This is a genomic window from Nonomuraea sp. NPDC050153 (assembly GCF_044460125.1).
Taxonomy (GTDB): domain Bacteria; phylum Actinomycetota; class Actinomycetes; order Streptosporangiales; family Streptosporangiaceae; genus Nonomuraea.
On the sequence record NZ_JBITJQ010000009.1, the window covers coordinates 169,845 to 285,187 of the forward strand.

The 115,343-nt window shown below is 70.6% G+C and carries 91 protein-coding genes and 1 pseudogene (2 of these 92 cut by a window edge); 36 read left to right on the plus strand and 56 right to left on the minus strand.

Annotated features, from left to right (window positions below; all coding sequences use genetic code 11):
- Together ACIBQ1_RS23795 and ACIBQ1_RS23800 are read right to left on the minus strand one after the other, a co-directional pair.
- Positions 1-92, minus strand: the 5' portion of a protein-coding gene (locus ACIBQ1_RS23795; RefSeq protein ID WP_397280653.1) for an ABC transporter substrate-binding protein. The gene continues 1,252 nt to the left of window position 1, outside the view; the window shows 92 of its 1,344 coding nt (coding positions 1-92); it begins with the start codon at positions 90-92; its stop codon lies off the left edge, out of view.
- Positions 79-1,368 carry an alpha-L-fucosidase gene (locus tag ACIBQ1_RS23800; RefSeq protein ID WP_397280654.1) on the minus strand — a complete coding sequence of 430 codons (1,290 nt, stop codon included), beginning with the start codon at positions 1,366-1,368 and terminating at the stop codon, positions 79-81. Before ACIBQ1_RS23800 ends, ACIBQ1_RS23795 begins: the two co-directional genes overlap by 14 nt.
- Positions 1,369-1,501: 133 nt before the next feature.
- Between ACIBQ1_RS23800 and ACIBQ1_RS23805 the strand changes: the two genes are divergently transcribed.
- From ACIBQ1_RS23805 to ACIBQ1_RS23815, 3 genes are read left to right on the plus strand one after another with little or no spacing between them, the layout of a single operon-like run.
- Positions 1,502-2,203: a GntR family transcriptional regulator gene (locus ACIBQ1_RS23805; RefSeq protein WP_397280656.1), complete on the plus strand. Its 702-nt coding sequence runs from the start codon at positions 1,502-1,504 to the stop codon at positions 2,201-2,203.
- A gap of 49 nt (positions 2,204-2,252) precedes the next feature.
- Positions 2,253-2,897, plus strand: coding sequence for a CGNR zinc finger domain-containing protein (locus tag ACIBQ1_RS23810; protein ID WP_397280658.1), 645 nt, complete (start codon positions 2,253-2,255; stop codon positions 2,895-2,897).
- A 40-nt stretch (positions 2,898-2,937) separates the two neighbouring features.
- On the plus strand, positions 2,938-4,143 hold the full coding sequence (locus ACIBQ1_RS23815; protein ID WP_397280660.1) for an MFS transporter: 1,206 nt from the start codon (positions 2,938-2,940) through the stop codon (positions 4,141-4,143).
- Between the two features lie 25 nt (positions 4,144-4,168).
- Here ACIBQ1_RS23815 and ACIBQ1_RS23820 read toward each other — a convergent pair whose 3' ends face one another.
- Together ACIBQ1_RS23820 and ACIBQ1_RS23825 are read right to left on the minus strand one after the other, a co-directional pair.
- On the minus strand, positions 4,169-4,960 hold the full coding sequence (locus ACIBQ1_RS23820) for an SDR family NAD(P)-dependent oxidoreductase (RefSeq protein ID WP_397280661.1): 792 nt from the start codon (positions 4,958-4,960) through the stop codon (positions 4,169-4,171).
- Positions 4,957-6,330 carry a flavin-containing monooxygenase gene (locus ACIBQ1_RS23825; protein ID WP_397280664.1) on the minus strand — a complete coding sequence of 458 codons (1,374 nt, stop codon included), beginning with the start codon at positions 6,328-6,330 and terminating at the stop codon, positions 4,957-4,959. Before ACIBQ1_RS23825 ends, ACIBQ1_RS23820 begins: the two co-directional genes overlap by 4 nt.
- Positions 6,331-6,440: 110 nt before the next feature.
- Between ACIBQ1_RS23825 and ACIBQ1_RS23830 the strand changes: the two genes are divergently transcribed.
- Positions 6,441-7,466, plus strand: coding sequence for an AraC family transcriptional regulator (locus ACIBQ1_RS23830; protein ID WP_397280665.1), 1,026 nt, complete (start codon positions 6,441-6,443; stop codon positions 7,464-7,466).
- Between the two features lie 54 nt (positions 7,467-7,520).
- On the opposite strand, the gene ACIBQ1_RS23835 is transcribed toward ACIBQ1_RS23830, so the two are convergent.
- On the minus strand, positions 7,521-10,610 hold the full coding sequence (locus ACIBQ1_RS23835; protein ID WP_397280667.1) for a BTAD domain-containing putative transcriptional regulator: 3,090 nt from the start codon (positions 10,608-10,610) through the stop codon (positions 7,521-7,523).
- Between the two features lie 365 nt (positions 10,611-10,975).
- Here ACIBQ1_RS23835 and ACIBQ1_RS23840 point away from each other — a divergent pair, with 365 nt between their 5' ends.
- Positions 10,976-12,175 carry a cytochrome P450 gene (locus tag ACIBQ1_RS23840; RefSeq protein ID WP_397280668.1) on the plus strand — a complete coding sequence of 400 codons (1,200 nt, stop codon included), beginning with the start codon at positions 10,976-10,978 and terminating at the stop codon, positions 12,173-12,175.
- A 139-nt stretch (positions 12,176-12,314) separates the two neighbouring features.
- A complete protein-coding gene (locus ACIBQ1_RS23845) occupies positions 12,315-13,277 on the plus strand; it encodes an ankyrin repeat domain-containing protein (protein WP_397280670.1) in 963 nt (320 codons plus the stop codon).
- Positions 13,278-13,313: 36 nt separating this feature from the next.
- Here ACIBQ1_RS23845 and ACIBQ1_RS23850 read toward each other — a convergent pair whose 3' ends face one another.
- The 11 genes from ACIBQ1_RS23850 to ACIBQ1_RS23900 all read right to left on the minus strand — a co-directional run bounded on the left by ACIBQ1_RS23850 (position 13,314) and on the right by ACIBQ1_RS23900 (position 28,084).
- Complete coding sequence (locus tag ACIBQ1_RS23850) at positions 13,314-14,015, minus strand: polyprenol monophosphomannose synthase (protein ID WP_397280672.1); 702 nt, start codon at positions 14,013-14,015, stop codon at positions 13,314-13,316.
- 9 nt (positions 14,016-14,024) lie between these two features.
- Entirely contained in the window at positions 14,025-15,503 is a 1,479-nt protein-coding gene (locus tag ACIBQ1_RS23855; protein ID WP_397280674.1) for an ArnT family glycosyltransferase, read from the minus strand.
- Between the two features lie 58 nt (positions 15,504-15,561).
- A complete protein-coding gene (locus tag ACIBQ1_RS23860) occupies positions 15,562-16,239 on the minus strand; it encodes a response regulator (RefSeq protein ID WP_397280675.1) in 678 nt (225 codons plus the stop codon).
- On the minus strand, positions 16,236-17,336 hold the full coding sequence (locus tag ACIBQ1_RS23865) for a sensor histidine kinase (protein WP_397280677.1): 1,101 nt from the start codon (positions 17,334-17,336) through the stop codon (positions 16,236-16,238). The genes ACIBQ1_RS23860 and ACIBQ1_RS23865 overlap by 4 nt, the downstream gene beginning before the upstream one ends.
- A gap of 99 nt (positions 17,337-17,435) precedes the next feature.
- Positions 17,436-18,260 (minus strand): carbohydrate ABC transporter permease, encoded by an 825-nt coding sequence (locus tag ACIBQ1_RS23870; RefSeq protein ID WP_397280679.1) that lies wholly within the window; start codon positions 18,258-18,260, stop codon positions 17,436-17,438.
- A 1-nt stretch (position 18,261) separates the two neighbouring features.
- Positions 18,262-19,218, minus strand: coding sequence for a carbohydrate ABC transporter permease (locus ACIBQ1_RS23875; RefSeq protein WP_397280680.1), 957 nt, complete (start codon positions 19,216-19,218; stop codon positions 18,262-18,264).
- 75 nt (positions 19,219-19,293) lie between these two features.
- Entirely contained in the window at positions 19,294-20,610 is a 1,317-nt protein-coding gene (locus ACIBQ1_RS23880) for an ABC transporter substrate-binding protein (protein ID WP_397280682.1), read from the minus strand.
- 145 nt (positions 20,611-20,755) lie between these two features.
- Complete coding sequence (locus ACIBQ1_RS23885) at positions 20,756-22,450, minus strand: hypothetical protein (RefSeq protein WP_397280684.1); 1,695 nt, start codon at positions 22,448-22,450, stop codon at positions 20,756-20,758.
- Positions 22,451-22,461: 11 nt separating this feature from the next.
- Positions 22,462-23,226, minus strand: coding sequence for a GntR family transcriptional regulator (locus tag ACIBQ1_RS23890; RefSeq protein WP_397280685.1), 765 nt, complete (start codon positions 23,224-23,226; stop codon positions 22,462-22,464).
- A 188-nt stretch (positions 23,227-23,414) separates the two neighbouring features.
- Positions 23,415-27,716 carry an NEW3 domain-containing protein gene (locus ACIBQ1_RS23895; RefSeq protein ID WP_397280687.1) on the minus strand — a complete coding sequence of 1,434 codons (4,302 nt, stop codon included), beginning with the start codon at positions 27,714-27,716 and terminating at the stop codon, positions 23,415-23,417.
- Between the two features lie 146 nt (positions 27,717-27,862).
- Complete coding sequence (locus ACIBQ1_RS23900) at positions 27,863-28,084, minus strand: hypothetical protein (protein ID WP_397280689.1); 222 nt, start codon at positions 28,082-28,084, stop codon at positions 27,863-27,865.
- A gap of 394 nt (positions 28,085-28,478) precedes the next feature.
- On the opposite strand from ACIBQ1_RS23900, the gene ACIBQ1_RS23905 reads away from it, so the two are divergent.
- Together ACIBQ1_RS23905 and ACIBQ1_RS23910 are read left to right on the plus strand one after the other, a co-directional pair.
- Positions 28,479-29,207, plus strand: coding sequence for a response regulator transcription factor (locus ACIBQ1_RS23905; RefSeq protein ID WP_397280691.1), 729 nt, complete (start codon positions 28,479-28,481; stop codon positions 29,205-29,207).
- Between the two features lie 288 nt (positions 29,208-29,495).
- Entirely contained in the window at positions 29,496-30,968 is a 1,473-nt protein-coding gene (locus tag ACIBQ1_RS23910) for a serine/threonine-protein kinase (RefSeq protein ID WP_397280693.1), read from the plus strand.
- A 29-nt stretch (positions 30,969-30,997) separates the two neighbouring features.
- Here the strand turns inward: ACIBQ1_RS23910 and ACIBQ1_RS23915 are convergent, their stop codons facing one another.
- Positions 30,998-31,288: a CHAT domain-containing protein gene (locus tag ACIBQ1_RS23915; RefSeq protein WP_397280695.1), complete on the minus strand. Its 291-nt coding sequence runs from the start codon at positions 31,286-31,288 to the stop codon at positions 30,998-31,000.
- 423 nt (positions 31,289-31,711) lie between these two features.
- Here ACIBQ1_RS23915 and ACIBQ1_RS23920 point away from each other — a divergent pair, with 423 nt between their 5' ends.
- The 8 genes from ACIBQ1_RS23920 (at position 31,712) to ACIBQ1_RS23955 (ending at position 43,122) form a co-directional block, all read left to right on the plus strand.
- Positions 31,712-32,008 (plus strand): hypothetical protein, encoded by a 297-nt coding sequence (locus ACIBQ1_RS23920; RefSeq protein ID WP_397280697.1) that lies wholly within the window; start codon positions 31,712-31,714, stop codon positions 32,006-32,008.
- An 88-nt stretch (positions 32,009-32,096) separates the two neighbouring features.
- Complete coding sequence (locus ACIBQ1_RS23925; protein ID WP_397280698.1) at positions 32,097-33,293, plus strand: hypothetical protein; 1,197 nt, start codon at positions 32,097-32,099, stop codon at positions 33,291-33,293.
- Between the two features lie 70 nt (positions 33,294-33,363).
- On the plus strand, positions 33,364-34,212 hold the full coding sequence (locus ACIBQ1_RS23930) for a hypothetical protein (protein ID WP_397280700.1): 849 nt from the start codon (positions 33,364-33,366) through the stop codon (positions 34,210-34,212).
- Positions 34,213-34,437: 225 nt separating this feature from the next.
- Positions 34,438-35,022, plus strand: coding sequence for an RICIN domain-containing protein (locus ACIBQ1_RS23935; RefSeq protein WP_397280702.1), 585 nt, complete (start codon positions 34,438-34,440; stop codon positions 35,020-35,022).
- A gap of 49 nt (positions 35,023-35,071) precedes the next feature.
- A complete protein-coding gene (locus ACIBQ1_RS23940; protein WP_397280704.1) occupies positions 35,072-35,407 on the plus strand; it encodes a hypothetical protein in 336 nt (111 codons plus the stop codon).
- A gap of 346 nt (positions 35,408-35,753) precedes the next feature.
- Entirely contained in the window at positions 35,754-37,082 is a 1,329-nt protein-coding gene (locus tag ACIBQ1_RS23945) for an SWIM zinc finger family protein (protein ID WP_397280706.1), read from the plus strand.
- Entirely contained in the window at positions 37,079-40,282 is a 3,204-nt protein-coding gene (locus tag ACIBQ1_RS23950) for a hypothetical protein (RefSeq protein WP_397280708.1), read from the plus strand. Before ACIBQ1_RS23945 ends, ACIBQ1_RS23950 begins: the two co-directional genes overlap by 4 nt.
- Positions 40,279-43,122, plus strand: a complete 2,844-nt coding sequence (locus ACIBQ1_RS23955; RefSeq protein ID WP_397280710.1) for a hypothetical protein — start codon at positions 40,279-40,281, stop codon at positions 43,120-43,122. The genes ACIBQ1_RS23950 and ACIBQ1_RS23955 overlap by 4 nt, the downstream gene beginning before the upstream one ends.
- Before the next feature lie 231 nt (positions 43,123-43,353).
- On the opposite strand, the gene ACIBQ1_RS23960 is transcribed toward ACIBQ1_RS23955, so the two are convergent.
- The 3 genes from ACIBQ1_RS23960 to ACIBQ1_RS23970 form a co-directional block, all read right to left on the minus strand.
- Complete coding sequence (locus ACIBQ1_RS23960) at positions 43,354-44,019, minus strand: DUF4097 family beta strand repeat-containing protein (protein WP_397280955.1); 666 nt, start codon at positions 44,017-44,019, stop codon at positions 43,354-43,356.
- 497 nt (positions 44,020-44,516) lie between these two features.
- On the minus strand, positions 44,517-45,287 hold the full coding sequence (locus ACIBQ1_RS23965) for a hypothetical protein (RefSeq protein ID WP_397280712.1): 771 nt from the start codon (positions 45,285-45,287) through the stop codon (positions 44,517-44,519).
- A gap of 550 nt (positions 45,288-45,837) precedes the next feature.
- On the minus strand, positions 45,838-45,960 hold the full coding sequence (locus ACIBQ1_RS23970) for a hypothetical protein (protein ID WP_397280714.1): 123 nt from the start codon (positions 45,958-45,960) through the stop codon (positions 45,838-45,840).
- 61 nt (positions 45,961-46,021) lie between these two features.
- On the opposite strand from ACIBQ1_RS23970, the gene ACIBQ1_RS23975 reads away from it, so the two are divergent.
- Both ACIBQ1_RS23975 and ACIBQ1_RS23980 read left to right on the plus strand, forming a co-directional pair.
- The gene (locus tag ACIBQ1_RS23975) at positions 46,022-46,387 is read left to right on the plus strand and encodes a hypothetical protein (protein WP_397280957.1); all 366 of its coding nucleotides are present in this window, start codon (positions 46,022-46,024) and stop codon (positions 46,385-46,387) included.
- Positions 46,384-47,592, plus strand: coding sequence for a cytochrome P450 (locus ACIBQ1_RS23980; protein WP_397280716.1), 1,209 nt, complete (start codon positions 46,384-46,386; stop codon positions 47,590-47,592). The genes ACIBQ1_RS23975 and ACIBQ1_RS23980 overlap by 4 nt, the downstream gene beginning before the upstream one ends.
- Positions 47,593-47,598: 6 nt before the next feature.
- On the opposite strand, the gene ACIBQ1_RS23985 is transcribed toward ACIBQ1_RS23980, so the two are convergent.
- On the minus strand, positions 47,599-48,603 hold the full coding sequence (locus ACIBQ1_RS23985) for an NAD-dependent epimerase/dehydratase family protein (protein ID WP_397280959.1): 1,005 nt from the start codon (positions 48,601-48,603) through the stop codon (positions 47,599-47,601).
- A gap of 207 nt (positions 48,604-48,810) precedes the next feature.
- The gene (locus ACIBQ1_RS23990) at positions 48,811-51,135 is read right to left on the minus strand and encodes a right-handed parallel beta-helix repeat-containing protein (RefSeq protein ID WP_397280718.1); all 2,325 of its coding nucleotides are present in this window, start codon (positions 51,133-51,135) and stop codon (positions 48,811-48,813) included.
- Positions 51,136-51,364: 229 nt separating this feature from the next.
- Here ACIBQ1_RS23990 and ACIBQ1_RS23995 point away from each other — a divergent pair, with 229 nt between their 5' ends.
- Positions 51,365-52,267: a CAP domain-containing protein gene (locus ACIBQ1_RS23995; RefSeq protein ID WP_397280720.1), complete on the plus strand. Its 903-nt coding sequence runs from the start codon at positions 51,365-51,367 to the stop codon at positions 52,265-52,267.
- Between the two features lie 118 nt (positions 52,268-52,385).
- On the opposite strand, the gene ACIBQ1_RS24000 is transcribed toward ACIBQ1_RS23995, so the two are convergent.
- Positions 52,386-52,658: a hypothetical protein gene (locus tag ACIBQ1_RS24000; protein WP_397280722.1), complete on the minus strand. Its 273-nt coding sequence runs from the start codon at positions 52,656-52,658 to the stop codon at positions 52,386-52,388.
- Between the two features lie 395 nt (positions 52,659-53,053).
- On the opposite strand from ACIBQ1_RS24000, the gene ACIBQ1_RS24005 reads away from it, so the two are divergent.
- From ACIBQ1_RS24005 to ACIBQ1_RS24035, 7 genes are all read left to right on the plus strand, one after another.
- Entirely contained in the window at positions 53,054-54,586 is a 1,533-nt protein-coding gene (locus tag ACIBQ1_RS24005) for a TIGR02677 family protein (protein ID WP_397280724.1), read from the plus strand.
- On the plus strand, positions 54,583-55,734 hold the full coding sequence (locus ACIBQ1_RS24010; RefSeq protein ID WP_397280726.1) for a TIGR02678 family protein: 1,152 nt from the start codon (positions 54,583-54,585) through the stop codon (positions 55,732-55,734). Before ACIBQ1_RS24005 ends, ACIBQ1_RS24010 begins: the two co-directional genes overlap by 4 nt.
- The gene (locus tag ACIBQ1_RS24015) at positions 55,731-59,870 is read left to right on the plus strand and encodes a TIGR02680 family protein (protein WP_397280728.1); all 4,140 of its coding nucleotides are present in this window, start codon (positions 55,731-55,733) and stop codon (positions 59,868-59,870) included. Before ACIBQ1_RS24010 ends, ACIBQ1_RS24015 begins: the two co-directional genes overlap by 4 nt.
- Positions 59,867-61,162 carry a TIGR02679 family protein gene (locus ACIBQ1_RS24020; protein WP_397280730.1) on the plus strand — a complete coding sequence of 432 codons (1,296 nt, stop codon included), beginning with the start codon at positions 59,867-59,869 and terminating at the stop codon, positions 61,160-61,162. Before ACIBQ1_RS24015 ends, ACIBQ1_RS24020 begins: the two co-directional genes overlap by 4 nt.
- A gap of 136 nt (positions 61,163-61,298) precedes the next feature.
- Positions 61,299-62,429, plus strand: a complete 1,131-nt coding sequence (locus tag ACIBQ1_RS24025) for a hypothetical protein (protein ID WP_397280731.1) — start codon at positions 61,299-61,301, stop codon at positions 62,427-62,429.
- Between the two features lie 193 nt (positions 62,430-62,622).
- Entirely contained in the window at positions 62,623-63,036 is a 414-nt protein-coding gene (locus ACIBQ1_RS24030; protein WP_397280732.1) for an RNA-binding S4 domain-containing protein, read from the plus strand.
- 398 nt (positions 63,037-63,434) lie between these two features.
- Complete coding sequence (locus ACIBQ1_RS24035) at positions 63,435-64,187, plus strand: DUF4386 domain-containing protein (protein WP_397280734.1); 753 nt, start codon at positions 63,435-63,437, stop codon at positions 64,185-64,187.
- 93 nt (positions 64,188-64,280) lie between these two features.
- Here ACIBQ1_RS24035 and ACIBQ1_RS24040 read toward each other — a convergent pair whose 3' ends face one another.
- The 3 genes from ACIBQ1_RS24040 to ACIBQ1_RS24050 all read right to left on the minus strand — a co-directional run bounded on the left by ACIBQ1_RS24040 (position 64,281) and on the right by ACIBQ1_RS24050 (position 72,140).
- Positions 64,281-65,282, minus strand: coding sequence for a hypothetical protein (locus ACIBQ1_RS24040; protein WP_397280735.1), 1,002 nt, complete (start codon positions 65,280-65,282; stop codon positions 64,281-64,283).
- 316 nt (positions 65,283-65,598) lie between these two features.
- The gene (locus ACIBQ1_RS24045; RefSeq protein ID WP_397280737.1) at positions 65,599-69,684 is read right to left on the minus strand and encodes a DddA-like double-stranded DNA deaminase toxin; all 4,086 of its coding nucleotides are present in this window, start codon (positions 69,682-69,684) and stop codon (positions 65,599-65,601) included.
- An 89-nt stretch (positions 69,685-69,773) separates the two neighbouring features.
- Positions 69,774-72,140: a S1 family peptidase gene (locus ACIBQ1_RS24050; RefSeq protein WP_397280739.1), complete on the minus strand. Its 2,367-nt coding sequence runs from the start codon at positions 72,138-72,140 to the stop codon at positions 69,774-69,776.
- Between the two features lie 301 nt (positions 72,141-72,441).
- Between ACIBQ1_RS24050 and ACIBQ1_RS24055 the strand changes: the two genes are divergently transcribed.
- On the plus strand, positions 72,442-73,686 hold the full coding sequence (locus ACIBQ1_RS24055) for an FAD-dependent monooxygenase (RefSeq protein ID WP_397280741.1): 1,245 nt from the start codon (positions 72,442-72,444) through the stop codon (positions 73,684-73,686).
- A 139-nt stretch (positions 73,687-73,825) separates the two neighbouring features.
- Here ACIBQ1_RS24055 and ACIBQ1_RS24060 read toward each other — a convergent pair whose 3' ends face one another.
- From ACIBQ1_RS24060 to ACIBQ1_RS24165, 22 genes are all read right to left on the minus strand, one after another.
- Positions 73,826-75,136 carry a cytochrome P450 gene (locus ACIBQ1_RS24060; RefSeq protein WP_397280743.1) on the minus strand — a complete coding sequence of 437 codons (1,311 nt, stop codon included), beginning with the start codon at positions 75,134-75,136 and terminating at the stop codon, positions 73,826-73,828.
- Positions 75,133-75,261: a hypothetical protein gene (locus tag ACIBQ1_RS24065; protein ID WP_397280745.1), complete on the minus strand. Its 129-nt coding sequence runs from the start codon at positions 75,259-75,261 to the stop codon at positions 75,133-75,135. Before ACIBQ1_RS24065 ends, ACIBQ1_RS24060 begins: the two co-directional genes overlap by 4 nt.
- 384 nt (positions 75,262-75,645) lie before the next feature.
- Entirely contained in the window at positions 75,646-76,485 is an 840-nt protein-coding gene (locus ACIBQ1_RS24070; protein ID WP_397280746.1) for a prephenate dehydratase, read from the minus strand.
- A 96-nt stretch (positions 76,486-76,581) separates the two neighbouring features.
- Positions 76,582-80,658 carry a hypothetical protein gene (locus tag ACIBQ1_RS24075; RefSeq protein WP_397280748.1) on the minus strand — a complete coding sequence of 1,359 codons (4,077 nt, stop codon included), beginning with the start codon at positions 80,656-80,658 and terminating at the stop codon, positions 76,582-76,584.
- A 58-nt stretch (positions 80,659-80,716) separates the two neighbouring features.
- Positions 80,717-81,229 carry a hypothetical protein gene (locus tag ACIBQ1_RS24080; protein WP_397280750.1) on the minus strand — a complete coding sequence of 171 codons (513 nt, stop codon included), beginning with the start codon at positions 81,227-81,229 and terminating at the stop codon, positions 80,717-80,719.
- Position 81,230: 1 nt separating this feature from the next.
- Entirely contained in the window at positions 81,231-81,878 is a 648-nt protein-coding gene (locus tag ACIBQ1_RS24085; RefSeq protein ID WP_397280752.1) for a phage baseplate assembly protein V, read from the minus strand.
- 22 nt (positions 81,879-81,900) lie between these two features.
- Positions 81,901-82,608, minus strand: a complete 708-nt coding sequence (locus ACIBQ1_RS24090; RefSeq protein ID WP_397280754.1) for a GPW/gp25 family protein — start codon at positions 82,606-82,608, stop codon at positions 81,901-81,903.
- Positions 82,608-83,051: a hypothetical protein gene (locus ACIBQ1_RS24095; RefSeq protein WP_397280756.1), complete on the minus strand. Its 444-nt coding sequence runs from the start codon at positions 83,049-83,051 to the stop codon at positions 82,608-82,610. The genes ACIBQ1_RS24090 and ACIBQ1_RS24095 overlap by 1 nt, the downstream gene beginning before the upstream one ends.
- Positions 83,041-85,782: a putative Ig domain-containing protein gene (locus tag ACIBQ1_RS24100; RefSeq protein WP_397280758.1), complete on the minus strand. Its 2,742-nt coding sequence runs from the start codon at positions 85,780-85,782 to the stop codon at positions 83,041-83,043. The genes ACIBQ1_RS24095 and ACIBQ1_RS24100 overlap by 11 nt, the downstream gene beginning before the upstream one ends.
- Positions 85,779-87,263, minus strand: a complete 1,485-nt coding sequence (locus tag ACIBQ1_RS24105) for a hypothetical protein (protein ID WP_397280760.1) — start codon at positions 87,261-87,263, stop codon at positions 85,779-85,781. Before ACIBQ1_RS24105 ends, ACIBQ1_RS24100 begins: the two co-directional genes overlap by 4 nt.
- Positions 87,260-89,029: a putative baseplate assembly protein gene (locus ACIBQ1_RS24110; RefSeq protein ID WP_397280762.1), complete on the minus strand. Its 1,770-nt coding sequence runs from the start codon at positions 89,027-89,029 to the stop codon at positions 87,260-87,262. Before ACIBQ1_RS24110 ends, ACIBQ1_RS24105 begins: the two co-directional genes overlap by 4 nt.
- On the minus strand, positions 89,026-90,225 hold the full coding sequence (locus tag ACIBQ1_RS24115) for a phage late control D family protein (RefSeq protein ID WP_397280764.1): 1,200 nt from the start codon (positions 90,223-90,225) through the stop codon (positions 89,026-89,028). The genes ACIBQ1_RS24110 and ACIBQ1_RS24115 overlap by 4 nt, the downstream gene beginning before the upstream one ends.
- The gene (locus tag ACIBQ1_RS24120; protein ID WP_397280766.1) at positions 90,222-90,512 is read right to left on the minus strand and encodes a LysM peptidoglycan-binding domain-containing protein; all 291 of its coding nucleotides are present in this window, start codon (positions 90,510-90,512) and stop codon (positions 90,222-90,224) included. The genes ACIBQ1_RS24115 and ACIBQ1_RS24120 overlap by 4 nt, the downstream gene beginning before the upstream one ends.
- A 9-nt stretch (positions 90,513-90,521) precedes the next feature.
- Positions 90,522-91,187, minus strand: a complete 666-nt coding sequence (locus ACIBQ1_RS24125) for a hypothetical protein (protein ID WP_397280768.1) — start codon at positions 91,185-91,187, stop codon at positions 90,522-90,524.
- Positions 91,184-91,477, minus strand: a complete 294-nt coding sequence (locus tag ACIBQ1_RS24130) for a hypothetical protein (protein ID WP_397280770.1) — start codon at positions 91,475-91,477, stop codon at positions 91,184-91,186. The genes ACIBQ1_RS24125 and ACIBQ1_RS24130 overlap by 4 nt, the downstream gene beginning before the upstream one ends.
- A gap of 11 nt (positions 91,478-91,488) precedes the next feature.
- Positions 91,489-93,660, minus strand: a complete 2,172-nt coding sequence (locus tag ACIBQ1_RS24135; RefSeq protein WP_397280771.1) for an AAA family ATPase — start codon at positions 93,658-93,660, stop codon at positions 91,489-91,491.
- Positions 93,657-94,199: a DUF4255 domain-containing protein gene (locus ACIBQ1_RS24140; protein WP_397280773.1), complete on the minus strand. Its 543-nt coding sequence runs from the start codon at positions 94,197-94,199 to the stop codon at positions 93,657-93,659. Before ACIBQ1_RS24140 ends, ACIBQ1_RS24135 begins: the two co-directional genes overlap by 4 nt.
- 16 nt (positions 94,200-94,215) lie before the next feature.
- On the minus strand, positions 94,216-95,685 hold the full coding sequence (locus ACIBQ1_RS24145) for a hypothetical protein (protein WP_397280775.1): 1,470 nt from the start codon (positions 95,683-95,685) through the stop codon (positions 94,216-94,218).
- A gap of 11 nt (positions 95,686-95,696) precedes the next feature.
- Entirely contained in the window at positions 95,697-96,590 is an 894-nt protein-coding gene (locus ACIBQ1_RS24150) for a hypothetical protein (protein WP_397280777.1), read from the minus strand.
- Positions 96,590-97,090, minus strand: a complete 501-nt coding sequence (locus tag ACIBQ1_RS24155) for a phage tail protein (RefSeq protein ID WP_397280779.1) — start codon at positions 97,088-97,090, stop codon at positions 96,590-96,592. The genes ACIBQ1_RS24150 and ACIBQ1_RS24155 overlap by 1 nt, the downstream gene beginning before the upstream one ends.
- A gap of 11 nt (positions 97,091-97,101) precedes the next feature.
- Positions 97,102-98,973 carry a phage tail sheath family protein gene (locus ACIBQ1_RS24160; RefSeq protein ID WP_397280781.1) on the minus strand — a complete coding sequence of 624 codons (1,872 nt, stop codon included), beginning with the start codon at positions 98,971-98,973 and terminating at the stop codon, positions 97,102-97,104.
- An 18-nt stretch (positions 98,974-98,991) separates the two neighbouring features.
- Entirely contained in the window at positions 98,992-99,252 is a 261-nt protein-coding gene (locus ACIBQ1_RS24165; RefSeq protein ID WP_397280784.1) for a hypothetical protein, read from the minus strand.
- Positions 99,253-99,749: 497 nt separating this feature from the next.
- On the opposite strand from ACIBQ1_RS24165, the gene ACIBQ1_RS24170 reads away from it, so the two are divergent.
- Complete coding sequence (locus ACIBQ1_RS24170; protein ID WP_397280786.1) at positions 99,750-101,384, plus strand: RecQ family ATP-dependent DNA helicase; 1,635 nt, start codon at positions 99,750-99,752, stop codon at positions 101,382-101,384.
- Between the two features lie 96 nt (positions 101,385-101,480).
- Here the strand turns inward: ACIBQ1_RS24170 and ACIBQ1_RS24175 are convergent, their stop codons facing one another.
- On the minus strand, positions 101,481-101,936 hold the full coding sequence (locus ACIBQ1_RS24175; protein WP_397280789.1) for an iron chaperone: 456 nt from the start codon (positions 101,934-101,936) through the stop codon (positions 101,481-101,483).
- A gap of 312 nt (positions 101,937-102,248) precedes the next feature.
- On the opposite strand from ACIBQ1_RS24175, the gene ACIBQ1_RS24180 reads away from it, so the two are divergent.
- The 3 genes from ACIBQ1_RS24180 (at position 102,249) to ACIBQ1_RS24190 (ending at position 103,937) form a co-directional block, all read left to right on the plus strand.
- A complete protein-coding gene (locus ACIBQ1_RS24180; RefSeq protein WP_397280791.1) occupies positions 102,249-103,037 on the plus strand; it encodes a GNAT family N-acetyltransferase in 789 nt (262 codons plus the stop codon).
- A 53-nt stretch (positions 103,038-103,090) separates the two neighbouring features.
- Complete coding sequence (gene infA / locus ACIBQ1_RS24185) at positions 103,091-103,315, plus strand: translation initiation factor IF-1 (protein ID WP_397280794.1); 225 nt, start codon at positions 103,091-103,093, stop codon at positions 103,313-103,315.
- Positions 103,316-103,613: 298 nt separating this feature from the next.
- Entirely contained in the window at positions 103,614-103,937 is a 324-nt protein-coding gene (locus ACIBQ1_RS24190; RefSeq protein ID WP_397280796.1) for a DUF6355 family natural product biosynthesis protein, read from the plus strand.
- A gap of 394 nt (positions 103,938-104,331) precedes the next feature.
- Here the strand turns inward: ACIBQ1_RS24190 and ACIBQ1_RS24195 are convergent, their stop codons facing one another.
- The 5 genes from ACIBQ1_RS24195 to ACIBQ1_RS24215 are packed head-to-tail and all read right to left on the minus strand — an operon-like array spanning position 104,332 to position 109,496.
- Positions 104,332-104,571 (minus strand): hypothetical protein, encoded by a 240-nt coding sequence (locus ACIBQ1_RS24195; RefSeq protein WP_397280798.1) that lies wholly within the window; start codon positions 104,569-104,571, stop codon positions 104,332-104,334.
- Positions 104,568-104,852, minus strand: coding sequence for a YrhB domain-containing protein (locus ACIBQ1_RS24200; protein WP_397280800.1), 285 nt, complete (start codon positions 104,850-104,852; stop codon positions 104,568-104,570). The genes ACIBQ1_RS24195 and ACIBQ1_RS24200 overlap by 4 nt, the downstream gene beginning before the upstream one ends.
- Before the next feature lie 19 nt (positions 104,853-104,871).
- The gene (locus tag ACIBQ1_RS24205; protein WP_397280802.1) at positions 104,872-108,828 is read right to left on the minus strand and encodes a toxin glutamine deamidase domain-containing protein; all 3,957 of its coding nucleotides are present in this window, start codon (positions 108,826-108,828) and stop codon (positions 104,872-104,874) included.
- Positions 108,825-109,124, minus strand: coding sequence for a hypothetical protein (locus ACIBQ1_RS24210; protein WP_397280804.1), 300 nt, complete (start codon positions 109,122-109,124; stop codon positions 108,825-108,827). The genes ACIBQ1_RS24205 and ACIBQ1_RS24210 overlap by 4 nt, the downstream gene beginning before the upstream one ends.
- 21 nt (positions 109,125-109,145) lie before the next feature.
- Positions 109,146-109,496 (minus strand): YbaB/EbfC family nucleoid-associated protein, encoded by a 351-nt coding sequence (locus ACIBQ1_RS24215; protein WP_397280805.1) that lies wholly within the window; start codon positions 109,494-109,496, stop codon positions 109,146-109,148.
- Between the two features lie 729 nt (positions 109,497-110,225).
- Here ACIBQ1_RS24215 and ACIBQ1_RS24220 point away from each other — a divergent pair.
- Positions 110,226-110,657: a hypothetical protein gene (locus tag ACIBQ1_RS24220; protein ID WP_397280807.1), complete on the plus strand. Its 432-nt coding sequence runs from the start codon at positions 110,226-110,228 to the stop codon at positions 110,655-110,657.
- A 67-nt stretch (positions 110,658-110,724) separates the two neighbouring features.
- On the opposite strand, the gene ACIBQ1_RS24225 is transcribed toward ACIBQ1_RS24220, so the two are convergent.
- Positions 110,725-111,318 carry a TetR family transcriptional regulator gene (locus ACIBQ1_RS24225; protein ID WP_397280809.1) on the minus strand — a complete coding sequence of 198 codons (594 nt, stop codon included), beginning with the start codon at positions 111,316-111,318 and terminating at the stop codon, positions 110,725-110,727.
- Positions 111,319-111,405: 87 nt separating this feature from the next.
- On the opposite strand from ACIBQ1_RS24225, the gene ACIBQ1_RS24230 reads away from it, so the two are divergent.
- From ACIBQ1_RS24230 to ACIBQ1_RS24245, 4 genes and pseudogenes are all read left to right on the plus strand, one after another.
- Positions 111,406-112,518 (plus strand): FAD-dependent oxidoreductase, encoded by a 1,113-nt coding sequence (locus ACIBQ1_RS24230; protein WP_397280810.1) that lies wholly within the window; start codon positions 111,406-111,408, stop codon positions 112,516-112,518.
- Positions 112,515-113,171, plus strand: coding sequence for a DUF3159 domain-containing protein (locus ACIBQ1_RS24235; protein ID WP_397280812.1), 657 nt, complete (start codon positions 112,515-112,517; stop codon positions 113,169-113,171). Before ACIBQ1_RS24230 ends, ACIBQ1_RS24235 begins: the two co-directional genes overlap by 4 nt.
- A 380-nt stretch (positions 113,172-113,551) precedes the next feature.
- A pseudogene (locus tag ACIBQ1_RS24240) lies at positions 113,552-114,019 on the plus strand (response regulator transcription factor); the annotation flags it as partial.
- Position 114,020: 1 nt separating this feature from the next.
- Positions 114,021-114,542: a sensor histidine kinase gene (locus tag ACIBQ1_RS24245; RefSeq protein WP_397280813.1), complete on the plus strand. Its 522-nt coding sequence runs from the start codon at positions 114,021-114,023 to the stop codon at positions 114,540-114,542.
- Positions 114,543-114,725: 183 nt separating this feature from the next.
- Here ACIBQ1_RS24245 and ACIBQ1_RS24250 read toward each other — a convergent pair whose 3' ends face one another.
- Positions 114,726-115,343, minus strand: the 3' portion of a protein-coding gene (locus tag ACIBQ1_RS24250; protein WP_397280815.1) for a hypothetical protein. Its footprint extends 66 nt past the window's final position; the window shows 618 of its 684 coding nt (coding positions 67-684); its start codon lies beyond the right edge, outside the window; its stop codon occupies positions 114,726-114,728.

Genomic DNA, 115,343 nt, shown 5'->3' on the forward strand with positions numbered 1-115,343 from the left:
CCGCCCGGTCCGGTGCCGGTTCCGCACGCGATGCCGGCGGCCGCGAGCAGGACGCCTGCGAGGGCTGCCCGGAGAGTTCTAGAGAGTGGCACGGGATTCGTCCTTCCAGGGAGCTGACAGCTCTATGGCGATGACGTCGATGAGCGCGCCGGTCGGTGGCGGCACGGTGATGAACAGTTCGCCGAGCGGCTCGTCGTCCGCGCCGTTCGCCTTGTGCACTTCCTCGTTGACGCTGTACTGCAGCGGTTGCTCGGTGCCGAGCAGGCGGACGCCGACGACCGAGCCGATGGGAACGTTCCTGACGATCAGCACGTCCTGCGGTCGCAGCACCAGGTGGAGGTAGAGGTTGTTGCCGCGCTGCGTGGCCGGGCCGTGGAAGTCCAGGCGTTCCGGCGCGGGCGCGGCCCCGACGATGCTCTCGCCGTGGCCGGCGAGCCAGCCGCCGAGCTGCTTGAGCGTGGCGACCTCGGTCGGCACCAGCGACCCGTCACCCCGCGGCCCGATGTTGAGCAGGAGGTTTCCGCCCCGGGAAACGACCTCGCTCAGGTAGGAGGCGAGCAGCCGCGGGCTCTTGTAGTCGAGGTCGTCGGGCCGGTAGGCCCAGCTCTCGCTCATGGTGAGGCACAGCTCCCACGGCCCGTCCGGCGGCCGGCGCGGCATGCCCTGTTCGGGCGTCGCGTAGTCGCCCTGGCCCGGCAGCCGGTCATTGATGATCACGTCCGGCTGCAGGGACTTGATCAGCTCGCGGAGCTCGGCGGCGTGCCACTCCTCCGCGGTGCGTTCCCACTCCCCGTCGAACCACAGCAGGTCGATCGTCCCGTACTCGGTGAGCAGTTCGGTGAGCTGTCCCTTGACGTAGTCGAGGTATCGCGCCCACCGGTCAGGCGCGGGCCGCCGGTAGCGGTCGTGCGGGTAGGGCCGATCGGCGTCGGTGAACGCCGGGTAGTCGGGGTGGTTCCAGTCGAGCAGCGAGTAGTAGACCCCGACGCGCAGGCCCTCGGCGCGCAACGCTTCGAAGAACTCCCGGGTGATGTCACGTCCGTACGGCGACGCCGCGATGGAGAAGTCCGACTGCCTCGTGTGGTACATCGAGTACCCGGCGTGATGACGGACGGTGAAGACCACGTAGCGGGCGCCCGCGTCGCGGGCGAGCCGCGCCACGCCTCGCGGATCCCAGCGCCGGGGGTCGAACGTGGCCGCGCTCGACTGGTACTGCGTGATCGTCATGTCGGCTTCGGGTTCTGTCCGGCCCGGAAGGATCGAATGGCCGACCAGAGGCCAGCCGATCTCCACGCCTTGCTGACTCGCATGGTCCCAGTGCACGAACAGGCCGAAACCCGCGTCGCCGAACCAGTCGGGAATGGTCACGAGCTCATCCTTCTGAGTCGGGCGGGGTGCCCGGATCGGATACGATACGATTTGCATGAGAATGCAGGGCGTTTCGGGCATGTGTCAACCACGAGTGGCGAAGATTTCCGCGGCGGTCTCAGATGGAGGGGCGATGAGTGACTCGGCGCCGGTGACAGGCGCGTCCGCCGGCTCGGGCTCCGACGAGCCGGCCAAGGTCAGCGTCCGCGAGTCGGTCTTCCAGGCGCTGAAGGCCCGGCTCATGGATCACGACCTGGAGCCCGGGGCGAAGCTGTCGATCGACGGGCTCGCCCGCCGGCTCGACGTGTCGCAGACGCCGGTCCGCGAAGCGCTCGCGCGCTGCGAGTCGGAGGGGCTGGTCGTCCGCCGGCCGAACGCCGGCTACCTGGTGGCTCCCCTGCTCGACCGGGCCGCCCTCGATGACCTGTACGACGTTCGCCTGCTCCTCGAACCGTCCGCCGCCGCGCGGGCCGCCCGGTACGCCACCGCCGGCGAGGTGACGGCCATGCGGGAGTCGCTGGAGCAGATGATGTCACCGCTGGTCGGCGACACCTACGAGGCCTACCGCGGCTTCGCGGAGCTGGACGCCCTGTTCCACAACGCGATCGCCGAGGCCAGTCGCAGCCCGCTCATCGCCGACACGCTGCGCAGGTTCCGCGCGCACACCCATGGCTACCGCCTCTACTTCCGCCACGGGATCGCCAGTTACGCCGCCGACGAGCACCGCGCGGTGTTCGACGCCATCTGCCGCAACGATCCCGAGGCGGCGGCGAGCGCCATGACCGCCCATCTTGAGGCGTCGCGGTCACGCCTGACGAGCGCCTACGAAGGCTAGCCTTTCGCAGATCTACCATCTAAATCCGTTTCAGTAGTAGCATCGCTCTATGGACGTGTCCGAACTGCCACTGGTGGGCGGTCACCCGGCCCTGGATCTGGTCAACACCGTCGAGCGGGGCGTCCCTGCCCCCGGATCGGAGCCGCGCGACCACGTGGCGGAGCCGGCCGCGCTGCTGCTCTGGGCGTCGCGCGCCGGGTTGATCGACGATTCGGACGCCCGGGCGGTCGCCGGGGCATGGGACCGCGACCCCGGCGCGGCGGCCGCCGCGCTGGACGCCGTCAGGGACATCCGGGAGTCGCTGCACACCGCCGTCCTGGCGGCGATCGACGGCGCGGGCTCCGGCGCCGCGCTCGATCGGCTGCACGGCCGGTGGCTCGCCGCGGTGGGCCGGTCCAGGCTGACGCCCGATCCCGGGGGCACGTCCGCGGTCCGGCTGGTCGTCGGGATCGTCCCGGCCTCGCTGGTGCCGGACCGCGCCGCGCACGCCGCGCTCGACCTCCTGCGCACCGCCGACCTCGGCCGCGTACGCCGCTGCCCGACCGAGAGCGGCGGCTGCGGGTGGATCTTCCTCGACCGCAGCCGCAACGGCTCGCGGAGATGGTGCCGGATGGCCGACTGCGGAACGGAGGTCAAGTCGCGCCGCCTCACCGAACGCCGCCGGGCCGCCCGGCGGAGCACCACAGTTCCCTAGCGCATCCGCTACCGGCAAAAGCCGATACAGGAGAAGCAGGATGGACAGACCCAGCACCGCACGGTCGATCGGCGCGCTGGCCGCGCTGTCGGTGTCGACCTTCATCTACGTCACCACGGAAACGCTCCCCATCGGCCTCCTCCCGCTGATCGCGGCCGACCTGTCCACCTCGCCCTCGGCCGTCGGCCTGCTGGTGACCGGCTACGGGCTGATGGTCGTCTTCGCCACCGTTCCGCTGACCCGGTTGACGTACCGGATGCCGCGCCGGCTCCTCCTGACGAGCCTGCTCGTCGTGTTCGTCGCGGCCAACGCGCTCTCGGCCGCCGCCACGACCTACGGCGTCCTCCTCGGCGCCCGGGTGGTCGTCGCGCTCAGCCAGGCCCTGTTCTGGGCCATCGTCGTCTCCACCGCCACCAGCCTGTTCCCGCCACGCGTGCACGGCCGCGTGGTCGCCGTGGTCTTCGCGGGAAACTCGCTCGCCGCCGTGCTGGGCGTGCCCGCCGGGACGTGGCTCGGCCAGCAGGCCGGCTGGCGGGCGTCCTTCCTCGCGCTCAGCGCGGTCGGCCTGCTCACTCTGGTCGCGATCGCGCTGCTGTTACCGGCCGCCCCACCCGGGGCCGACCCCGTCACCAAGGGCACCGCTCCTGACTCCCGGGCGTACTGGAGGCTGATGGCGGTGTCCGCCCTCGCGGTCACCGGAGCGTTCACCGGGTACACCTACGTCACCCCGTTCCTGACCGACGTGAGCGGCTTCCCCGCCACGGCGATCGGGCCGCTCCTCCTGGTACGGGGCATCGCGAGCCTGCTGGGCGTCGCCGTCGGCGGGCATCTGGCCGACCGCGACGCCCGCGCGGCGATGGTCGTCCCCGTGGCGGCGCAGAGCGCGGCGCTGCTCGGGCTGTACTTGTTCGGTGACGTGCCGATCGTGGCGGTCGTGCTGGTCGCGCTGGCCGGGCTGTCGTTCTCCGCCATGTGCACCGCCCTGGCCAGCCGGATCCTGCAGGTCGCCCCGGGCAGCGTGGAGCTCGCCTCGGCGGGCGTGAGCACCGCGTTCAACGTCGGGATCACCGCCGGGGCGTTCGTCGGCAGCGTCCTGCTGCCCGGCTTCGGCGTCCGGAGCACCACGCTGGTGGGCGGGCTGCTGAGCCTGGCCGCGCTCGCCCTGACGATCACGAAGTCCTCCAGCGGGCGCGGTCCGCGGCTGCCCGATCACGGTGCGGCCGGAGAGCGCGATCCGGTGCCATGACCACGGCCGAGCGGCTCCACCGCGCTCATCGGATCCCCTGCTGTCGCCGGTATCTCCGCAGTCCTGGCTGCGCCAGCCGTTCGAGCAGTGGGCGCAGGCGCGGCAGGACGCCGGGTGCCAGGCCGGCCGCTTTGAGCAGCCATCCGTCGTACCGAGGGAGGTTGGTCTCCAGGCGGGGCCGGTCCAGGTTGGCCACGACCGCGCGGGCGACGGTGTCCGGGCGCAGCGGGCGGCTGAGGAAGTTGAGCGCGGAGCCGCCGTCGGCGGCCTCGTGGCGGAGCATGGGGGTGTCCACGGCACCGGGGTTCACCATGCTGACGCGCACGCCGGTCCGGCCTTCGAGCATCGCCAGGGCGAGCATGAAGGCACGCAGCCCGGCTTTGGAGGCGCTGTATCCGGCGCTTTCCGCCAGCGGCATCATCGCGCCCAGCGACACGACGGACACGATCCGGCCGGGGACGCGCCGCAGTGCCGGGTAGAGCGCGCGGCTCAGCTGCATGGGCGCCTGTAGGTTGATCAGCTGCTCGCGGCGGGCCTCTTCGGCGGTCACCTGCTCGAACGGCCGGGTGACGACGATGCCGGCGTTGTTGACGAGCACCTCGCAGCGGCCTCCCAGGGCGTCGACCGCGGCCACGACGCCTTCGTGGAAGCCGGGGTCGGTCAGGTCGAGGCACAGCCGGGTGGCGGGGTCCGGGAGCCGGTCCAGCCCGGCGGCGTCGACGTCGACGGCGACGACGTGGTAGCCGCGGTCGTTCAGGCGTGCGCAGATGTCGGTGCCGATGGCGCCGGCCGCCCCGGTGACGACAGCGATCTTCATGCCGACGCTCCCTGCGTGGTCGCGGCGAGCCGCTGCCGGTCGAACATGCCCGGGGTCAGGTCGCTCCAGCCGATGCGTTTGCGCACCGTGGCCAGGTACCGGCGGTAGGTGCGGGCGTCGACGTAGGAGCGGTGCCGCGCCGAGTCCAGGAAGCGGATGCCCCCGCTGAGCCGAGGGTGGTCGCCGACGATCATGCGGTCGAACCGTGCGGCCCGGGCCGGGGCGTGGTCCTGGTCGTGCAGGTACTGGGCGAGGAGGTTGCTGATGTGGTCGAAGACCGTGTACGCGCTGGAGTTGATCTCGATGTAGCCGAGCCCGAACAGGTTGTGGTGGTCCCGGTTGAACGCCGTCAGGTACAGGTCGGGGCGCCCGTCGCGCCAGTCGAAATACCGCTCGGCGTACGGGATGGCCCAGTCGTAGCCGGTGGCGTACAGGATCAGGTCGATCTCCTCGCTGCCGCCGTCGATGAAGCGGACCCGGGAGCCGTCCAGGCTCGCGACGTCCGGGCGGATCGCGACGTCGCCGTGCTGCAGATGGTGGATGAGCTGGCTGTTGAGCAGCGGGTGCGACTCGAACAGCCGGTGATCCGGCTTGGGCAGCCCGTACCTGGTGAGATCGCCCTGGAGGAGCCGCAGCAGGGCGCCGAACAACGGCCGTTCCAGGCGCAGCGGCAACTGCGGGCCTCGGGCGCCGAACTCGTCGCTGGGGACGCCGAACACGTGCTTGGGGATCAGATGGTAGCCGCGCCGGATGCTCACGAACGCGGCGTCGGCGTTGGCCGCGGCGTCGCAGGCGATGTCGGCGCCGGAGTTGCCCAGGCCCACGATGAGCACGCGCTTGCCGCGGAACTCCAGCGGGCTGCGGTAGCTGGAGGAGTGCCAGATCTGGCCGGCGAAGGCTCCCGGATGTTCGGGGGTACGCGGCGCCCAGGTGACACCGGTGGCGCACACGACCGCCCGATAGTGCTGCCGGGAGCCGTCGCCGAGCGTCACCGCCCACATGTCGCCGGCTCGCTCGACGGCCTCGACCGCGGTGTTGAACCGGATCGCCTCGCGCAGGCCGTAGGCGGCGGTGAAGTCGCGGGTGTACCGCAGGATCTGCCGGTTGCTCGGGTAGTCGGGGAACGTGTCCGGCATCGGGAAGTCGAAGAACCCCGACGTCCTGCGGGAGGAGATGAAGTGCGCGCTCTCGTACATGGGCGTGCCCGGATTGTCGACATCCCAGATGCCGCCGACGTCGGAGTGCCGTTCGTACTGGGCATAGGGGACGCCCAGCCGCTTGAACGCGCGCGCCGCCGACAACCCGGCCGGCCCGGCGCCGACGATGCACACCCGCTCTTGCGGCGACGTTCGGGATCTCTTGCTGGCCATGGACACTCCTGCGGTCTTCTCGGGTCCAACCGATTCAAACGAGCCTGACCAGGGCGGGAGGAGGGTGGCTCCGGCTAGCATGGGGGGCAGACCGGACAGGATGGTGCGGTGTGGCCGAGCATGACGATCCGCGGCTGAACCAGGCGGTCATCCCGCCGTCCGTGCTGGCCGGCATCGTCGAGATCGGACAGCGCGAAGGGCTGCCGATCGTCTCCTGGTTCTCCGGCACCGGGCTGGATCCGGCCCAGATCGTCACCTCCGGCACCGTCAGGGTGTCGTTCCGCCAGGCCGCCGCGGTCCTGCGGCGCGCCGTGCGCGCGATGCCCGGCCGGCCGCTCGGCATGCAGGTCGGCGGCCGGGACCTGCTGATCTCGTTCGGCATGCTCGGCGTCGCGATGCGCTCGTGCGCCACCGCGGGCGACGCCCTCGCGCTCGCCCTCGAACTGCACCAGGCCTCCGGCACCCTGCTGGACGTGGAGGCCGAGACCTTCGGCCAGGAGGTAGCGCTGCGGCTGCACGAGCGCGGGCCCGACCCGGAGCTGGTGGCCTTCCTCTGCGAGGAGGCGCTCTGCAGCACGCTGGTCTTCATCCGCTCCATGTTCGGCGCGGACTGGGCACCCACCTGCGTGGAGCTGACCTACCCGGCGCCGCCGTACGCCGAGAGATACCGGCGCTTCTTCCGCTGCCCCGTGCGGTTCGGCGCCGACGCCAACCGCGTCGTCTTCGCCGCCGCCCTGCTGCGGCAGACCTTCCCCACCCACTACGAGCCCACCCGCGCCGTCGCCGTCGACGCCTGCCGCCGCCTGCTCGATCTCGACGACGCGCGCCCCGACATCACCGTCGCCGTCGAGGCCCTGCTGAACCGCAACCTCCGCCATCCGCTCACGATGACCGAGGCCGCGCACCACCTGCACGTCACCGAACGCACCCTGCGCCGGCAACTCACCGCCGCCGGCGAACGCTACAGCGCCATTCGCGACCGAGTCCGCGAGCGGCGCGCCACCTTCCTGCTCCGCGAGTCGGCGCTCTCGATCGACGCCATCGCCCACGAGATCGGCTTCAGCGACGCCCGCGAGTTCCGCCGGGCCTACATACGGTGGACCGGGCACCCGCCCAGCGCCACGCGGAAGGCGTGATCGCCTGGTGCGCGGGGCTCACGTCGGTCGGCTGTCTGTGGGCGCGCGCGTCGTTCACGAAGCGAGTGTGATCTCGGCCAGCTCATGCCAGTCCTGCTGTCGCCCCGCACGGGTCGCCTCGGCGAACGCGGCTTCGCCGAGGCGATTGCGCGTGTCCTCGGCGATCCTGGAGACGTCCGGCTGCGAACGATCCGGTGTACCGCGCACGGCGTCGCTCGCCGCGAGCAAGCACACGGCCTGCTCGTGCTGTCCCTGGCGCAGCGCGAGGTCCGCGATCCCGACCAGCGTCTCGGCGATCAGCGGCGGATACATCTGCTCCACAGCCGCACGGAGCGCCTCAGTCCGGTGCGCGCGGGCCTGTTCGAGATCCTCGGTGAGGTAGCCGTACAGATTCATGACCTTGGCGTGGACCATGCCGCTCTGTTCGGCGTCGGTCAGCATCGTCCGCACCGTGGCCAGCTGCTGGTGTGCCTCGTCCGGCTCGCCTCGCAAGCGCGCCAGCTCCGCCTTCGCGATCGCCAGCCCGGCAAGCGTGTACGGCCAGGCGATCCCGTCCGCGCACCGCTGCGCTTCGGCCATGGCGTACGCGCTGGATCGCTCATCGCCGAGCAGCCAGTACAGCAGAGCCTGCCGCGTCCGCAGCTCGATCGCGTCCTCGGTCGCGCCTACCTCGGACAGCGCCACAGCCGCCTCTTCGCAGTATTCGCACGCGCGTGCGAGCTCACCGCGCATGGCGAGCCGATCGGCGAGGAAGGTCAGCGCCCACGAGATCCCCCACCGGTCGCCCAGCGTGCGGAACTCGGCGAGCGCGGTTTCGGCGTCGATGTCCACGTCGGTCGCGTCGCCGCCGAGCGTGAGCCGCAGCCGGCCACGGGTGAGCCGGGCCTGCGCGCCCACCCACGGATCGTCACCGGCGATGAGCGGCTCGAACGCGGGCAGGAAATCCGTCGGCTCCCGCAACATCCGCTCCAGCGGCGCGATGAACCCGACCAGCGGGTTGCGATATCCGCTGCGCTGGATGAACCGGTACGCCTCCTGGATCCACTCTTGCGCCTGATACTGGTCGCGGCCGGGCCCGGAGGTCACGAATATCGTCACGATGGTGTACGCCAGCGCCCGCACCTCATCGGGCACCTCACCGTCCAGCGAGGCCGCCGCGACGCTCAACTCGATGCCCTCGGTCCGGTGCCCGCTGAGGTAGTAGTACCAGCCCGCGGCCCCGGCCAGCCGCATCGCCTCCTGGGCCCAGCCCTCGGAGATCGCCCCGCGCAGGGCCGTACTGAGGTTGTCGTGCTCGGTCTCGAGCGTGGTCAGCCATTCCAACTGCTCGGCCCGGCGCAGGTACGGATCGGCCGTCTCGGCCAGCTCGGTGAAGTAGGCGAGGTGCGCCCGAACCGCCGACTCGGTCTCCCCGGCTTCGGCGAGCCGGTGCGCCGCGTATTCCCTGATGGTGCTGAGCATCCGGTAGCGGGGTGCGTCCTCGCCGTCGGCGAGCAGCAGCGACTTCTCGATCAACGCGGTCAGCACGTCGAGCACCGGCTCCCCCGCGAACGTCTCGCCCCCGCACACCCGTTCGGCCGCTTCCAGGCTCACCCCGCCGGAGAACACCGAGAGCCGCCGCAGCACGCCCCGCTCGGCCTCGGTCAGCAGATCCCAGCTCCAGTCCACGACCGCGCGCAGCGTCTTGTGCCGGGGAAGCGCCGTACGGCTGCCGCTGGTCAACAGCCGGAACCGGTCGTCGAGCCGACGTGCCAGCTGATCGACGGACATGGTGCGCAGCCGCGCCGCGGCCAGCTCGATCGCCAGCGGCATCCCGTCGAGCGCCCGGCAGATCCGCGCCATGGTCGCCACGGTGTGCGCGTCGGAGCCGATGTCCTTGCGCACCAGATCCGCGCGGTCCCGCAGCAGCCGCACCGCGGGCGAGGCCCCGACCTCGGCGGGGTCCGCCCCCTTCGCGGGCAGCGCGAGTGGCTCGACCTGCCACAGCACCTCCCCGGTGATGCCGAGCGGCTCCCTGCTCGTGGCCACGATCCGCAGCCTGCGGCACTCCCCCAGAAGCCGATCCGCGAAAGCCGCGGCCGCCTCGATCATGTGCTCGCAGTTGTCCAGGATCAGCAGGATCGCGCGCTCCCGGACCGCGGCGATGAGCCGATCCATCGGTTCCCCGCCCCGCGCGTCGCCGAGCAGTGCCTGGTCACGCAGGCCGATCGCGGCAAGGGCGGCCTGCGCCAGCTCGCCGCCCGCCCGCACCGAGGCCAGTTCGACCAGCCATGCCCCGTCCGGCACCTCGGTGAGCATCGTCCGCGCGGTCTCCGTGGCCAGCCTTGTCTTGCCGGCGCCACCCGCCCCCGTCAAGGTGACCAGCCGGTGCCCGATGGACAGCACGGCGATCGCCGAGATGTCGTTGTCCTTGCCGACGAAACTCGTCAGCTCGGCGCGCAGGTTGGTCCTGCGGTGCTCCGACCGCTCACCCAGCTCGCCACGGAGCAACGCGGTGTGCATCGCGGAGAGCTCGGCCGACGGGTCGGCGCCCAGCTCCTCGGCGAGCAGCTCGCGCGTCCGCTGGTAGACGGTCAGCGCCTCGTTCCCACGCCCCGCCTCGGCGAGCGCTCGCATCAGCGCCGCCACGAACCCCTCCCGCAGCGGATACGTGGCGACCAGCTCGGTCAGCTCGGAGACCAGCTCCGAGCCACGGCCGAGGCGAACATCCGCATCCACCCGGTCCCCCAGCGCGGCGACGTGGAGCTCCTCCAGCCGCGCGACCGCGGTGTCGAACGCCTCGCTGCCCTGCAGCGCGATGTCCGCCATGGGCGTGCCGCGCCACAATGCCAGGGCCGAGCGCAGCAGATCCGCCCGCGCCGCGGGCTCGGCGGCCCGCGCCTGACCGATCAGGTTCTCGAACCGGCTCACGTCCACGGCATCAGGAGCCACGGCCAGCCGGTATCCGCCGGAATCCGCCTCGATCACACCGTCCGGCAGCACCCTGCGCAGCCTGGACACCAGCGCCTGCAGGGCATTCACTTCGTCCGCGGGCGGCTGCTCCGCCCAGATCCAGTCCACCAGCCTCGCACGCGAGACGATCCGGCCGGGTTCGAGGGCGAGCGCGGCCAGCAGCGCGCGCAGCCGGACCCCCGGAACCTCCACCACAGCCCCATCAGGGTTTCGGACCTCGAACGGTCCGAGCAATCCGACTCGCACATCACCAATTGTGCCGAACGCGGCGACCGACGCCGCCACTGTACGCGTACCGCGAACGCCGAAGACCTTCATCATCGCAGGTCAGGCGGACGTAGAGGACTTTTCTGCGGATACTGAGGCGGCCCCGCGGCGGAGGCTCCGGCGGTGATCAGGTCTGACGCGGTGTCGTGTCAGCGGCCGTGTCAGCACGGCGACGGCCCGGTATCAGGACGGTCGGCGATGGTGGCTGTCATGAACGGTTCCGGGCAACGCAGCCGCCCGCTGCGCTCGCACCGTCACTGCGACGCCCCAGGCCGATGAGAGGAATGACCATGGAACACACCCTCACCACCATGCCGACGGCGCGTCAGGCCGGCTGTCCCTTCGACCCGCCCAAGGAGCTGATCGAGGCCCGCGAGCACAGCCCGATCAGCCACTTCCCCTTCCCCGACGGGCACCAGGGCTGGCTGGTCACCGGATACGACCTGGTCAGGTCGGTCCTGGCCGACCCGCGGTTCAGCTCGCGCAAGGAGCTCATGCGCCATCACCCGCTGGTCGACTATGGCGACTTCGAGGTGCCTCCGGCGCCGCCCGGCGAGTTCCTGCTCATGGACGATCCGCAGCACAGCCGCTATCGGAAGCCGCTGGTGGGCAAGTTCACCGTCCGGCGGATGCGGCTGCTCACCGAGCGGGTCGAGCAGGTCACCGCCGAGTACCTGGACGCGATGGAGCAGGCCGGACCGCAGGTGGACCTGGTGACCGCGTTCGCCAAGCCCATCCCCGCCGTCATCATCTGCGAGCTGCTGGGCGTGCCGTACGAGGACCGGGGCTCCTTCCAGGAGAACATCGACAAGTTCCTCGGCGGGGAGGTCGGCGACGAGGAGCTGATCGCGGCCTACACCGCGACCCAGCAGTACCTCGCGGAGCTGGTGGCCGCCAAGCGCGCCGACCCCACCGACGACGTGCTCAGCGACCTGATCGACAGCGACCTGACCGACGAGGAGCTGCGGGGGATGGCGCTGATCCTGCTGTCGGCCGGGTTCGACACCACCGCGAACATGCTGGCGCTGGGCACCTTCGCGCTGCTGCAGAACCCGGAGCAGCTGGCGGCGCTGCGCGCCGAGCCCGCGCTCGCCGAGGGGGCCGTGGAGGAGCTGCTGCGGTATCTGACCGTCGCCAAGCAGTTCCAGAGGGTGGCTCTGGAGGACGTCGAGCTGGGCGGCCGGACCATCAAGGCCGGCTCGACGGTCATCCTGTCGTACGCCACCGCCAACCGCGACCCCGAGCGCTTCACCGACCCCCACGCGCTCGACCTGCGCAGGCAGGAGGGCGGGCACCTGGCCTTCAGCCACGGCATCCACCAGTGCCTGGGCCAGCAGCTGGCCCGCGTCGAGCTGCGCGTCGCGCTCCCCGCGCTGCTCAACCGCTTCCCCACGCTGCGCCTGGCCGTACCGGCCGGCGAGGTCGCCCTGCGCCCGGAGACCGCGGACATCTACGGGGTCAAGAGCCTCCCGGTCACCTGGGACGCCTGACCACGGATCCAATCGGGCTCCGCCACCAGGCGACGTGCTGCGGCCCTTCCAGGCCCGATGTCCGGCACCCCGAAATTGTCCTTGCCCTCCGCCATGATGGCCCCTGCTCGTGTCCACGCGCGATCCCCAAGGAGCCGTCATGCCCGACAAAGAAACCGCCGGATGGTCCGACTTCGGGTGGCAGTCCTGGAAGGACCTCGCCCTCGTCCGCGCCAGGCTCGACGCGGGCGCCGACCCGAACAACGGGGTGTACTCCTTCGAGCCGCCGCTGCACGCCGCGGCGGACCGCGGCTCGCCGGAGGTGGTCGCCGAGCTGGCCGGCCGGGTCGATGACGTCGACGCGGAGTGCGAGGGCCGCACCGCGCTCTGGGAGGCGGTCTTCAACGACCGGCCCGAGAACGCCCGCGCCCTGGTGGCCGCCGGAGCGGACCCGTGGCGGCCGATGATGGGTGGCTGGTCGCCTGGTCGGCTGAGCCTGGCGGGCCCCACGCCTGGCCTGTTCTTCCCGTTCCCGCCGGGTCATGCCGGTCTGACCGAGGCGGAGACCACCGCCGTGGCGGAGGCCGAACGCCTGGCCGGCGCCCTGGGAGGCATCGGGTACGACGGCTACAGCCTGGCATGCGTACGCGGCATCAGCGCCGCCGAGGCGGTGCGGCGCCTGGCCGCCGAAGCCGTCGACGAGGAAGAGCTCGAAGAGATCATGGAAGACCCCTCCGACGACGAGGCCCTGCGGATCATCGGCTTCACCGACGTGCCCGGTGGCTGCGTCGTCAGCCAGGAGTGGGGATACATGTCCTCCGCTCCCGGCGTCATGAAGGCGCTGTCGGCGGGCACGATCGCCTACGGCATGTACGCCAACCCCAAGAGCGGCAACCAGGGTTACGTCTACCGCGATGGAGAGGTCCTGGCCGGGGACACGCACCCGGGCGGCGGCGATGCGTCCTCCGCTGACTCCGCCGAGGAGATCCTGCTCAAATACCTGTACGTCGGCGACGCGGAGGCCTACTGCTTCGCCGGCGCGGGTCTACGCCCGGCCGACGCTCGCGCGATCACCGATCCGGACGCGCACCTGCGGCTGCCGGAACGGGACTACTGGAGCTGACCGGGCCGCCCTGCGGAGAGCTCGCCACGCCGGGCGTCAAGGTGACAGTGCCCACACGGTCACCCGCCAGAGCGCCTCGAAGAGGACGCCGACGCTCATCTTGCTCGCCCCGCTCGTACGGTCGACGAATGTGATCGGCACCTCCGTCACCGCGCATCCGTGACGCACGGCCCGCAGCGTGAGATCCACCTGGAAGCAGTACCCCCGCGACTCCACACCTCCGAGGAGGATCTTCTGGAGCGCGGCGGCCCGGTAGACGCGGAACCCGCCGGTGGCGTCGGCGACGGGAAGCCGGAGCGCCACCCGTACGTAACGGTTCGCGAGTCGGGAGAGCAGCTCCCGCTTCCGCGGCCAGTTCGCCACGCGGCCGCCAGGCGCCCAGCGTGAGCCGATGACGAGGTCGGCCCGCTCCGCCGCGTTCAGCAGCGCCGGGAGCCGCTCAGGAGGGTGCGAGCCGTCGGCGTCGATCTCCACCAGCAGGTCGTACCCCCGGGCGAGTCCCCAGCGAAAGCCCGCCAGGTACGCGGCGCCCAGCCCTTCCTTGCGCTCCCGATGCAGGACGTGCACGCCGTCGGGTTCGGACGCGAGCCTGTCGGCGATCAGGCCCGTCCCGTCCGGGCTGTTGTCGTCGACGACGAGGATGTGGGCGGCGGGTACGGCCGCGCGGATCCTGCCGACGACGCCCGGGAAGGTCTCTCGTTCGTTGTAGGTCGGCGTGATGACCAGGGCGGTGCTCATGATCGCTCCTCAGCTCGCGTGCTTGAAGTCGGGCCAAGCGGTCGTCCACGAAGCCCGCGGTCCTGAGCAGACCGTGATGGGCAGGCCCTGCTCCTCGTTCGCGACTCCGGTGCCGTGATCGATGACCCCGGCGGATTCGCAGCCGGCGAAGCGCAGCCGCAGACGCTGCGGCGACAGCCCCACGGCGACCACCGTCTGCGCCGTTTCCGGGGGCGGCCCCTGGTACCACAGCTCGTTGTGGCCGCTGTAGACGGGAATGGCCGGCACGAACCGGTCCAGTGCGCCGGCCTCGCCGTAGTTCGCGGTGAGCACGATCGTCCCCGACGGGAGCGTCCGGTACACCCCGGCCACCTGGGCGACGAAGCGCGGCCAGCCCACCGATTCCCTGGACACCTCGTTGGGCGAGGAACCGAGCGCCGACAGCGGGAGCAGCGGCAGCGCCACGACGATCCCGATGACCGAGGTGCCGAGCATTCCCCACCACACCGCTCGACGCCGGGCGACCCGGCTCTCCATCCACGCGGCGGCAGGCACGCAGCCGGCCGCGAAGGCGAAGATCAGGCTCCCGGCGACATAGTCCGCCCGCCCTCCTGACGCCCAGCCGAGCAGGATCGTCACCAAGGTCGCGACAGCCAGTGGCCGGGTCTCCGGCCGCCCGCGCAGCCAGAGCCACCCGGCGACGGCGATCGCGAAGGCTCCCATGCTGAGCAGCACCACCAGCATGGGCACGAACATGATCCGATTCACGGGTTCGCTGAGCGTGGCGGCCATGGTGAGCTGAGGCCAGCCGTTGGCGGCCTGGTAGAGAAGGTTCGGAGCCGCGATGACAGCCGCCAGGAACGCCCCGGACCAGAACCACCGGTCACCGAAGACGGCACGCGGCCCCTTCACCGCCATGCCGACGGTGATGAGCAGGCCGGTGGCCAGCCCTGTGATCAGCAGGACGATGAGGTGTTTGTTGAACGTGGCGGCCCCCGCGATGGCACCGGCCGCCAGCCACCATCGCCCGTCGCCGCGCAGCAGGGCACGCAGCACGAACAGGATGCAGGCCGTCCAGAACACGAGGTCGGCCGACTGGGTCAGCAGGGTGTGCCCGGCGAGCAGGGGCAACATCCCGGTGCCGAGGCCGGCGGCGGCGAGCGTCTGCGCGTTCGCGCGACCGCCGAGCTCCCGCGTGATCGCGGTGCCGATGAGGATCAGCAGTCCTGCGCACAGCGCGGGGACGGCCCGGAGCCCGACGATGGTGTCCCCGAACAGCTCCGTGGACAGCCGCGCCAGGAGCGGGGTCAGCGGAGGCTGGTCGAAGTATCCCCAGGCGGGAGACTTGCCGAGCATGCGGAAGTAGAGCTCGTCGCGGTGGTAGCCGTACCACGGGCTCAGCGTCAGCAGGGTGACCACGACGACGCCCGCTATGGGACCGGTGGTCCGCCAGGCGAGCGCCGGGAGCGAGGGAGCGGTGATCCGAGGACGGGGGGCTTGAAGAAGCATGCCTCCACGGTTTCCGATGGACCGCTGCCTGTCGTCCGGCCTGGAACAGAACGTGGAGTCAGACCCCAGGCATAGGCGGCGGCTCCCCAGGGCGGACCACGCCGTGGTCGAACGCGAAGACGACCGCCGCGGCCCGGTCGCGCACCGCCAGCTTCGTGAAGATCCGGCCGATGTGGGTTTTGATCGTGCCCTCGCCGATCACGAGATGGCCGGCGATCTCGGCGTTGGTGAGCCCTCGGCCGATGAGCCTGAGCACGTCGAGCTCGCGAGAGGTGAGGTCGCCGAGCCGCCGCACCGCGTCGGGGTCGGTCACCGGATCCGCGCGATAACGCCGCAGGACCCGCCCGCAGACAGCGGGGTCCAGCCAGCCGTCGCCTGCCGCCACCGCCCGGACGGCACGCTGGATGTCCTCGGCCGGGGCGTCCTTGAGGCAGAATCCCGACGCGCCGGCCCGCAACGCCGCCGCGAGAACGTTGTCCTCGCCGAACGTGGTCAGCACCAGGATGCGGGACGCCGGATCCGCGGCCAGTAGAGCGCGAGTGGCCTCGACCCCGTCCATCCGCGGCATGCGAATATCCATGACCACGGCATCGGGCCGCACGCGCGCGACCTCCGCCAGCGCGGCCCGGCCGTCGGCCGCCTCGCCGACCACGTCGAACCCGTACGGCTGGCGCAGGATCGTGCGCAGTCCTGCCCTGGCGAGTTCCTGGTCGTCGACGAGCACCACCGAGATCATGCCGGCAGCTCCGTCCGCACGACCCATCGGTCGCCCTCGACGCCGGCGGTGACGTGTCCGCCGACCATGCGCACCCTGTCGGCCATCGCGCGTAGTCCCATGCCGCCATTGTGCCGAGGTGGGCTGTCAGGCAATGAATTGGTGACCGTGCCCCATACAGCGCCTTCCTCCGATACGCGCAGCCGTACCTCGACCGAACTCCGCGGAGCGTGCCGGCTCGCGTTGGCCAGTGCCTCTTGCACCAGCCGGTAGAGCACCATCCCGGTCGTCGGGCTCACCGCCGTCAGCTCACCGTCGACGCTCGACTCGAGTTCCAGGCCCGCCGTCCGGTATTCCTCGAAGAGCTCGGGCAGCCGGGGCGCGGTGGGCTGGGGGGCGACGACGGCGGGGTCGGCGCCTTCCTCCGCAAGGACGCGGACCACCTTCCGCAGCTCCGCCATGCTCTGCCGGGCAAGGCGCTCGGCCTCGGCGATCCCCGCGGCCGCGTCCCTGGGATCGTGCTCCAGCGCCAGCCGCGCGCCCCCCAGGTGCAGCACCGTCACGGCGAGCGTGTGCGCGACGATGTCGTGCAGGTCGGCGGCGAGCCGCTGCCGCTCGGCCAGAGCGGCGGCAGCGGCGGCGGTGCTCTCCGCGCGGTGCAACCGCTCGCCCACCTCGATGCGGTAACGCGCGGCCCAGCCGCTCCAGAAGACCAGCGTCACGGCGGCCAGCCAGTTGGGCCATCCGGGGTCCGGCGTGGTGAACGCCGCCGCGACCACCGTGGAAAGCGCGGCGAGCCACATGACGACGCCCGGCCAGAGCCGCTGGGTCAGCGCGACGAACCCGCTGTAGAGCACCAGAACGAACCAGCCGACGCTGTTGACCGCGAGCCCCGTGAGCGCCGCCATGGCCGCGGGAGCCAGGAGACCGGCTACCTCGGCGAGACGGCCCGGCGCCGTACGCACGATCACGAGACAGAGAACGACGAGGGCGCCCCCTCCGGCGAACGGCCACACGCAGCCGCGGCCACGCGCGATCGTCTGCGCCCACGACAGCCCGACCAGCAGGATCAGCAGCCCGAAGCCGGCCGGGATCAGCCGGCGGGGAGTCACCACCACCCGCCCATCGTAGGAACAGCCAGTCCCCCACACATCCACCCGGAGTGGTACCCGCCATCTGCCCACGGACAGAGAGGCGATCTACCCGCGGCGCACCGGCTAGTCCTTCAGGCCCGCGCTGAGGTCGGCGTTCATCACGTACTTCTGGAAGATCAGGTAGATCACGACGAGGGGGATCATGGACAGGACCGACGCCCCGAGCAGGACCGACCAGTTGACGTTCTCCGCGCCCACGATGCTCGCGACGCCGATCTGCAGGGTGAACTCCTTCGGGTCGTTGAGGACCACGAGGGGCCAGATGTAGTCGTTCCACCGCCACTGGAACGACATGATGGCGAGGGTCATGATGATCGGCCGGGAGAGCGGGAGCATGATCCGGACGAAGGTCGACAGTTCCCCGCTGCCGTCGATGCGGGCCGCGTCCAGCAGGTCGCGCGGCACGCCCAGGAAGAACTGGCGGAACATGAAGGTGCCCGTCGCCGTGATCACCGAGGGGGCCACGACGCCGCCGAGACTGTTGTACAGGCCCAGGTCACGGACGATGAGGAACAGCGGGGAGAGGATGACCTCGCCCGGCAGCATCGTGGTGGCCAGGATGCAGATGGTGAACGCCCGCAGCCACCAGTTGGTGTACTTCGCCAGGGCGTACCCGCAGGTCGCGCTCGTCACGATGGTGATGAGGGTCGCGGAGACGGCCACGATGAGGGTGTTGCCGAAGTAGCGGCTGAAGTCGAAGCTCGTCCAGGCCTCGGTGAAGCCGGAGATGGTCGGCTGCTTCGGGAAGACGGTCAGCGGATAGGAGAACAGCTCCCCCGCCGGTTTGAAGGAGCTGAGCAGGAACCACAGGACGGGAACGCCGTACAGGGCGACCATGAACCACAGGGCCGCCGTCGCCCAGACCTTCTTCGGCAGCAGGTTGTCCATCTCAGGACTCCTTCCGGCGGTTGATGACCAGCTGCGCGATGGCGATGACCATCAGGAGCAGCATGAGCACGAAGGACGCCGCGCTCGCGTAACCGATCTGGGCGCGGCGGAAGCCGGTCGTGAAGATGTACTGGATGAGCAGGTTGTTCTCGGTGCCCGGGCCTCCGGCGTTGACCGACTGGATGAGCGCGTACTCCTTCATCGAGTGCAGGGTGCTGAGCAGGATCACGATGAAGGACGTGGGCGCGATCGAGGGCAGCGTGATGTGGCGGAACTTGGCCCACGAGCCCGCGCCGTCCAGGGAGGCGGCTTCGTAGTACGCGGGCGGCACGTTCTTGATGGCCGGGACGAACATCAGCATGTTGATCGCGGTGTTACCCCAGGCCGAGGCGATGATCACGATGACCAGGGACAGGTTCGCGTTGGACTGCCACGGCACCGCCTCGCCGCCGAGCGCGATGATGACGTAGTTGACCAGCCCGAAGTTCTCACCGAAGATCCAGCGCCAGATGACACCGGCGATGATCGGGGAGATGAGCCAGGGCACGAAGAAGATCACCCGCGCGACCGGCTTGCCACGACTGTACGGGCTGACGATCAGCACGGCCGCGCTCAGCGCGGCGACGAACGTCAGCGGAACGACGGCCGCCGTGAAGATCAGGGTACGGATCAGCGCCGCGTAGAACGCGTCGTCGTTCAGCAGCCGCTGGTAGTTGTCCAGGCCCACGAACGGCGCCGAACCGACGCCCGTATAGCTGGTGAAGGAGTATCCGATGCCGATGACGGCCGGCCAGACGAAGAAGAGCAGGAACAGGGCGAGGTTGGACGAGATGAGCAGCAGGGGCGCCAGGGTGTAGCGGTCATGTCGCCGGGTCCGCCGGCGCGACCACTGCCGCCACGCGGGCCGGGCCGGCGTCTCGTTGGCGCGCCCCGCCGACTGTGGCACACTCTCCGCCATTGCGCTCTCCTCTTCCTTCCGCGTTCTTCAGCGCTCGGCCCGCCGGCGCAGGGAGGGCGCCGGCGGGCCGTACGATCAGCCGATCTGCTGGTTGAGTCCCGACACGATGTTGTCGACGGTCTTCTTGACGTCCTGCTGACCGTTGATCAGCTTGGCCATCTCGACCTTGGTCGGGTCGTCCTGGATGGACTTGCCGGCGAGCAGGAGCTTCGTCCCGTTCTGGAATCCCGAGGAGGAGATCGGGTCCGCCAGCTCGATCTCCTTGAGGTAGAGCTGGAACGCGTCGAGGGCGGCCTGGTTCTTGAACGGGTAGTTCAGCGTGAGACCGGACTCCACCGGCAGGTAGCCGTTGACCTGCGCGAGCTTCGTGTAGTTCGCGGGCTGGAAGAGGTAGTCCACCCACTTCTTGGCGGGGTCGGCCTTGTCACCGTTGTTGAAGGCGACCACCTTGCCGCCGAGGTTGATGTCGGTGGCGTGGACGGGTCCCGGCGTCGGGGCGCTGGCCCAGTCGAAGCTCGTGATGCTCTCCGCGAAGTCGGCCACCTGCCAGACGCCGGAGAAGTACGCGACGACCTGGCCGCTCTTGAACAGGGCGTTCGGGTCGGCGCCCGAGGTCCAGACCGACTTCGGCATGACCTTGTCGTCGTTCAGCGAGGCGAACTTCGACAGCGCCTGCACGGTGACGTCGTCGGGGGTGGCGTACTTGTTGTCCGGGCCGAGCTGGAAGCCCTTGCCGCCGTGGCCGTAGATGAAGGGCCTGATGCGCGCGGGGGACTGGTCGTAGACCAGGTCGTACTTGGCGCCCGTGGCGGCGCGGACCTTCTTGGTGGCGGCGAGGAACTCGTCCCAGGTCCAGGTCTGGTTCGGGTCGGCGGGAATCTTGACCTTGGCCTTCTCGAACAGGGACTTGTTGACGAACAGCCCGGCGGCCGTCAGGTCGGAGGGGATGCAGAGGACCTTGCCGTCCTGGACGGTGAGCAGGTCTTTGTTGATCTTGTTGGCCGGGGCGTTCGCCGTCGCGGCGAGGTCCTGGAGCTGGTTGATCCAGATGGTGTCGAGCGAGGGCACGCTGGCCGAGTCGGGCAGGGAGTTGGCCTGCGCGGCCTGGCGCAGCTTGTCCTGGTAGCCGTCGTAGGGGACGTTGACGATCTCGACCGTGACGCCCTCCTTGGCCTGGAACTCCTTGGCCAGGTCGTGGTAGCCCTGCGCCTGGGCCGTGCTCGCCGAGAGCCAGAAGGTGATGCTCTTGGCGCCGGAGTCCCCGCTGGAGTTCCCGCCGGAGTTCCCGTCGGAGCTCGAACCGCATGCGGTGAGGGCGATCGCCGCGGCGACGGTCACTGGCAGCCAGCGCCAGCGGGTGAGTCGTCTCCGGTATGTCGCAGAAGTCGTCATGGCGTCTCCTCGAACGTCGTCTGCCTGTGGCGTGGGACGGTAACGGGAAAGCGTTTGCCGGGTCAATAGTCAGGACAAAAGCTCTTAAGATCTCCTGACATATGCACAACAGGATAAAGTGCCAAAAAGGCTGTGAGCTGCGGTTTTATCCAGAGCGATGGGTGACTGCGAGACGCAAACGCAACCTTCCCGGAACCCTTCCGGCGACGTACAGCCGCTCCCCCGACACCGCGTCGGTGCCCCCGAGGAACCGGTACTCCTCGCCGGGCTCGTAGCCGGGAACCGCATGGGAGGCGGCCGTCGACCTGGCGGGCACCGTGACCGTGATCGCGTCGTCGCCGACGCGGTAGACCGCGGGCTCGCCCGGGTCGAGCTGCCAGGCGTGCTCGTCCAGGGCCAGGGCGCCCGTCATCCGCCCGCCGGGCCGGAAGGCCAGCTCCAGCGCCCAGTCCACGGCCGGGCCCGCCAGGTCGACGGTCAGCTCCGCCCCGGCGTCCGTGATGGCCACGTGGACGGCGGTGGTCAGCGTGACCTCGTCCCGCGCGCGCAGGCCGAAGTCCATCGCCGCGCTGAACCGGCCGTCGTCCACCAGCCCGTAGTGGCCGTGCGCGTCGCGGTTGTGATCCGTCATCGGCTGGTAGTAGGAGGCCGACACGGATTCGGCGAGCGTCGCGGTCGTGCTCCCCTGATCGCGCTCGACCAGCAATCGATCGGCGCGGAACGGTCCAAGGCCGAAGAAGACCCGCGAGAGCCGCACGTCCCCCAGGACGGCCGCCCCGGCGAACAGGCGCAGGAACGTCGGGGAGTTCGCCAGCCCGGAGCGGACGCGTCTGTGGCGCGGATAGTCGGAACCGCCGAAGACCACGGTCGTCGTCGCGGGCCGATGGTCGACGAGCAGTCCCGCGGCGCCGAAGACGCGTTGCCGCGGTCTTCGGGGCGGGACGGGTTCCGGCAGCTCCCGCCCGATGCCGGGGTCGAGGATCAGCTCCGTGGCCGCGCGCGCCGGTGAGACGATCCCTTGGGACAGCGCGAGCCCGGCCGCCCAGGCGAGGTCGCCCCGGGCGCGCAGCAGCGCGATCCGGCGTAGCGGGAGCAGGTAGGGCGCCAGGGGCAGCGGCCGCCGCTGGTCCTGGCGGCGCGACAGCACCGTCTCGACCGACCCGTCCGGCAGCAGCAGATCGAGCGTGGCGTCCAGGTTCCGTTCGACGGCGTCGACCAGGTCGGGGCGGTCGAACACGTCGGCGATGGCGAGCAGTGACGGGTTCGACACGAACGCGGCGTAGTTGGCGCTGCGTTCGGAGTAGAGCCCGTCATCGTCGATGTCGACTCCCTCGGCCAGCCACTGGCCGACCCGTTCCGCCAGCGCCCGGTCGGGCGCGAGCCGGTGCAGCCTGGCCAGGGCGGCCGAGATCTCCCAGCGGTGGTTGGGGGTGTGCACTCCGCCCCGCGCCAGGGCCGGGGCGACCGCCGCCAGCAGGTCGTCGAGCAGGTCCGCCAGCCCGTGCCCGGCCGCGCCGGGAGGGTCGCGCCGCAGCAGCCACAGGGCGTCGGCGAGATCGTTGACGCTGAAGGCGGAGTCCGGCGGGGAGTCGACGTTGTCGCCGCCGGTGAACAACCCGCCGGGGCCCTGTAGCTCGCGCAGCCGGGCGGCGAGCCGGGCCGCGTGATCGAGCAGCAGGCCGTCCCGCCCGTACGCGACGAGAGCCAGGATCCGCTCGGCCAGTTGGCGATGTTGCAGGTGAGCCCCGGCATCGCCCTCGTTGAGCATCGCTTTGACCTGCCCGGTGAGGGCGGTCCGGACCGCCGCGGTGAACGCGGCGTCAATATGTTCGTCGTTCATCTCTTCATCGATCAGCCCATGAGCAGGTTCATCTGGAAGCTGTAGCGGGCCGCGGCGTAGATGTGCGTGCCGTACTCCACGGGCGTGCCGCTGTCGTCGTAGGCGACGCGCTCCATGGTCAGGACGGCGGCGCCCCGGCTCTCCCCGAGCAGCCGCGCCTCCGCCGCCGTGGCATTGCGGGCGCCGACCGTCTGGGTCGCCGCGTGCAGCCGGATGCCGGCCGCCCGGATCAGCTCGTAGAGCCCTTGTCTCTCCAGTACGTCGGTCTTGAGTTCGAGCAGTAAGGCGGGCAGGTAGTTGCGCATCTTGGCGAGCGGCTGGTCGCGGACCGTCCGGAGCCGCGCCAGCGCGATCACCGGAGTCCCCTCGGCCAGCCTGAGGGCTTCCGCGACGGCCGCGGAGGCCGGCTCGACGGTGTTGGACAGCACCGTCGTGGCCGGCTCCTGACCGCTGCTCTTGAGGTCGTCGTACAGGCTGCTCAGCTCCAGCGGCCGCCGGACCTGGGACTGGACGACCCGGGTGCCGATCCCCCGTCGCCGCACGATCAGGCCCTTGTCGACGAGGAACTCCATCGCCTTGCGCATGGTGGGGCGCGACACCGCGAGCTGGTCGGCCAGCTCGATCTCGCTGTCGAGCTGGGTGCCCGGTGGCAGGATTCCGCCCGCGATGGCCGCCTCCAACTGCTGCGCCACCTGGAAGTAGAGCGGGACGGCGCTGCTCCTGTCGAGGTTGACGAGGGCGGCGAGCGACTCCAGCGGGGGGACATGGGAGGGCATGATTGTCATTATGACAGGACTAGCTTACAAATAGGCTCATTATTATGCCTCTCTCCGTCGTACGTGACGCCGGCCACCTTGAGCAGGGCGTCCGGGTAGGTGTGGTCAAGACGTCCTCCCTGCGGTGGTCAGCGGCACCCATCCAAACGCTCCGGAGAGACCTGCGTCAATATGTTGTCCTGACTTTCTCACATATATTGTCCTGACAAAGCTCGCACCTCGACGGGGAGCGTCCGGGTGTAGTGGACCCGGCCGAAGGCGCTGACCTTCACCCCCGCCCACCAGTGCGCCCCCGGCCGGGCGTCGCCCGGTGCCCGTACGGTGAAGTGCAGCGGGGCGCGGCCTCCGGCGGGAACGGCGAAGCCCTGCGTCCACGGGCCGGACAGCACCTCCCCGGCCCCGGCGCCCCACGTGCCGAACGGGCTGAGCAGTTGCGCCTCTCCGCGTACCTCGGTGCGCGCGTCGTTGACCAGCTCGACGGTGAGCGTCGCCCGCCCGCCCGGCACGACCTCCAGCCCGGCCGGACTCAACGTCACGGTGAGCGGCTCGCGGGGCTCCGGATCGCCGACGGTCACGGTGACCACGTCCTCCAGGGTCTGGCCCAGTTCGTCGCGGATGCGGGCGGCGACGAAGTAGGTCCCGGCCCCGGCGTCGGCGGGTGGCCGCAGAACAGTCTCGAACTCGGCGTGCTCCCCCGACGCCAGGTCGTACTTCAGGGCGCCGGGAGGAGTCACCGCCCAGCCGTCCGGCACCTCCAGCTCCACCAGGCCGACGGCGGACCGGGCCGAGCAGGCGACGGTGACCCGCACGGTCTCCTCGTCGCCCGGCCCCACCCGCAGCGCCACCGGATGCGCGTGGACCGCGACCGGCAGGTACCCGGCCGGGGCCGGGCCCTTGTTGTGCAGCCAGTACCGGGTGAAGACCGGCTGGGCGGGCTCGACGTGGGCGGCCGCGTGACCCGGCTCCAGGGCCGCCCGCGCGCCCAGCGTGACGATCTCGGCGGGCCGCAGCGGGATCACCGCGTCGCCGAGCCGCTCCCCCGCCCTCACCCCCGCCTCCGTCCCCGCAAACGTCGCCCCCTCAAACGTCGCCCCCTCAAGCACCGTGGCGACCTCGACGTCGGTCAGGCCGCCATGCAGGCGTACGCGCGCCACCGCCGGTGACCCGGCCGACTCGTAGAGCCGCACGGTGACACCGGCGGCAAGGTCGAGGTCGCCGGACAGCCCCGACGCCATCGGGTTTCCGCGCGGCTTCAACGCGGTCAGCACGACGCTGGACGGCTCGACCCCGCCCAGGCTCGTCCGCGCGGCCAGCGGACCCGGCGACGCGGCCACCTGACGCGCGAGCACCCAGTGGTTGACCTCCTGCCCGGCCTGTACGAATCCGGCGGCGCGCCAGTCACCGGCCCCGGCCACCAGGCTGTACTCGAAGGTGTGCGTCCAGTGCTGGAGGGAGAAGCCACTGCCGTCGGGGACCGTCCTGGCCGGGCCGTCGATCCAGACGCCGCTCGGCCATGCCCCGCAGGAGCGCATCAGCGAGACGTAACAGGTGCCGTCGGACTCGGCCACGAAACCGGGCGTGCCACGGTTGACCACGGCGACCGAGTAGTCGTCGACCGGCTCCGCGGTGCCGGGCAGTCCGGCGGGGACCGGCACGTCGATCACCGAGTCGGCGAGGTCGTCGATGACACCGTCGATGGCGTCGTCGATGGCGGGCCCGGCCACGATGAGCACGGGCAGATCCCGTACGCCGCGCAGGTCGGCGCCCGGCACCCAGGTCTCGCGCCGGGTGCGGCCGGCGGGCACGAACACGCGCCCGTGCCGTGCCAGTGCCTCCCGGCAGCCCTCCGGCGCGGTGCCGAGGACCTGCTCGGCGAAGGCGTTCACGGTCCCGTCGCCGAGCACGATCCGTACGTCGGGCAGGTTCGAGTCGCCGTCGAGCGCGCCGTAGCGCGGGCCGTCCGGCCGGGTGAGCGTGGCGGTGACGCCGCAGGCGACCAGCCGGTCGAGCAGGCCGCGTACGCGGTCCCCGTCCTCATCCCCGTCTCCGGGCGCCACCACCTCGGCGACCCCGATCGCGTGGTTCTCGCGGCGGCCGTCCGCGAGCGACAGGGCGATCCGCGCCGTGGCCGACAGGCCCGCCCAGGTGTGCGCGGGGTTGTCCAGCGTGTACAGGTGCTCTCCCGCGTCGGAGTTCGGGAAGCCGAACGACCGGCCGATCGCGGCGAAGCCGACCTCGCTGACCGGCAGCGCGCCGGGCAGGTCGAGGTCGAACCGCGCCCTCAACAGGTGGTCGCGGCCGATCGAGCCGTCCACGTGGGTGCGGAAGTCGATCCGGCCGATCCCGTCCCACAGGGTCGTCTCCTGGGTGACCCGCAGGTCGGCGAGGCGGGTGACGGCCACGATCCGGCGACCGACCGGAGACCTCCGCACATGCACGGTCGTAGCCTGTTCCCGGGTGCCGACGCCGGGCCCCTTCGGCAGCAGGTGCCACGGGCCCTCGTGCCAGACCGGATGCTCCGCGTACTCGTCCTGCAGGTAGAGCTCGCCGCCGAGGCCGCCGGGCCGCAGCAGTTCCCGGCCGGTGCGCCGGTCGAGGACGCGGCTGAGCGCGCCGCCCCGGGCGGCGTCGGCCTCGATCAGGAACGTCTCGTTCTCGATCGCGGCGCGTCCGGGCTCCTCGGCCCACCCGGCGGGCAGATCGGACGCGGGGGCCAGGTGGTAGACGCGGAAGCCCAGCGACGGCACGTCACGGGCGACGAACGTCAGGCTCAGCTCCGCCACGGTGCCGTCCGGGTGGCGCAGCACCCCTTCGGCCACCGCGGGGACGGGCTCGCCCCGGTCGTCGCGCAGCTCCGCGCCGGTCGTTCCCGGTTCGGGGAAGGCGACCCGCACGGTCGTGACGCCGTCGCGGTTCCAGGACAGCGTGTTGACGGCGAGGATCGCCCGGCCCGCGCCCCCAGTGGCGGCATCGGTGGCGGCATCGGTGGTGGCATGGGCGGCGAGGCCCGCGATGGCGCCGTCCCGGGCCGCCGCGCCCAGTTCGTACGCCTCCCGCCAGCCCGCGAGCAGGTCCAGGTACACCTGGTCGGACTCGGTGCCGGTGATCGCGTCGTGGTGGGCGCCGTACGCCAGCAGCCGCCACGCCTTGTCCAGCGCCTCGCTGGGGTAGCGCTCGCCCAGCAGCGCGGCGAGGGTGGCGAGCCGCTCGGCGTCGAGCACGGCGATCTCGGCGGCCCGCTGCGCCTGCTTGGTGTCGATGTACGAGACGTCTTTGCCGGTGTAGACCGGGTTCATGTCCCGGGTCTGCGGGGTGATCCCGCGCCGCGGGGCGGCGGCGCGTACCGCGGCGAAGAACTCGCGGGGCAGGCCGACCCTGAACCGGGGCCAGACGTAGCGGGCGGCCCACTCGCGGTGCACCTCGGTGCACCATCGCGACGGCAGGTTGTGGTCGTGCCCGACGGGCAGCAGGACATTGGGGGTGGCCGCGACCTTCTTCAGCTCGCTGAACTGCCGGTACGCCTCAGCCATCGCCTCTTCGAGGGTCGCCTTGCGCTCCACGTCCCAGCCGGCGACGTAGTGGTTGGACATGTAGCTGGTGAGCAGCCCGCGCCCGGACGGCGAGACCCACTCGAACTCGCTGGGGAACTGCATGCGGGTGATGTCGCCGGTGTGCCGCTTGGCGCCGACCATGTGGAACGGCCCGCGCGCCCACGAGGCGGAGTCCAGCCCCGCGTCGGCCATCAGCCCGGGGAAGGCCGGGTCGTGGCCGAAGACGTCGAGCATCCAGGCGGTACGCGGGTCGCCGCCGAGCACGTCCCGCTGATAGCCGATGCCGTAGACCGCGTTGCGGATGGTCGACTCGGGGTGCGTCAGGTTGGTGTTGGGCTCGTTGTAAGTTCCGCCGACGAGCTCGACCCGCCCCTCGGCCAGGAAGCGCCGCAGTTGCTCCCGCTCCCCCGGAAAGACGTCCCAGAACGGTTTGAGGTAGTCGATCTCGGCCAGGACGAACTTGTAGTCGTCGTCGTGCCGGGCCGCGTCGATGTGCGCGCGTACGAGGTCGAAGGCGGTACGGACGAACGGCGGCCGCAGCTTGCCGACCCACGGCAGGTCGGGCAGCTGGTGCCACACCTCGGTGAACCCGGCCTGGGTGTTCCACCAGACCGGGTCGTAGTGGAAGTGCGAGACCATCCACATCGTCCAGCCGGTGGCCGCCGCCTCGACGCTCCCGTCGAGAGTGCGGCGTTCGCCCGCGCCTTCCGCGACGGCGGTGACCCGGTGGACGGAGCCCTCCGGCCCGGTGATGAGCACCCCCACCTCGGCCTCCCCGTCAACGGTGACCGTCACGGGCTCGGGCGTGGTGACGGCAGGACCCTCCACCCACACCCGTACCGGCCCCGGCACCTCGGTCAGGGTCACCCTGACGACCTGGCGTGGCGCGGACTCCGAGCCTATGAACAGATCAGTGCCCTGCAACGACGCGATTCGCATCTTCACTCCAGATCTCTGACCCGGGGTGGCGTCATCCGGCCTGTCGTGGATCCCGGGCACGGGAAAGCGCTTTCGGCGGATCATATAGAGCCCTGGTTCGACCCTGCTACCCGGTATGCCCAGATTCGTCCGGTGAGCCGCTCTCCTCACGCGGACACACCCGGGCATTCACCGAACGCGATGGGCGCCACCGGTCGGCCGGCAGGCTGCGATCCGCCGCCGCCGTGGCCGAAGTCGGGGCCGCCGCCCTGCGTGCCCATGAACGGGTTGACGTACGAGGCCGGGTCGGGCGGCGGGGCGGCGTGGGCGGGGGTGCTGGGCAGCAAGACGGCGACGGCGAAGGCCGCCACCCATGCTGAACGGGACAAGGCTCCTCCAGGAGGGGCCCGCCTTGCCGCGGTGTGCCCCGCGCCGGATGGCATCCAGGTCTCGACATTTACCACCAGAGCCATCTGAATAACGCCATCCACAGCCGAGCGTGGACCTTGCGCTGCGGAAGTACTTTTCCGGTCAGGTATCGGCTCGAAGTCACTCAAAGCGCTCGGCCCTGGTCAGCGGGGCGGCGGCCGCCGATTGAGGCATTTGCCGGATCTGCCACCATCCGCGACCGGCGGTGTCGTGGGACATGGGCCTTTGAAACGGATTCCTTGGCCAAGTAATGGATGAACGGCCGCCTATTACGGAATCCTTGAGCAGGCGAGAACACCGCAGCCCGCCATACCGGCTGCCCCCGAAGCGACCAACGAGTGCGATGGCGGATCCGTGGAACAGCTGGAATACCGAAGGCTCATCAAAGTGCTGGAGCAAGTGGCCGGGGCTCGGGAGGGGGAGCTCTATCCGGTGCTGGCTGAGGCTGTGGCCGTCCATCTCGGGTGGGTCGACGCGTTCGTGGCCGAGAACCCCGCGTACCTGGCGCTGGAAAGCGATGGCGAGGAGCAGTACCTCACCATGTTCCGGCCGGACTTCGTGGAGGAATACGTCGAGCGCTGGCGCTGGAACAATCCGTTCGCCTCGCGCGACGGCATCACCTGCCTGAGCCGCCGCGGTGTGGCGACCCTCGGACAGCTCCGCCTGCGGGCGACCGAGACGGAGCGGGACTTCGCCGACACATTCCTGCGCCGCAACGGCATCGACGACATGCTGAAGATCGTCGTCAGGTCCCCGGCCACGGGCGCGGTCAGCACGCTGGGGGTGCCGTTCGACGGTGATCGGCGCGCCATCGAGCCGAGCGACCTGCTGATGGCGGCCACGCTGGGCCCGTTGCTGAGCCCGTACTTCGACGCGAACCTCCTACCGGCCTCCGTGCTCACCTCAGGTGAGCGCGACGTGGCCGAACTCGTGGTGCTCGGGCTGGGCCACCAGCACATCGCGCGGCGGCTGAACGTCAGCGAGAGCACGGTCGAGAAACACCTCACCCGCATCCTCGAGAAGACGGGATGTGGCAGCCTCACCGAGCTGACCGCCCAGTGGGAACGCCGTCCGATGAGCTGACGTCCCCACCATGCCCGCGATCGGCCGGCAGGGTGTCACAGTGATCGTCCTGAGCCGCCTGCCCGACGTCACGCATGCTACGGTGTGCCCTTCCCACCACGGGCTTCGCCGCATGCCGAGCGGCATCCGCAGGCCCGGCTCCGGGCACGGCCGTCGGCTCGTACGGTCGGCCCGTGCGACACCCTCATCCCTGGAGGAACAGCCAGTGGCGAAACTCGCGCCCGCCGGGTCCAGACCGCGGACGGCCCGCTTATGCGGCGATGACGCGTCCTGCCGCATGGAGATGGCATGACGATGAGGCTGGCAGGCCGCTATTCGCTGATGTCGCAGCTCGGCCAGGGCGGCATGGGCACCGTGTGGCTGGCCGTCGACGAACTGCTGCGTCAGCAGGTCGCCGTCAAGGAGGTGCGGCTGCCCGCCGATCTGGACGAGGCGTCCAGGGCCGAGCTGACCGAGCGGACCCTGCGTGAGGCCCGGGCCGCGGCGCGGCTGCGTTCGCATCCGTCGATCGTCACGGTGCACGACGTCGTCATGGACGGCGGCCGGCCGTGGATCGTGATGGAGCTGGTCCACGGCCGTTCCCTCGACCGGATCGTACGCGAGGACGGGCCGCTGCCGCCCGCGCGAACCGCCTGGATCGGGCGGCACATGCTCGACGCGCTGGCCGCCGCGCACGCGATGGGGGTCCTGCACCGCGACGTCAAGCCGGGCAATGTCCTGCTCACCCAGGACGGGCGGGTGCTGCTGACCGACTTCGGCATCGCCACCGTGGCGGGGGACCCCGCGCTGACCCAGGCCGGCCTGCTGAACGGCTCGCCCGGCTACATCGCGCCGGAGCGGTTGCGCGGCGAGGCCGACGGCCCGGAGGCCGACCTGTGGTCGCTGGGAGCCACCCTGTACCTGGCGGTGGAGGGCAGAACCGCCTACGCCGGTCCCAACGCGGCGGCCGTGATGGCGGCCGTGCTGCTGCGCGAGCCCGCGCCCCCGCAGCGGTCCGGCCCGCTCACGCCCGTCCTGGCCGCGCTGCTGGAGAAGGACCCCCAGCGGCGCTGCGCCCCCGCGCAGGCGGCGGCGTGGTTGCAGGCGGTGGCCCAGGGCAACGTTCCCGAGGCCACCCGCCCCACGGCTCGGCGGCCCGCACCCGCGTGGCGCCGGTTGGCCGTCGTGGGCGGCGCGCTGGTTCTCGCACTCTCCCTGACGGCGGGCGCGGTGATCTGGGGGCTGACCCGTCCCGGAGGGAGGGCGAGCGCCGAGCCGACCCGCGGCACCACCTCGCCGGCCAAGCCCGTGTCGCCCTCACCTGCGGGGAAATCGCTCTTCGGGCTGACCAGCCTGCACTCCTGCCGGGTGCTGACCCCCGCTCAGGTCCGCACGCTGCTCGGCAGCACGCTCCAGAGCGACCATCTCGACCGGAAGATCTGCCAGTACTTCGGCGCCAACCGCTCCTACGCGACCGTCTCGCTCTACCGGCTCCTCACCATCAAGGACGCCAAGGCCAACTACGTCGGCATGAAGCAGACCTTCCAGGATCTGCGGGACGAGCATCCGGACATCACGTTCACCCGGACTCCGGTGGTCGGGGAGGAGTCGTTCGCGTCCGTCCACCGGGCGAACGGCATGTACACCGCCAACATGGTGTTCCGCATGTCCAACGTCACCGCCACGCTCAGCTACAGCGGCCCGCGATCCGGGACCAAGGCCATCGTGCGTGCGGCCACGTCCGTCGCCGCGGCGATGGAGGCGGCCCGCCCGGCAGGCTGACCCGGCGGCCGGAAAGCTCTCACGGTTGGCTACGCTCCCGCGCGCAGGTAGGACGCCCAGAGGGAGGGCAGGCGCGGGCGCTTGTCGCGCAGTGCCCGCACGGCGTCGTGCAGAGCACGCGCCGGACTCCCGGCGTCGCCGCGCAACCCGGCGTAGAAGTCGTCCGCGAGTCGCCCGGCCGCCACGTCGTCGATTTCCCAAAGGGTGCTCACGACGTGCCGGAACCCGGCGAGCGGGAAGGCCGCGGAGAGATGGATGGCCTCGTCGACCAGATCGGCGTTCTGGTTGACGGCGGACACGGCGGCGGCGAGGCCGGGCAACTCAGCACCCCGGACACCACCCGCACCGAGATCATCACCGCCCGCCTCCAGTCAGCCGATCTCGCGCACCGCCTCGGCCTCGAACACACCGGCCCCATCACCCGCGAGACCGGCACCGCCCTGACCGACCTGATGCGAACCCGCCCACCACACTTTGACCGACCTGTACAGACCGTCCCGTAACACCCGGCCTGCGGCTTCCTGATGCCTCTACTACAGAACAATCCCGTCCAAGGGTCGCGTGTCAGGGCGTGACGAGTTGCTGCCGGCCCGCAGCTTCGCGGCGATCACGGCCGGGGCCTGGCCGCGGTTCAAATAGCACGCGACATTGTTCTGACAAGCAACCGACCACCTCACCCTCGACAATCCCCCTTCTGAAATTTTCATCGGACACGACCCGCGCGAGCGGGCGATCCTGCGGCCTTGACCATCGTCACTTACTCCGCCGCGCAAGCGAACCATGCCGGTACGGGAACCGCGTTCGACCACGGCAATGCGTTGAACTCAGATGAAATCCCACTGCACCACCCCCTCGATGAGGCCATGCCCGGCAAGAAGACCTTCGCGATCGGCGGGGACCGGAGAGCTGACACCGGAATTGACAAGCCTCGGCGGCGTCATATTTGCTCTGTGGCGTCACCGCTATCCCTCAATGGCGCCCACGAAGGGATGACTCCGTTGAATGTTAGCGATAACAATCTCGGCCGGCATCTCAAGTGATACGGAACCGCCGAAAGGGGCGGGAGCGACCGCACGGCGCCGATTACCGGCATCGCCGTCACCAACTGGGCGCCCCAAGGAGAATTACATGACAGCAGCCACCACCCCGGCGCCACGCCGACCCGAGGGACGACGCCGCCGGCCCATCCGAATCGTCGCTGCGCTCGCCGTCCTGATGGCCGGTGCCGGGGTGGGTGTCGTGCTCGGCCCGCCCCGGGCGTCCGCCGCCGTTTGCGGAGAAGGCGCCTTCCAGTCCCAGGTGACGGTCAGCGGTAGCACCTGGACCGCCCGCAACAGCGCCGGCAGCAGCGTCTACACCGGCACCGACTTCCGGGCGGCGGTCCAGGCCGGCATCGGCAGTCTCACGGCCGGGCGCACCTCGATCCAGCGGGTCGTCGTGCGCGGCAACGGGACGATGAGCGCCGGCAGCCGGATCTCGCTGCCGAGCTACACCTCCCTGTCGGTCTGCGGCACGATCAACGTGACGGGCTCCGGCACCGGCGACTACGCGCCGATCTATTCCCGCGGCACCACGAACATCGAGGTCCCGTACCTCAACGTCACCGGCACCCCGGTCTACGGCATCTTCCTGCGCAACGTCACGAACGTCTGGCTCGGCCAGATCGACATGCGGCTCGGCTCGGGCCTCGGCGTGCGCATCGACAACCGCGGCGACACCAGTCAGTGGACCCGCAACGTACGGGTCGACAATGTGTACGTACAAGGAGCCAGCTCTCACGCGATGGAGACCTACGGCGTCGACGGTCTCACCGTCGGCACTGTGACAGCACGCAACGTCGGCGAGTCCGGCCTGCTGCTCAACCAGACCGTCAACGCGACGGTCGGCACCGTCGACGCCGACAACGCCGGCGCCGGCACCGGGTACGCGGCCTTCCGCATGGCCAACCGCAACGGCCGGGTCGGCAGCGCCTACCCGAACAACATCCGGGTAGGCACCGTCAAGGCACGCGGCGGCGGCCGAGGCGTGTTCTGCGTCTCGGAGAGCGGCGGCGCCACCATCGACCGGGTCGACATCGCCAATACCGGCAACAACTCGGTCCTGGTGGAGAACTGCTACAACGTCGTCATCGCCGGAGTGTCGGGCACGATCAGCGGCGGCGGCGAGGTCCGGATCGCGGCCCGTACGGAGTTCGCTCCGTCGTCGGGCATCAGATTCCAGAACCTGACGGTCACCAACACCACCATCAGGTGGAGCCCCTGCACCGGCAGCAACAACACGATCAGCAACGTGACCCGCGTCAACTCGACGCTGTCCTGGTGCTGACGCGGCCGCGCCCGCAGTCTGCTGCGGCTGCCGGCGCGGTCCTTTCGCCATCGAGGTGACGGGAGAAACCATGCGTAAGGTCCTCTTATCGATCGTCTCTGCCCTGGTGGCATCCCTGTCGCTGGTCGTCCCGAGCCCCGCCTCGGCCACGGCGATCGGCGCAACCGGGTGCGACGCCCGGGTTGCCGACGCGGCCGCAACCGCCGCCATGGCAACGACCACCGTCTGGATGGCCGGCGACTCGACCATGGCCAACCCCAGTGCCACCTGCCCCGTGGGCTGGGCCACCGAATTCGACTCGCTGTTCCACAGCAACATCGTGGTCAACAACCTCGCCGTCGCCGGGCGCAGCATCCAGACCTGGCTCTACGAGGGGAACGTGACCTCCACGATCGGCTCGAACGGCGAGTGCGTCCTCAGCTCCACCACCTACTCGTCCCGATGGCAGCAGGTGCTCACCAATATGAAGGCCGGTGACTACCTGTTCATCCAGTTCGGCATCAACGACGGCTCGACGACCTGCCCGCGCCACGTCGGCACCGCCCGCTACCAGGCGCTGATGACGATGATGGCGCAGGCGGCGCTGGCCCGCGGCGCCCACCCGATCCTGCTCACCGCCGTCGCCGCCATCACCTGCTCGGGCAGCACCGCGGTCAAGAACCGCGGCTTCGTCTCCCAGACCACCGCCGCCGGCGCCGCCACCGGCTCACCGGTCATCGACCTGCAGACCCTCAGCGTCGACTACTACAACTCCCTGGGCCTGTGCCCCAACAACGGCGATTACACCTCCGGGCCGGTCGGACAGTTCTTCTGCAACGACCACACCCACTTCGAGGCGTACGGCGCCCGGCGGATCGCCCGGCTGGTCACCGGCGCCCTGCGGACGCAGAACATCCCGCTCGCCGGATCCCTGCTGTAACACCTGCCGACACCCTGCCGCGCCGGCTACGGCTCCTCGTCCGCCCGGACACCGTCCAAGCGCCGGCCTGCCCTTGGCGCCGTAATACTGGAACGGAGGGCGCAGGGCAGTCATGAGCGGCTCCTCTTCGATGCGTATTTCTGCCTACACCTGGACTCGGCATCCAGATTTACTCTTCCGGTACTTGGGGGCCCGATCATTCTCTGAAACAAGGATTCATTCACAATGAACAACACTTCTCGCAGGAAGCGCATCTTCATGGCCGGACGCGCTCGTACCGGCGCGACTCTGACGGCTACAGCCCTCCTATTGGCCGGTACGGCCGCCTTCGCGGCGGCCCCTGCTCACGCCGCCGCCCCTCCCGTCTGCGCGGGGATTCTGCCCGTCCAGGCGCAGAACAGGGACATGGCCCGCGGGGCCGAGCCCGACGTGGTCACCCGGGACTCATCCGGTCTCAGCGCGGCCGAGAGGTGGCGCTTCTTCCCGATCAAGCCGGGCGTCTACGCGCTCATCAGCAATCTTCTGAATCCCTCCGGCTTCGCCGTGGTCGCGCGGGTGACCGACAGCAACCAGGGAACCAAGATCACGACGACGCCCATCACCAACATGCAGAATCCTCGAGAGCATTGGAAGCGAGAGGAGTTTCCCGGCCAGGGCGTCACCTACACCAATCTGTTCAGCGGAAAGCGGTTGACCTACCGCGCGCTCGGCGGATTGGATTTCGAGCAATGGTCCATCGGCACGTTCAACTCCGGCCAGTTCTTCAAGGAAGTGTCCGCGACCTGCCTGGACAATACGCCGGAGGGATAACACCCGGGCGGTTACTCGTCGGGACCCGTCCAATACCCACCGGCACTCCATGATCTCGACGATCGAGATCGCATGGCAGCGGCCGGCACAACGCCCGTCGTCCGTGTCGAGAATTGTCACGACGCCTGAAGCGGGGGATCCGGCCGCCGCGGGGATCACGGACGGGCGACGTCCCCGCCGGCAACTCACCGGCCGGTTCCGCCGGCCGGCGGCGGTCTCCGGACCGCCACCGATTCGGCTGCATGACCTGCGGCACAGCGCCACCACGCCGGCGCCGGCCGCGCACACGGACCTGAAGATGATGCAGGCGATGCTGCGGCACACCGGCATCGCCTGCCCGTGGTGGCTCACGAAGCCGCCCAGGAGACGGCAAGGCTGGCGCTGAGGGCCGCATCCACGCTCGGGCAGGAGCTCAGCACGTGACTCAGCCTTGCCTCACGCCGCCGCGGTAGGTGGATACGGCTGGAGTTTCCGCAGATGGAGAAGCCCGCTCTACAGAATTCGGACCTGCGACGGTCGAATTGAAAGTATCTTCAGGCGGCCCACCGCGAAGCGTTACGCGGAATCACGTTCGGCGTCGGAAACGCGGATGTGCTTCACATCGTCCTCCTCCCCTCGCACACGACAAATCGCCCAGTCCGTCCGGCGAGGACGTAGATGTTCACAGGCTCTTTCATCTCCTCGACATCTGCCGCGCCGGTTTGTCGGTGGGGCGATCTATTGTCCCGGCCATGACTTCAGCGACGCAGGCGTACACGTACGCCGCGCCCTCCTCCCTGGTCGACGGTCGTCTCGGATTGGCGACCTCCGGCGGCCGGGCCCTGTCCGGCCCGGCCGTGGCCCCCCGATTCTTCAGCGGCGTGGTGACCCAGGCTGCCACCGCCGCGGCGGGCCTGCTCGGCGTCGCCGATGTGGCGCTGGCCCGCTACCACCAGCCGCAGGCGCGGCCCGGCTGGGTGCGGGACCCGGTGGTGACGTGCAACGGGGACCGATTGCGGTTCGAGTCGTTCTCGGCCTGTGGCGGCGTGTATGCCCGGCTTGATCTGCTGAACGGCGCGCTCGACGGCGAGGTGTTCGACCGGGGCACCACCAACGTCGACGTGAACGCGCCGCTCCGGGAGGCGCTGGCGCGGATCGGCGCGCGTGACCCGCTGCACTTGGGGGTGGGCCTCGACGAGCTGGTCGTGACCACGATGGACGGCGCGGTGGTGGAGAAGAAGGTGCCGCTGCCCGAGCGCTGGCTACGCGGATTCGCCGAGGTGCAGGTCATCGCCTCGGGCATGGACCAGCGCGGTGAGCTGACCGGCATGGCGGCGGTGCGGTTCCTGCGCGGGCTGCCCAAGAAGGGCACCGTGTGGGTGGCGCAGGCGGGGCGTGACCTGAAGGTCTCCGACCGCCAGGTTCCGGGCTCGGTCCAGCTCGCCGGCCCCAACCGGCTCGGCACCCTCCTGCCGCTGCTTCGCTTCGCGAAGTCCCTCCGGGTGTACGGCCCGGCCGACGCCGCCTCCAGCGCCTGGGAGCTGGAGCTTCCGGGCATGCGCTACACGCTCACCCTCTCGCCCGAGCGCTGGCGTGGCTTCTCCGGCGAGGGCGCGGTGCTCGACGACCTGGCCACCGACGAGGCCGAGAACGACGCCGACGTCGTGGGCATGCTGCTCAACTTCGAGCCCGAGGTCGAGATCGGCCTGCTGGGCGACCGAGCGGGCATCCCAGCCGACCGGGTGCGGGCCGCGCTGACGCAGCTCGGCGTCGCCGGCCGGGTCGGCTACGACCTGTCGGAGGCCGCCTACTTCCACCGTGAGCTGCCCTATGACAAGGACAACGTGATCCTGCTCAACCCGCGGCTGGCCAAGGCGCGCAAGCTCGTCGACGCGGGCGCCGTGCGCCTCGAAGGCGAGTTGGCCACCGTCCACACCTCGGGCGGCGCGCGCCGGGTCTCGCTGGCCGACGGCTCCTGCACCTGCGAGTGGTGGTGGGACCATCGCGGCTCCCGTGGGCCGTGCAAACACGTGCTGGCCGCCCGGATCGTCGCCCGTGCCACCCTGGAGGTCTCCCGATGACCCTCTGGACGGAGATCTGCGATCTGGTCACTCGCAACCAGGTCACCCACCTGGCCGAACGGCTGGTCACGCTCACCGAGGAGGAGCGCGTCGAGCTGGGCGGGCGGTTGCCCGGCCTCGTCAAGGAGCTGCGCCGCGCCCGCACCGAGCAGGTGCGCGCCCAGTATCCCGACGACTTCGAGGAGATGGCCTCCTGGGAGGTCGGCGACCTGCTCGACGAACTGGCCGGCGCGCTGCTGCTGACCGGTGTCGGCGTCATCACCGGCCCGGCGGCCGCCGTGACGTGGATGACCAGCCGCGACGTCAACCGCCGCTGGGCCGAGGACGCCGATGTCGCCCAGGTGTGCCGGGTGGCGGCCACCCGCCCCTTGGAGTGGCGTCGTGATGTCGCGGTCCGGCTGGCCCAGCGGGTACGCCGTCCCGCCGACCGCATCGCGCCGCTGGCCGTGGCGCTGCTGCGTGAGTCCGGCGCCACGCCGCCCGACCACGACCCGCTGGTGGCCGCCTGGCTGGCCGCGCCGAGCGTGGCCGGTGACCCGCTGACCCCCGTGCTGCTGCCTCGTGTCTTCGCCGCCGACGGCGCGGGCCGCGCCCTCCGTGACGAGCGACTGGAGCCCCGGCCGACCCGCTGGCTGGCCGCCGCCGCCCGCGAGCTGCCCAGGGAGCAGGTGCTCGACGGTTGCGTGAGCCGTTTCCTGCGCGGTGGCGAGGCGCAGGACCTGCGCTTCTTCGTCCGGCTGCACACGCTCCTCGACCCCACGCCCGCGGAGTCCGCTCCCCGCCTGCGTGACTACCTGCGGTTGTTGCCGTCGGCTCCGGGCACGGTCGCCGAGTTGGCCGCGGGGCAGGTGCGCGGGGCGATGCCGCTCGACCACGCCGACCTGATCGAAGCGGTCGACGCGCTCACCTTCCGGGACGAGGCCAAGCTCGCGGCCACGGGCCTGCGCTGGCTCGACCAGGCGATCCGGGCCACGCCCGAAGCGGCCGCCGACTTCGTGACCGCGCTGACCACGGCGTACGCGCACAAGTCCTTCGACGTGCGCAACCGCGCGGCCGAGCTGACCCGGAAATACGCCGACCTGTTCGCCGATCACGCCGAGGCGATCCTCGACGGCGTCCGCCATCTCCCCGCCGACCTGGGCGCGCAGCTGGCCGAGCGGTTCGGCGGGGAGATCCCGGTCGACGAACTGCCGGGGCACAAGGAGTTCCCGCCGCTGCCCGAGCTGCCGGAGGCGCGGCGGTTCCCCGAGCCGTCGATCTCCCCTGACCACCACGAACGCTGGATCGCCCAGGAGCGCTGGCTGGCGGCCTTCGTCACCGGGATCGCCGACGACCGGGCGAAACTGCGCCGCGAGCTCAAGCCCCACGTCGAACAGGACCACGGCTACTGGCGGTCCAGGGACGTGCGTCTCGACCTCGACGACTGGCAGTCGGCGCTGGCCGCCGAGCTCGTCACCCCCGGCAGCGTGCCGGAGCTACCGCCGATCGGACCGGAGAAGTTCTGGGACGGCGCGAACCACTCTGTGCGAGTACGCGCCCTCACGCGTGGCGAGGAGCCCGACACGGAGCCGTCGCCCCGGCGGATCACGATAGGCGGCGCCTACCGGCCTGGCCGCTATCTCGACGACGACACCCCGTTGCGTGCCTTCTTCATCACCTGGACCAGCGACGACGGCCCGAACGCAGCCGTGGCACACGAAGGCGACCGGCAGATCCCCTTCGCCAGGGGCCGGATCCACCTGAACGGCTCCCCCACCGACGTCGAGCACCCGTGGCATGACGGCGCCGAGGAGGAGGAGATCGGCGACGACAGACTGCCGGATCACCTCCATCCGGTGCGGACGAGGCCCGGCGTCTTGTACGACGACTCCGTGGAGGCCATGCCGTACTTCATCCTCGACCGCGCCTACGAGAAGATGGCCGAGATCGGCGTGGACCCCGCCCGGATCGCGGCGATGCGAGCGGGGCACCAGGTCCCCCCGCCGAACCCGGGCGAGCCGCTCGTGCAGGTGACCGTCGTCTTCGTCCCGCCCCGGCTGCGTTCCTTCATGCCCAAGGAGCTGCCCGAGCACGACGAGTGGCGGCGGCGCAACCATCTGCCCCACCCCAATCGTGTCTCTCCGCCCCACGACTTCCTGCTCCACCGCTACGCGGAACTCGCCGAGGCCCTCCGCAACGGCACCCTGCCGCCGGTGCTGCTGGCCACGCCGACCTGGATGAGCGGCCACCTCGACCCCGACGTGCTGATCGACCGACTGGAGACCTGCGCCACCGCCGGCGTGGAGCCACCTCCTGCCGACCTGGCGCAGGCGCTGCTGCGGTTGCCCCGGGGCTGCCACCGGGCCGCGGCCGACCGGGCCGCCAAGGTCGACTCGGAGGCGGCGCGCTCGGCCGCCCGCTGGCTCGCCGGTGACGGCATGGCCGACCCCGAGTGCGGCCACGTGTGGCGCCACATGGTCGACGCGTCCATGGTCGAGTTCGGCGACGGCGAACCCGAACACTTCACCGAGGTCAGGCTGCAGCCCGTGCTGCGCGTGACGACCCCGACCGGGCATCGGCTGATCGACGAGGTGCTGCTGCGCCAGCCGTTCGACTCGATGGTCGACGAGTTCGGCGGCGCGCTCAGGGCGTGGCCCGCCATGCTGCCCTCGCACCGCGAGGTCGTGGCCGTCAACTTCCTGCCCTTCCTGCTGCGCGGCCACTGGGGCGCGGGGCTGGTTCCGGCAGACATCACCGGCCTGGAGATCGCCCATGGCCCGATGGGCGAGTCCACGGCGGTGATCCTCGCCGTCCTCCTGGCCGACATCGTGCCCAGCATGATCCCGCTGGTCCTCAGCATGGCCGCCAGGGGCGAGCTGCCCGCCGAGGCGATCGGCCGCCAGCTCCCGCTGGTGCTGCGCCGCACCTGGCTGGAGACCCGCCCCGTCATCTCGGTCCTGACCGAGCTGGCCGAGGCCGGCGGCCACCACGAGGTGTGGCGCATCCTGCGCGCCCTGCTGCCCGGAATGTTGCCGGGCGAGGGGCAGCGCATCACCGTGACCCACGCCGAACTCGTCGCCTTCGCCGCCGACGTAGCACGCTGGACCGGCGCCCGCGGGGAGATCCCGGTCATCGGCGAGTTCGCGCAGAGCCGCCGGACGATCCGCTTCGTCCACGAATGCAAGCGCCTCCACGCCCAGCTCACCGGAGCCACGCCATGACCTCTGACGACATCCGTAACGAGATCAGGAATCTCGTGCTCAACCACGACGCCGAGGGTCTGGCGTTGCGGTTGCCGAAGCTCACCGACGCCGAGCGGGCCACCGTCGCCGCCGACTTGCCGGGCCTGCTCGCCGAGCTCCGCGCGAGCCCGCCGCCGGCCGCCACCGTCGGCTGGGACGCCTTCGACTGGACTGCCAACGACCAGGTCACCGGCGCGTCCGAGGTGCTGATGATGGTGGGCGCGGCGACCATTCCCGGCCCGGCCGGGGTGGCCACCTGGCTGATGAAGCGCGACCTCAATCCCCGCTGGTCCGGCGCGCCAAGCCCGCACCGGCTGGTGAAGGCGGTCTCCGGTCGCCCGGTGGCCTGGCGTGCCGACCTGGCGGTACGGCTCGCGCGCCGCATCCGCCGTCCCGACGACCGGATCGTACCGCTGGCCCTGGAACTGCTGCGCGACGGCGAGGCCACCCCACCCGACCACGAGCCGCTGGTGGCGGCCTGGTTGTCGGCGGTGGGCGTGGTCAAGGACCCGCTGACGCCCCACCTGCTTCCGAAGATCTTCGAGGCGGCCGGCGCGGGCCGGGCACTGGTCAACGAGACGCTCACCCCGAAGCCGTCCCGCTGGCTGGCCCTGGCCGCCCGCACGCTGCCGCGCGAGCAGATCATCACCGGCTGCGTGAGCCGTTTCCTGCTCGGCGGCGACGCGCAGGACCTGCGTTTCTTCGTCCGGCTGCACACGCTCGTGGCACCCACGCCAGAGGAGTCGGCCGGGCGGCTGCGCGACTACCTGCGTCTGCTGCCCGCCGCGCCGGGCCCGGTAGCCGAGCTGGCCTGGCAGCAGGTGCGCCAGGCGCGGCTCGACCCGGCGGACGTCGCCGAGGCCATCGAGGCGATGACCTTCCGCCAAGAGGCCAAGCTCGCCGTGAAGGGCCTGACCTGGCTCGACCGCGAGCTCGGTCACCACCCGGAACGGATGGCCGACCACGTCACCGCGCTGACCAACGCCTACGCGCACGCCTCTCACGAGGTGCGCGACCGCGCGGTCACCCTCACGCTCAAGCACGCCGACCACCTCGCCGACCCCGCCCCGATCCTGGAGGCGGCCGAACTGCTGCCCCCGGCCTCAGCCCGGCAGCTCTTCGAGCGCTTCGTCGAAGGCTGGGCCGGCGACTTCACCCCCGGCCGCCTGCCCGAGGCCACCGTCCCCGGCCCGTTCCCCACCTCCGGCCTGGAGAGCGGCCCGCCGGAGGAGATCGGCTGGATCGACGTCGAGGCGTGGCTGGCGGCGGTCACGCGGGAAGCACATACGGACCCGGATTCCCTGAAGGAAACGCTGGCCCGGCGGTTCGGCGAACACCTGCGGCCGGTGCTCTACGACGCGCCGACGTGGCAGTCCCCGCGTGACTGGTGCACCGCGCTGGCCAGGGAACTCGTCAACCCCGGCGAAGATCCGGGGCCGCCCACGTCCCGTCCGCCGAGGCAGCACCCGTCGTACCGGAAGACGATCTCCGAGGAACAGCGGGCCGACGCGGAGCAGGCCTTCCCCGGCCTGTCCGGCGATCTCGGGCAGGCCCTGTACGACGGCATGGTGAACATCGCGGCCACGGCCTTCCAGCTGTTCCCCGGCCTCCGCACGATCGTCCCGCTCCACGAGATGCCCGACTACGTACAGGAGGGGATCCTGCAAACGATCGACGACCAGACCGACCTCTACGACCCGAAGGCGCGAACGGCGCCCGCCCCCTGGAACCGCCTCCCCCACCTGCGGGAGTGCGCCCGCCCCCATGCCTTCCTCCTGTCCCGCCTCGACGAACTCCTGCGCGCGGCGAAGACCGGAGCCCTGCCCCCGGTCCTGCTGGCCACCCCCACCCGCGCCGACGGCCACCTCGACCCCGAGACCCTGCTCAACCGCCTGGCCGTGTGCGCGGACTCCGAACGCGAACCGCTCCCGCTGGACGTGGCACAGGCCCTGTTGCGCCTCCCGCCCGATCCCGCCCCCGACCTGGCCGAACGCGCGAAGAGCATCGGCTCGGCGGCCGCTGCGGCGGTGGCCCGCTGGTTCGAACGCGGCGCGCCCCCACCCCCGGAGGTGGAGCTGACCTGGACCCTCGACCTCGACTCCCGCGTCGTCCCCTACGACGACCATGTCCTCGACCAGCGCGGCATCGCCAACGTGAGCTGGCAACCCGTGAAGCCCACCGGTCTCGCCCACCTCGACGCCCTGCTGACCGTGCCCGAGATGCGCCCGTTCCGGCGCGGGTCACGTCACTTCTGGCCCGGCATGACGCCTCACCACCGGGAGCTCGCGGCGGCTCATCTGGCGATCGGCCTGATCGACCGTTTCGACCCACCCGACATCGCGATCGACGACCTGCGCAACCTGACCCTGGCCGAAGGCGCGTCCGGCCCGGCGACGGCCCTGGTCCTGGCCTACTTCCTCACCGTGGAGGGCGACGACGCGGTGCCCCCACTGCTTCAGCTGGCGGCCAAGGGCGCGCTCCCCGCCGCCGAGACGGGCCGCCTGCTGGGCCTGCTCGGCCGCCGCACCCGCTACGGGGCCGACCACGCATTGCCCTCACTGGAGCTGGCCGCCAAACAGGGCGCGCACGCCGAGGTATGGACGATCTCGCGCCACTTCCTGGCCGTCTTCCTCCCGAGGGAGGGCGAGCGGGCCCAGCGTCTGCACACAGACGCCGTCGTATTGGCCACCGACATCGCCACGTGGGCCGACGCGCGGGGCGAGATCCCCGAGGTGGCCGCCCACGCGAAGAAGCGCGGTTCGACCTCGCTGACCCGGGCCTGCCGGAGCCTCCACCAGTTCCTGACCCGGGAGGCCTGATCGACGCAACGGCGTACGAACGCCTTTGCAGCGCTGCGGGCGCGCTTCCTGATCCGAGACCGGGACGGGGAGTTCCCGGCATCCGAACCGTGCTCACCGGTATCCGGATGAACGCGGTCATGGAGCGGACGAACTCGAATGGAAGGCCCGGAACCGCCCCGGTCCACGTAGATGGACCAGGGCCGTTCGTCGTCACCGGGCTTGGTCTGCCTCTCCTTTGGAGGCTGCGGGTCACAGGCTGCGGGCGGTGATGTCGCCGTTGGCGGTGGTGGCGTGGATGTCGAGTTCGGCGGTGCCGTCGTTCTTGAGGGCGTTGGTGATGCGGCCATAGCTTGTGCCGGCGTCCAGGGCGGCCGAGACTCCGACGGCGGCGGCGATCGAGATGTCGCCGGACTGGGTGCGGAGCACGACCGTGCCGCCGGTGGCCTCGGCGATCCGGATGTCGCCCCGTGAGGTGCTGATCTCCGCAGGGCCGCCCAGGCGGCCGACCTCGACGTCGCCGTCGGTCGCGGTGAGGCGGACGCTCGCGGCCTCGTCGATCTTGATCTGGCCGTACGCGCCGTCGAAGGCGACCTCACCGAGGCGGCCGACGGTCCGGAGTTCGGCGCTGGCCGCCTTGGCCTGGACGCGGGAGCCGGCGGGCAGCTTGACCGTCACCTCGATGGATCCGGTGGGGCCGAAGTACTGGTTCTTCGCCGCGGCGGTCTCGATCCGCAGGACGCCGTCGGCGTATTCGACCGTGGTCTGCTCGGCCGCCTTCACGTCGCGGCTCTTTGCGGCGCTCGCGGGCCGGACCTCGACCGCGGTGTCGGCCCGGTCGGCGGCGATGAACTGGACGCGGCCCGCGGGGATGTCCAGGATGGCGGAGATCGGGGCGGGGGTGTCGAACTTCTGCATCATGTGCTCCTTAAGTGCTGCGTTCTTTCGATGTCCCCACCATCGCCAACCGCTCTGATACCGGGCTGCCGCCGTCCTGACACCGCCGCTGACATACGGCGGGGAGCAGCCGGCCGGGCCTCTCGCGTTTAACTACGGGCAGCACGACGCCGCTGACCCCGTCGCCGAGATCGCCGGCCAGGTCCGTCCGCGTCGGCAGGGCCAGGCCGGTGGTGACCTGCGCGGCGACCAGTCGGGGGCGCGTCTGCCGCAGGGCTGCGGCACTTCTGTGGCTGAGGGCTTTGGGAGGGGCGCAGACTGCGGTACCTCTGTGGCTGAGGGCCTTGGGGGTAGACGCCCTTCGGGCAGAGGGGGGCGGATCGGGCGGAAGGCGGGTCAGGCGGGAGGCGGCAGATCGGCGTCGTCTTCCTCCCGTGCCGCCGTCGACGGCAGGTGGCCTCGCGCCGCCTGCCGTCCGGCCCCGACGGGTCTGCCGCTCCCAGCCCGCCATGTGTTCATCAGGACGGGCGCGGCCCTGCCAGGAGCTCGCCGACCCGGACGACCGCGAACTCGACCTGGCCCTGCCCCTCCTCCCAGTTGGCGACCAGCGTGCAGCCCTCGTCGGCGAGCAGGTCGCCGCCCGACCGCTCGGTTCCCAAGTACATCAGCCCCTCCTCGCCTCCGGTGCAGAAGAAGCTCAGGTGGGCGAACAGCTCGGGCGGCGTGAGGCCGGCCAGCGCCTCCTGCCACTCCTCGGCCGCCTCCACCTCAAAGGGAAGGAGGCTTTCGGGGCCCGTGCCGAGCGCGATGGCAACCCGAACCGCGTCGAAGAGCGTGCCGTCCGAGACCAGCCGCGGGTGGCAGACGGTCCACGTGTCGCGCAGATCGGGCGCGGCGAGGTCGTACCGCGCCAGCAGGGGAGCCAGGTCGCCGCCCAGGACCAGCCGGCCCGCGAAGCACGCCGCCGCGAGCTCCGCCTCGAACTCCGGCGGCAGCCCCGCCTTGTCGAACTCGAAGACCGACCGGCTCGCGTCGAACTCCAGCAGCGGCTCCTCCAGGTCGAAGATCGGGCAGTCCCAGACGACCGGCTCGGCGCCGCGGAGGGCGGCCGGGTTCACCCAGGCGGTGTCCTGCGCGAAGCCGAGCTCGTTGATGAGGTTGCCGCCGAAGAACGTCGCGTAGACGGCGTCGGCGTCGAAACTCGCCAGCGGACGGCCGAGCAGGATCTCAAAGGCGCCGGTCAGCTGTTCTCGCCACGGGCCCGAAATGTTCGCAGATGCGGAGTTCATTCCGGGACCATATAGGCCAGGACCGTCATTCCAGACCGGTTGGTCGGAAGCGGGCCAGCGCGTCGGCCACTGAGATGGAGGCTACGCCGCCGGTCCGGCGATTCCGGGGAGCTTCAAGGGAGCTCGCCCAGCACACCAAGCGTGACGTGCAGGTCCGGCCGGACGCGGCCCGTTTACGCCGCATTCCGTAGCACCCCTTCGAGCGCGGTCGCCGCGGCGTGCGTCGGCAGCCCGTTATCCGATGGGCCTCCGGCGGGTGGGCGCGCGAGGACGCTGCGGACCGTCTGCACGCCCAGCAGCTCGCAGATCACGAGCGCCGGAACCGGCATGGCGAACGAGGGTCAGCGGGCGGCTCCGCGGGGATCGGCCGCTCGATCGCGGCGACCGGCTGATGCAGCAGCTCGCGCCGGGCGCCGAACCGCGGATGCGCCAGGATGGCTCGGGTGACGGGGTATCCGGTGGCCACCCAGCCGAGGCGCCCGCCGGGGTAGGCCAGCCTGCCGAGTCTGGCCGTCGCTCACGGGGAGACCTCCCACCGGCGCGCCGGTGATCACCATAAAAGAGGATTATGCATGACAAATCCGGAAAATGCCATCACTAGCAATTTTTGAACCGCCCGATTTAGCATCGGCACTACCTGAACAGACATCTGCGATTCCTTCAGCAGGCTCACGCCCTCAGCAAAGGTATGTATGGCACAGGTCGCGGTAGTTCGTGGTGGACCGGTTGGGCTCATGCTCGCGTGCGAGGTGGCGCCGCACGATGTACCGGTGGGGGTGCTTGAGCGATTGCCCGAAATCAAGACACACCCAAAGGTCGAGGGCATAACCGGCCGGGCCATTGACATCTTGGATCGTCGCGGTCTCATGAACGGAATCGACGGGGCCCACGTCCACATGCCCGGTTCGGTGCCGAAACGAGCACCCAGCGGGTTCCTCGGTGGGCACCGGTACGGAGATCAGATGGGCGATGGTCCCGCCGTAGCCGAAGGCGGAGGCCGCGGCACGGCGCGGGTGCACGGAGTCGGGCCAGGATGTCGGCTCGTCGTTTCCGATCACATCGCCGGGGTGGCGTCCGACTCAGACGGGGAAGCGCAATGAGTACATCCGAGCAGGACATCACCGCGACGCCGGCCTTCCCCATGGAGCGGACCTGCCCGTTCGCACCGCCGGACGAATATCAGCGGATGCGTGCCACCGCGCCGGTCGTCCGGGCCGTCCTGCCCAACGGCGCACCGGTCTGGGCGGTCACCCGCTACGCCGAGGCGCGGCAGATCCTCAGTGACCCGAGGATCAGCTCGAACACCGGACGCCCTGAACGGCCTCGCGGACCCGACGACGATCGCCCCGACGACGGCTTCTTCGTCGACATGGATCCACCGGAACACAGCCGGTTCCGGCGGTTGCTGATCTCAGAGCTCGGTGCCCGTCCGATGGACGCCATGCGGCCGGCCCTCCAGCGAATCGCCGATACAGCGATCGACGAGTTACTGGAGGCCGGGGCGCCCGCCGACCTCGTCGGTTCGTACGCGCGCCGGGTTCCGTCGCGAGTCCTCTGCGAGTTGTTCGGCATCCCGGCCGGCGACCACGAGTTCTTCGAGTCGCGGCTGCGGATGCTGTCAGTAACGAGTATGGATCCGAGTGTGGCGGCCCAGGCGTCCAGGGACGTTCGCGACTATTTGCGCGAACTAATCCGCAGCGCAGAGCGTGAACCGCACAAGGGAATGATCCGGCGGCTGGCCGCCAGACACCTGCCCACCGGCGAGCTGACCACGGACGAGCTGATCAACATCGGCTTTCTCCTGCTGCTCGCGGGTTACGACTCGCCTGCGAATACGATCTCCCTAGGCGTACTCACGCTGCTGCGGCACCCAGCGCAGCTTGCCGCGTTGCGCGCCGACCCGAGCCTGCTGCCGGGCGCGATCGAGGAGCTGCTGCGCTTCCACTCGGTGCAGGACTGGGTCAGCTTCGACCGGATCGCGACCGACGACATGGATATCGGCTCTGCGCGGATCCGCGCCGGTGATCGTCTGACGGTGCTGGCCGCATCCGCCAATCGTGATGTACGGGCGTTCGAGAACCCCGATAAGTTCGACATCCGCCGGTCCGCCCACCACCACGTTGCCTTCGGCCACGGGGTACACCAGTGCATCGGCCGCAACCTCGCCCGCGCCGAGCTGCAGATCGCCTACGGCACGCTGCTGACCCGGATACCGACGCTGCACCTGGCGATCGGGTTCGAGGAGTTGTCCTTCGCCGACGACGCCCCGTTCTTCGGGCTGCACGCGATGCCTGTCGCCTGGTAGTGCCGCCTACGCGCCGGCGACATAGGCGTCCTCGGCCGCATAGGGGAACCAGAGGTCGGGGCCGTGGCGAACGACGAGATCAGGGAAGACATCCTGCCAGCCTCCGCCGCCCGCCTCGGCCTCGGATACGGCGAGGGCGGCCCATTCGATGTCCTGGCGCAGCGCGTCGTCGTAGGAGACGGCAGGGCGGTATCCGAGCTCGGCACGGGCTCTGTCCAGACTGAACACGATCGGCTCCGGCACATTCCACGGATTGAAACCCAGGCCGTCCGGACGCGACGGACCCGCGAAGGTGACGATCTCTGCCTCGTGGCCCATGACGGCGAAGATCCTGGCGCCGATCTCGGCGACGGTCAGCGGGTCGTCGGCGATGTTGAGGACCCGGGCCGCCGGGTGCTGCGCGCACAGATATACCAGCTCGGCGACGTTCGCGACCGCCGTGGTGGGGAACCGGCTCCGCCCGTCCTGGGCGAGTACGACGTGCGGCCGCTTGTCCAGCGCCCGCTTGATGAACGACCAGTGATCCAGCGATTTGCCGTACGGGCCGTGCAGCACGCCCGTCCGCAGAATGCTGACCGGCAGGCCGGGCGTCGCCAGCAGGCAGCGCTCCAGCGCCGCCTTCCCCGCCGGATAGTCGTGGGTGTCGCGCTCGACCGTCGGCCACGTCTCCGGGATCGGCACCGGCAGGCCGGGAGCCTTGTAGACCGCTCCCGTCGAGATGACCACCAGCGAGCCGACGCGGCCGGCCAACTGGGCGAGCTGCGCACCGTGGTATGGGGTGAATGCGACCGTGTCCAGGACCAGATCGTGGCCGTCGAGGGCATCGAGCAGCGCCTTGGTGTCGGCCCGGTCGACCTGGACCGACACCACCCCGTCCAGCTCCACGGCGTCCGGACGGGGTCGGCGCTGCCCAAGGGTCACCGCATACCCGGCCGCGGCGAGCCGGGCGGCTGTGGCCCGCCCGATCTGCCCCGTGCCTCCGATGACAAAGGCGCTTCGATCATGGACCATCACCAGCCGATATTAACCCGCCGCAGTCGAACGCCCAGGTTCGTCACGACAAGCGAGCCAACGCGGCCGAGAATCACGATCACCATGGTCGCAGGACCTGCGGCACGGTGCCGCCACCCTGGCTCCAGCCCGAAGCCGAGGATCCTCGGCTTGCCACGACCGCTGCCGCGCACGACCCTGCGGGCCGGGACGTCAACGTCGAGGCGGTTACTGCTGGTCGGCCACCACGACGTCGTCGAGGTGGAGTGAGTTGCCGACGCTGCCGCCGGCGCTCCTCACCTCCAGCGTGACGGTGGCGGTCGCCGGGGGCGCGGTGAGCTGCGCGGTGAACTCCTGCCAGTTCGTGCTCAGGCCACCGAGCGGAACTTGGTCGGTCTGCAGAAGCTGCTGGTCGGCGTCGAGCCACAGCACGCTGAGGGTCGCGGCGGAAATCCCGGGAGTGCCCTGCCTGGCCCACACGCTGACCCGCTTGGCGCCTGGGGTGGCCGTGAATCCGGGCCAATTGCCGAGCTGCACACCCCATCCTCCGCCCTGGGTGACATCGATCTGCAACCCGTAGGCTCCCGCATGGGCCGCGTTGGCGGCTCTTTGCACAGAGCTGCTGTACCAGGCGCTCCATTGGCCGACTGAGCCTTCGAGCGTCGCGGTGTCGACGTCGAGGGCATTGGGCACGGGAGGCGGTTCCGTCACGCCGTTGAGGGTGCTGCCCGCATCCTGGTTGTAGGGGGCGGAGCGCCAGGCGTTCCATGAGATCGTCTCGCCCCACCCCTTGGCGAACTTCCAATCGCCGACGTAGGTGTTGTCGTGGAAGCTGTTTCCGCCGGTGAGCATGACATTTTGCTGGATCTCCGCGACCGTGTAGGGCATCCACGGCAGGTTGTTCTCGCCCTGGGCGTACAGGGCCTGCGCACCGCAGTAGGTTCCGGCACAGGGCACGGTCGACTTGTCGAACCGGAACTCGTTGCCGAACACCTTGACGTTGCGCGAGTGCCAGCGGCAGTCGCTGCGGTAAGGCTCGTTCGCGATGGATGTGTAGCAGGGGTGGGTGGCGTTGGTGGGGTCGAGATAGTCGTAGTCGTAAGGCGGCGGAATCACCGTGGGAGCGACGAACGGCGTGCAGTAGGTCTTGCTGGTGTTCCCATTGGAGTTGCAGAAGCGATTGGTGTTCTCGAAGATCGAGATGCCGGAGAAGTTGTCCTCGAAGTAGTTGTCGTTGATGTTGAGATCCGGGCTGCCGCTTGTGTCGCTCGCGAGCCGGGCGTCACCGCCTGATTCCGAGATGTAGATCGCCGGCGCCGGTGAGCCCAGGTTCTCGTTGCCGCTGACCCAGGCGTTTCGCTTGAAGACGTTGCGGGTGATGGTGGCGTTGTAGCTGATCTCGTACCAGAGGCCGATGCTCTCGTTGTGCTCGATCCAGTTGCGGTCGAAGAGGAAGTCGATGTTGTTGGTGTCGGCCCAGAGGCCGACGCTCAGGTTGTCGTGTACGTAGTTCTCCGTGACGGTGGCTCCTTCGACATCCCAGAACTTCACGCCGCCGGTGCAGCCGCACCCTTCGATCTCGGCCTCCCAGTCGTCCTGGTTGTTGCCGACGATCTCGTTGTTGTGCACGACGATGTCCTTGATCGCCGAGTCGCCCTCGACCTGCGGCTTGTACATGCTGATGCCGTACTGGCCGTTGTCCTTCAGGCAGCTGTGGCGGATCGTGTTGGCGTCTCCGAGGAACACCGCCGCGCCATCGTTGTGGTGCGCGTAGAGGTACTCCATCACCCAGCCGCTACTCGCGTCGTGGTTGATGACGCCTTCGTTGTTGTTGTCCTTGCCGCGGCCGAAGTTGCGGACCTCGAGGTAGGCGATGCGCACATTGGAGGCGGCGCCGGAGAAGGCGTAAAGATTGGTGTTCATGCCGTCCAGGACGGCGCCTGGAGCTCCTATGTAGACGCTGTTGCTACCAGGGATGATCTGGCTGAATTCTCCATCGCCCAGAGTATGCGTGCCCGGGGCGAACCAGTAGGTCTTGCCGACCTGGTCGAAGTCGAAGCCCTTGTTGTCGCCCGCCGGGACCACTATGGCGCCTGCCGGCGCGCTGGACGGTCCGCCTTCCCACGGGGCGCTGTCGCAGACTTGTAAGGCGGCCGGTAATTCGGTGTACCAGCCGCCAGATGCGAGCTCTGCCGGGGCGGCGGCGCTGGCGGCCTGCCCGACCAAGAGATTGGCGATGGCGACCACGGCGAGTAACGCGCCCACGACAACCGAACGTCGCATGGATTCTCCCGTCCTACCGGTAACGTTGTTGCCAGCGAAGAGTAGCGTCGAAGATCGCCCGTAGGTAGGCGATCGACGTCCAGGCTCCCGGTCGATGGCGGCGATGGCCGCCTTGACCTTGGGATCCACCTTGGCCGTGACCAGGAAGTGCACGCCCTGGCCGCGGCAGGCGCCCACGGCGTGACCGACCTCAACGACCAGCGGACCGTCCGCCGAAAACCCGTCGTCGCCGGCAGGCTCAGCGAATACCACCACGTCGCTCAACCGCATCGTCCGATGCATAGCCGCGCGTCCGTCTCGTCAGACTTGGCGCAGAGGACCGGCACAGGACCATCGTCTTGCGCCACCCCATACACAGGACGCCGAGGTGCCGTGGAGCCCTCTTGGGCGATCGGTTGAGATTACTCACAGGGCGAAATGTCCGTATTGTCATGACAAGTCGGTAATGGGTCGGGCAGAATGCGGGACCACCAGCGTCTCCCTCCACGGAGGAAACCTCATGCGTCGACCCCTTGGAGTGCTCGCCGTCGTCGCCGGCCTCACCTCCTGCGCCCCGTCCACCGGTGGGGCGGCCGGAGCGGCACCCGAGGTGACCGCACCGGCGGACGGCGCGGCGCCGGCCTCGACACCGACGCAGACCAAGGAGGAGGCTCCCGAGCCGACCTCCGAATCGGACGAGTGCCGCGTGAGCGTGGCCAGCCCCGGCATCTCCACGCTCATGATCCAGACCTCGGCCGTCCGCCGCGGCTGTGTGCGCCCGGCGCTGCTGCGCATCCGAGTCAAGCGCGCCGTCCCCGGCGACGATCCGGTCGTCAAAAGCGGCGCCACCAGGAAGGGCCGCATCACCCTGAAGATGCCCTGCAAGCCGGGCACGTACTACGCGGTCGCCACCGACTACCGGGGCGGCACCGCCAAGTCCAAGGCCGTACGGCTGACCTGTGTCACCCCCACCCCCACGACGCGGCAGACGGGGGCGCCGCCGGTTTCCGAGGGAAAGGAGGCCCTCACCTCCGTCGGTACCGCGTTGGAGAACGAGGTCGTCCGGCTGACCAACGCCGAGCGGGCCAAGGGCGGCTGCGACCCGCTCAAGCACGACGCGCGGCTGCGCAGGGCGGCGTTCGGGCACTCGGCCGACATGGCGAAGAACGACTATTTCGACCACGACTCCCAGGACGGCCGCGACATGGTCGACCGCATTCGTGCGACCGGCTTCACCGGCTCGACCTTGGCCGAGAACATCGCCATGGGGCAGCGGTCGGCGGCCGAGGTCGTCAAGGGCTGGATGAACAGCGATGGCCACCGGCAGAACATCATGAACTGCTCGTACACCCTCATCGGGGTGGGCGCGGCCAAGGACGCGCAGGGGCAGATCTACTGGACGCAGGACTTCGCCGCCGGCTGATTCCCAGCCTGCTTGTTCGTGTCGCACGACCTGGGCATCGGGGTTCGAACTGCGCCTCTCCCGATACCGGAAGCCGGTGTGCTGACCGGCTCCGAGCTCGCGGGCCACGGATACGCGGTCACGAGGGATCTCTGTCCTCGTCGACGCCGTGCAGGTGGTCCTCGAAGGTGGGGTGCCGATCTGCCATACGCGACCACACGATCAAGGTAGCCAGTCGGAAGGGAGCCAGTACGAGCCTGAGCACTCGACGCCCCAGCCGACGGATCAGTCTGAAGAGTTCCCTGAGCGCCTCCCGGGGGCGTCCCAAGGCCGCAACGGCCAGGATGAAGGCCATGCCGCCGAAACTGATCCCTCCGAAGTCGTCGGGGTCGTCTCGCTCCTTCTTGCTCACGGCGCGGAACTGACGGCCGGGGACACGAACGTGCTGCCGCGCGTCACGGATCCTCCCAAGCCAGTCCGGTGAACGAAGATCGGGCCCGCCATAACGCCAAGCCTACGTCGGCAAAGAGGCGCAGCAGGCCGCGGCCGTCAAGGCCACCGACCCGGTGGGAGTGTGCGGCGAGCGCCGGCGCTTCTGGATCGGGGCCTTCACCGGTAACTGAGTACGAGCACGCACCGAGCACGTTACTGTCCAGTGGGTCGCCCTACGTTCTGTCCGAAAGGCGGCCCAGACCGCACGCGGCTGCCATCGGGTGACGTGGTGGCGGGGAAAGATATTCCTCACCTCCCCCGGGTCTGTCGTCGACATGGGACACGACCTCCCCTTTGGGAAGGGAAACTGTCGGTATGGCATTTCCGTCTCAGGAGCATCAGCCCTTCGCTCACCTGAGCGTGCCCAACGCGACCTTCTACCGGGAGATCCTGCGTTCCTTCGCGCGCGCGAAGGAACGTTTCATCGTGCATCTGCGGCCCGAGGACGTGGCGGCGGAGCTGCGGCGGGACAACGACGACGCGCTCGCGCAGGCGCTGGACAAACTCCGGGAATGGGGCAACCTGCGGGCCGACGCCGACACCGGCAGGGTCACGAGCGTGGAGGACTTCCACCGCAAGCGGTATCTGTTCCAGCTCACGCATGCGGGGCAGGCTGCCGAGCAGGCGATCGCGTTCTACGAGGATGCCATCGGGAAGCGCGGGGCGCTGCAGTCGGTGGCGCTGGGAGACATCGCCGAGCAGTTGCAGTCGCTGGCCGCCCTGGCTCGTGATCCGGATCCCGACCCGGCGCGCGTACACCTCCTGCTGCTGTCCCTGTCCGATCGGTTCTCGTCCCTGGCGGACAACGCGCAGGCGTTCATGGCCTCGTTACGGCGCGCGATCGACTTCTCCGACGGTGACGTGGCGGCGTTCATCGCCTACAAGGAGCGGCTGATCGACTACATCAACCGTTTCATCGCCGACCTCGCCAACTCCGGCGCGCGGATCGCCACGCTCCTGGGCGAACTGGAGAAAGGCGACCATGATCGGCTGCTGCGGCTGGCCGCGCGGCGAGAGGCCGCCGACGCGGTGCCCGACGAGGAGGACGCGGCGGAGGCGTACATCAGAGCCGAGGAAGCGGCGTTCGCCTCCTGGTCGAATCGCTGGCGCGGGCTCCAGGACTGGTTCGTCTCCACGGGCGCCGGCCGGCCGTCGCAGGCGCGGCTGCTGCGCCAGGCGGCGATCACGGCGATCAAGCAGCTCATCGATGCGGTCGGGCTGCTGAACGAGCGGCGATCCGGGCGCTCCGATCGGTCCGCGGACTTCCGGGCGCTGGCGCGCTGGTTCGCCGAGGCGCCTGACGAGGAGGCGGCGCATCGGTTGTGGCGGGCGGCGTTCGGGTTGACCCCGGCCCGGCATCTGACGGTGACAGCCGCGACCCTGGACGAATGGCGCGAGGTCAAGTCCGGAGTTCCCTGGCCGGAGGCGCCGCCGATCAGGATCTCGCCGCAGCTTCGCCGTACCGGCTCCTATGAGCGGCGCGGCAGGCCGAACAAGGTGGCCGACCGCTCCCAGGCACGTAGGCTGCTGCTGGAGCAGGCCGAGCGGGAGGCGAGCGAGACGGCCGCCGCCCGGGCGGCCCTGCGGACCGGTGGCCCGGTCCTGCTGTCGGAGCTGGACGTGCTCGATCCGCGAGCGTTCCGGCTGTTCCTGGGGCTGCTCGGCGACGCGCTCGCCGCTCGCCGCCCCGGGGAGACGGAGGTGAAGACGGTGAGCGCCGACGGCTCGATGGAGGTGCGCCTGACGCTCGTCCCCGACGGGGGCCAGGTGGAGATCCGTACGGAGGACGGCGTGCTCACCGGACCCGAGCACGTGATAGAGATCACCGACCTGATGGCGGCGCGATGATCTCCGACGAGGAGCAGGCCCAGCGGCGGGCCGCGCTGCGTGCGCTGCTGACCAGGCCGCTGCTGACCGCCGAACGCGACCCCGAGGCGCTGGTGCTGGTCCGGCGGCATGTGACCGAGCTGCGCGACTGGCTCTCACGCGAGACCGGCTGGCGGCTGACGGTGGACTCGGGTGCGGCGCGGCTGTTCAAGACCGCCTCTGACACGCGGGACGCGACCCACCCGGCGCGGGGCAAGGCGGGAGAGCCATACGGCCGGCGCCGTTATGTGCTGATCTGCCTGGCTCTGGCGACGCTCGAACGGGCGGACGCGCAGACCACGCTCGGCCGGCTGGCCGAGGAGGTGCTGTCGTCCGCGGCCGAACCCGAGCTGGACTTCGACTTCACCCTCGACAACCGCGCCGAGCGGACCGACCTGGTGGCCGTGGTGCGCACCCTGCTGGATTGGGGGGTGCTGCGCAGGGTCGCGGGCGACGAGGACGCCTACCTGTCCGCGACCGGCGACGTGTTGTACGACGTGCGCAGGCCGGTGCTGGCCGCGCTGCTCACCGGCGCGCGGGGGCCGTCCACGATCACCGCGCTCTCGTTCGAGGACCGGCTCGCCGAGCTGACGGCCGAGCCGGTCGCCGACACTGACGACCTGCGCAACCAGGCTCTGCGTCGCAGGCTGACCCGCAAGCTGCTGGAGGACCCGGTGATCTATTTCGCCGACCTCGACGAGGCCGAGCGCGCCTACCTGGTCTCCCAGCGGCATGCCATCGTCCGCCGGCTGGAGGAGGCGACCGGGTTGGTGGCCGAGGTGCGCGCGGAGGGCATCGCGATGGTCGATCCCGACGATGAGCTGACCGACGTCCGCATGCCGGAGCAGCGCACCGACGGTCACGTGACGCTGCTGGTCGCCGAGCAACTGGCCACCCACGGCGAGCTGACGATGGAGGAGCTGAAGTCCTTCGTCCGGCGGGCGGCCCGTGAGCACGCCTCCTTCTGGCGCAAGGGCGTGACGGAGCCGGGAGCCGAGGATGGACTGCTGTCAGGGGCGCTGGCCAAGCTCACGGCGCTGCGGCTGGTCCGCGTCACCGAGGACGCGGCCATAGGACTGCCCGCCATCGCTCGATACGCCCTGGACGAACCCGTTATCAAAGGACAATGATGCCGCCTTCCCCGACCTCCGAACGCTGGAAGCCGCTGCGCGCCGGGCTCGTCGACCTGTTCTACTACGACGTGGAGGAGTTCCACTTCCACGACGGTCGCCTGCTGCTGCGCGGCAACAACGGTACCGGCAAGTCCAAGGTGCTGGCCCTGACGCTGCCGTTCCTGCTCGACGGGGAGCTGGCCCCGCATCGGGTCGAACCGGACGGCGACCGGCAGAAGCGCATGGAGTGGAACCTGCTGCTGGGCGGCAAGCACCCGCATCCCGAGCGGCTGGGCTACGCGTGGATGGAGTTCGGCCGCCGGGCGGCGGACGGTTCCGAGGAGTTCCGTACGATCGGGTGCGGGCTGAAGGCGGTCAAGGACCGCGGCATCGTCCGGCATTGGTTCTTCCTCACCCCGCAACGCGTCGGCGCGGAGCTCCATCTGCTCTCTTCCACCGGGGTGGTGCTCACCCGGGAGAAGCTGCGTGACGCCGTCGAAGGCCGGGGCATGGTGTACGACCGGGCCGCCGACTATCGCAGGGCCGTGGACGAGGCTCTGTTCGGACTCGGCGAGCACCGTTACGAGGCTCTGGTGAACCTCCTCATCCAGCTACGCCAGCCGCAGCTGTCCAAGAAGCCGGATGAGAAGCTGCTGTCCCGCGCCCTCACCGAGGCGCTGCCGCCGCTCAGTCCCGCCCTGATCGCCACGGTCGCCGAGGCGTTTCGCGGCCTGGACGAGGAGCGGGACGCCCTGCGCGGGCTGGCGGAGGCGCGCGAGGCGGCGGCGGGCTTCCTGGTCCATTACCGCCGGTACGCCGCCATCGCGGCCAAGCGCAAGGCCGCTGTACCGCGACTGGCGCACAGCCGCTACGAGCATCTGGGCCGCGACCTCGGCGAGGCCGAGGGTCGCCACGCCGCGGCGGAGGCAGAGCTGGCGGCGGCCCAGCAGGTGCTGGAAGAGCTGGAGGCACAGCGGACCCTGCTGGAGGCGCGCCGCGACGCCCTCCGGCAGAGCCCGGAGATGCGTGACGCGGAACGGCTCAAGCGGACCGGTCAGGAGGCCGAGCGGCTGGCCGACCACGCCCGCCGCTGCGCGCGGGAACGGGACCGCCTCACAGTCGAGGCACAGCGCCGCGAGCAGCGCGCCCGCACGGCCCGGGACAAGGCCGACGCGGCAGGCCACGGCCTTGGCCAGGCGAGGGACCTGACCATGTCGGCCGCCAGTGCGGCGCGATGCGAGCCCGAGACCGCCCGCCTCGCACCGTCCGAGCCCGATCACCTCATCACCGCCGACCAGCAGGAGCTGGCGCGGATCAGGCGAGCGGCGGAGGAGCTGGCGGACCGCCAGGAACAGGCGATCGTCGAGCTGGAGCGGCTCATCGACGGCGTCCGGCAGGCTCAGGAGCGTATGAGGTCCGCGCGCACCGAGGTGGACCGGCTGACCGCGGAGACGCAGGCCGTCGCCCAGCGCGTCGCCGACGCCGAGGAGGCGGTGAGCGGAGCGGTCACCGGGCTCGTCCAGGAATACACCCTCTACCTGGCCGGTCTTGTCGAGCTGCAGTTGGACGACCCCGACGAGGTGATCGCGGCGCTGGAGTCCTGGGCCGCCTCCACTGACGGCCCCAACCCGGCCGCGAGCGCCGTGGGCGACGCGGCCAGAGCGGCCACCGACGCGCTCGGCCGGTTGGGCGCGGAACTGGACTCCGGGTTGGTGGAGGCGACGGGGGCCGCCGCGGACCTGTCGGAGGAGATCTCGCGGCTGGAGGCAGGCAGCCACGAGGCGCCGCCTCCCCCTCACACGCGCGACCCCGCCACCCGCCTCGGCCGTCCCGGCGCGCCCCTGTGGAAGGTGGTGGACTTCGCCGGTGCCCTGCCTGCCGACCACCGGGCCGGGCTGGAGGCGGCGCTGGAGGCCGCCGGGATCCTGGATGCCTGGGTGACGCCGGACGGGACGTTGCTGGCCGAGGACGACACCGTCGTCGTGGCCGGCGAGCCGCTGACCGGCCCGTCCTGCGTCGCCGTCCTGCGGCCGGCCGTGGACCGGGCCGATCCTCAGGCCGCGGCGCTGGCCGACGGCGCCGTGGAGGCCGTGCTGTCGGGCATCGGGCTCGGATCCGGCCACGCTCGCCGGACATGGGTGGCGGTGGACGGCCGATGGGCGAACGGCGTGCTCACCGGATCGTGGCACAAAGGTGAGGCCCGCTACATCGGCGAGGGCGCGAGAGAGGAGGCGCGGCGGACCCGGCTGGCGACGCTCCGCAGGGAGCTGGACCAGGTGAATCGGCGGATCGACGACCTGCGCGGCCGGCTTGAGTCGCTCGCCACGCGCAGGGACAGGCTCGCCGCGGAACACCGCGGCCTGCCGCTGGACGCCGACCTGCGGGAGGCGCACGTCAAGCGCGCCACCGCGTACGAACGGCGGGACGAGATCGACGCCGCGCATGCCGCGGCGGCCCAGCTGCTCCGCGACCGGCAGGACGAGCTCCGGGACGCGGGCATCCGGGCCGAGGAGTTCGCCGCGGACGTCGGCCTGCCCGCCGAGCTCGGCCCGCTCGGCGAGGTCAAGGCCGCGCTCACCCGCTACCGGCTGGCCCTGGCCCAGCTGTGGCCCGCCGTACATGCCTGGCGCGACGCGTACGAGAGCGCCGCGGACGCCGAAGAGGAGCTCGGCCGGACGAAAGAGCAGCTCGACGATGCCGCCGAACTGGCCGCGAAGGCAGGCGAGGAGGCAGACGTCGCGGCCGAGGCGTACCGCACCCTGGCCGCGACCGCCGGCGCCGCGGTCGAGGAGCTGTTCAGCCGGCTCGACCAGGTGGAGCGCGAGCTGAGCGAGCGTGCCATCGCCGAGCGCGCCACCCGCCTGCGCGAGCAGAATGCCCTGCAAGAGCGCGGCAAGGCCGAGGGCGAGCGCGACAACCTGCGTAAACAGATCGAGGAGGCGGCCACGGCACGCGACGCCGCCGTGCGCGGGTTCCAGTCGTTCGCCGCCACCGGCCTGCTGAATGTCGCGCTCGCCGACCTGGACGTGCCTGACACGGGCGGCGAATGGGCGGCGACGCCCGCCGTGCTCCTGGCCAGGACGGTCAACGCCGAGCTCGACTCCGTGGACGACGGCGACGGCCCTTGGGATCGGGTGCAGAAGAAGGTCGCCGAGGAGCACAAGTTGCTGTCGGACGCCATGGCGAGGCACGGGCACTCCGTCGGACTGACTCTGCGCGACGGGGTCATGATCGTGGACGTGGTCTTCCAGGGCCGTACCAGGGACATGCCCGAGCTGGCCGGGGCGCTGGCCGAGGAGACCGAGCAGCGCGCTCAGCTCCTGTCGGCCAAGGAACGCGAGATTCTGGAGAACCACCTGCTCAACGAGGTCGCCGGCACGCTGCATGAGCTGATCGCCGCGGCCGAATCCGAGGTCCAGGAGATGAACGCCGAGCTGGAGTCCCGCCCCACCTCCACCGGCATGCGGCTGCGCCTGATCTGGAAGACGGCCAGGAACGCCCCCGACGGGCTCGACCGGGTCAGGGGCAAGCTCCGCCAGACCGTGGACGCCTGGTCCACCGCCGATCGGTCCGCCGTCGGCGCGTTCCTGCAGGAGCGGATCGCCCGCGAACACGCCGACAACCCAGCCGCGGGCTGGACCGAGGCATTGACCAAGGCGCTGGACTATCGCACCTGGCACGAGTTCGCGATCCAGCGGCTCCAGGACGGGCAGTGGCGAGCCGCGACCGGTCCCGCCTCCGGCGGCGAGCGGGTGCTGGCGGCGTCGATGCCGCTGTTCGCCGCCGCCTCGGCCCACTACAAGTCCGCGGGCAACCCGCACGCGCCGCGCCTGGTCGCGCTGGACGAGGCGTTCGCCGGGGTCGACGACGACTCCCGGGCCAAGTGTCTCGGCCTGCTGGCCACGTTCGACATGGACGTGGTGATGACCAGCGAGCGCGAGTGGGGCTGCTACCCGCAGGTCCCCGGCCTGGCGATCTGCCAGCTGTCGCGCCGTGACGGCATCGACGCCGTGCTGGTGACGCCCTGGCGGTGGGACGGGCGCGAACGGCGGCGGGTGGAACGCCCTGCCATCACGGTGCCCGCGCTGTCCACCGCACCCCCCGTGCGGCAGGACGGCTTGTTCGGCATGGATGAGGACGGTGTGCCCGGTTGAGCGACGGCGACACGGACGGCTCCGTGACAGGCGACGGGGCGAGCGAGAGGCTGGTGCGGCTGCTGGGCGGCGATGAGATCGCCTGGCTGGTCGACCGGACCCGCCACCGTCTGGAGCAGGGCAAGCCACTGACCGGGACGGTGACGCTCACGGCCGCGACCCCGGCCCAGCGCCGGGCGGCCGAGGTACTGCTCGGCCGGCGCGCGGGAGCCGGCCTCTCGCTGTCGGTCTCCTTGGACGAGGTGGACCGCGTCTTGCGAGCCAGTGGTGTCACCGCGGACGGGCTGCGCGAAGCCGTCGTCCGGCTGCGCGGCCCGATCCGGGATCTGCCCGGCGAGCAGGCTGCGCGGACGGCGGCCTGGGAACGGGCTTTCGCCAGGCTCGACGCGCTCGTCGCCGACCGGCCCGAGCTGTCGAGGTGGCGATCGTGGCTGGAGTCCACCGGCTTGGTCAGAAGGCTCGCCGCCACGGCCGGAGAGGCACGTACCCTGCTCGACCGGCTGAGTGCCGTGCTGGAGCGGCTGCCGTCGCCGGGCACGCCCCTCGGCAGGTTGGCGGCCGAGACCTGCGGCGACGCACACGGTCTGGACGAAGGACGCCCGCTGGCGACCCTCGCCCTGTCCGCGGCACGCGCCCTGTCCGGCCTGCCGTACGCGGGCGAGGGCGGCGCGGACGCCCGCCGCTCAGCCTGGGCCGCGGTCGGCGTGCACCTCGACGACCTGTCCTCTCTCGTGCTCTGCCTGGGGCTGCCAGGTGACGACCGCTCCCCCACCGGACGTATGCTCAGCGCCGCCAGAGCGGCGGGCGAGCCGTGCGTGCTGACCCTGCGCCAGCTGCGCCGGCACGAGTCCCCCTTTTCCGCGGGCCTGGTCAGGATCTGTGAGAACCCGGTGGTGGTGGCCGCGGCAGCCGACGAGCTCGGAGCCTCCTGCCCGCCCCTGGTATGCGGGGGCGGGCGGCCGTCGACGGCTGTCTGGCGGCTGCTGGACCTCCTCTCGGCCGGGGGCGCGACGTTCGCCTACCACGGCGACTTCGACTGGGGCGGGATCGCCATCGCCGCCTCGGTCCACGAACGGCTCGGGTTCCTGCCGTGGCGCTTCGACGCCGCCTCCTACCAAGCCGTGCCCTCGTCGGCGCCGCTGTCCGGTCAGGCCCGCCCGACCCCCTGGGATCCCGGGCTCACCGTGGCGATGGAGCAACGCGGCGTACGGGTCGAGGAAGAGCTCGTGCTCGCCGAGTTGATCGCCGACCTGGTCCCGAAGGAGCGTGGCGGGCATCGGAGGCCCAGATGACACCTCTCTCGTATTCAGGTGATCCCGACGCCCTGCGCGTGCTCCCCCGATCCGCCCGCGGGTACCCGTGAACGCAGGTCTACGAAACCAGATAAGCCCGGCAAAAGCACGGGTTCGAAGGAGAAACGGCGCCGTTATGGATGTCATGAAGCAGGCCGGGGCTCTCAAGGAGCGGCTGGTCGCTTTCGCCCTGTCGCCCCGGTTCGCCCGCGAGCTCGACGAAGCCTTCGAACAAAGCCACCCCGGCGGCCTCGGCGAGAACGAGGTGACCGCCAGCATGATCGTCGACCACTTCGCCCTGCAGCACCGGCTGGCCTCCGGAGACACGGTGATCGACCGCTTCCTGCGAGCCCACCCGGACCTGAGCCCGCAGGAACGGTCGATGCTCCTCGGCTGGAGGGACGTGGTCGAAGGCATCTTCGAGGTCCAGGGCAAGGACCGGGACGCCGTGATCCTGGTCAACCTGGTGGACGAGCTGACCTATCGCGCCCGGTCCAATATGGGCAAGTCCGCGTTCCGTCCGGTCAAGAAGGGCATGTTCCTCATCTGCCGCCTGGTGCCGCTCGGCGAGGACTGGCTGGTCAGCGCCAACATCAGCCTCTTCCCCGCCAAGGCCCGCGCCGAGCTCCGCACCCAGGCCGCGGAAGTCGCCCTGCGCAATCCCAAGCTGGTCTTCCGCAATCCGGAAAAGCTCGCCACCGCCCGCCAGCTGCTCGCCGAGCAGCGAGAAGTCTTCATCGAGCTGTACGGCGCCGAATACATCGTGGTCCCGGGAGATCAGGTGATCCCGCGATTCGACGCCTTCATGCGGGCCCTCATGGATGGGGCACAGCCCGGTGGCACCACCCCTCCGCCCAGCCCCAGCTATCCCGACGAGGTGCTGGACGCCGAAACGGTGGCGATCCACTTCGACCCGGAAACAGGCATCAGCCTCTACCTCGACTTCGGACTCCTCCAGGAGCTCTTCGCCAACCCGAGCCTGATCAACCGGCGCCGCTACCGCGAAACCCTGACCTCCTACCTGCGCGGCGACGACATCTCCCCCGCCGCCATCAGGCTCCTGGCCGAACCCGACCCGGACAACGCCGGCGTGGTCTTCCAGAAGCTCCTCAAGAAGAAGGGCTTCTCCTGGCCCGAGCACGGGGAAGCACTGCTGCGCCGGCACAAGACCCGCTACTTCGAGACCCCCCAGCTGCCCACCACCGTTCCGGTCAGCGCCGCTATGACGGAACACCTGCGGACTCTCGATCACCAGACGCCGATCTGATCGATCATGCGGGTTCCCGTGCCGGGTGCGAGAAGTTCCCGTGCGCGGCGGGCACCGAGAGGCGGATCCGGCCCTCCACGGCCGGAGCCTGCCCTCGTTGCCGCTCGGAACGAAAAAGGCAAGTACCTCGTTTCCCAGGTCAGCACCCGCCTCTCGAAAACCTTCGCCCTGGCGCTCTCGGTACAGTGACGGGGTGACAGGCGAGCAGCTGAGTGCGCGGGTGGACAGCTGGATCTGGTCGGTGCGGCTCACCAGGACCCGTTCGATCGCGTCCGACGCCTGCCGGGGCGGTCACGTCCGGGTCAACGGGGTGCGGGTCAAGCCCGCGCACGTCGTCCGGGTCGGCGACGAGGTTCGACTGCGGCACGAGGGGCGCGAACGCATCGTGGTCGTCTCCCGCGTCATCACCAAGCGCGTCGGCGCCGCCGTGGCCGCCGAGTGCTACGTCGACAAGAGCCCTCCTCCCCCTCCGCGCGAGGAGGCCGTGACAGTGGCCGTTCGGGCTCGTGGCGCGGGTCGCCCCACCAAACGCGAACGCCGCGACCTCGACAAGCTGCTCGCACGCCCGGTGATGGAGGAGCGGCGCCGCCAGGCCCGCCCAGAGTGAACGAGCATGCCCGCATCCCACCGGATGCGCGGTTCTCCCGCTCCCACCTCGCCGGCGCTCTTCTCCACCCGCCTTCCGGCCGTCAGGAACACCGCCGCCGAACTGATGCCGCCTTATTGGAGCGTTCGAGGCCCGGGTAGGCCAGGTTTCAACGCCGGAGAAGTACTGAGCCCAGCCTCGTCACGCCCGCCACGCAAAAGGCGACTGCAGGCGACGGCGTAGCCCAGCCGGTCGCCTTGCTCGCAATACTTCGGGGCTCTCGCCCTCGCACCCGTTTCAACCTGGGCATCTTCCACGCTCATGTGCTCCGCCCCACCTGACACAGCACCTGCCCACCTTGCGACCTTACGCATGTAAGGGGTAGTGTCGGCGCATCAGCCTTACGGGTGTAAGAGGACGTGTGGCCAGCCCTCGCCGACATATACGGGAGAAGTGTTATCAATACAAACAGGCGCGCAACCACATTCGCGGGCGCACTGATCATCGTGGGCATGATCGCCGGCGTGCTGAGCGTTGTTCCCGCTGTCGAGGAGCCGAGCCATCTCGCTGTCATTTCTGCACATGAGGGCCAGGTCTCGGTCGGCGCATTTTCTCAGTTCATCATGATCCCCGCCTACGTCGGGTTCGCACTGTACCTGTATCCAACATTGAGGATGGAGAATGAAGCGCTGAGCCTGGGTTTCCTCGGATTCAGGCTGATCGCAGCGACGTTCCACTTCATAGGCGTGATTCTCTTGCCGTTGTTTCTGGTGCTGGGTCAGGAATTTGCCCAGGCCGGCGCCTCAGACGCATCCCACCTGGAGGCCGTGGGCGAGTTGCTGCGGACGGCGCGCGACCTGGTCAACCATGTCGCATTAATCATCTCGCTGAGCCTCGGAGATCTCCTGTTCTTCTATATTCTGTATCGGTCGAGATTAGTCCCTCGCTGGTTGTCCGCGTGGGGGCTTATCGGAGCCGGGTTGGCCATGTCGGCGAGTTTCTCGGTGCTGTTTCGCCTGACCGATGTCGTCGCGCTGCCCTACCTGGCCATAAATGCACCGCTCGCCCTGCAGAGCTTGGTCCTGGCCATCTGGCTGATCACAAAGGGCTTCGATACGAAGACATCGGCTACGGGCCACCGGCACGAAGGTCCGCCCGCCACTTCGGCCTGACCGACCGCGGCCGATCGCGGCTGCGCGGCGACGCGACGTACGCCAGGCCGGCTGGTCACGTGGCGGCCAGGACCGGAGCGTACGTCGGATCGGTTAGTCACGTGCCGCTGCCAGGTCTCTGTCAGGGCGTACGCCGGGCTGGTCGGTCCCGTGCCGGCGCCGGGCGGCCGCCAGGACCGCGGTGGCGGACAGGATGGTGAGGGCTGCCAGGAGGGCGGCGGCGGTCAGGGTCTGGGCGTCGGGGTGGATCAAGGGTTGGCCGCGTAGCGCCTGCCAGGTGACGAGGGCAACCAGGCCGGTGTAGCCCGCGGCGGCCACGCCGATCAGGCGGGCGCGGGTGCGGTCGTCGCGCAGCACCGGGTGGCGGGCCGCCAGCGCGGCCAGCAGCAGGGCGGCCAGCAACATGGCCTGCAGGCCGTGCAGGCCGACGAAATGGGGGATGCGCAGGTCGCCGCCCGTTGTGCTCCATTGGGTGATCGGCAGGCCCGGGCCGCCGTCGGGGACGCCCACGCTGTGGCCGCTCTGCAGCGACACCGTCTCGCCGCTCGTGGTCAGCGCGGTCTGCGCCTTGGCCTGGAAGGGGATGAGGAAGCCGAGGAACATGCCGAGGACGGCCAGGGCCAGGCCGGTGTGCATGGCCCGGTTCATCGCCCGGTCACCGCCCACCCGCTGGCAGGTCAGGACGATCGCGATGGCGAGGTTGGCCAGCAGGATGCCCATCACGCCGTTGCCGAAGATGACCTGGATGGTCTCCTCGATCGGCGCGGTGGACTCGTTGAAGTGGCTGAAGGTGCCGCGGGCGGCCTGGATCGCGACGATGCCGACGTCAACGAACAGGGCGACGGCGAAGACGGCGGCCAGGGCGGAGGTCCACTTCCTGCCCCGGTGCGGCAGGGACAACATCCAGGCCAGCGTGGAAGCGTAGATCGCGACCGACACCGCGAACTTGAACGGCTTGAGCCAGACGGGAGCGCCGAGCAGCACCCGGTCGTCGAACACGAGCCCGGCCGCCGAGACGACCACCAGCACCAACATCGAGGCGACCAGCAGCATCAGCGGGCGATGCCACCGCAGCACACCTGAGACAGCGGACACGGGGACCTCCTGGAGGGGGCGACTGGATCTCCGTCCAGGCTCCCCGCCGGCCGCCGCAGCCACATTGCCGCGCACACCCCAGTCGGGGGGAGGGCCAGCCCTACCGTCATCCGCCGGTGGTTCGAGGCCCTACAAGGGACGCCCCCGCTGTACCACGAGTCCGGGCGGCCGAATCAGGCGCTCGACAGCCACCGCGGGGCCCTCGCGCCGGCCTCGGCCGGCGCGAGGGCCCCGCGGAGAACACTGGCCGACGAGGACGGCGTAGATCCCAGGTCGGCCAGTTCGTCACGGAACCATCCGTATGCGCCCGGCGGGCTCAGTCCAGCCAGCGGCCGACGCCACGCACGGTGACTTCCAACAGTTCCGCCGGATTGTCCGGGTCGGGGTAGTAGATGATCATGGTCGTGCCGGCCGGGAGCAGCAGTTTGATGGCCTGGACGCATCCTGCCACGGCCTGTCGCTGCTGATCAGGTCCGGTGCCGGCGATCGGCACCGCGTCGCAGACGCCGCCGCGGTTGTTCATGACGAGCCGTAGCGTGTTGTCGCGTAGCGCCACTTCCCGCGTGGCGACGCGGTAGGCGAGCTGCGTCTCGAGGTGCCAGGCCGGGGGCGCCATGGGCAGGCCGAACTGCTGCGTGTACAGCAGGCTGAGACGTTGTTCGAGGGCCGCGAGGTCGTCGTGCAGACCGCTCTCGACGGTGTAGTTCGCCCACTTCTCCAGATCGGTGACCGGTGGCAGAGTCGCGATCGGCAGGCCGTTCGCATCGAGCACCCGTCCGGACGCGTCCACGATGTAGCCCTGGTTGTTGAGCCGTTTGATGGTCTCGCTCACGTCCTTGAGCTGCTGCGCCGCGTCCTCGAACGGGCAGCTCCCGCCTTCCTGGATGCATCCGATCGGAACGGTGCGCAGGATCGACGTTGCCAGCTCGGTCTCGCGGGTCGCCCAGAGGATGGATAGATCAGATTGGCGCTCGAGCAGGTACATCGTTCCCCAGATCGAGTTGTACTCGCCGAATCGAAGTTCCTCCGGGACGTGCGACGCCACGAAGGTCCCCCTCCACTGGGACGCGTACTCGTCCCAGTCGGGATCTTCGGACAGTTCCAGGGCTCCAGTGATGCAGTCCGTGAACGACTGCGCCGCATCCGCGACACCGCCCTTGAGGGCGTTCTTGCAATCGCCGACCAAGCCGTACTGGGAGGCGGCGTTGATCAGGTCCATGCCGGTCAGGGCTATGTACTCTTCGGCGAGGCGTTGAGCGTCGGTCTCCCGGTTACCGATTTCCCTTGCCGCGAAGGAGAATATCGGGCTCAGGACGATGGACATACAGGCGTCCCGGGCTTTGCCGACGAACTGCCTCTTGCAGTGCTCGACGTTGTCCTTGGCGAAGCCGTCCGGATCGTGGAGCGGCCCCTTGGGGTCGTTCAGGATCTCTTCAGCGCGTGCGTCGCAGTCGTGGTATCCAGGATTGCCGAGTTCGGGTGCATTCTCGCAGTGCTCTTTCAATTCCCGCTTGAGCTCGCGCAAATTTCCCTCGGCCTCCAGCCGATAGGTCTCGAACACTTCCGCGGCGATGCGAGCCGCCTCGGACGCGCTCTCGCCGGCCTCGATTTGCGCGGCGTACGCGGTGTCATAGGCGGCGTAGGCGCCGGCCGCGTCCTTTGCCGCCGAGACGGCCGAGGCGCGGGCCCAGCGGGCCGAGAGGGACGCCGACCTGGCCGACTGCTGGGCCTGCTTGGTCGCTGCGGCGGCGGTGCGGACGGCCGCTGCTGCCCGTTCCGCGGACGCGGCGGCGTCGCGGGCGTGGGCGACGGCATCGGTCGCGAACTTCTTGGCCTCCTCGGCCGCCTTGCCGGCGTCGTTCGCGTAACCGATGGCCTCCTCCGCCGCACCGCGGGCCTCCGCCGCCGCAGCCTGCGCGGTGCGCGCGAAGTCGACGGCCTGCTGCGCGATCTGCGAGGTCTCGATCATCAGGGAACTGGCGATGTAGTTGTGCGTCGCGGTCGCGTAGTCGCGCTGGGCCGCACGGTGCCGCTCCACCTCCAGGAATTCGACCTGCATCGCCGTCGTGCCGGCCAGCGCGATCTGGGCGCCGTTGCGCACCTCGGTCCCGTGGGAGTCGTCCCCGGCGATCGCGCCGACCTTCGCCCGGACGTCGATCGCGTAAGCGGTGTTGTGCTCCTTGTCGAGGAACTTCTTGAGGGCGTCCGGGTCGTCCGAACGCAGGGCGACGTTCGCCGCCTCCTCGGTGTGGGTGTGGCCGGTGCTGCGGGCGTCAGAAAGGATGCCGTTGACCTCCTCCCGGTCCTCGGCGGCTCGCTCGGCGTAGTCCGGGTCCTTGAGGAACTCGATGACGTCGGACCATCCGCTGTCGAGAGCGTCCTGAGCGGCCGCTCTCATGGCCGCGCTGCCGGTGATCATGAGGCCGGTCAGCGTCGTGCGGTCGTCCTGCTCTTCGGCGGTCGCGAGTCCGCTCTTGACGAACCCGATGACAAGGAGGTCATCGTCCTCGCCGAGAGCCTGCATGGCCGCCGAACTGGTCCACGTGCCGGGCACGGTCGCGAAGTAGCGGGCCACCTCCCGCGCCTTGAGGGCCGCCGATGCGGCCTCGGTCTCCGGCGCGTTGGCGACCTCGGCGATCAGCGCGTCGATCTGCGGGGTGTGGTACTGGCCCATTGGCACATCGAAGCCGCGAGCCTCCCCCAATCGGGCCTCGGCGGCTTTCTGGCTGATGTACCGGGCGAAGGACAGCTCAAGTTCCAGCTCCTTCTGGAGTCGTTCGGCGTCCGCCTTACGCGCCGCTGTGTAAACGATCTGGGCCGTCTCAGCCGCCTGCAACGCGTCCTCCGCCGCGCGGTAGGCGTTGTTCGCGTGCTGCGTCGCCAGCTCGGCCGCGTTGACGGCGCTGCCCGCATGCTGGGCCGCGCTCGCCGCGGCGCTCGCCGACTGCTCCGCGTAGGTCACGGCGCGCGTCGCCGCGTCGCGCGCCTTTCCGGCCGCGTCCTTGGCGATGTCGGCCTGACGTACCGTCTCCTCGGTGGCGCGCCTCGCCTGGTCCGCGCTCGCTTTCGCCCGCGCGGCCGCTGCGAACGCGTTTCGGGCCTCGGCGCTGGCCTGCCCCGCATAACGCCCGGCGGCCTCGGCCGCGCGTCCGGCGGCCTCGGTGTTCGCCCTGGCCGAATCGGCGGCGGCGACAGCGGCGCGCGCCTGCTCGGTCACGATGATGATCTGATTGATGGGCGAGATCAACGCGGTGATCTCCGGACCGATCCGCTGCATGTCCCGGTTGTACTTCTCCGCTCTGGCAGCGGCTGCCGCGTCCAGCTCTGCCGCCGTCGCGGCCGCCCACGCCTCGTCCGACTTCGTGTGCGCCCGCGCCGCCGCGGTCGCCGCGCGTGCGGCGGCCCCTGAGGCTGCGCGCGCGGCCGTCGCCGCTGTCCGCGCGGCCTGTACGGCGACCCGGGACGCGGCCGCGGCGCGGTCGGCGGCCTCAGCAGCGCGTTGGGCCTGACGCTTGGCCTCCGCCGACTCCTGCCCGGCCAGCGAGGCGAGGCGTTGCGCCTCTTCCGCGTCGCTCTTGGCCGCCGCGGCCTCGGCTTTCGCACGGTCGGCCTGCGCGACCGCGGAGATCGTCTCGAACGCCGCGCGGCGGGTCGCCTCGGTGGCGCTCGCCCGAAGATCGTTCAAGGTCTGGTTCTCGTTGTCCCGGGCCTGGGCCACACCCCAGTCGATCTGGGCGAAACGCTCCAGCATCTCCTGGCTGCCGTCCTGGAGTGCCCGGTTCGCCGCGGCCTGCACCTGCGGGCCCCCTTCGGACATCGCCCGGTTGACGACCGCGCGCAGGTCGATCCGGTACGGCACCCGCCAGCCAGAGTCGATGAACTGCCCCAAGGCTTCGCGCGACCCGTTGCGCAGCACCGCGTTCGCGGCAGCCTTGACCTCCGGTCCGCCGGCCGCCCTCATCTTGTTCACGCTGGCGCGCAGGTCGATCTCCCGGGCGGTCTCCCAGCCACCGTCGAGAAACCTCGCCACGGCGCCGGGGTCGTCCGAGAGCAGGGCGGTATTGGCAGCGGCGGCCACCTCAGGCTCGCCCTGGGACTTGATGCGGCCGACCTGCTCACGATCGTCCTGCGCCACGAGCCGGGGAAGCTCGGCGAGCAGGGCACAGACCGCCGCTCTGTCCCCGAGCAGAGCCCTCTCGGCGGCCGGACGGACGTTCACGCCGCCCGTCACCCAGGCTTCCAGAGCCACCTGACGTTCGCATACCGGCGCCTGAGGTGGATCCGCCCCCGCCGCCCGTGCTTCACCGATGGGGCTGCCCACAAGAAGCAACGAGAGCACGACGCCGATAACACCTGCCGCCTGCCACAGAGCCCTGTCGCGTAACGCGCGAATCGCATTCATCGCAGTCACTCCACCATTTCGGTCGATACTTCCCATGGAATGGGCGGAACGGCCGGCCAGATGTCATCTGCCGGCCGGCCGTCCCGTCCTCAGTTGACGACCCGCAGTTCCAGGAGGGTCTCTCTGCAGTTGTCGGGATAATCCGGGTGACTCTCGTCACATGTGGTATCTGTACGTCCGAACTGCTCGCTCTCGTCCCGCTCGACGCGCTTGGTCCGCTCCGCGCCGGACGTCACGTTCACAACTGTCGCGTCCACGTCGTGGCCGGCCCCCGGTGAACGGCTGTCTCCCTGGACCTCGTAGACGTTCGGGATGCGAAGCTTCACGTATCCCGTGGGTCCGAGGACCTTGAAGCACACCGCTGTCACACCGAGGTGCGGCTCGCCGACCTCGGTTTGGCCGTTCAGCAGGCCCGGGAACACTTTGATCACGCCGACCCCGTTCTCCGGGGACGCGGTGCACGAGACCCAGATGATCCCGCCGTTCCCGGAGAGCAGCTCGAAGTTCTTCTCCTCGGCCTTTTCCGTGCCCCAGTCAGTCTGACCGGAGGTGCCCGCGAACTCGTGCCGGAAGTGCGCGGGGTAGACGAATCTCTCCACAATGGAGTCCGGGCCGATGACGGGCGACACGGTGACCGGAACCACTCGTACAGGCGGGAACGCTCGTCCCACGAAATAGGTGATCTGGTCGCCTGGCCGGTAGAGGAACAGTTGGCTCTGCCCGCCTGTACTCCTGTAGTCGAAGGCGATGATGCGGTCCTTCGCCAACGCCAGGTCATAACCACCGATACCGGTCGAACTGTGGAACACCGCCGTGAACGAATTGCCCGCGCCGTGTTGCAGAATCCAGGCCGTCTTTCCGCCCGGACGGTAAAGCAGCAGATGATCCAGCTTCCCCGAATGCTCGTAGTCGAAGGCGATGATCTGATCCGCCGTGCTCTTGAGGTCATAACCGCCGATGCCGGCCGCGCTGTTGAAGACGGCACTGAACGTGTTGCCCGCGCCATGCTCGAGAACCCAGGCCGTCTGCCCGCCCGGACGGTAGAGCACCAGATGATCCGGCTTACCCGAACTCGCGTAATCGAAGGCGATGATGCGGTCCCCGGCGTCTTTCAGGTTGTAGCCACCGATCCCACCATCGGCCGTGGCGAAGACCGGCGTGAACGTGGCACCACCGTTGTGCCGGAGAATGTGGGCCATCCCGGTCCCCGGCCGGTAGAGGAGCAGATGATCCAGTTTCCCCGAGTGCTCGTAGTCGAAGGCGATGATCTGGTCATCGGCGCTGGTCAGGTCATAACCGCCGATGCCGGCCGAGCTGTGGAACACGGCACTGAACGTGTTGCCCGCGCCATGCTGGAGAACCCAGGCCGTCTGCCCGCCCGGACGGTAGAGCAGTAGATGATCCCGCTTACCCGAACCCGTGTAATCGAAGGCGATGATGCGGTCCCGGTTGTCTTTCAGGTCATAGCCACCGATGCCAGAGGTGGAGGAATAGACCGGAGCGTAGGTGCCGTCCGCGTTCCGCTTGACGATGAAGATGATCTGCGAGCCCGGACGGTAGAGCACCAGATGATCCATCTTGCCCGAATGCTCGTAGTCGAACGCCACGACCTGATCACGGTCGTCCTTCAGGTCATAACCACCGATCCCGCTCAGACTGGATCCGTACTGGGTGAAGGACGTGGTGGGCTCGATCGCGACCGTACGGACCCAGTTCGCCAGGTCGTCCACCCGCACCGCGTCGCCGCCGCGCGCCCCGTCCTCGGCCGCACCGAGGCAGCCCCCCTGGCCCGCGCCGGAGCTGAGCCCGACGAGCTCCGCGCGGCCCCCGCTCGTACGCAGCACCGGCGCGCCCGCGTCCCCCTGACAGGCGCTCACGTCACTGCCGTTCGCTCCGGTCCAGCCGAACGAGCCGGCGGCCACGGCCCCCGCCACGACCGGCGCGGCATGCACCCGGTTGGGCGCCCACTGCTCAGCCGTTCGTCCATAGCCCACGACCTGCAGCGCGTCCCCTGCGGCAGGAACGGCGGAGCCGACCACGGCAGGCGTGATGCCGACTGCCCGCAGCGCCAGCTTGACCAGCACGACGTCCCGGTCGCGGTGCGGGTGGATCCATTCCACGGGCAGCACCCGCCCGCTCGTACCGGACAGATCCGTCCTGCCGACCGTCACCGTCGTCGCCGTCGTCGGCGCTCCGCTCGTGACGGACTGCCCTTGGGAGGCGAAGCAACTGGTGGCGGTGATCACCCATTGCGGGCTGACCAAGGCTCCAGTGCATCCGTGCGTCTCACCGACGCTCACCTTCGCCACGAACCCCCATGTGCCGTCGGCGACCGGACTCCCGCCCCTCACCGCATGGGCCGGCGTCGCCCCTGCCCAGAGCACGACCGAGGAGACAGCCATCGATAACGAGAGGGCTGTGATGTGTAAAAACCGGATCATTCGCTGGAGGTTCACGGCACGATTGTGAGTGTCGGGCCTTGGACGAACCAGGGCATCTACCGGACATAAGACGGCCATTTGCTCAGCAGAGCTCCGAGCGATCACAGCCCCAACGGCCTCGGGCCTGTCTCTCGACGCGGCCACCGACGCACCGACAGGCCGCGACCGACAGAGGCGCGGGCCGTGCGGACGGTCGCCTTCGGACGAGCCTCCCCGCATACCCTGGCCGCCTGCGAGAAGACCAGGCTCCATTGCCCCTTACCGACTGTCCGTTATAACCCAATGTGGTCGACTGGTTCGGTATGGTGATCGCATCATGATCAGGAGGGGAGTCATCATGAAGGACCCCGCCGCGTGTGGCCGCGCGCTGGTAGTCGGGCTCGGGATCGCGGGCATCGCCACCGCGGTGCGGTTACGGCAGGTGGGCTGGGAGCCGGTGCTGGTTGAGCGGGCGGCCGCGCGCCGCTCAAGCGGATACTTCATTGTGCTGTTCGGCACCGGCATCGCCTCCGCGCGGCGACTGGGCGTGCTGGAGGCGATCGGCGACCGCACCCATCCGCAGCTCGCCGTCTACGAGGTGAACCGGGCTGGGCGCCGCGCTCCCGGCATGGCTCCTGGCGATCTCCCCAACCTGGTCACCAAACCCCGGCAGTTGCTGCGTGGCGACATAGAACAGGGACTGTTCTCCGCCTTACCGGCCGACGTGGAGATCCGCTACTCCACCGTGCCCACCCGCATCACCCAGGACGACTCCGCGGCAGAGGTCACCCTGCACGACCTCGCCTCAGGGGCCACCGTCACCGAGCGCTTCGACTTGGTAGTAGGCGCCGACGGGATGCGCTCAACCGTGCGCAAGCTGGCCTTCGGCAGCGAGGACTACCTGCATGCGTTGAACTACATGATCGGCGTCACCGCGCTGGATGCGCCGATCGAGGGCTTCGGCCTGCATGAGGGCCTGGCCCTCGCCGAGCCTGGACGCTCAGCATGGACCTTCCCTTTCCACCGCCACGCCCCGAGCCTGCTGTTCTCCTATCGCACCGACGACGTCAACGCCGAGTTCTCGCGTCCGGCGATCGAGTCCATCCGCGCCGCCTTCGGCCCGCAGCCCGCCGGCCCTCTGCTGGAGAACTTGTTCACCCGGTTCGAGCAGGCCCCCCAGTACCTGTTCGACTCTGTGCACCAGGTCAAGATGCCGCGCTGGCAGCATGGCCGGGTCGTCCTTGTCGGCGATGCCGCCTGGTGCGTGACCTTGTACGCGGGCATGGGAGCCTCCAATGCCATCGCCGGAGGCGAACTGCTGGGCACCATGCTGCTGCGCCACCCCGGAGACCTTTCCGGCGCGCTGCGGGAGTGGGAGGCCCGGATGCGGCCGTTCATCCACGCGGAGCAGAACAACGCACTGGTCATGCGTACGCTCTTCACCCCGCACGACCGCAAGGAGCAGATCATGCGCACCGTGATGCTCCGCCTCATGCAGGCGCCGGTGATCGGGTCGGCCATGGGCCGGATCATGCCCGGCCCAGACATGAAGAACAAAGAGCTCGACGTCGCCGCCGTGTGACCGTCCCGAGCACGAATGTGCATCACCGCCGGCCCCGCCACCCAGCCCCGCTGCTGATCCGCGCGGGGCTGAAGCTCCCGCTGATGCACCGCCGCCCCCATGTGCGGCCGACCCTGGGCCGGCACGCCTCCCACGAGCTCTATGAAGACCAGGGGCCCGAGGTCGCGTAGCCGGCCGGCCCCGCCGGGGAGGTCGGCGCCGACGGGGAGTGCGCCGCCCAAGGCGAATCTCCTGGCTGATCCGGGCGGATGGGGGTGAAGCGCACCGGCAGCCGCTCCAGCGATCGGTGGAACGGGCCGGGCCGCCAGGGCAGTTCCTCCCGCGGCACGGTGAGTTCGAGGTCACACAGGTGAGAGGTCAGGCGCTCGATCGCCGTCATGGCGATGAGCACGGCCGGGTCACTGGCCGGGCAGCGGTGCGGCCCGGCACCGAAGCCGAGATACGCGCCGCCGTCGGAGCGCATCTCCTCCGGTATGCCGGTGGGCTCGGTGTTGGCCGCGGCGTAGGAGACGAGGACCAGCTCGGCCGGCTGGATCCAGGTGCCGTGGAAGTGCACGGGCTGGCGTACGAAGTACGGGCCGAAGTTGGCTATGGCGGGTTCGGCGCGCAGGGCTTCCATCAGGGCGTCGTACGTGCTGAGCGCGCCGTTGGTGAGGGAGCTGTAGTAGCGGTCGTCGCTGACCATCCGGGAGATCGTGTTGGAGATCAGGTTGGCCATGGGGTCGAAGCTGGCGGCCACCACGAGCACGATCGCCTGCGTCAGCTCTTCGTTCTGCAGACCGGCCGGATGGTCGATGATCCAGGACGTGAGGTCGTCGCCCCGCTGGGCGTACTTGGCCTGGACCAGCTCATTCATGTAGCGGCTGAACGCGTCGCTGCCCCGCGCGCCCGCCTCGCCGGTCGCCTCCATCATGGCCGACAGAGCCTCGCTCAATTCGACGCTGTCGGAGTCCGGCCGCCCGAAGAGCAGGTTGAAGACGCGCACCGGGATGGGCCGGGCGAAATCGGTGGCCAGGTCGGCCTCGCCCTTCGCGGCGAACCGGGCGATGAGAGAGTCGGAAACCTCGGTCACCATCCGGCGCAGCTTGTGCGGCTGGACCAGCTGGAAGCAGTCGGAGATCACCTTCCGGTAGCGGGCGTGCTCGGCCCCGTCGGTGAACAGCGCGGTGGGCCGGTAACCAAGCATGGCGAGCGCGCCCGCGACCTCCGGGGTGTCAGGGAGCCGCGCCTGCCAGGCGCTGGGGTTCTTGCTCCACAGGCCGCCGACGTTGGTGAGCACCTCCAGAGCGGCCCCGTATCCGATCACCAGGTGGGCGTTGATGCCGGGGGCGATCTCCACGGGCGCGACAGCGCCGTGCCGCCGGCGTAGGTCCGCATAGACGGCCTGCGGGTCCCTGGCATACTGCGATCCGTACAGGCGGCCGGCGTCGGGCATGTAGCGCATGGTCATGACAGCACCAGCTCTCGGATGTGCTCCACCAGCGCGATCAGCGAGGCGCGGGCGGAGGCGGGGTCGCCGGCACGGCTGCGAACCTGGTGCGGAACTGCCTGAGGCATCGCGGGGCCAAGCGACATGGGCATCCTTGGTTCGGTGGAACGATGGCCAATTCGGACAACCAGTATTCCCGTTAAGTCACCATAGTCAACTGTGAGTAAGAGCGCCTCCGTGTTCGGATATGCATCGATGGATTTGCGATGATCGTGCAAATATGACCATTGTCAGGGATCTGCGCCTGCCGATGATTACATCCGGCCAGGTCATGGCCATATGAGGGCTTCGCGCGGCGTGCGCGAGCCCCGCGCCGCCAGGAGCGGTTGACCCGGTGCAGCTGTGGGCGCGGCCGGCTGGATCGCCTCGCGAGCCCCATGATGAGGCGGCCTTCGGGTGGGCGGCGGACCCCGCGACGAAGGGATGTGTCGCCCGCCCTCGATGAGCCGCGTGCCTCGGCCGCTCGAGGCTCAGTCGGCGCGGAACGGATCGGCCGGGTAAACCCCGAGGATCTTCACGTCCGTGGTGAAGAACGCCAACTCCTCCAGCGCGTTCTTCAAGCCGGGATCCTCGGGGTGCCCGTCGACTTCGGCGAGGAACTGAGTGGCCGCGAAATGGCCGCCGACCATGTAGCTCTCCAGCTTGGTCATGTTGATGCCGTTGGTCGCGAACCCGCCGAGCGCTTTGTAGAGCGCGGCCGGCAGGTTGCGGACGTTGAAGACGAACGAGGTGACCACCGGGCCCTCCCCGCGCGGTGCCTGCAGGAAGTCCGGGCTGAGTACCACGAAGCGGGTGGTGTTGTGCTCCTCGTCCTCGACGTCGCGGGCGAGGATGTGCAGGCCGTAGATCTCCGCCGCGAGCGGCGGCGCAATCGCCGCCTGGGTCAGGTCGTCCGCCTCGGCCACCTCACGCGCGGCGCCGGCGGTGTCACCGGCGATCACCGGCACCAGGTCGTGCTCGCGGATGATCCGGCGGCACTGGCCGAGGGCGTGCACGTGGCTGTGCACGGTCTTGATCGTGTCCAGGGTCGCGCCCGGCGGCGCCATCAGGTTGAACTGGATGCGCAGGAAGTGCTCGCCGATGATGTACAGGTCCGAGGTCGGCAGGAAGTGGTGGATGTCGGCGACCCGGCCGGCGATCGAGTTGTCGATCGGGATCATCGCCAGCTCGGCCTCGCCGTTCTCCACCACCGCGAACACGTCCTCGAAAGACGCGCACGGCACCGTATGCCAGTCGGGGTAGTGGTGTTTGCACACCATGTGGGAGTTGGAGCCGGGCTCGCCCTGGTAGGCGATACGTCGTGCGGTCACCCCAGCAGTTTCCCACGCAGCCGGGCGCGGCTGCCCGGAGGCGTCCGCCAGGTTGCCTCCGCAACCCAGCCAAGATCGGCATCCTCAGGCGAGCACTCAGGGTGCGACGGGCGGCTTCTGGGCGGGAGGCTCCGGGAGGGTGGCCGGCGCGACGGTCAGCTCTATGTCGAAACTGCGGCGGACGGGCAGATCCGGGGCCGGCATGTCGTGCAGGAAATCCGGGTGCTCGCTGACCCTCCTGATGTCTTCCGGCTTGGCGAACTTCCCCCAGGTCGTCTCCACACCCTCAGAGGAGAGCCTGAACGATTCGATCCGCCCACCGCTCTGAACGATCGCGGTCTCGGCGAACTGGTACATCTTGGTCCCCGGCAGCGCGACCTCCGGAGCTGTCTTGCGCGCCGCGGCCCGGGCCAGCTGCGCGACGGTGACCGCCTCTTCGACTTTGTAGATGAGCACGGTGTGGGGCATGGCGAAGTCGGCGCCCGCTTTCGCCTTCAGCCAGTTCCTGGCCCACAGCTGGAGATACGTCGACAGCGGCACGCCTTTGCCCCGTATGAGCTGCGGGTTGTTCCCTATCCAGGTAGGAGTGTCCTCCAGCCGCACGTTCTCGATGACCAGAGTCTTGCTGTCCCGGCTCCAGGTGACGTCCAGCCTTCCGGTCGTCCTGGGCAGCTCCCCCCTCCGGCGCGGGACGGCTCGGACAATGGCTGGGACGTTCTCGGCGTCGCCGTATTCCTCCCTCCAGGTCGGCCCCTCGATGGTGACGTCGCGCCTTCTCTGCTCCCAGGTCTTGCTCTCGGTGGTGCGGTTCCGGGGAACGGCGCTCTCCTGGAGGCCTTCGACCTTGCCGGTGGCCTTGCCCGCACCGCCCCCGCCTCCGGCCCCGGTCACGCCGCCGCCCCCGGTTCCGCCGCCGCTCGTCGGCGCCACCGGCGCGGCGCCGCCGGACGGGGCCTTCGGGACCGCGGGCTCGACGGTCAGCACGACGTCGTAGTTGCGCGTCACCGGGGTGTTCAGTGGCAGCTCCAGGTCGAAGTCCCTGAGCAGAGCCGCGCGTTCGGCCTCACCCGCGACGTGTTTCCAGGGCATCGTCAAGCCGTTGTCGATGAGCTGCACTCCGGTGATCCGGCCGCCGGACTGCACGATCGAGTTCTCGGCGTTCTGGACGGTCTTGGTCAGCCGCAGCGCCCGCTCCACCGGGATCCCGTACATCTTGGCCCGCGCGAGCTGGGCGATCGAGGGCAGGTTGGAGACGCCCTCGATGACCACCACCCGCTCCCCCGCGATGGCGAGGCCCTGCTTCTTGAACCAGTTCATCAACCCCAGCGTCAGGTACGTCTCCAGCGGCGTCCCCCGGCCCGGCACGAGCGGCGGATCGGTGTCGACCCAGCGCGGGAGGTCGGGGTCGAACCTGGCGTGGGCGTGGCTCCAGGTGCCGGTCTTCGGGTTCCAGGAGCGTTCGACGATTCCCGAGGTTCCGTTCGGCCCCTTGACCTTCACCTCCCGCAGGATCGGCAGGCCGCTCGCCTTCTCCGCTGCCGTCAGTCCGGCGGGCGCGTCGATCGTGAACGTCCCGGCCGGTGCCGCGGAGGCGGCCCCCGCGCCTTGGGGCGGCTTGATCTTCGCCGGTCTGGCCAGGTCGGCGGCCCGCTCAAGGCCGGGGACGAACTCGACGCGACGTGCCACGGCCGGGTCCAGGCCCGCCCACATCTCCGGCACCGTGATCTTGCCGGACGGGTCCACGCGCACTTTCTCGGCCGTCAGCACCTTCCGCATCTCCGGTGTCAGCTCGTCCCACGAGGCGACCCTGCCGCGGTAGACGCCGCCCACGACCTGCCCGCCCTGGACCCGCTGGCCGACGCGGGTCAGCACGACCAGCTCCTGGTGCTCCACATCGACGCCGATGCGCTCGACCGGGGCCGACGGGTCCGGATTGCCGGACTGGACCGGGAAGGAGTCGTCGAGCGCGCGCTGGCCGTTCACGGGTCTGCGGGCGCCCGCCGGTCCCTTCGGGACCCCCGGCGTGCTGATCGTGTCGTTGTAGATCCGGTTCCCCATGAACGACTCGTCGTGCACGCTGGCCGCCCCCATGCTGCCCGTCGATCCGGCGGGCCGACCGGCTGGTGCGGCGGGCCCGGCAGGGCGCGTGGGCGTCGCCTCGGCAAGCGGGGCCGTGGGCGGCGTCTCCGCGGGCGGGATCGTGGGCGGCGCCTCGGCCGGCGCGGTCACGGGTGGTGTCTCCGTGGCAGGGCCGGGATGCGCCGGCTCAGCGTGAGGTCCGGTCCGGGCGGGGACGGCAGGCTCCGGCGTGTGCGTCCGCGGTGCCCGGATCTCCGGTGCCTGGGCCTCCGGCGCCCTGATCCCCGGTGCCGGGAGGTCCGGCGTATGGACCTTGGGCAGCTGGAACACGCCGAGAATGCCGGTGGCGATGCCGAGCGGCTCCAGGAAGCTGCCGATCGCCTCCATGACGCCGTGGATGCGCGGCTCGGACGCGAGCTGCTCTCCGGCGTGAGCGACCGACCTGACCAGGTCTTTCTGACCTTCCTTCTCATGCGCCTCGTACACCGCGATGCCGAGCGCGGCCAGGTTCGCCGCGTACGCGACCCAGCCGAGCGGCCCGGCCGCGAAGCAGAGCACCATCAGGATCGGCTTGAGGACGTCCAGGATCGAGGGCTTGTCCGCGCCGCGCCGGGCGCGGATGAGCTGCGCCTGCACCGAGTCCGGCGGCAGCCCCATCCCTTCCAGCGTCTCACCGATCACGATGTCGAAGTTGAAGACGACCTTGGGGTCCTTGTGCAGCGCCTCCCGGCCCTTCGCGACGTTACGGAACTGCGCCTCGATGTTCTGCAACAGCATCTCTTCGAGGTTCTCCGGATACTTCGACGCCTTCGCCCCCTTGTACACAACCGTGTTGCGCAGGATCGGGTACTCCGTGCGGACCTTGATGGCGTCGGCCGTGTCGGGATCCTCGGTCAGGTTCAGCATCGCCCCGGCGAGCCTGTTGACCTCGTTGCGGTTCCGGTAGCGCTGCAGCTCGGTCCGGAGGACCCGCTCGCCCTCCTTCAGGCTGAGCAGGGCGCGCAGGACGGCCTGGCGCTGCACCATCGTGCGCAGCTCGAGCGCCGCGGCGTCGAACTCGGCGATGGTGCGGAAGCGGGCGGCGTCCAGCTGCTCGTACAACGTCTGGATGACCTCCGCCTCGCGCCACGCGGGAGAGTTGTCGCTGGTGGTGAACTCGTAGTCGACGATCGCGTCGTACAGCTTCCCGGTGCCCTTGAGCCTGTCTATGGCGGCGGCCTGCTTGTTCAGGTCGATCGCGGCGCGCGCCGCCAGGATCCGGTCCTCGCGTTCGTCCTCGGCCTTGAGGATGCGCTCGCGCTCGGGGCTCTCCATGTACCGCTCAAGCTGTTGCTGCGCGTCGACCCATGTTCCCACCGGGCCGGTCGCGGGGCCCTCGCGGGCGAACGCCGCCCAGTCGGTCTCGGTGAGCCGCGAGAGCTGGTCGCGGAACCGGCTCATGGCGGCGACCTGCTCGGGCGGCAGCTCGTCCGGCTGCCCGCGGGTCGGCAGCCGTCCGGCCCGGCTGCCGCGCAGGGCGAGGTAGCGGCGGATCTCCGCGGTGTTGAACAGCGCGGCCGCATCGGGTTCCCAGGCGCCCTGCGGAAGGGCGCGCCTGCCGATCACCGCGAAGTCGAACGTGCCCACTCCTTCGAACGTGCCGGGATTGCTCGCGTGGTCGGCCCGGTTGAGCAGGACGGCATAGTTACGGCCCGTCTCGTCCACATACGCCTTGAGGTGCGGGGGGTACGCCCAGCGAAGGGCGCTGCCGTGGAGCGGGCGCGCGATGTAGACGCCCGGCGGGAAGTCGGCGTAGGAGATCACGGCCACCTTGTGCGTGCTGCCGTCGCCCAGCCGGTATTCGAGGACCATCTCGGCCTTCCTCAGCACGATCGCCCGCACCTGCCGGTCGGCCAGGGGCTTCGCCGGGGCCGTGACCCGCTGGGCCGGCGCGGGCGCCGCATCCTGCTGGAGCGCCGCGGCGACGGCGCGGTTGCCGTCGGTGCCCTGCGCCTCCGCGACCGGATGCGCCGGCTCGGACACCTTGGAGGGCGCCGCGGAGTCGGTCTTCGGCGGCTCGGCCACGGTTGTCGCGGCTCTCTGCTTCCCGGGCATCCGGCTCGCTCCTCGGTTTCGCTCGTCTTGGTCGTGTGTCGCTCGTCTTGGTCGTCGGTCAGGTCAAGGGGACCGGTGAAGGGGGGACCGGCGGGGTGATGGTGACGATGACGGTTCGGGTCCAGGTGTCGATCGCGGCGGCCACCGCCTTGGCCTGGTCCGCCGCCGAGCTCCCCGCCGCGGCCCCGGCGGTGAACACCGTGGCGAGCGCGGGACCGAGCACGCCGGGCGGCGCCGCCGTGACGGCCCCTGTGACGGGCGGCGCGGCGAACTGGACCGGCGGGGTGAACCAGAACGCGACGAACGCCGCGTCCAGGTCGGTCGCGAACGTCTTCGCCGCGCCGCCGCGCGCCGCCGTGAAGATCGGGTCGAGGGCTTTCGCGAGGTTCGTCTCCGCCGTGTCCAGCCCGGTGGCGAGCGGAGCCGCCGTACCGGCGCGACCGTTCGCCGCGTAGTCCCGGTAGATCTTCGCCCAGGCCTTCGCGGCGTCGGCCGTCGATTCCGGAAACCCTTTCCGTCCCTCGAAGAGCGCGGTGAGGTCGTCGCCCAGGGCCTTGGCGTCGAGAGGCATGTCACTCCGCCTTGAGGACGGTGGTCAGGGACTCGGGGGTGGAGGTCGGGGTCGGGGTCGATGAGGGGCCGACGCCGGTGGCGTGCTGGTGGAGGTCGAAGACGTCCTTCACGAACGACTTGGTGGCCAGCTCCTCGACCTCGCCGCCCGCGCCACGCACGACGACCTCGCCTGCCTTGACGGTGATCCGGTCGGCGGCCGGGTCGAGGACCACCTGGGCTCCGTTGGAGGCCCGTACGGTGATCAGTTCGCGGCCCTTGGCGTCCGACAGCACGATCGCGTGGCCGGACGCGGTCCTGAGCACGACCGCGTCCGGGTACCCGTCCAGGGCCTCCTGCGGCAGCTCGCCGCGCCCGCCCGGCTTGGCCCACGCGCAGCCCGACCACAGCGGCTCGGACAGGTCCCCCGCCACGAACTCGACCCACACGATGTCGTCCTTCTTGGGCAGCGCGAACAGCCCGACGCCGGCCCCGCCGTACGGGGTCACCGGCCACGCCCACCCGGTCACCGCGTCGCCCAGCAGGTCGGGCACGCGGACCCTGAGCCTGCCGAGCTTCTCCGGGTCGTTCCGGTCCTCCACGAAGCCGCGGTACTTCCCCCAGTACCTGCGCCCGCTGTCCTCCATGTGGCGGGCCATCCGGTCGTCCATCCTCACCTCACCTCGAAAATCGTCATCTGGGTATCGGGACGCCCACCCGGAGCCGCTCGGTGTTCAGGTCCGAGGTGCGCAGGTAGACGATGTCGACGGTCAGCTCGGCCCCACCGGCCGTGACCTGGACGCTCTGGACCTCCATCTGGTCGCCGAGGAAGCGGCGCAGCGCCCGTGCCACGGAGAACTCGGTGGTCGCGGCGAGGATCTCGTTGTTCGGGTCGAACACCAGGTCCCGCAGGCCGGTGCCGTACTCGGGCAGGTTGACCCGCTCCCCCGGCGCGGTGAACAGCAGTTGCAGGACCTTGCCGTGCAGCAGCCGGTCGCCCTGCTGCGCCGAGACGGCCCCGCTCGCGGTGATCCCGAACGGGAAGCCGAGCCCGGCCGGCCGTCCTGTCGGCTCGGCCCGGACCAGCGTCACCGCCGCGGTCACCGGCCGGACGGCCAGCCGCAGCATCCGGGACGGCAGCGCGGTCGCGTCGCCGTGCCGGGCGACGACCGTGAAGAAGAAGTCGCCTCCCCGGTCGAAGCCGCCGAGCGTCGCCGTCGTCCCGCCGAGTCCGGCGAGACTGCGGGCGCGGAACGGGTCGAGCGGGTCGGTGCCCGAGTAGACGTCGAACACGATCCCCTGGACGGCGGGATCGCCGGGGAAGGTCCAGCTCAGCCGTACCCGCCCGTCGCCCAGGTCGGATCCGGACAGGTCGGCCGCGGACGGCGGTGCGGCGGCCACTACGCGCCCCCGCCCCGGTCGATCAGCTCGGCCACCGCCCACCGCCGGAACAGCCGCATCCACTCGGCGTCCGGGGTCGCCTCATCCCGCAGGACGGCGAGCAGTTCGTTCCCGGACGGCTGCGCGGCGGCGGACGGCGGGCTCAGCGCGAGCAGCCGCTCCGGGTCGCCGAGCAGCCCGCGCAGCCGCTCCCGCTCCGCCTCCGGCGGGCGCTCCCGGTGCGTCACGGTCACCTCACCGCCGCTGACCGCCAGTCCGGTCACCGTCGGGGAGACCTCCTGCGCGGCGGCCAGGATCGCTTCCAGCGGGACGCCCCCGGGCTCGCCCCGCCCGCGTACCGGCACGGGCAGCGGCAGCCGCTCGACGTGCCGCCCATTCTCGCCTGACCGGGCCGGCCGCGCGAGCAGCCGGGCGACCCGGCCGCGGTCGGTCTCAGAGATCATTGATCAGCTCCGTGCTCTTCTTGAGTTCCATGACGGTGATGTTCATCGCGCTGATGTCGATCGACGTGTTCGTCGTCACAGTGGCGATGATCTGCGCGGACGTGGGGGTGAACTGGCTGGCCAGAGATTGGAAGACGGTTTCGACACCGGCGAACACGAACGTGAACGGCGTCGCCACCCCGGTTTGGCGGTCCGACAGGGTGATGGACCGGGTGTCCTCGAAGACGAGACCGGTCTCCGGGTCGGCGATCGGGTCGGTCATGAAGTCGTTGTAGTAGGCGACCTTGATGCGGAGAGAGCCGATGACCGACGCGTGGAAGAAGACGTCGCCCGACCAGAACACCATCAGCTTGCTGCCGGGGGACACGGAGGGCAGGCGCGTGGACGCGAGCAGGGCGTCGGCCGAACCGGTCACGGTGACGTCCGACGGCCGCAGGTTCACGGCGTGCGTGTTGCCGGCCCGGGGGCGCAGGTCCGCGATCATCGTGATCAGGTCCGGCTCGGGGTCGGCGGGGTCGCGGGTGAGCGTCGCCAGCGGGACGTAGTGGTGCACGGTGCCGCGCGGCCGCTGGAAGGCGAGCTGCTCGATCCGGGTGAGGGGGTCGAGGCCGGACGCGTCGTCGCCGGCCAGGAACCGGGTACGGAAGTTCCAGTAGTCGCCCGGCCGCATGCCGTGCCCGCCGAAGCGGGCCACGACGCCGTCGTTGAGGGGCACGGCCGCCGACAGTGCCGGATCGGCCGCGTCGGCGGGGATCGGCACCCGGAACGCGTTCCAGCGCTGCACTGTCGGGCGGTCGGCGAGGGCGAACGTGGTGAATCCGGCGACCCGCCCGGCGGCCGGGAGGGCGCCGAGCTGGCTGCCGGTGGCCTGAGCGAGCCCGATCACGTTGCCCACGACCGACGCGACCTGGTGCTCCTCCGCGCCGAACTCCTTGCGGATCAGGATCCGGTCGCCCTTCTGGAACGCGGTCGCGTCCTCCACCACGACCTGCGTGGACCCGGGCGGCACGGGCTGGATCACCCGCTGGATCGTCGACGCGTTGTCCTGCGACCAGCGGAACGTCGCCGCGCCGATGTCGCCGCCGCCGTCGATCTCCACCAGGTACAGCCGGTTGGCCTGGGCGGTGTAGCTGCCCTCCGTGGCCAGCGTGCCGCCCCCGCGCCCGTCGCCGGACGGCATGCTCCCGCCCTGCGCGACCCGGACCCGCTGCCGGATCCGGGAGCGGGTCGTCGTGTCGGGACCGCCGAGGGCGACCTCCCGGATGTCCGGGTCGTCGACGTACGTCACCGGCTCGGTCCACACGTCGAGGTAGACGGTGTCCTTGCGGGCCTGGGCGCCCGGCCCGCCCGCCGGCGGGGTGAGCGGCGGGTCGTTCGGGTCCGCCTGCCGGGAGTACAGCGTGTCGGCGATCTGGAGGGGCGTGAGACCGGACACGTGCATCCGCGCGGCGCTCACCGGGTCAGGGACGGACTGGTCGATGCCGGCCAGCAGCTCGATCAGGGACTGGAGGAAAGGGACGGTGGTGGGATCGGCGACGCCGAATGACTGCGCGAACTTGGTGTACAGCCCCACGTCTGCCGGGATCATGGACAGCTCCGAGCCCCGGATGACGAAGTTGTTGGCGGCCTGCGCGCGCTGCCTGGCCGTGCCGCCCAACCGCAGGTCGTCGAAGTCCCAGATCAGCGGTGTCCCCGATTCCTGGGGGACCTCGAACCCGTAGGCGCGCACGCGAGCGGGGTTCGCCGGTGTGCCGGTGGGCGTCTCGAAAGGGGAGAGACTCTGCAGCTGGCCCTCCGACGGCGTCGTCCGCCCGCGCTCCGGCCCCTGCGCCTGCACCACGAGGGTGAGTTGCCTGGTCGCCGTCCGGTTGGCGGAGTCCGTGGCCTTGACGGTGAACGTGAACGTCCCGGCCTGACTCGGGGTGCCCTGAAAGTCGATCTGCCTGTCGGTCTGTGGGGTGGACCCGACATGCGTGCCGGGTGGCAGCGTCCCCGTGGTCGTCCAGGTGAAGGGGGGTGTTCCGCCGGCGACGTACAGGGACTCGAAGGAGAATTCGTTCACCACGGCGTTGCGCAGGGTCTGGTTCAGGATGTGGAATCGGAGGTCCAGCGGGGAGACCAGGCCGCCCGCCCACGTGTCCGCCGGGAGCGTGGAGGGGGTCGAGATCGGCCACACGGTCTTGCCGTTCGCGTCGTCCTCGATGAAGAACTTGAGCACGCTCGCCGTCTTGCGGTTGCGCCGGTACCAGAAGGTGGCGACGTCCGACGCGGACAGGTCGACGGTCCCCGACAGGGTCTTGCGGATGGTGACGGTCCCGGGGTGGCCGGACAGACGAAGGAACCCCTGTCCCCGGAACGGGCGGTCGTGGGCGATCCGCAGCGTGCCCTGCGGCGACGACAGCGTGAAGCCGGCGGCCTGCTCGAAGTCGTCCAGGAGGTCGCCGGGGAAGTTGAAGGAGAAGCGCCACGAGCCCAGGAAGGAATCCAGGATCGTGCTCAGGCTGACCTCGGTAAGCTGGTCGAGGTCCGGCATGATGACGGGCACGATCGAGTAGCCGGTGTCCGGGCTGCCGTCGCCGTGCGTGTCGCGGCCGAGACGGCGGGCGGCCGCGACGGCGATGTCCTGGTTCTCGTTCCAGTCGGCGTCCAGCACGGGGCGGCCCTGCTGGAGGTAGACGCCCAGATAGTTCTTGAGCTCGTCGAAGCTCTCCCGGGATATGGCGCGGGTCATGGGGTGCCTTTCAGGTCGGCTCTGGCGTGGCGGGTGTCGATCACGACCGGCGTCACGCCGGCGGGGACGATCTTGGGCAGGCGCTGGGCGAGGCTGTCGAACAGGCGGGCCTGCGCCGCCCGGCCGGGGTGGGAGAAGACGGCGGTCACCGTGTCGGCGGCGGTGACGAAGCCCTGCGGGAAGGCCAGCAGGCCGCGGACGGGGTCGATGGCCAGGTTGCCGGGGGCGACGGCCAGGTCGAGCCGGTCGAGGTCGGCCAGAAGCGGGGTGAGCTGGGCCGTCACGTCGGCGCCGTTGCGGGCGATCCGCCAGCCGCGGTCGGTGCCGTGGAAGGCGGCGAGCGGCACGCCGAGGCGGAGCGCCGCCCGCACGGGCGTGCCGTCGAGCGCGTCGACCAGCTCCGCGGGGAAGCCGTCCACCGTGAGACTGCGCACGGCGGGCGTGTCGGCGCGCGCCGGTCCGGCCGTGACGCCGGCCGCCCGGACGGCGGGCGCGGTCAGATGGTCGACCCGAACGGCCTGCGCCGAGACGCCCAGAGCGGCCGGGTCGAGCAGGATCCGGCCGAGCTGCGGGTCCACCGCGATGTCGGTCGGGGCAGGCGTCAGCGGGCCGCCGCCAGGGCGGCGCGGGGCGGCGAAGTCGGTCAGGTCGGCCGCGAGGACCCGTACGGCGGGGCGGAACGCCGGGTCGGTGACGTCCACGCCGCCGATCCGGATCGCGAACCCGCGCGGCGTGCCCGCGAACCGCGGCACCGCGCCGTCCAGCTTGGACCTCGTGAGCGGCGTGCCGTCGATCCCGTCCAGGAGCTGCAGCCGCACGCCCTGGGTGTCCCCAGGGGCGACCGGACGGTCGTCGAAGGTGAGCCGGCCGTCCCCGCCCCCGAGCTCGGCGGGGCGGCGGTCGGCGGCGACCCGGGCGGGGGTCGCGAACAGCCCCAGGTTGTCGAAATGGGCGCGGCCGGCCGCATCGGTGACGGCGAGCGGCGCGCGCACATCGAGGACGGTGGGCACCACGTCGTCGGCGCGGCCGAGCCCGGCCAGCGCGGCCGGGTCCGCCACCGGCGCGGTGACGATCCCGGCCGTACCGGGGCGCAGCGAGGCCACGTCCGGGACCGCGGCGACGCGGGCGGAGAAGTCGACGAGCCGCACCCGCCAGCCGGTGAGCGACTCGGCGGTCCGCTGGACCAGGTCGAAGGTGCCCTTGCGCCGGTAGCCGCTGAGCGCGTCGAGCACCTCGTCGCGCTGCGCCCGCTCGGGCAGGGTGGTGTCCACCTCGGTGCCGACCAGCGCGCCGATGAGCGGGATGAACGGCGCGCGGCAGGCCACCACGGTCTGGTCGTCGCGGAGCTGGGTGATCGAGGCGTGCAGCTCGCCGAGCGGCCCGGCCAGGATCGTGAGGAACCGCAGCAGGTCGCCGGAGGCGTCCTTGTCCCGGTAGAGGCCGGGAAGGTTGGCCATCAGCAGGTCGGCGTCGATCGTCATCGGACGCCTCCGAACGGCACGACGAGGATCGAGCCCGCGAACGCGAGCTCGCCCTCCCCGATCGGGATGTCGGCCAGCGCGCCGACGCCGCCGGCGGACGGCCGGTCGCGGCGCTCGAACCGGGGCAGCTGCACGAACCGCACGCCGGGGACCGGGAACAGCGCCGAGAAGACGTCGCCCGCGCGCACCGGCTGCCCGAAGTCCTGAGCCGGGAACGCCAGCAGCCCGGCGACCAGCGCCCGCACCTGGTCGATCACCTGGGTCTGGCTCGCGTCGGCGGTCAGGTGCACCTCGACCGTGATGTCGACGGGCACGTACGACGGGTCGAGCACCTCGACCCCGGCCATCCGGTTCACCGGCATGCGGGATTCGAGGTGCCGCGCGACCGTCTCCCGCAGGTCGTCCGCGGGCGGCGGCGGTGGCACCGTCTGCGGGTTCTCCGGCGCGACGACGACCTGGACGACCTTGTAGCCGCCGCGCAGCCCGACCCGGGCCTTCGCCTTGCCGACGCCCGCCACGCCCTCCGCGAGCAGTTCGTAGTCCTCCAGCGTGACCGCGCGCTCCTGCGCGATCACCGATCCAGGGCCCGCGATCTTCGCCTCGTCGGCCGACTCGCGGTCCGCGCCGCCCTCGGCCGGGAACGGGTTGGTCACCGCCGCGGCCGCCGCCAGCGCGGTGGGGACGGTCAGCACGTCCGGGCCGACGTTGCCGGCCACGCCGAGGCCGACCCGGTACTTGGCCCGCACCTCGGCCCCGGCGGACGGCACGCTGCCCCGCGCGCCGGTGCCGAACACCACGGTCATCACGTCGTTCTCGTCGATCTCGGTGGTGTAGTGCAGGTCCGCCGGGCCGCTGGCGAACAGGCTCTCGACCTGCTGCCACGGCGCGCCGTCCACGCGCACCTCCAGCTCGGGCTGGGACCTGCGGCGGCGGGTCTCCTCGGTGCGCAGCAGGTGGGTCACCGGGGTGCGGGCCAGCGCGAACCGCTGCCCCGGCGTGCCGTCCGCGATGTACACCGGCTGGCCGGCGGCCTCGCCGTCGACCGTCACGCCGTGCGTCGCGGTCACGTTGTTGCCGCGCAGCCTGGTCGCGGCCGGGTCGAACGAGGTCGGCAGCGGCGGCAGCCAGGCCACCTCGTCGTTCCCGTCCGCCTGCCGCCCCACGCCGGTCACGGTGAGCGGCGGCGACCGGCGCGGCCGCACGGCACCGTCCGGCTGCGCGGTCCGCTCCTCCAGGTAGACGACGTCCCCCGCGGCGAGCCGGTGCCCGCCCGCGGGGACCTCGGCAGTCGTCGCGCCGACCGGCAGCGACGCGCCGCCCGCGAGCGCGATCTGGTTGTTCGCCGTCCGCAGCGAGAACGGGCGGGTCACCTCGAAGGTGACGTCCGCCTCGCCGGGCCGCCCCGCCGTCCTGATCTGGAACGGCAGCTGCTCGGGCGCGACGTCGACGTCTGCCGAGGCGTCCACGTGGATGACGGCCGAGGCGGCGAGGCCCGGGTCGAGCTGGTACCCGATCAGCCGCAGCAGCTCGGTGACCGACCGCCGCTGGGTGGCGGTGGCCAGGAAGCCCTCGTTCGCGACCCGGTCCTGGTAGTAGGCGAGGATGTCGGCAACGTAGGCGACCAGCTCGACGAGCACGACGCCGAAGTCGGCCTCGCCGCGGTCGGTCCAGTCGGGCAGCAGCAGCGGGATCTGGTTGAGCATCCCCTGCTTGAAGCCCTCGTAGTCCTTGGTGACGTAGTCGATGCGGGGCCGGCGGCCGGTCATCGCCGTCCTCCCGGCAGCAGGGTGTCCACCTGGCGGGCGGGCAGCACGCGGTTCCCGTCGGGACGGATGCCTCCGGCGTCCCCGCCGGGCGGGATCGGTTCGGGCGCCGCGGGCGGGGCGAAGTCCTCCGCGCCGGTCACGCCGAGGGCGTTCCGGTACGCCTCGAACACCTGCGTGTAGCCGTCGACGGTGAACGTGTGCCCCACCCGGGAGACGTAGTACAGCCCGCTGTGCCGCTCGCCGGCCGCCTTGATCGCGACCGGGCGGCCGGGCCGCAGCATGGCCCGGTACGCCCGGGAGTCGATCTCCCCGTGCGCGGTGGCGAACCGCCCGGCGGGCCGGTGCGCGGCGCGCAGCCACGCCTCCATCTCGGCCGGGGAGGCGGGGGCCCGCCGGGTCATCAGGAAGTCGCCGCCCGGCAGGCCGGCCCGCAGGTCGCGGAGGGCGTCCTTGCCGAGGCGGCGCTCGGGCAGGTCGCGCAGCGCCTTGGTGTCCTCCCGCTTGCTGAAGGGGTCGATCCGGCGCATCTGCGGCTCGAAGCCCGGTGTGCCGTCCACCCGGATCGTGAGCGAGGCGAGGTTCGCCTCCGGGCCGTAGCCCATCGCGAGCAGCTTCTGCGGCGGGCCGCCGAGGTTGGGGCCGCGGAACAGGCCGACGCCGCCGCGCACCCGGCACTCGAAGCCGTTGCGGTGTGCCAGCCGCCGCAGGAACTGGATGTCGCTCTCGTTCTGCATCGTGACGGCGTTCGTCTCGGTCTGCTGCACGAGGGTGTCCTCCACCTCGGTGCTCAGGCCGTACGAGCCGAACACGATCCGGGCGATCTCGTGGTCGGTCTTGTTCGGCCAGGGGCGCCGCCGTTCGCCCAGGTTCATCAGCGCGGTCGCGTCCATGCCGGACACCTCCAGGTAGGGGTCCTCCTCAAGGAGGAAATTCACCGCGGTGTGCGTGAGGTAGCCGTCGAACAGGACCTCGGCGGCGGGCGCGTACCCGGCCTCGACGGTCAGCCGCCGCCACAGGGCGAAGCGTGGGTCGTCGAGATAGGTCCAGGTGCCGTCCAGCTTCCGGGTGACGGCGAGCCGGAGCCTGATCACGTCGGCCTCGTCGACCGACTCGTTCACGCCGATCTCCACGATGTCGGGCACCAGGTCGTCCTGGGGCTTCCCGTCGATGCGCACCCGCGCGATCTCGGTGATCATCTCGGCCCTGTCCGGTCGCGCGGGATCTGGATCCGGCGCCCGGGGCGCAGCAGTTCCAGCGGGTCGAGTTCCTCGGGGTTGGCGTCGAGGATCAGCCAGTACTTGCGCGGGTCGCCGTAGAAGCGGGCGGCCAGGGTGTCCAGCCGCTCGCCGTCCAGCACCACGTACTCCAGCACGCCGGGCGTACGCGGGATGCGCCGCCCGGCCAGCGACCGGCGGCGCACGCCGTCCGGTACGGTCAGCTCGACCACCTCTGTGGCCGCGTATCGGGATCCTGGAAAGATCATGTCGCGTCCCTAGCCCTGAACGTCGCGGGGGACGTCGGGGATGATCGATGTCGCGTCGGGGGTGCCGCGCGCGTTCAGCGCCGCCATCTGGGTCCGCTGGGCGAGGGTGTGCCGCTGGAACTGGTTGCCGCCGCCGAGCACCCGGAGGGTGACACCGACGATCGCGCGCGAGGGGCTGAGGTTCGCGTTGTACTCGACCTCTTCGATGTTCATCTGGGTGAGCCGCACGGGGATCAACCGCTGGCGCCCCCAGACGAAGATCATTACTGGGGTGACCAGCCGCTGGCCGAACCCGAAGTCGGTGGAGAAGCCGCCGAGCGGCGTCTCCGGCCGGGGCGTGATCATCAGTTCGAGCGCCGACAGCGCGGGCAGGACCCCGAACTCGGCCGCCACCGGGTCGCCCTGCTCCAGCGCGTCCGTGGCATCCAGCCGGATGTCCATCGAGATGGTCTCCGGCTCGGTCACCGTGATCTGCACCTCAAGGCTCTGGTCCTCGGGCGTGCTCTCCTCCCGCCCCCGTCTGGACGGCGGAGCCGGGATCCGCAGGCTCTTCCTGCGGGTGAGCGTCACGGGGTTGAACTGGAACGACACGGTCAGCTGCGGATCCGCGGCCGGATCCGCGTCCACGAGCGCGCCCTTCAGCAGCTGCGGCTGATTGGAGAGTCCGCCGGTCACCTCGTCACCCCCGGGTCCCGGTGGGAGGCGGGCCGCTGAAAGGCGGGCTGTTGAAAGGCGGCGCGGTCGGCGACGGCGGCGCGGATCGCGCGGCCGATCCGGGTGGCGAGTCCGCTGTCGCCGGCGCCGGCGGCATCCACGCGCACCCTTATGCGGGCGATCCGGCCCGCCTCCGGCACCCGCATCTCGGCTGCGGCCCGCGCCAGGGCCTCGCGGACCAGGGCGACGGCCCGCTCCGGGGGCATCCCGGCACCACCCGCGCTCTCGGGCGTCTCCACTCGGACCACCATTCTGCGCACCCTCATCGAACGGCCTCCGCCGCGAGGAACGGCTTGCCCATGCGTTCGTACTCCCGTCTCGTTGCCAGCAGCAGATGCTCGTTCCCGACCCGGCCGCCGTCGTCGGCGGCCAGGAACGCCGCGTTCCAGACGATCTTGCGGATGACGCCGCCGGACACCTTGAAGCGCCGGGCCATCCCGGGCAGGTCCAGGTCGGCGGCGACCGGAAGCTCCTCCGGGAGGTGGCGGCGCCAGATCGCCAGCCGGGCCGCCTCGTCGGGGAAGGGGAAGGCGACCGACACCCTGATGCGGCGCTGGAACGCCTCGTCGATGTTCTGGGCGAAGTTCGTCGCCAGGACCACCACGCCCGCGTACTCCTCGACCCGCTGGAGCAGGTAGGAGACCTCGATGTTGGCGTACCGGTCGTGCGCGTCGCCGACCTCGGACCGCTTGCCGAACAGGGCGTCCGCCTCGTCGAAGAAGAGGATCGACCCCGACCGCTCCGCGCCGTCGAAGAGCCGCCCCAGGTGCTTCTCCGTCTCCCCGATGTACTTGCTCACCACAGTCGACAGGTCCACCTTCATCAGGTCCATGCCGACGGCCCCCGCCACCACCTCGGCGGCCAGCGTCTTCCCCGTGCCGCTCGGCCCGAGGAACAGCGCCTGCACCCCGCGTCCCAGCGAGGCCCGCCGTCCGAGCGCCCACTCGTCCAGCACCCGCCCGCGGTGCCGCACCTGTGCGCACAGCTCCCGGAGCTGCGCCAGGAGGTCCGGCGGCAGCACCAGGTCGTCCCAGCCGGCGCAGGGCGTGACGGGGCGCGCGAGCCCGTCGAGCGCGGCCCGCCGCGACGCCGAACAAGCCCAGACCAGATCCTCGTACCGGGGCCCGCCCTTCCCGGCCCCCGGCTCGGGCTCGCCGTCCGCCTCCGCCCTGCCCCGGGCGAGCCGGAGTGTGTCGTCGATCTCGGCCGGCGTCGACGGGAAGCGGGCCGCCAGCAGGCCGATCTGGTCGGGCGCAAGGCCCGGGAGGGCGCGCTCCCAGGCGGCACGGCGGAGCCGGTGGTCGAGGCGCGGAGGATCGAAGGGGAGGAAGGTGACGTGGGCAGGGAACGACGGGCCGGGAAGCCACAGGCGTTCGCCCTCGGTGCAGGTGAACCAGGACGCGTCGGCCAGGAGCCGCTCCAGGGTGCGCAGGTGCGCGTCCGCTCTCGGATCGTCGAGCAGGGCGTCGATCCCGGACAGGTATACCCCGGCCGAAGCCAGCGCCGCCTGCCGGTACACCAGCCGCAGCCCCTCGGCCAGCGGCAGCGCGCCGGACTGCGACAGCGACAGCAGCTCGCCCGCGTCGGCGTGCAGCATCCGCGTGCCGAGGCGGCGGCACGCGGCCGCCGCGATCCGCCGGCCCTCGGCGGCCCGCGAGCCGTGGAAGTGCGCGGCGAGGTGCCTGCGGCCGCCGCCGAGGAGTGTCGTGAGGCGGTCGGCCATGTCGTCGTACGGCCAGGCTTCTGCTTCGGCTTCGGGGGCGGGTTCGGGGAGGGGACGGAGCGCGCATTCGATTCGTCTGTCGGCCGCGCGCGATCCGGTGATCAGGGCGAGGACGGCGGGATCGAGCGAGAGGCCCCGGATGGGATGGTGGGCGGCAGTGCCGGCCTCGTCGACCATGCGCCACCGGAACACCGCCGCACTCGGGTCGAGCAGCGCGCCGCCGTCCGCCGGGCACCGCGGGTCGAGCGCGGCGAGGGCCGTCACGAGCCGCAGGCTGGGCCGGCGCTTCGTCGTGTCGTCGTGCAGATATCCGTACACCTTGCCGTAGCGGGCGTCGAGCTCGGCGGCCGCGCACGCGACCAGCAGCAGCTCCTCTTCGGGGGTGAGCTCGAAAAGGTCGCGAAGCGCCGGCAGCACCAGCGATCGGCCCAGGTGCCGGGTGGCCGCGACCCGGGCGGAGATCTCCGTCCTGGCCTGTTTCAGCGCGGGCGGCGGCTCGACCGGTCCCGGGTCGGCGCCACCGCTGAGCAGCCACTCGGCCTCCGGCGCGGTGACGAACCAGCCGTGGCCGCCCTCCGCGCCGCCCTCCGCGCCGTCGGGCATGACGGCGGGCCTGGTAGCGGCCACCAGCACGAGCAGCGCCTGATCGAGCCAGGCCAGCTCGGCGGCGAGATGCTCCCGCCCGCCCGCGAACGGTTCTGCGTCGCTCACTTGATCACCTTGAGGTCCAGGTCGGTGGAGGCGACCGGCTTGGCCACCGGTCCGCGGCCGCGCGCCGGGATCGGCGCGTAAGAGACCTCGTAGACCGCGGACAGCCGGAAGTCCTTGGTCAGGGCGGTCCAGACCTTGCTCAGCTCTTCGACGTCGGCGCTGTGCAGGGTGACCTTCACCTCGCCCTGCCGCAGTCCGGGCTCCAGGCGTTCCTGCGGGACGATCGGATGCTCGTGCAGGACTCGCATCGCCTCGGCCATGATCGTGTGCGAGTCGGCCAGGCCGAACTGTCCGTCGATCGGCGCGTAGGTCGTGAGCATGTAGTACAGGTTCAGCACCAGCGGCGGATCGGCGAACTGGGCGGGATCGTCGGGGAGAGGGGTGGGCGACTGGTTGCGCAGTTGCGGGTTCGGGCACAGCCAGTACAGGAACAGGTTGACGCGAGACTGCTGGGAGCCGGCATCCGCCGGCGACAACAGAGTGACGGGGGACGACGGAGACATCTCGGCCTCCAGCAGGTTCTTGAGAGACTCGCTCACCAGCCCGATCACCTCTTCACCACCTTCCGATGTAGTTGCGCGCGGCCGGATCCCACGCCCCGGTGGCCTCCGGCTGTCCGGCCCCCGACGGCCCGGCCCCCGTCGCCGCGGGCCGGCCGGTTCGCGCGGCCTGCTCCGTGTGCGGGAGCCCGTCGGGGACGCCGACGAGCTGCACCTCCAGGTGCTCGATCACCAGCTCGGCCCCGCGACTCCCGTCGCCCGTCGCGTTCCCGGGATGGGCGGTGGAGGCGGTGGAGGCCGCTGGTTCCGCGATTCTCCGTGCGCGGGACGTGCCCGCCCGGCCGCCCGCACCCGCGTCGTGGCGCACGTCTGTCTGCCCGGCCTCGTGGCACACGTCCGTCTGCCCCGCCTCGTGGCGCGCGTCCGCCTGCCCGGCCTTGTAGCGCGCGTCCGTCGTCCCGTGGCGGCCCGGTGTGATGCCGGCCGCCGGCCGTGAACCGTCCGGAGAGTCCACCGTCTCCGCAGGTGAGGCGAGGGCGTTGGTGCGGCGCCACGGGCCACGGGGCATGTGCGTGATCTCCGTGCTGTGACGGCTGGGGTGGATCGTGGTGCCCGTAGCGTCGGCCAGGTCTGCCGAGCCGGCCGCGTCGACCGGGCCGGCTGGGGTGGCCACGTCGGTTGGGGTGGGTGGGATGTCTGCGTCGGTTGGGGTGGCCGCGTCGGTTGGGGTGGGTGCGTCGGCTGGGGTGGGTGCCGCGTCGGCTGGGGTAGGCGTGTTCTCCCCAGGTGGCTGGGCCGGTTCCGCTGTCCGCGCGTCCCGGGTCCTGGTCCCGGTCAGCGCTGCGGTCGGGAGAGCTGGGAAGCGGGTCGGCGGGTGGCTGGCGAGCAGGCGGTCGCCCAGGGCGCGCCAGTGGGCGGAGAGGTCGTCACCGGGCACGCGACCGGAATCCCGGGCCGGGCGGGCCGTGTCGCCTCCATCCGGGCCATCCGTGTCGCCTCCGTCTCGGCGGGGGCCGATCGGCTCGACCGAGCGGAAGCCCGCGTCACGCAGCGGTGCCGACGGCCGGACGGGAGCGCCGGGCCCGTCACCAGCGGCGTCACCGGCCACGCCACCAGTCATGTCGCGCGGCACGTCACGGGGCACGTCACGGGGACGGTCGCCGAACGCGATACGCGGGCCGCCGGCGAGCGGGTCACGCGTCCCGTCATCGAGCGCGCCACGGGGACTGCCCCTGAGCACGTCATGGGACTCACCATCGACCGCGGCGCGGGCGACGCCGCTGATCGTGTCGCTGGCCGTGCCGCTGGCCGTGTCGCCGCGCCCGTCGGCGGACGCCTTGCCGACCAGCTCGGGAACAGGGCTAGTGGCCGCGTCCCAGACCACATCGCCGACCTCGTCTTCGGGCAGGGGGTCCTGCTCCAGGGGTTCCACCAGGTCAGGTACGTGCAGCGGCTCCACCGAGTGGGTCGCGTTCGCCAGGAGGCGGGCGCCTCGGGCGAGCAGGTGCTGGAGAAAAGGTGACATGTCCGGCCCGCCTATCCCGTCGCCACGTCGAGCTGGTCCAGCAGGAGGCGGACGTAGCGCCGCCGCCGGGACCGGGCGAGGTTCAGGATCTCGCTCAATGGCCAGTGGTAGTGCAGGCTCAGCAGGTGCACGTCCCGCTCGAACTCCGGCCTCCGCCGCATCATCTCGGTGAGGAACGCCAGGATCGGGTCGAACTCGCCGGTGAACTCCCGTTCGCACTGCGGGCAGACGGCGTCGAACTCCCGGTCCACGAGGGCGGAGTGGCGGCGCATCTCCTCGGCCATGCCCTCCCACAGCCCGGGAGTTCGGGCCAGCAGGGCTGTCACTTCCGCGGTGGAAGGTGGCGGGATCATGCAGCGGCCCAGCAGGGCGGCCGCGCGATCGGTTTCCGACGCGCCACCACCCGACGCGCCACCACCCGACACCCCTCCGCCCGACTCCTCCTCAGCGAGAGCGCGGCCGAGGGCTTCCAGGTCGTCCCCGTGCGGCAGGCGGAAACGTAGCCCAATGGGATCCAGCGAGTACGAGGGGCGCTGCGGCCGAGGCTCGGCAACCAGCCCCTCCAGAGCGAAGTCGAGGTCCATCCGCGTACCGCATCCCCGTTGCGGACAGGTCACCACCAGCTCCACCCGGTCCCCCAGGGTCAGCCGCCACAGCCTCAGGATCAACCACTCCCGGTCGCCGACCGGCAGCGACCGTACGACGTCACGCCCGGGCGGCGCGTGCGGCCCGACCCGGGTCAGGCACCTGGTGAGCAGCCCGGTGACGACCGCGGGCTCGGGCGTGGTGAGGGGCAGCCCGTACAGCCACTCCTCGTCCTCGCCGCACGCCGGCCGGATGGCGGCCTCCTGATGACAGGAGCCCGCCGCGTCCAGCCAGCCGCCGGGCAGCAGCAGCTCCGCCATCACACTTCCGTCGGCTCGGTCACTGACGGGTCGCGCTGCCAGCCCTCGTTCTGGACGATGATGTGCTGGATCGCCACCGCGTTGGAGGAGGCGTCGAGCTCGGGCAGCGCCTGGTACTCCGAGACCCAGCAGCGGAACAGCGTGTACGACAGCGCCTTCTGCCCGGCCTCGTTGTAGACGTCGATGATGATGTCCTTGCGGAACCCCTTGAGCGACCCGGCCGCGTCGCCCTGGAAGTTGTGCACCAGGTTGGCCCAGTTCTCGAAGGTCGGGTCGTGCGTGACGCCGGCCTCCATGGTGACCGGCTGGAATTGGGAATTGCCGGGGAGCAGGCGGCTGGCGCTGGGGTCGCCGCCCTCCCGCCATCGCGTCACCTCGGTCGTACGGCGCAGCGCGCTGCACTTGGACAGGCCGGCGACGTACTGATTATCGATCTTGATGCGGAACTTGAACGTCCGGTACGGGTCGAACCGGTGGGTGTTGACGGTGAAGCGGGCCACGGGGCATCTCCTCAGTTGCCGGCGGTCTTCTGGCTGATCTGCAGCACGACGAACTCGGCCGGGCGCAGCGGCGCGAAGCCGACCGCCACGGTGACGATGCCGGCGTCAATCTTGTCCTGCGGGTTGGTCTGGGCGTCGCACTTGACGAAGAACGCCTTCGACGGCGTATCGCCCTGGAACGCTCCATTTCTGAACAACGTGGTCATGAACGCGCCCACGTTCAGCCGCAGGCTGGCCCACAGGTTCTCGTCGTTGGGCTCGAACACGGCGAACTGGATGCCATTGGCGATGCTCTGCTCCAGGAAGATCGCCAGCCGCCGTACCGGGATGAAACGGTAGGCCGGGTCGGAGGCGGTGCCGAGCGTACGGCTGCCCCACAGCACGATGCCGGAGGAGGGGAAGAAGCGAACGGCGTTGACGCCGGCCGGGTTGAGCACGTCCTGGTCGGCGTCGCTGAGCCGGCGGGCGAGGGCGACGGCTCCGGTGATGTTCGCCTCGGTGCCGGCGGGGGCCTTCCAGACGCCGCGCCGGGAGTCGATGCGGGCGTACATGCCGGCGGCGAAGCCGGAGGGAGGCACCGGCAGCGGGTCCGGCACGGTGCCGTTCGGATTCACCATGGACAGCCACGGGAAGTACACGGCGCCGAAGGAGCTCTTGACGGTGAGGCCGTCGACGAAGCTCTTGGCCGCGTCGCGGGTGTCGGCCGAGGCGGGCAGGTCGCCGATGAAGAAGCAGTCGCCGCGCTGGCGGCAGTAGCCGGTGCCCGCGTCGACCGCCTGCTTGCTGCCGATGCCGGGGATCGCGACGATGTTCACGTCCCGTACGGGGTCGAGCAGCGGCAGCGCCTGAAGGAAGTCGGCGTCCTGCGGGGTGGTGCCGTCGCTGCCCTGCGTCACGGCCAGGGTCGCGCCGCCGACAACTCCGTCGCCGACCAGGAACGTCCCGTTCGTCGGGCGCAGGATGGCCGCGCCGGTGTTCTCGGTGCCGCCGTTGGTGGTGCCGAGCTTGAGCGCCGTAGCGGCGTTGCCGTCGGTCGCGTTGCCGACCTGGACGGACGAGCGCTTGCCCGGCGCGCCGGAGGTGAGCGTGTAGACGTTGTTCTCGAACTTGGCCTGGAACGAGCCGAACGCGCCGGACGGTGTGCCGGCGCGCAGCGGCGACAGTTGCTGGACGGCGTTCTGGATGGCGGTCGCGATGTGCTGGCCGGTGTCCACCGGGTCGGTCAGGGTGATCGTCTGGGGGCCGTCGCCGTTGACGTTGACCTGCAGGCGGCGCAGGGCCGTGGGCAGCGCGGTCACCGGGGCGGTCCCGGAGACGCTGGTCCCCGCGTCGGCGGAGTCGTCGGCCTGGTCCACGCGCAGCCGCACCAGCGCCGAACGGGCGTTGACGACGTTCTCCACGAAGTTGGCGGCGTCCGGGTTGACGCTGAGGTTGTCGAACGTCTCGGCGACCACGCCGGCACGCCGCACCGCGACGGCGAACTCGCCGGCCGGGCTCAGCGTCCCGTTCGTAACCACGAGTTCCAGGTCGTTGCCCCACTTGCCGGGGCTGGCGGCGGAGACGACGAGAATCCTGGCCGGCGAACCCTTCCGGTCACCGATGTCGATGCTCGCGGTCCTGGCGTTCGCGGCGACGCGCACCACGTACAGCCGCGTGCCGCCGTTGTTGAAGAACTGCAGGGCGGCGTGGGCCAGATATCCGTCGTTGAGGAATCCGCCGTACGCGGCCTGGAACTCGATGAAACTCGTGACGAGCTGCGCGTGGTCCAGCGGGCCCGTCTCCGCCTTTCCGAGAAACGCCGCCGTGGAGGTGCTGACGCCTTCGATCGGGCGTACGGCGCTCGGCACCTCTTCGATGAACACGCCGGGATGCAGATGCTCCATGCTGATTTCCGTCCTCTGCTAGTCGTCGGCCCGCGGGGAATCCGTGTCGGCTTTGCCGCTGTCTTTTCTGTCGCGCCTTCGCCCGCGCGCCGGCTCCTCGCCGGTGGTGTCCAGCGCCACCCGGCCCTGCTCGCCGAGCGTCCGGATCCAGGGGTTGTCGCCGATCTCGAACGGCTCGATGGCGGCCGAACGCTCCCCCGGCGCGAGGTGCAGCGTGCTGCCGCTGTTCAGCTCCACCGATACCAGCGTGCGCGAGATATTCGTGATGTGAACGGGCATAGAACACCCTCTTGGTGAGAACAGTGGGATCCGCCGCCGGCTGTCCCAGTGGCGTCAATCACTAGGCGTTCCATCTCGTTCCATCGCGCCTCGGCCGCTGGAACGCGTTGTTGACTGATGTGTACAGAACCGGTCGGCCTCGGCATCATGACGAGGCCCAGGGAGTTCAGCGACCCGTACGTGCTCGACGCCGCGATGGAGGTTTTCCGGGAAAAGGGCCACGAGGCCACGAGCGCACGGGGCTCGGTGCGCGAGCGGCTGCGGCGGCTGATCGCGGGCTCGAACTTCGCGTCCCGTTCAGCCGTTCGGGGCATGCCCGGCCGTCCACGAGATCGCAAGTCCACCATCGCCAGTGGGCCGGGGCACCTAAGATCAAGCCACCGCTCAGGGCGGGCGAGTTGCCGTAAGCTGCGGCCCGATCGGTCGCAGGCATGCGGCCCGCGAGTGCGGGTAATGACCGCCACCGAGTGGAGGGCTGGGGTGGCATGGGCTTGTGGATGAGGTTGAAGGGCCGGTTCGGGCGGCAGGGGCGGAAACTGCGGGCCACGGCCTTGCGGCGCTTCGGCTGGACGGAGCTGCGCCCGGGCCAGCAGGAGGCGATGGAGCACTTACTCAAGGGCCGCGACGTGCTGCTCGTCATGCCGACCGGCGGCGGCAAGTCAGCGGTCTACCAGGTGCCCACGCTGCTGCTCGACGGCCCCGCGATCGTCGTCTCGCCGCTCATCGCGCTCCAGCGCGACCAGGTGACCAACCTGCTCAAAGCCGACGCCGGCGGCGCCGTGGCGGTGAACTCGACCTCCTCGGTATCGGCCGGGCTGGAGAAGGTGACGGCCGGGGACGCGGCGTTCGTGTTCCTGTCCCCGGAACAGCTCGCCAAGGCCGACGTCGTCGAACGCCTCGCCCAGGCCGGGCCCTCGCTGATCGTCATCGACGAGGCCCACTGCGTCTCGTCCTGGGGCCACGACTTCCGGCCCGACTACCTGCGGCTCGGAAAGGTCATCGAGCACTTGGGGCACCCGCCGGTGGTGGCCATGACCGCCACCGCCGCCCCGAACGTCCGCGAGGAGATCATCCGCTCGCTGGGGCTGACCGACCCGGTGGAGATCATCAGGGGGTTCGACCGCCCGAACATCTCGCTGGAGGTCCGCCGCTTCGTCTCCGCCCAGGACAAGAAGCGGGCGCTGGTCGAGCACGCCGCCTCCCAGAGCGGTCTCGGCCTGGTGTACGTCGCCACCCGCAAGGAGACCGGGGAATACGCGGCCGCGCTGACCCGCAAGGGACGCCGGGCCGAGCCGTACCACGGCGGCATGCGGGCCACCGAACGCACCCGCGTGCACGAGCTGTTCACCAGGGGCGAGGTGGACACCGTCGTGGCGACGTCGGCGTTCGGCATGGGCATCGACCGGCCCGACGTGCGCTACGTGCTGCACGCCGAACCGCCGGAGTCACCCGATGCCTACTACCAGGAGATCGGCAGGGCGGGACGGGACGGCGCTGCGGCCTCGGCGGTGCTGTTCTACCGGCAGGAGGACCTGGGCCTGCGCCGCTTCTTCACCAGCGGGCGAGCCGACGCCGAGGCGCTGCTGCGCGTGGCGACACTGGTTCGCGAGCACGCCGGCACGGTGCCCGCGGGCGAACTGGCCGCGCTGCTCAAGATGAGCACCTCCAACCTCGCCAAGCTCGTCAACCTGCTGGAACACGCGGGCGCGCTCACCGTGACCCACACCGGCGACCTGCGCTACGCCTCCCCCACCCTGACACCGCAGCAGGCCGCCGCGCGGGCCTCCGAACTGGACGAGGCACGACGACGCGTGGACGACTCGCGGATCGACATGATGCGCGGCTACGCCGAGACCAGGAACTGCCGCCGCCGCTTCCTGCTCCACTACTTCGGCGAGCCGTACACCGGAACCTGCGGCACCTGCGACACCTGCGAGAACGGCCCGGCACCCGAACCGGCACCCGCCTCGGACGGCGGGGAGCTACCCGTGCAGGCCAGAGTGACCCACAAGATGTGGGGGGCGGGGACGGTCATGAGCCGCGAACATGACCGGATCACCGTGCTGTTCGACTCGGTCGGCTACAAGACGCTGACGCTGGCCGCGGTGGGTGACGTCCTCCACCGCGTGTAGGTCCCGCACCCACCGATGCCGATCGTGGCGGTGCATCGCGGTTCCAACACCAGGGCGGGCGCGTCAAGGGGCCATCGCCAGAGCTCCAGGAGCTGGTCAGCTCACCGCCTTCTGCACGAGCGCGGCGATCCGTGCCTCGACGGCCGGGGTCAGCTCCGTCAGGGCGAAGGAGGTCGGCCACATGGTGTCCTCGTCCAGGCTCGCGACGTCGTTGAAGCCGAGCGTCGCGTACCTGGACTTGAACTTCTGCGCGTTCTGGAAGAAGCAGACGACCTTGCCGTTCTTGGCATAGGCGGGCATCCCGTACCAGAGTTTCGGTGTCAGGGCCGGCGCGCTGGCCTTGACGATGGCGTGGATCCGCTCTGCCATGGCGCGGTCCGGCTCCTCCATCTCGGAGATCTTCGCGAGCACCTCGCGTTCCGCGTCGTCCTTGGACCCACGGCGCGAGGCCGCCTTCAGCTCCTTGGCGTGCTCCTTCATCGCGGCCCGCTCCTCGTCGGTGAAGCCGTCGAACTTGTTGCCGGTCGCGGCGGTGCTCTTCGCGTCCTTCACGATGGTTCCTTCCTCATGAACCTCGGTGGGTGTGACACCCATGCTAGGAAAGACCCCCAGGCAGCGGCTTCTTGAAACCTGACCGGTTGCCACCCGCGAGCCGAGGACCGCTCCGGTCGGGCGGCCCGGGAAAATGGTTGGACGGGACGATGCGCGCGTTGATACCGTCCTGCGAACCGTGGCACTGCACGAGGAGGTGAGACCCATGAACGCTGTATCGATGTGGGTGCTCCCCTCGTCGTCACGGTCGAGCGACTGACATAGGTGTCGCCGGGAGCGCCTCGACAAGGCAATCCCGAAAGGCGACACCCTATGAATTCTGCTCATTTCCCGTCAGGCGCCGGCGAGCACGCCGTAACGATCAGCCAGGTTGCGGAGCGGCAATGGCACGCCGTCGAGGGCGACCGGGTGCTCGGCCGCGGCGACACCTCACGCAGGCCCGACGGACGGACGTTCCTCAGCATCGACGCCTGGAACGGCGAGGTCTTCGACCGGCTCGCCGACGCCATGCTGGCGGACCTGCCGAGGCCGCTGCACACGGTGGTCGACGAGACCGACCTTGACCTGACGTCGCAGTGGGAGCGTGCCGGGTTCGCGATCCGACGCCGCGAGTGGGAGTACCTCGTGCCCACCGACCCGCGGATCACGGGTCTCGGTTCGGTGCTACCACCGGAGGACGTGACGATCGTGGCCGCAAGCAAGGTGGAAGAGGCCCCTCTGCGTACGTTGGACCGCGCGATTCGCGACGAGGTCGAGGCCACCGTCGGCTGGCAGGAGATGCCCGCCGAGGTGGTGCCCGGCCCGATCGTGCTGGATCCGTCGAAGTACGCGGTGGCCGCACGGCACGATCAGTACGTGGGCCTGGTCCGGCTGGCGGCGGTGACCAGGCAGCCGCGGATCGGGCTGATCGCGGTCCGGTCCGGCCGGCAGCGCCGCGGCATCGCCCGGGCGCTGCTCGCCCACGTACTGGGTGCCCTGCACCACAGCGGCACCGAAGTGGCCTCGGCCGAAGTGAACGAGTCCAACCGGGCGGCCATGGCGCTGTTCGAGGGCGTCGGGGCCCGGCGTACGAGCAGCAACCTGGAGCTGGTGCTCCGCTGAGGCCGCACCGCGGCTCGCGTCAACGGCATTCGTAGTGAAGAGGTGAAAGAACGATGGCAAGATCACCAGGCGGTATCGAAATAGAGGGCACGGTCGTCGAGTGCTTGCGTAACGCCACCTTCAGGGTGGAGCTCGAGAACGGGCACAAGGTACTGGCGCACATCAGCGGGAAGATCCGGAAGAACTACATCAAGATCTTGCCGTATGACCGGGTGCTCGTGGAGCTCAGCCCGTACGACCTGACCCGCGGCCGGATCCTGTACCGCTACAGGACGTAGTCACCGCCCGGGGCAGCGGTTGTCGGCGCCCGGCTTCGACCCGGTCGCCGATACCCGTACGGCGCCGAGCCGCTGTCGTGGGATCAAGGCGACCATCCCGATCAAGGTTGATCAGGCCTCCAGCCGGCCTGCCGCCGCAGGACAAGGCGGCCGCCGTGCAGGAGCCGCAGTGCGACGGCGGACGGTTTCCTGACGCCACATAACGAGGCGGCAGAAAGAAGACAGGTTCGTGAAAGGTCGATAGTGCAACATCAATGCAGAAGCTACCCATTGGCTGGACGAATGAGAAAGGATCCGCATGACCGGACGGGTTTTGAAGACTTTGGCCGCTGTGGCAATCGCCGCCGGAACGCTCACCATAGCGGGTGGTCCCGCACAGGCCGCTACCTCATCAACCGCGGCTTCTCCATCCCTTCTGGCGTGCGGCTACGACCCTGACGCAACGTGGGCTCACTACAACCACTGTGATAGTAGGACTTCGGTCGTTATCCGGGTGGAGGTGGTATTCGGGGACGATTACGACCGGTGCGTCAGACCCGGACGCACCAGCCTCGGCCCTCGTAGTCTCGGCGGCCTTACCCCCGGCGTCACCTACGCCTACTACGTCGGCAGGACATGCTGAGCAAGGCGCCTCAATAGTTATGGCTGCGGAATTGAGAGGGCGTTACGCAGGTTGATGTGCCTTCCGTCGCTTTCGCTCGGGATGGCGTGCCGGTCAAGGGCTCTGCGGGGCTACGGTCGAGGCTGAGCGAACAATCCGGGCTCGTCCTCGACGAGGCGGCCGCGGCCGGCACGTCCTCGTCGCCGCGGCCACCAACCTTCTCCGGCTTGCCGATCACGACCGGCGCTCCCCCGCACCCGTTGCGTGTCCCCGCCGCAACTGACGGGGAAGCGCAGCAGGACGACCCCCATCCCGGCGTGGAGCACGTCTCTTCGACTCGGCCTCACAGAAGACCCTCCTGTGGACACGGCTCATATGTAGTGCATCAACCTCGGGCCCGGACAGCCCTCGCCTCTCAGGTGCGGCGTAGCTCGAACGCCCGCACCGCCCCCTCGGCCGTCGGCCGCAGCGCGAACCGGACATCGCCGTCGCCGGGGTATTCGTGCCGGTGGTCGAAGCCGCCCTCATAGATCTCCGCCGGGACGCCTTCGGGGAAGGCCTCGCAGTAGGGGACGTACCGGCCGGCCGCCTGCGAATCAACCCGTTGCCGGAGCCTGGCGCACGCGTCGCAGATCGCGGGCCGCCGCCGCGTCACAGCCCCGCCTCGTAGTCCTCGGCCGCCGCCTCGCCGGTGTACATGGAGTCGTACTCGACGAGCCCGCCGTCGGCCCGCCGCACCAGGACCGGTCCCAGCCCGGCGTACGTGGTGCCGGGGTCGCCCGTCTCGACGAACTCCGCCGTGGTGATCGTGAAGAACCACCCGTACGGCCGCTCCACCGTCACCGCGTCGTGCACGACCAGCCCCTCCCCCACCGCGCTCAACTCCTCCGCGATGTACGCGCGCACGACCTGCTCGGCCTCCTCCTTGCCGATCATGATGGTGATCCGTCCTTTCTCAGCGGGTCTGGAAGAAGTCGTACTCGCGGTACTTGCCCTCCATGGGGTGCCGGTCGACGTATACCCGCTGGTGCTGGCCGTCCGCGTAGTAGATGTTGCCGTTGACGTTGAGGACGTTGCACACGTGCCCGATGCCGGAGCCGCTGTAGCCGATCACCACGCCGCGTGACCCCGGCCCCTCGTTCTGCAAAATCTTCGCCACCTTCTTGAGATTGCTGAGCCGCAGGTGCTTCTCGATCGCCCGCCTGCCCATCGTGGTGCGGATGACCGGGACCGGCGCGGCGTTCAGCGGCCCGGCCACGGCCGGCTTGCCGCGCAGGATGTCATCGATGGCCAGGCTGGTCTCCGGGCAGTTCCTGTTGTGCCCGGTCGGGTTGACTTTGCTGATGATCGCGAGCAGGTCACCGAACCTGATCTCCCTGGAGCCGAGGTCGTCGATGAACTTCCGCAACTCCCCGTACGCCTTCCGCATGGCCTCCTTGTGCTCCTCGCTGAGCGGCTGGGAGGCCTTGTCGTAGTCCTCCACCCGTTGCGGGCGCAGTCCGGCGAGGGGCACCTTGGTCCGGCGCTCGACATTGACCTTGCCGAAGTCGTCGTGGTCGGAGATCGGCGGCTCGTACCCCTTCGTCCCACTCTGACCGGCGGCACCGGTCCCCTTCAGGTCGTCCGGCTCCAGGTCGAAGTCATAGAGCAGGATCTCGCTGATGAAGCCGATGCCGGTGCTGGTGTCCTCCCTCTCGCGGAAGGCCACCCAGTCGTCCATCTCCGCCGCGCCCTTGAACTTGTACCAAGGCGTCCGGCCGGCGTCGGCCAGGCCGTGACGGCGGACGAACGCCTGGGCGTTGTCGATGGCGTCCTGGAACGCGTCCGCGTCCTGGTCGCGGTCGGCGGCCGTGTACTGGTGGGCGAGATGGTCGGCCTCCCGCATGACGTCTTTCCAGTGGCGCCGGTCGGCCTGGGAGTCGTACAGGTTCTCGGCCTGGTAGGCGGCCTCCCGCGGCTGGCCGCTCTGGCCGCTCTGGCCGCTCTGGCCCAGCGGCCGGGACGTCTGTGCCATTGACTGCTGCTCGCCGGTCGGGCCGGCCAGGCCGTTCTGACGGGCGGCCCAGACGATGCCGTCGCGTACGTACGGGGAACGCGCCTGGAACGTGTCCAGCAGCCACTGGGTCCCGTCGCGGCCCCAGGTGTTCGCCATGCGCTGGAGGATCTTGCCTGCCTGACGTTCGGAGTCCTCGTCCCGATAGCGGGATTCGCTCATCCGCCCGTCCATGGCCCGCAGCGCCCACAGGTCCGGATCCGCTTCCGGGTCGTCGGAGGGACCGCGCCTGCGGGCATAGACCTCTTCGCGGGAGCGCGTTGTCAACGCGGTGTCCTGTGTCCGGTGTGCCCGCGTGGTGTACAGCCGATCGATCAGCTCACCGACCGCCTTGGCCAGGGGACGCGGGGTCGCCGAGGTCCTGTACTCGGTGAACGCCTCCGCGATCAGGTCGCGGGGGGTGGTGGCGCCGTACGTGGACAGGCGGGACTCGACGGCGGTCACGGTCCCTTGGTCGTGCACGCCTGTGACGTCGTACGGGCGGCCCAGCGCGGCCGAGACGGTGGCGTTCAGGGCGGTGCGCGCGTCGGGGTCGCTGATGATGCGGTCGGCGATGTGCTCGCCCACCTCGTGGTAGAGCACACCGCGCACCGACCCCCCGCCCGGCACCGTCCACCCGGTCGCCTCCTCCACCCGCCCGGCCTCCACCTGGTCGGCCATTGCGACGGGGTTCAGGTGGATGCCCCGCCCGGCACCGTCCATGACCGCGTAGGCCACCAGGTCCGGCTGGGTGACAAAGTTCCCGTGCGGGTCCGTGGTGCTGACGGTGCCGAGGGCGCGCGTCAGGTCCGGGTAGTCACGGGCCAGCTCACGTAACGCCTGATCAATGTCGCTCGCCACCTCCGGCCCGATCCCCTCAAGCCTCGGTACGGACGGGGTGCCCGCCCCACTGAGCGCCAGAGCCAGCGCCTCTTTGGACGGCACCAACTCCCCGCCCTGGACATCCACCCCAGGCCCTGTCACGTTCGGGGCGCCAGAACCCGGCGGCACAGAGGCGGCAGCGGCCGGGGCGCTCGACCCGGCCCCCGCCGAGGCCGCGGTGGCGGGCCCACTCGACGCGGCAGCCGGGGTGTCAGGAGTTGTCGGCACATGGCCGGCGGCGGTCGGCCCGGCCCCCGCCGAGGGCGGGGTAGCGGGCCCTCCCGTCCCGGCGACCGGGGTGCCGGGAGCCGCGCCGATCGGGCTGGTCTGTGCCGATGAGCCACCTGGCGCACCGCCGGCCGCCGACTGGCCGCTCGATCCCGCCCCTTGCGATGCCGCACCCGCCTGCCCCGTCCCGCCGGACGCGGTGCCCGGTGCCGATCCTTGCGGTGTCGCGCCTGCCTGGGTGGTGCCGCTGGAGGTGGTGCTTGGTGGTGCTCCGGTCGGTGCATTTCCGGTCGGTGCATTTCCGGTCGGTGCACTTCCGGGCGGTGCGCTTCCGGTCTGGGCCGACGCGGTGGGGGTGCTGGCCGGTGTTGGGGTGGGGCCGCTGCGCTGGAGGGCGCCTGTCGAACCGGTCCCGTGTGCGTCGCCGGCCGGGGTGGGTGGGGCGGTTGTCATCGGGGTGACCCCGCCGGCCCCGTGGGTGGCGGTGTTCTGGGTGCTCCCGCCCTGGCCGGAGCCGACGCTGGGCGCCGAGGGCGAGGGCGAGGGGGTGGGGTCTTGGGCGAGGGCGGTGAATTCCGCGCGGGCCAGGGCCGTTGACGGGTTGGCGAGGGCGGAGAGGACGTCGGTGCTGAGGGGGCTGATGGTGCCCACTCGGCCGGCGCCGGCCGCCATACTGCCCACCAGCCCCTCCACCGTGGGGAGTTGCCAGGTGCCGTACACGACGCCGTTGGAGATCATCCCGGCGGGGGCCGAGACGAGCGCGTTGGTGGCGGCCGCGCTCGCGGCCTTGGTGGGGTACCGCATGAGGACGTTCGCCGGCCCACCTGCATCCCCGGCCGCGGTGTCGAGGTGGCGCAGGCCGGGGAGGCCGGAGACGTACTTGGAGACCGCGGGCGCGACCCGGGACGCCAGCAGGGCGCCGGTCGCGTCGCCGAGGACGTTCGCGGCCGTCATGCGGGTGTCCCAGCTCGTACGCGTCCCGAGCTCCATCTGCCGCTGCTGGGCGAGCCCGTCCATGAGCAGGCCCTCGCCCACCTCCTCCGGCAGTTCGCGCAGCATGTGGCTGGTGACCGCCCTGGCCAGCAGCCCCTGGCCGAGTTGCCTCCCGCCGAACTGGGCCGTCTGGACGGCGGCGAGCTTCGGCGCGACGGCCGTGAGCCCGCGCCCGGCCCCCGCCGCCCGTTCCAGGGAGCCGAACACCTGGTTGAGGAAGGCCCGCAGCCGCTGCGCGTACGCGGCGAGCAGCGGTGTGGTCGCGCCCGCGGTGAGGAAGCTCGCCATGACCCCGACGGCGGCCGCGCCGACCGTGATCCAGTAGCCGACGTTGATGGACAGCTTGCCGTACTGCGTGGCGCGCGCGAAGGAGTCCTGCTGCAGCGCGTACGCCCGAGCGGCCCGCGCCATCCCCGCCAGCCCCGTCTCCCCCGACGCGAGCTCGTCGGTGTGCTCGCGGAAGGCGTCGGCCGACGCGCCCGACCACCCGTCCAGCATCGTGGCCCGCGAGCTCACGTCCTGCCCGGCCAGCGCCGTCCGCGACAGATCGTCGAAGGCCACCGCCAGCTCCGCCAGGCCTTTCTCGCTGCCCTCCGGCCACATCTGCCCGGCCGCCACCAGCGAGATCAGGACGTCCACCCACTCGGGCGCGCCCTCTCCCCAGGCCGGCGTGACGTCGGTCGCGTAGCCGCCGCTGCCGATCGTGTCGTCGCCACCGCCCGGCGGGCTGGTAACCGGTGTGCTGCGGTTGTGCTCCGCCCCCGCGTGGACGCTCACACCCGATCGTCCCTCGGTGCGGAGGCGGCCTCGCTCGTGGTCTCCACGGTCTGCCGTACACCCTCGCCGGTGGCCTCGTGGTTCCTCATGAGCTGCCCGGCCCAGGCGATGAGCGTGTCGGGCCCTCCTTCGGCCGAGTACGCCCGGTAGAACTCCTGCCCGGCCGAGTCGCCACCCCAGGGGGCGGCGGCGTTCAGCCGTTCGATGCGGGCGGTGGCGTCGCGCAGAGCGTCACCGAGTCCGGCGGCGTGGCCCTGCCAGCCCTTGAGCCCGGCCTCGACCTGAGACCGCTCCATGCGTACGTGCTCGGCCATCCGCTACCCGATCTCGCGCAGCCGGTCGTCCAGGTGCCCCAGCACGCTGTCGAGGTCGCCGTCCAGGTGGGCCCGCATCTGCTCCGGCGGGACGAGGGGCGCGAACATCCGCACGATCTCCTCCTGGGCCATCGCCGCGGCCTGCTGCACGGTGGCGGTGATGAGGCCGGCCAGCCTGCCGCTGTCCCGCAGGCGGGAGACCCGGGGGTCGAGCTCGAGCCGGATCAGGTCACCGCGGGCGCCCACCGTGGCGGAGACGAGGCCGTCGGGCGAGCTGTGGGTGACCTGCAGGGCTCGGGCGCGTTGGTGCAGTTCCAGGGATTGATCCTGTAGTCGCAAGAAATTGTCACGCAATTGGTTCGCGTATTCATGCAACTGGTCAGCGTTCATTTCCCGCACCGTAACGGGAGAAAGTCGGCTCTTAGCCCCATTTCGGGATTCGTCGAAGTGACCCGGCCCGCGTGGTCAGAGGAGTTCGGCCACGGCGCGCAGCGCGGCGAGACGCTCCGCCTGCGCCCGGGTTGAGCGCCTTCTACCGGCGGCAGGGCTTCGACGTGATGGAGCCCGGACAGTCCGTCGAGTTGTGCGGGGAACTTGCCCAGCTGAACCGGGACGCCTACCTGCCGGACTACGTACGCGGTCTTACCGTCCAGGGGTTGATCTTGTTCCAAGCAGGGCGAGCAGGTGAGGCCGTCACCCCGTTGGTCGGAGGTATGGTCATCGGTCAGCCCCGGGTGTGGATCCCCCGTGCGAACTCGGCCGTAGAACGGGGCTGGTCATCCACCGGGCGGGGCGCCCGCAAGATCGCCGTCGCCTTGCCGCGTGAGGACGGCAGCGGCGATCCCCGCACGCGGCCGAGAAGCCGTGGTCGTGGTGGTGATCGCGCCGGGTGGTGTGGACGTGGCCGGCCTGCCGTTCCGCGTCTGACGCTGTAACGCCCCGCTGCCCCTCCCGGTCAGCGGGGTGTTCTCCCACTGGTGGCGGCGCAGCGCAGGCTGCGCCGGCGCTCGGCGAGGTCGGTGCGGGTCTGGAACCTGTGATCGCCCTTGACGTGGAGCAGCCTTGGCAAGGAAGAGTGTTCAGATGAAACGACAGGAGATACGCTTCAGCGCTCGCCTGGATACCGACGAGGCGCTGGAGCAGGTCGCCGCCCGCGTCGGACAAGCATTGAACTGCACCTTCGCCCGAGGTGAATTCCAACGCCGGCACGCACAAGTCGCGTACGTCTTCGGCCTCAAACTCTCCGTGGTAGGCGAGTACGGCATCGGTGGCAAGAAGGTAGCCAAACTCCTCGGCGAAGTCGCCGAGGAGGGCTTCCTCTACGCGCCGGATGGCAGCGACTCGGTCGAGTATGACGAAGTGGATACCAGCGCCTACGTGGTCGACCTCCTCACCATCCGCACCAAGCTCCAGTGGTACCGCCCCACCGCAGAAGACCACGCCGCCGAACGCGCAGCAGCCCGCGGCATTGACGACTGGCACGGGCAAGTCGGCCCCCAGGAAGGCGACTGGTGATGCGGACTTTCACGGCGAAGGACGGCCGGCCCACCCTGCGCAGTCCGGTGAGGCGGGCCCGCTGCTGTTACGGCTCGCCGGTGAGGCAGCGATCCACCAGCGGGCCGAATCGGGCCACCAGGTCATCGGCGGGGGCGGAGGCGATCGGCTCGATCTTGACCAGGTAGCGTGCCACGGCCAGGCCCAGGATCTGCACGTTGACCATGCCCACCCGCAGTGCCGCGTCGGGCGTGTCGAGCATCGCCGCCAGGCGCCCGCTGATCTCCCGGTCGATGAACTCCCGCAGGAGCGCCTCGGAGGTGTCGTGGGTGGGGGCGGAGCGGGTGAGGATCGCCAGCGGAGTCCTGTCGGAGCTGTCCAGGTTCTCCACCAGCGTCCGGACGATCCGCTCCCCGATCCCGTCGAGGCCGCCCGTGAAGATCGACGCGATCGCGGCCGGCGTCTGCGGGGACATGTCGACGGCCGCGCCGAACAGCCCCTGCTTGGTCTTGAAGAAATAGAACACCATCGACGGGTCGACGCCCGCCTCGGCGGCGACCGCGCGCACCGTGGTGCCGTCGTAGCCGTGCTGCCGGAACAGTGTCCGGGCGGTCTCCAGGATGCGCTGCCTGCTCTCCGCGCCGGATCGCCAGCGCCCGGGCCGGGCGCGGTCTGCTGTCATGACCCGGAAGTCTACCTTTCTCCATCAATCGGTGAAGTTTGGGTTAGAGTGTTCTTCACCAAGCGATGGAGAAAGGTGTGTGGCGGTATGCGAGTGATCGTTGCCGGCGCCGGGCTGGGCGGGTTGACCCTCGCCCAGGGGCTGCGCGAGGCCGGGATCGACGTCGTGGTCTACGAGCGGGACGGGGCGCGAGGACGCCCGCAGGGCATCAGCCTGCACCTCGACGAGCGCGGAATGGCGGCGCTTCGCGCGTGCCTGCCGCCCGCGCACGCCGCGGTGGCCGAGGCCACGATGGGCGGGCAGCGCGAACGGACGCTGATGCTCGGCGAGGTAGAGGGGGTGCTCTCGGTCGTCGGCGCCAGGCCCATGGACGGCACGGCCGGCCGGGTACGGCCGGGCCGGCAGACCCACCGGCCGCTGCTGCGGGCGGTGCTGCTGGCCGGACTGGAGGACGCGGTCCGGTTCGGGACCGCGTTCACCCGGTTCGAACGGCAGGGCGCCGGGGTCCGGGTGCACTTCTCCGACGGCAGCGTGGACTCCGCGGACGTGCTGGTCGGCGCGGACGGCATCGGCTCGGCGGTGCGCCGGCAGTTCCTGCCGCACGTGCGCGTGGCCGACTCGGGCAGGCGCATGCTGATGGGCGCGGCACCGCTGCGGGCCGGTGCCGGGGTGCACGCGCTGATCGGGCACGATCCCGCCAGCCTGCAGGCGGACGGGATGGTGATGGCGCTCGGCGTGCTGCGCTTCACCCAGCCCCCGGCGGCGGCGCGTGATCGGTGGCTGCCCGCGCTGCGCGCCCGGGCGGTCGACGGGGCCGAGGACTACGTGATGTGGGCGCTGTCGTCGCCCCCCGTCGCGAGCGAGGCGCCGGACGCGCTCTGGCAGAGGGCCAGGGAACTGGCCCGCGACCTGCCCTCCCCGTTGCGGACGATCGTGGAGGAGGCGTGGCCCGGCCTCACGGTCGCGCTGCGCGGCGGGGCGATTCCCGCGATGGAGGCGTGGCCCGCCGCTCCGGTGACGCTCATCGGGGACGCCATCCACGTGGCGCCCGGGTTCGGGGGGAATCTGGCGATGCAGGACGCCCACCGCCTCCGCGATGCCCTGATCCGCGCCGATCGCGGCGAGCAGGACCTGGCCGCCGCGATCGGCGGCTACGAGCACGCGATGCGCCGTGACAGCTTCCCGCAGCCGGTCGCATGAGCCTGCGGCTTCTGACGAGCGGGTCGATGACGGTGTTCGCCGCGGTGGGCGGCTGGCGAACGGTCGCCGAAGGGGTCGCGTCCCGGGCGCTGTTCCTGGTGGCCTACCTGCTGACCGGCCAGGTCCTGGCCTCGGCGCTCACGGCCGTCGGCGGGGTGCTCGTGCTGGCGGTGGTGCGCGTGTTCACCGATCGCAAGTACTGGCAGGCGGCCGGCGGGCTCGCCGTCGTGGGGGTGTCGGCCGCGATGGCGGGCAGCACCGGGCAGGGCATCGACTTCTACCTGCCTGGCCTGCTGTTCACCTCCGCTGGCGGGACGGTGTTCCTGGTGTCCATGCTGATCCGGTGGCCGGTTGTCGGGCTGGTCGTGGGTGCGGCGCGCGGCGAGGGGTTCGCCTGGCGGCGCGATCGGGCGCTGATGCGGCGCTACCAGGCCTGCATGGGCGTGTTCCTGGCGCGCTTCGCCGTCGCCGTGGCCGTGATGGTGCCGCTCTACCTGGCCGATCAGGTGGTCGCGCTCGGGATCGCCAGCACGCTGCTCGGCGCGCCGTCCATGGGGCTGTGCGCCTACCTGAGCTGGCGGATCCTGCGGGCTGGCGGGAGCACCGAGCCTACGGGGACGTCAACCGTTGGTGGCCAGGGCCTCGGCCGGTGACAGGCGGGAGGCCCTGATCGCCGGATACAGCCCGGCCGGCCCTCCGATGACCAGCGTGGAGCCCAGCCCACCGGCCAGCGCCCAGACCTGTGACGCGCCACGGTAAATGTCGCGCTCTTGTCGTGGCGGTCCGGCACTTGGTCGATGGAGTGGCGGGCGTTATGAAGGCCGTTGTCCGGCCCCGAGTCCCTTGGGACGGGACAACGGCCTTCGAGCGATGTTGTGTGGGGCCCGCGCCTTCCTCCAGGAGGACGGGGTTGAGGAACCGGCGGACAGCCGTTATCGCGTACGCCCGTGGAGCTTCGCGGGCGGGCGGTCATGATCCTGTCCATTTCGGCGGTGGGGTAGCCGCGGCAGAAGTGCGGAGTACGGTGTGTGCTGTGATCCGGGTGCTGCTGGCCGACGACGAGGCGATGATCCGCGCCGGAGTGCGGGCGATCCTGAGCGCGGCCCCGGACGTGGAGGTGGTCGCCGAGGCGGCGGACGGCCACCAGGCCGTCGAGCAGGCCCGCGCGTACCGTCCGGACGTCGTCCTGCTGGATATCCGCATGCCGGTCCTGGACGGGTTGAGCGCTGCGGCGGAGCTGCGGCGGGTGGTGCCGGAGACGGCGGTGGTGATGCTGACGACCTTCGGCGAGGACGAGTACGTGGCCGCCGCCCTGGAGGGAGGGGTGTCGGGATTCCTGCTCAAGTCCGGCGACCCGTACGAGCTGATGGCAGCGGTGCGCGCGGCGCACGAGGGGGCGGCGTTCCTGTCGCCGCGGGTCGCCCGCCAGGTCATCGCTCAGTTGTCCGGTGAGCTGATGGCCCGCCGGCAGGCCGCTCGCGCGAAGGTCGCGGCACTGACTGGTGGAGCGGGCCGCAGCCTCCGGCGTGGACGTGCGGCTGGAGACCGACGAGGAGGCAGAGGCCGGGCTGCCCGACCCGACCGCCCGGGCCGCCATCCGCGTCGTGCAGGAGGGGCTGACCAACGCGACCAAGCACGCCCCCGGGTCCGTCGTCCGCGTGAGCTTGCACCGCACCGGCGACGTGCTGGAGGTGACCGTCGCCAACGGGCGGGCGCACGGCCCGCGGCAGAGGCCGGCCGACCCGGCCGGACCCGGGTACGGGCTGGTCGGCCTGGACGAACGCGTCCGCCTGGCCGGCGGCACGTTGCGCGCAGGTCCCGACGGCGACGGGTTCACGCTTACCGCCTGTCTGCCCGTGGACGCTCAGCAGGCCGCCGCGCCGTCGCCGGCCACTCCCCCGGAGCTGGCCCTGGCCGGGGCGCGTCGAACGCTGCGCCGCGGCCTGGTCACCACGTTCTGGGCGCCCACCGTCCTGGGCGTCATCCTCGTCGCGATGTTCCTGCTCCGGGGCGGAACGTTGTGATGGCTACTTTGCCGCGAGTGGATGGCATTGGTCTCCATCGTGCCGCTCGGAGTGGCCGTGCTGCCCCGGAACGCGTCTTTCGCGGTCGTGGACGAGAACGGCGACTGAACCGGCAGGGATCTCGGTGCAGCACTGGGGAAGAAAGTCGGCCTACGTAGTGCCAGGGCCGCGGGCGGCCCCGAGCTACCGTGGCGCCTGCTTCCCCTCACCGGCAGGAATCTCGCCTGCTCCGGCCGCCGCCGTCCGCCGGAGCCGGCGGAGCGGGACGAACAGGACGAGCAGTGCCGCCACCACGTGCACGATGATGAAGACGTACGCCTCGGTCTTGGTCGCCGGATGGCCAAGTCGTACGGTGATGTGGTCCGCCCACGTCCACACCTCTGGGATGGCGCTGAGCCGGCGGTTCATCGAGACCGCCACCAGGTCCTCCAGCCCTGACACGTGCAGGATCGACATGGCCAGTCCCGTCCGGAGCACGCCTTCCCGCGAGCCGCCGCCGATCCGGTAAGCCAGCAGCAAGGCCACGATGAAGAACGGTACGAACACCACGACGTGGAGATAGAGGTCCTCGAAGGTGCCCGACCCGTCCTCGATGTCCATCGCCGCCATGAACGTCGCGGGCACGAAGTACAGCAGGAAGCCCAGGAAAAGGGCGGGAAGGGCGATCAGGTGCAGCCGCAGCCGGCGCGCGGTCTCCACGTCCAGCCAGGCGATCGCCACGATGGCGGCCAGTTGCGGGGTGAGCTTCACGAGGAAGCCCCACAGGCTGGTGATGTCCTGCTCGTACGGCAGGACGAAGCG

What these genes read in the sequence shown, in the direction of transcription:
- ACIBQ1_RS23805 (WP_397280656.1), top strand. Translation starts at nt 1,502, where the DNA reads ATGAGTGACTCGGCGCCGGTGACAGGCGCGTCCGCCGGCTCGGGCTCC.
- ACIBQ1_RS23810 (WP_397280658.1), top strand. Translation starts at nt 2,253, where the DNA reads ATGGACGTGTCCGAACTGCCACTGGTGGGCGGTCACCCGGCCCTGGAT.
- ACIBQ1_RS23815 (WP_397280660.1), top strand. Translation starts at nt 2,938, where the DNA reads ATGGACAGACCCAGCACCGCACGGTCGATCGGCGCGCTGGCCGCGCTG.
- ACIBQ1_RS23820 (WP_397280661.1), bottom strand. Translation starts at nt 4,960, where the DNA reads ATGAAGATCGCTGTCGTCACCGGGGCGGCCGGCGCCATCGGCACCGAC.
- ACIBQ1_RS23825 (WP_397280664.1), bottom strand. Translation starts at nt 6,330, where the DNA reads ATGGCCAGCAAGAGATCCCGAACGTCGCCGCAAGAGCGGGTGTGCATC.
- ACIBQ1_RS23840 (WP_397280668.1), top strand. Translation starts at nt 10,976, where the DNA reads ATGGAACACACCCTCACCACCATGCCGACGGCGCGTCAGGCCGGCTGT.
- ACIBQ1_RS23845 (WP_397280670.1), top strand. Translation starts at nt 12,315, where the DNA reads ATGCCCGACAAAGAAACCGCCGGATGGTCCGACTTCGGGTGGCAGTCC.
- ACIBQ1_RS23850 (WP_397280672.1), bottom strand. Translation starts at nt 14,015, where the DNA reads ATGAGCACCGCCCTGGTCATCACGCCGACCTACAACGAACGAGAGACC.
- ACIBQ1_RS23855 (WP_397280674.1), bottom strand. Translation starts at nt 15,503, where the DNA reads ATGCTTCTTCAAGCCCCCCGTCCTCGGATCACCGCTCCCTCGCTCCCG.
- ACIBQ1_RS23860 (WP_397280675.1), bottom strand. Translation starts at nt 16,239, where the DNA reads ATGATCTCGGTGGTGCTCGTCGACGACCAGGAACTCGCCAGGGCAGGA.
- ACIBQ1_RS23870 (WP_397280679.1), bottom strand. Translation starts at nt 18,260, where the DNA reads ATGGACAACCTGCTGCCGAAGAAGGTCTGGGCGACGGCGGCCCTGTGG.
- ACIBQ1_RS23875 (WP_397280680.1), bottom strand. Translation starts at nt 19,218, where the DNA reads ATGGCGGAGAGTGTGCCACAGTCGGCGGGGCGCGCCAACGAGACGCCG.
- ACIBQ1_RS23880 (WP_397280682.1), bottom strand. Translation starts at nt 20,610, where the DNA reads ATGACGACTTCTGCGACATACCGGAGACGACTCACCCGCTGGCGCTGG.
- ACIBQ1_RS23885 (WP_397280684.1), bottom strand. Translation starts at nt 22,450, where the DNA reads ATGAACGACGAACATATTGACGCCGCGTTCACCGCGGCGGTCCGGACC.
- ACIBQ1_RS23890 (WP_397280685.1), bottom strand. Translation starts at nt 23,226, where the DNA reads ATGCCCTCCCATGTCCCCCCGCTGGAGTCGCTCGCCGCCCTCGTCAAC.
- ACIBQ1_RS23895 (WP_397280687.1), bottom strand. Translation starts at nt 27,716, where the DNA reads ATGCGAATCGCGTCGTTGCAGGGCACTGATCTGTTCATAGGCTCGGAG.
- ACIBQ1_RS23910 (WP_397280693.1), top strand. Translation starts at nt 29,496, where the DNA reads ATGACGATGAGGCTGGCAGGCCGCTATTCGCTGATGTCGCAGCTCGGC.
- ACIBQ1_RS23925 (WP_397280698.1), top strand. Translation starts at nt 32,097, where the DNA reads ATGACAGCAGCCACCACCCCGGCGCCACGCCGACCCGAGGGACGACGC.
- ACIBQ1_RS23930 (WP_397280700.1), top strand. Translation starts at nt 33,364, where the DNA reads ATGCGTAAGGTCCTCTTATCGATCGTCTCTGCCCTGGTGGCATCCCTG.
- ACIBQ1_RS23935 (WP_397280702.1), top strand. Translation starts at nt 34,438, where the DNA reads ATGAACAACACTTCTCGCAGGAAGCGCATCTTCATGGCCGGACGCGCT.
- ACIBQ1_RS23940 (WP_397280704.1), top strand. Translation starts at nt 35,072, where the DNA reads ATGATCTCGACGATCGAGATCGCATGGCAGCGGCCGGCACAACGCCCG.
- ACIBQ1_RS23945 (WP_397280706.1), top strand. Translation starts at nt 35,754, where the DNA reads ATGACTTCAGCGACGCAGGCGTACACGTACGCCGCGCCCTCCTCCCTG.
- ACIBQ1_RS23950 (WP_397280708.1), top strand. Translation starts at nt 37,079, where the DNA reads ATGACCCTCTGGACGGAGATCTGCGATCTGGTCACTCGCAACCAGGTC.
- ACIBQ1_RS23955 (WP_397280710.1), top strand. Translation starts at nt 40,279, where the DNA reads ATGACCTCTGACGACATCCGTAACGAGATCAGGAATCTCGTGCTCAAC.
- ACIBQ1_RS23960 (WP_397280955.1), bottom strand. Translation starts at nt 44,019, where the DNA reads ATGCAGAAGTTCGACACCCCCGCCCCGATCTCCGCCATCCTGGACATC.
- ACIBQ1_RS23965 (WP_397280712.1), bottom strand. Translation starts at nt 45,287, where the DNA reads ATGAACTCCGCATCTGCGAACATTTCGGGCCCGTGGCGAGAACAGCTG.
- ACIBQ1_RS23975 (WP_397280957.1), top strand. Translation starts at nt 46,022, where the DNA reads ATGCTCGCGTGCGAGGTGGCGCCGCACGATGTACCGGTGGGGGTGCTT.
- ACIBQ1_RS23980 (WP_397280716.1), top strand. Translation starts at nt 46,384, where the DNA reads ATGAGTACATCCGAGCAGGACATCACCGCGACGCCGGCCTTCCCCATG.
- ACIBQ1_RS23985 (WP_397280959.1), bottom strand. Translation starts at nt 48,603, where the DNA reads ATGGTCCATGATCGAAGCGCCTTTGTCATCGGAGGCACGGGGCAGATC.
- ACIBQ1_RS23990 (WP_397280718.1), bottom strand. Translation starts at nt 51,135, where the DNA reads ATGCGGTTGAGCGACGTGGTGGTATTCGCTGAGCCTGCCGGCGACGAC.
- ACIBQ1_RS23995 (WP_397280720.1), top strand. Translation starts at nt 51,365, where the DNA reads ATGCGTCGACCCCTTGGAGTGCTCGCCGTCGTCGCCGGCCTCACCTCC.
- ACIBQ1_RS24005 (WP_397280724.1), top strand. Translation starts at nt 53,054, where the DNA reads ATGGCATTTCCGTCTCAGGAGCATCAGCCCTTCGCTCACCTGAGCGTG.
- ACIBQ1_RS24010 (WP_397280726.1), top strand. Translation starts at nt 54,583, where the DNA reads ATGATCTCCGACGAGGAGCAGGCCCAGCGGCGGGCCGCGCTGCGTGCG.
- ACIBQ1_RS24015 (WP_397280728.1), top strand. Translation starts at nt 55,731, where the DNA reads ATGATGCCGCCTTCCCCGACCTCCGAACGCTGGAAGCCGCTGCGCGCC.
- ACIBQ1_RS24025 (WP_397280731.1), top strand. Translation starts at nt 61,299, where the DNA reads ATGGATGTCATGAAGCAGGCCGGGGCTCTCAAGGAGCGGCTGGTCGCT.
- ACIBQ1_RS24045 (WP_397280737.1), bottom strand. Translation starts at nt 69,684, where the DNA reads ATGAATGCGATTCGCGCGTTACGCGACAGGGCTCTGTGGCAGGCGGCA.
- ACIBQ1_RS24055 (WP_397280741.1), top strand. Translation starts at nt 72,442, where the DNA reads ATGATCAGGAGGGGAGTCATCATGAAGGACCCCGCCGCGTGTGGCCGC.
- ACIBQ1_RS24060 (WP_397280743.1), bottom strand. Translation starts at nt 75,136, where the DNA reads ATGACCATGCGCTACATGCCCGACGCCGGCCGCCTGTACGGATCGCAG.
- ACIBQ1_RS24065 (WP_397280745.1), bottom strand. Translation starts at nt 75,261, where the DNA reads ATGTCGCTTGGCCCCGCGATGCCTCAGGCAGTTCCGCACCAGGTTCGC.
- ACIBQ1_RS24075 (WP_397280748.1), bottom strand. Translation starts at nt 80,658, where the DNA reads ATGCCCGGGAAGCAGAGAGCCGCGACAACCGTGGCCGAGCCGCCGAAG.
- ACIBQ1_RS24080 (WP_397280750.1), bottom strand. Translation starts at nt 81,229, where the DNA reads ATGCCTCTCGACGCCAAGGCCCTGGGCGACGACCTCACCGCGCTCTTC.
- ACIBQ1_RS24085 (WP_397280752.1), bottom strand. Translation starts at nt 81,878, where the DNA reads ATGGACGACCGGATGGCCCGCCACATGGAGGACAGCGGGCGCAGGTAC.
- ACIBQ1_RS24095 (WP_397280756.1), bottom strand. Translation starts at nt 83,051, where the DNA reads ATGATCTCTGAGACCGACCGCGGCCGGGTCGCCCGGCTGCTCGCGCGG.
- ACIBQ1_RS24100 (WP_397280758.1), bottom strand. Translation starts at nt 85,782, where the DNA reads ATGACCCGCGCCATATCCCGGGAGAGCTTCGACGAGCTCAAGAACTAT.
- ACIBQ1_RS24105 (WP_397280760.1), bottom strand. Translation starts at nt 87,263, where the DNA reads ATGACGATCGACGCCGACCTGCTGATGGCCAACCTTCCCGGCCTCTAC.
- ACIBQ1_RS24110 (WP_397280762.1), bottom strand. Translation starts at nt 89,029, where the DNA reads ATGACCGGCCGCCGGCCCCGCATCGACTACGTCACCAAGGACTACGAG.
- ACIBQ1_RS24115 (WP_397280764.1), bottom strand. Translation starts at nt 90,225, where the DNA reads ATGATCACCGAGATCGCGCGGGTGCGCATCGACGGGAAGCCCCAGGAC.
- ACIBQ1_RS24120 (WP_397280766.1), bottom strand. Translation starts at nt 90,512, where the DNA reads ATGATCTTTCCAGGATCCCGATACGCGGCCACAGAGGTGGTCGAGCTG.
- ACIBQ1_RS24130 (WP_397280770.1), bottom strand. Translation starts at nt 91,477, where the DNA reads ATGGTGGTCCGAGTGGAGACGCCCGAGAGCGCGGGTGGTGCCGGGATG.
- ACIBQ1_RS24145 (WP_397280775.1), bottom strand. Translation starts at nt 95,685, where the DNA reads ATGTCACCTTTTCTCCAGCACCTGCTCGCCCGAGGCGCCCGCCTCCTG.
- ACIBQ1_RS24150 (WP_397280777.1), bottom strand. Translation starts at nt 96,590, where the DNA reads ATGGCGGAGCTGCTGCTGCCCGGCGGCTGGCTGGACGCGGCGGGCTCC.
- ACIBQ1_RS24160 (WP_397280781.1), bottom strand. Translation starts at nt 98,973, where the DNA reads ATGGAGCATCTGCATCCCGGCGTGTTCATCGAAGAGGTGCCGAGCGCC.
- ACIBQ1_RS24165 (WP_397280784.1), bottom strand. Translation starts at nt 99,252, where the DNA reads ATGCCCGTTCACATCACGAATATCTCGCGCACGCTGGTATCGGTGGAG.
- ACIBQ1_RS24170 (WP_397280786.1), top strand. Translation starts at nt 99,750, where the DNA reads ATGAGGTTGAAGGGCCGGTTCGGGCGGCAGGGGCGGAAACTGCGGGCC.
- ACIBQ1_RS24180 (WP_397280791.1), top strand. Translation starts at nt 102,249, where the DNA reads ATGAATTCTGCTCATTTCCCGTCAGGCGCCGGCGAGCACGCCGTAACG.
- infA (WP_397280794.1), top strand. Translation starts at nt 103,091, where the DNA reads ATGGCAAGATCACCAGGCGGTATCGAAATAGAGGGCACGGTCGTCGAG.
- ACIBQ1_RS24190 (WP_397280796.1), top strand. Translation starts at nt 103,614, where the DNA reads ATGACCGGACGGGTTTTGAAGACTTTGGCCGCTGTGGCAATCGCCGCC.
- ACIBQ1_RS24200 (WP_397280800.1), bottom strand. Translation starts at nt 104,852, where the DNA reads ATGATCGGCAAGGAGGAGGCCGAGCAGGTCGTGCGCGCGTACATCGCG.
- ACIBQ1_RS24210 (WP_397280804.1), bottom strand. Translation starts at nt 109,124, where the DNA reads ATGGAGCGGTCTCAGGTCGAGGCCGGGCTCAAGGGCTGGCAGGGCCAC.
- ACIBQ1_RS24220 (WP_397280807.1), top strand. Translation starts at nt 110,226, where the DNA reads ATGAAACGACAGGAGATACGCTTCAGCGCTCGCCTGGATACCGACGAG.
- ACIBQ1_RS24225 (WP_397280809.1), bottom strand. Translation starts at nt 111,318, where the DNA reads ATGACAGCAGACCGCGCCCGGCCCGGGCGCTGGCGATCCGGCGCGGAG.
- ACIBQ1_RS24230 (WP_397280810.1), top strand. Translation starts at nt 111,406, where the DNA reads ATGCGAGTGATCGTTGCCGGCGCCGGGCTGGGCGGGTTGACCCTCGCC.
- ACIBQ1_RS24235 (WP_397280812.1), top strand. Translation starts at nt 112,515, where the DNA reads ATGAGCCTGCGGCTTCTGACGAGCGGGTCGATGACGGTGTTCGCCGCG.